Here is an 81,543-nt window from a genome sequence, read left to right on the forward strand (position 1 = left end):
GGAGCGCAGCCTGGAGTTCCCGTTCACCCTCGACATGCGCCGCGCCGGGCGCTGAGATCGGGCAGCGTTCGTGGAGGCGGACCAGCCGGCGCCGCAGGCAAGGCATCATTGGGGCATGCAACCGCAGCAGCCCAGCCTCCTGCCCGATGACGCCGTCGTCGACCCTGTGGCGTTGGCGCTGGCGGCCGCCGTGCGCGGGCGTGAGGGCCATTTCAGCGAGCTGCTGGGCCGGCTGGGAGAGGCTGGCGCGCCGCTTGCCGGCATGGCGCCGCTGTGGCGTGATTTCTTCACCGCCATCGGCGCCGAGGGCTGGGCCGACCTGCCGGCCCGCCAGGCGCGCATCCAGCGCCGCGTGCTGGAGGATGGCGCCACCTACAACGTCTATGCCGACGGCGGCCAGAGCCAGCGTGCCTGGCCGCTGGAGTCGCTGCCCACGCTGATCGGTCCCGACGACTGGGCGCAGATCGAGCGCGGCGTGGCCCAGCGCGCGCGCCTGCTCGATGCCGTGCTGCGCGACGCCTACGGCGAGCGCCGCCTGCTGGAGGAGGGCCTGCTGCCGGCTTCGCTGGTGCTGGGCCACCCGCAGTACCTGCGGCCGATGCATGGTTGCCGCCCGGCCGGCGATGTCTTCCTGCACGTGGCGGCCTTCGACCTGGTGCGCGGCCCCGAGGGCCGCTGGTGGGTGGCCGCGCAGCGCACCCAGGCGCCGTCGGGCCTGGGCTACCTGCTGGAGAACCGCCTGATCGTGGCGCAGCAGTTCCCCATCGCCTTCCGCGAGTTGCGCGTGCAGCGGCTGGCCTCCAGCTTCCTGGGCATGCTGCAGGGCCTGATGCGGCTGTCGCCGGCTGGCGAGCGCTCGCGCGTGGTGCTGCTCACCCCCGGCCCGGCCAACGAAACCTATTTCGAGCAGGTCTTCCTGGCCCGCTACCTGGGCATCGCACTGGTCGAAGGCGCCGACCTGACGGTGCGCGCCAACCGCGTCTACCTGAAGACCCTGCACGGTCTGGAGCGGGTGCACGTGGTGCTGCGCCGGGTGGATGACGAGTACCTCGACCCGCTGGAGCTGCGCCCTGACTCCGCGCTGGGCGTGGCCGGCCTGTTGCAGGCGCTGCGGGCCGGCGAGGTGGTCGTGGCCAACGCGCCCGGCGCCGGCTGGCTGGAAAGCCCGGGCCTGGCGGCCTTCTGGCCGGCGGTGGCCGAGCGCCTGCTGGGCGAGCCGCTGGCCCTGCCCGCGGTGACCACCTGGTGGTGTGGCGAAGAAGCCGTGTGGCAGGACCACCGCGCACGTCTGGGCGACTTCATCGCCGTGCCCACCTTTGCCCCCGGCCCAGGGCGGCCGGGCCTGGTGCCGCAGCGGGTGGCGGCGCTGGATGCCCGGGCGCGTGCCGCGCTGCTGCAGCGCATTGACGACGACCCTGCTGCCTGCACACTGCAGGCGCCGATGCGCGGCGCCGAGACCCCGGTCTGGCGCGAGGGCCGCCTGCTGGCGCGCAGCGCGGTGCTGCGCGTGTTCGCCGTGGCCGATGGCCGCGGCGGCTGGCGCGTGGTCCCGGGCGGCATGGCCCGCGTGGCGGCCGAGGGCGATGGCGGCGCCAACCCCTGGCTGTCGATGCAGCATGGCCACAGCAGCGCCGACACCTGGGTGCAGACCGGGGGCGAGGTCGACCCGACCAGCCTGCTGCCGCGCCCCTTGAGCGCCGCCGACCTGGCCAGCTGGCACCGCAGCGTCACCAGCCGCTCCGCCGAAAACCTGTTCTGGCTGGGCCGCTACAGCGAGCGCGCCGAGAACTGCGTGCGCCTGGCCCGCCTGACGCTGGAGGCGCTGACCGGCTCGCTGATCACCGGCGCCTCGGCCGAGGTGCTGGGCGTGCTCGACACCCTGGCCCGCCACCACGGGCTGGTGGGCACCGGCGTGCCCACGCCGCAGCAGTCGGTGCGGGTGTTCGAGCGGGCGCTGGTGCATGCGCTGGGCGACGCCCAGGGCGCCACCAGCGTGGCCTACAACCTGCAGGCCCTGATGCGCTGCGCCCAGGCCCTGCGCGAACGCCTGTCGCCCGAGCACTGGAAGTTGATCCGCGAGGTCGGCGAGCACTTCGACCAGCACCTGCGTGCTGCGCTGGACACCGCCGCCGCCGAGCCACTGGCCGACGTGATGGGCGTGCTGGCACGCGCCGCCACCCATCTGGCCGCGATCACCGGCGCCCAGACCGACCGCATGACCCGCGACGATGGCTGGCGCCTGCTCAGCGTGGGCCGGCAGATCGAACGCCTGGACTTCCATGCCCATGCGCTGGCGCTGGGCATCGAGCGTGGCCTGCACCGCCGTGACGAGGGCTTCGCGCTGCTGCTGGGTCTGTTCGATTCCACCATCACCTACCGCGCCCAGTTCCAGGCGCGGCGCGAGTTGCCGCCGCTGCTGCACCTGCTGGTGCACGACACCGACAACCCGCGTGCCCTGGCCTGGGTGGCGCGCACCATGCGCGACCGCTTCATCAAGTTGTCGCGCCACGATGCCGCCTGGGCGCAGGAGGTGGCCGCGACGCTGCCGCGGCCCGAGGACTGGCCCCTTGAGCTGATCAGCACCCCGGATGACGCCGGCGGCCATGCGCCGCTGATCACGCTGCTCGCGCAGTGCGGGCAGCAGGTCAGGGGGCTGTCGGATGCGCTGGGCCAGCGCCTGTTCTCGCATGTCGGTCCGGCAGACCGCATGGTCTGGCAGTGAAGGGCGGACGATGACCGGGGCATTGCGCTGGCTCAGCATCTGCCACGACACCCATTACGACTACGAGCTGCCGGTGGAGCTGGCCCATCACGTGGCCTGTCTGGTGCCGCGCAGCAGCGAGACCCAGCTGGTGCGCGCCTGGGACCTGAGCATCGACCCCACGCCCGACGAATGGCTGGCGCTGGCTGGTCCGGCCGGCCAGGCGCTGCCGCCCAGCCAGGTCAGCTTGGACCCCTGGGGCAATGGCCGCATCACCTTCAGCCACTCGCGGGTGCACGACAAACTGCGGGTGCGCAGCCGCTTCGAGGCCGGCCTCAGCGCGCCGCCCGCCATCGACCCGGACAGCAGCCCCGCCTGGGAATCGGTCGCCGAATCATTGCGCTACCACGCCGGCACCACCCACCGCGAGGCGGTGGAGTTCACGCTGGGCACCGAACTCGCCCCGCGCGACCCGCAGCTGGCCGCCTACGCGCGCCTGAGTTTCACGCCGGGCCGCCCGATGGCCGCCGCCGCCTTGGACCTGATGGCGCGGGTGCACGACGACTTCGCCTACGGGCACGGCGCCACCGATGCCGGCACCACGGCGGTGGCAGCGCTGGCGCTGCGCCGGGGCGTCTGCCAGGACTTCGCCCATGTGATGATCGGTGCCTGCCGCTCGCTGGGCTTGGCGGCGCGCTATGTCAGCGGCTACCTGCTGACCCAGCCGCCGCCGGGTCAGCCGCGCCTGGTGGGCGCCGACGCCTCGCACGCCTGGGCAGCCCTGTGGTGCCCCGAGCAGGGCTGGCTGGCGCTGGACCCCACCAACCGGGTGCCGGCCGGGCTGGACCACGTCACACTGGCCTGGGGCCGCGACTACGCCGACGTGGCGCCGCTGCGCGGCGTGATCCGCGGCGGCGGGCGGGTGCAGCCGCGGGTGGCGGTGACGGTGCAGCCGCTGGACGAACCCGCCGCGGGGGCATGAAAAAGGCGCCCGGTGGGGGCGCCGCTGCGGGGTCGCTGACGCGGGTCACATGCCCGCGTTGCAGTTCGACTGACGCGGGTCACATGCCCGCGTAATTCGGACCGCCACCACCTTCCGGGGTCACCCAGGTGATGTTCTGCGTCGGGTCCTTGATGTCGCAGGTCTTGCAGTGCACGCAGTTCTGCGCGTTGATCACCAGCTGATCGGCGCCGTCCTTGTTCACGAACTCGTAGACGCCGGCCGGGCAGTAGCGGCCCTCGGGGCCGGCGTACTTCGTCAGGTTCACCGCCACCGGCACCGCGGCATCGGTCAGGCGCAGGTGGGCCGGCTGGTTCTCCTCGTGGTTGGTGTTGCTGATGAACACCGAGGACAGGCGGTCAAAGGTCAGCTGGCCATCGGGCTTGGGGTAGTCGATCTTCTGACACTGGTCCGCCGGCTTCAGGCAGACATGGTCGGGCGTGTCGTTGTGCAGCGTCCAGGGCGGCACCGGCATGCCCAGCTTGGGCATCAGCCACTGCTCGATGCCCGTCATCAGCTTGCCCACCGTCTGGCCCTTCTTGAACCAGAGCTTGAAGTTCTTGGTGCGCTGCAGTTCCTCGTGCAGCCAGCTGGCCTCGAAGGCGGCGCTGAAGGCGCTGAGTTCATCCAGGCTGCGGCCGGCCTGCAGGGCCTCGAACAGCGCCTCGGCGCAGAGCATGCCGCTCTTGATCGCCGCGTGGCTGCCCTTGATGCGTGCGGCGTTCATCGTGCCGGCATCGCAGCCCACCAGCGCACCACCCGGGAAGACCAGCTTGGGCAGGGCCTGCGGCGTGCCGTTGTTGATCGCCCGCGCACCGTAGCCGATGCGCTTGCCGCCTTCGATGTGGGCGCGGATGGCCGGGTGGGTCTTCCAGCGCTGCATCTCCTCGAAGGGGCTCATCCAGGGATTGGCGTAGTTCAGGCCGATGACATAGCCCAGCGTGACCTTGTTGCCCTCCAGGTGGTAGAGGAAGCCGCCACCGAAGGTGTCGTCGGTGATCGGCCAGCCCGCGGTGTGCACCACCTTGCCGGGCTGGGCCTTGTCGGCCGGGACCTCCCAGAGTTCCTTGATGCCGATCGCAAAGGTCTGCGGATCTTTGCCCTCGGTCAGCCTGAAGCGCTGCAGCAGCTGCTTGCCCAGGTGGCCGCGGGCCCCCTCGGCGAAGATGGTGTACTTGCCCAGCAGCTCCATGCCGAGCTGGAAGTTGTCGGTGGGCTCGCCGTCCTTGCCCAGGCCGACGTTGCCGGTGGCCACGCCCTTGACGCGGCCCTGCTCGTCGCAGACCAGCTCGGCCGCGGTGAAGCCGGGGAAGATCTCGACACCCAGCGCCTCGGCCTGCTCGCCCAGCCACTTGGTGACCGCGCCCAGGCTGATCACGTAGTTGCCGTGGTTGTGGAAGCAATCGGGCACCAGCCAGTCGGGCGTGCGGGTGGCGCCGTCGGCCGACAGGAACAGGATGTCGTCGCTGGTGACCGGCTGGTTCAGCGGCGCGCCGCGGTCCTTCCAGTCGGGAAACAGCTCGGTGATCGCCCGCGGGTCCATCACCGCGCCCGACAGGGTGTGGGCACCGGGCTCCGAGCCCTTTTCCAGCACCACCACGCTGATCTCGGCGCCTTTTTCAGCGGCCAGCTGCTTCAGGCGGATCGCGGTGGACAGGCCGGCCGGGCCGCCGCCGACGATCACCACGTCGTAGTCCATCGAGTCACGGGGGCCGAACTGGGCGAGGAGTTCTTCGGAAGTCATGGTGTTCCTGGAGAGGTCGTGCAGGGGCCGCCCTGGCGGGCGCTGGGCGTGATTCTATCGGCTGCTGGCCAAAAAAAGCACGATCGTTCGAATTTCGTCGGAGATAAGCGCCACACCAGGGCTGCAGTTCGTTGCGACGGTGGAACGATGGCGAACTAACATCGCCGCGAGGTGCGGATTCGCCGCGCGTCAAGGAGTGGCCATGCTGGGCATGGTGTTCACCGAATTCATCGAGATGGTCGAGGCCCGCTTCTCCCCGGAAGTGGCCGATGCGGTGCTGGCCGACGCCGGCCTGGCGCATGGCGGTGCCTACACGGCCGTGGGCTACTACCCGGCCGAGGAACTGCAGGCCATGGTCCTGGGCCTGGCCCGGCGCAGCGGGCATTCGGCGGACGAACTGGTGCGCAGCTTCGGCAGCCACCTGGCGCAGCGCTTCAGCCAGGCGCACGGCCACTATTTCGCGGCCCACCGCCATCCTTTCGATCTGATCGCGGCGATCGACGGCCACATCCACGTCGAGGTGCGCAAGCTGTACCCGCAGGCCCAGCTGCCTCACTTTGACGTGCTGGAGCGCTCATCCACGCAGATGCGCATGCGCTACCGCTCGGAGCGGCGCCTGCAGATGCTGGCCCTGGGCCTGATCGAGGGCGTGATGGCGCACTACGGTTGCCGCGGTCGCGTGAGCATGGCCGCGCTGGACGACGGCGCCGAGTTCCTGCTGGAGGACCTGACATGAGCGCGGCCGCTCCACGCGCACCCGGGGCTGCACGATGAGCGATCAGGTCCCGCCCACCGAACCGATGCCGCTGCCGCTGTCCGACGAGGCGGTGGTGCTGTCGCGGCGTCTGGAGCGCGAGCGTCTGGCCCGCAAGTCGGCCGAGGCGCTGCTGATGAACAAGAGCCGCGAGCTCTTCGACGCGCTGCAGCAGGCCCGCGAGTCCGAGCACCGCCTGCAGATGGCGCTGTGGGCCAGCGGCGAAGGCATCTGGGAATGGTCGGCCCAGGCCGAGCGCTTCGAGGTGCATGGCCTGTTCATCGATGGCGTCGAGGTGGCCTGGCCCGACGTGGGCGGCCGCGCCTTCATTGATCTGGTCCACCCGGACGACCGCGACTCGATGACCCTGGCCTGGCGCCTGCACCTGGCCGGTGCCCGCGAGGACGTGGACATGGCCTACCGCATCCAGCTCGCCCCGGGCGAGCGCTGGGTGCGCGTGCGTGGTCGGGCCTTGGAGCGCGACGACCTGGGCCGCCCGGTGCGGGTGGCCGGCACCATCAAGGACATCACCGCCCAGCGCGAATCGGAGCAGTCGCTGCACCTGCTGGCCACCGCCTTTGCCAGCACCCACGACGCGCTGCTGGTGGTGGACGACGAGGGCCGCGTGGTCGAGGCCAACAAGGCCTTCAGCCAGTTGTCGGGCTACACGCCCTGGCAGGTGCGGGGCGAACTGCTGTCGCGCTTCATCGGCCTGCCCGACACCTCGTCCGAGGGCAGCGGCTGGCGCGGCGAGGCGCGCCTGCGCGCCCAGCCGGGCGAGGTGCCGGTGGCGGCCACGGTCACCTTCGTGGCCGGGCATGCGGGGCAGAGCGCCTGCCGCATCGTCTCGATGCACGACATCAGCGAGCGCCTGAAGGCCGAGACCCTGCTCGCCCGCCAGGCGCTTCAGGACAGCCTGACCGAGCTGCCCAATCGCGCGGCCATCCAGAAGCACCTGGAGGAGCGGCTGCACCAGAGCAGCGGCGACTCCTTCGGTCTGCTGTTCATGGACCTGGACGGCTTCAAGTCGATCAACGACAGTTTCGGCCATGGCGCCGGCGACATGGTGCTGCAGGAAGTGGCCCGGCGCCTGACGCGTGCACTGCCCGAGGCCTTCATCGGCCGTTGGGGCGGCGACGAGTTCGTGCTGGTGCTGGCGCCTGGCAGCGGCGACTTCGAGGTGCGCCAGAGCGCCCAGGTGCTGCTGGCCACGATGGCCTCGCCCTTCGGCGTGGGCTATGCGCAGGACATGATGATGAGCCCCAGCATCGGCGCGGTGCTGCATCCCCATGACGGCATCGACGCCCAGACCCTGCTGCGCAAGGCCGATGCCGCGATGTACACCGCCAAGGAGCAGGGCAAGAACTGCCTGCGCATGTACGAGCCGCAGATCGAGGAAGGCGCGATGCGCCGGGTGCGCCTGCAAAGCCTGCTGCGCATCGACGCCGAGCGCAGCGGTTTCAGCTTCGTCGTGCAACCCAAGGTCGACGCCCAGCGTCAGCCGCAGGGGGCCGAGCTGCTGGTGCGCTGGAGCACGCGCGACTTCGGCGTGGTGTCGCCCGCCGAGTTCATCCCGATGGCCGAGCAGACCGGCGCCATCGAACTGCTGGGCCGCCAGGCCCTGCATTCGGCGGCCCGCCTGGCGGCCGAGCTGGGCCGGCGCGGCCGGGCGATGCCGGTGGCGGTGAACCTGTCGCCGAAGCAGCTGCTGAATCCGTCCTTCGAGCGCATCGCCTTGCACGCCTGCCAGCGCCACGGCGTGCTGCCGTCGGCGCTGGAGCTGGAGCTGACCGAATCGGCGCTGACCGAGTCGGCCGTCTATCCGCTGCTGGGCCGGCTGCGCCGCCACGGCTTCAGCCTGGCGCTGGACGACTTCGGCACCGGCTATTCGTCGCTGTCGCACCTGCTGAAGCTGCCGTTCCAGAAGGTCAAGATCGACCGCGCCTTCGTGGCCGAAGCGCTGAACAACAACAAGGCGCTGGTGGTGATCCGCGGCACGCTGGACATCTGCCGTGGCCTGGGTCTGCGCACCGTGGCCGAAGGCGTCGAGACCGACGAGCAGTTCGAACTGCTGCGCTCGCTGGGCGTGGACGAATTCCAGGGCTACCTGTTTGACCGCCCGATGCCGCAGGACGATTGGCTGGCCCAGCTGTTCACATGCTAGGCTGTCGCTTGGTCATGTGAAAGGACGGCGGCACGGCTGCCGTGAAGAACAATGAGCTACCAGATCGACCTCTCGGGCCGTGTGGCCCTGGTGACCGGCGCCTCCAGCGGGCTGGGCGCGCAGTTCGCGCGCACCCTGGCCAAGGCCGGCGCCGCCGTGGTGCTGGCCGGGCGCCGCACCGAACGCCTGAAGACGCTGCGCGCCGAGATCGAAGGATCGGGCGGCGACGCCCACGTGGTGGAGCTCGACGTCACCGACGTCGACAGCATCAAGTCGGCCGTGGCCCACGCCGAGACCGAGACCGGCACGCTCGACATCCTGATCAACAACTCGGGCGTCAGCACCACCCAGAAGCTGCTGGATGTCACGCCGGACGACTACGACTTCGTCATGGACACCAACACCCGCGGCGCCTTCTTCGTCGCGCAGGAGGTGGGCCGGCGCATGATTGCCCGCTCGCGTGGCGCGGCGCCGGGCACCTTCACCGGCGGGCGCATCGTCAACATCGCCTCGATGGCCGGCCTGCGCGTGCTGAGCCAGATCGGGGTCTACGCGATGAGCAAGGCGGCCGTGGTGCACATGACCCGCGCGATGGCGCTGGAGTGGGGCCGCTTTGGCGTCAACGTCAATGCCATCTGCCCGGGCTACATCGACACCGAGATCAACCACCACCACTGGCAGACCGAAGCCGGCCAGAAGCTGGTGCAGATGCTGCCGCGCAAGCGTGTGGGCCAGCCGCAGGATCTGGACACCGCCCTCTTGATGCTGTGTGCCAACGAGAGCCATTTCATCAACGGCGCGGTGATCCAGGCCGACGACGGCTTCGGCATCTGACGTGCTGCGCCCGCTGACGAAGCTCGAGCTGCGCGTGCTCGGGGTGCTGGTCGAGAAGCAGCGCACGGTGCCCGATACCTACCCGTTGTCGCTGAACGCGCTGGCGGCCGGCTGCAGCCAGAAGACGGCCCGCCACCCGGTGATGGACGTCACCGAGGCCCAGGTGCTGGAGGCGGTGGATGACCTGAAGCCGCTGAACCTGGTGATCGAGGTCAGCGGCGCGCGCGTTGCCCGCTACGAGCACAACCTGGCCCGCGTCTATGGCGTGCCCAGCCAGTCGGCCGCGCTGCTGGCCACGCTGATGCTGCGCGGTCCGCAGACCGCGGCCGAGCTGCGTCAGAACGCCGAGCGTCTGCACCGCTTCGCCGACACCGGCTCGGTCGAGGCCTTCCTGGACGAGTTGGCCGCGATGGACCCGCCGCGGGTGCGTCGCCTGGAGCGCTCACCCGGTGCGCGCGAAGCGCGATGGGCCCATCTGCTGGGCGACGAGCCCCTGCCGGAAGCCGCCGGTGCCCCCGCCAGCCTGCCGCCCGATGACGTCCCCGGGCTGCACGCCGAGGTGGCACGGCTGTCGGACGAGGTGCGCGCCCTGCGCGAGGAACTGGCCGAGATCAAGCGCCAGCTGGGCCTGACACCCTGACGGAGACCGCATGCGTTTCACGCTGCCCGAGCACAAGACCCTCAGCCACGAAATGGTCATTCCCATCCGCTGGGGTGACATGGACATGATGGGCCACGTCAACAACACGGTCTACTTCCGCTACATGGAGATCGTGCGTATCGAGTGGCTCAGCGCCATCGGCGGCCAGCCCAACCCGGCCGGCCAGGGCCCGGTCATCGTCAACGCGTTCTGCAACTTCATCCGCCAGCTCGAGTACCCGGGTGATGTGCTCGCCCGCCACTACGTGGCCAACCCGGGCCGCAGCAGCTTCGACACCTTCATCACGCTGGAGCGCACCGACCAGCCCGGCGTGATCTACGCCGAGGGCGGAGCCACCACCGTCTGGATGGACTTTCCCAGCGGCAAGTCCACGCCCATGCCCGACTGGCTCAGAGCGAAGATCGGCTGACTACCCTGACCGGCCGTTGGGTCGACTGCGGCGGTGTGGCGCGGCGGGCGAGGGGGAATTCGCTTGTCCTCATGTCCCCCGGCCTGCGGCCTCCTCCTTGACTTCGGCCAAGCGAACTCCCCCTCACCCGCTACCGACGTTCCCGCACTGCTCGCGCGAGCAGTCCCGAAACGGTGCCAAGCGAGGTGGGGGAAAGGGGTCGAACGAAGTCAAGGAGGAGGCCGAAGGCCGGGGGACATGAGAGAGACCCCTTTCCCCCACCTCGCCTCAACCACCTCCGCGGGCAATGACTGCCTACGGCAGTGAGCGGTCGCCCGATTGAGGCCCTGTTTGTCCCCCCCGTGACAGGCTTTAGTGGTAGTCCCTGAAGCTCAATCGCCGGAGCATCCGCTACCGTTCGCGTCGATCGCCCCTTGTGATCACCACCGAACCATTGGAGACCCGGATGAAGTTCACTCGCAAGCTCTTTGGCATCTCAGTCGGCGCCGCCATCGCCCTGTCGAGCACGGTGGCGTTCGCGCAGAAGGGCGAGACCGTCAAGATCGCCTGGATCGACCCGCTGTCGGGCCTGATGGCGCCGGTGGGCCAGAACCAGGTCAAGACCTTCCAGTTCCTGGCCGAGCACTTCAACAAGAGCAATCCGGCCGGCGTGAAGTTCGAGATCATCACGATCGACAACAAGCTCAGCCCCGCCGAGAGCCTGAACGCGCTGAAGTCGGCCATCGACCAGGGCGTGCGCTACATCACCCAGGGCAACGGCTCCAGCGTCGCGCTGGCGCTGGTGGATGCGGTCAACAAGCACAACGAGCGCAACCCCGGCAAGGAGGTGATCTACCTCAACCACGCCGCGGTTGATCCGGACCTGACCAACAGCAAGTGCAGCTACTGGCACTTCCGCTTTGATGCGGACACCTCGATGAAGATGGAAGCGCTGACCACCTTCATCAAGGACCAGCCCGACACCAAGAAGATCTACCTGCTGAACCAGAACTACTCGCACGGCCAGCAGGTCAGCAAGTACGCCAAGGAAATGATGGCGCGCAAGCGCCCGGACATCCAGTTTGTCGGCGACGACCTGCATCCTCTGGCCCAGGTCAAGGATTTCGCGCCCTATGTGGCCAAGATCAAGGCCTCGGGTGCCGACAGCGTGATCACCGGCAACTGGGGCTCCGACCTGACCCTGCTGGTCAAGGCCGCCAACGACGCCGGCCTGAACATCAAGTTCTACACCTACTACGCCTCGGTCAGCGGCGCGCCCACCGCGATCGGCGCCGCCGGTGCCGGCCGGGTGTACATGGTCGCCTACGGCCATTCGAACATGGCCGACCCGATCGGCAAGCTGGGTGATGCCTTCAAGGCCAAGTTCAACGAAGACCTCTACACCCAGGCGGTCTACAACGAACTGCTGATGCTGTCGTCGGCCATGGCCAAGGCCAAGTCCACCGACCCGGTCAAGGTGGCTGCGGCCATGGAAGGCATCGGCATCAAGGGCTTCAACGGTGACGTCGAGATGCGCAAGACCGACCACCAGCTGCAGCAGCCGCTGTACATCTCGGTCTGGCAGAAGACCGACGCCAAGAACAAGTACAGCGTCGAGAACACCGGCTTCACCTTCGCGCCCGTCAAGGCCTACGATTCCTACGTGTCGAGCACGCCCACCTCGTGCCAGATGAAGCGCCCCTGAGGTGCTGATCGTCCACCGCCGTCCCTGGCGGTGACCTGCCTGCACAGGCCCGGGGGAGTCGCCTCCGCCCGGGCCTCGTCGTTTCGTGACGCGCCACCGTGGACCAGATCCTGATCAACCTGCTCAACGGCGTCAGCTCCGGGCTGCTGCTGTTCATGCTGAGCTCGGGCCTGACGCTGATCTTCAGCATGATGGGCGTGCTGAATTTCGCCCATGCCAGCTTCTACATGGTGGGTGCCTACGCGGCCTACACGCTGACACCGCTGATCGGCTTCACGGCGTCGCTGATCGTCTCGCCCTTGCTGGTGGGCGGCCTGGGGGCGCTGTTCGAGCGTACCGCCTTGCGCCGGGTGCACAAGTTCGGCCACGTGCCCGAGCTGCTGATCACCTTTGGCCTGAGCTATGTGGTGGGCGAGGTGGTGGCGCTGATCTGGGGCCGCTCGCCGCTGACCTTTGACCCGCCCACCTGGCTGCAGGGGCCGGCCTTCACCATCGTGCAGTCGGCGCAGTCGGGCCTGTCGCTGGCCCTGGGCGCGGCGCCGGCCGAGGTTTGCAACGCAGTGGGTGCGGCCTGTTCGCGTTTTCCGCTGACGCGGGCCTTCATGGCGGTGGTGGCACTGGGCATGCTGGTGTCGCTGTGGCTGCTGCTGACCCGCACCCGCATCGGCCTGGTGATCCAGGCGGCGCTGACCCATCCGGAGATGGTCGAGGCGCTGGGCCACAACGTGCCCCGCGTCTTCATGCTGGTGTTCGGCAGCGGCTGCGCGCTGGCCGGGCTGGCCGGCGTGATCGGCGGTGTCACCTTCGTCACCGAACCCAACATGGCCAACATCGGCCCGATCATCTTTGCCGTCATCGTGATCGGCGGCATGGGTTCACTCAGTGGCGCATTCGTCGGCTCGCTGGTGGTGGGCCTGCTGCAAACGCTGCCGCTGACCGTGGACGCCAATGGCGTGGACATGTTCCGCCTGATCGGCGTGAGCATTGCCCCGGACAGCCCCGCCATGGCGCTGCTGCGCATCAAGCTGTCCGAAACGGCGCAGATCCTCCCGTACCTGGCGCTGGTGCTGATCCTGATCCTGCGGCCCAAGGGCCTGCTCGGTACGCGGGAAGGTTGAGAGCCTGTGAAGACATGAATCACGCCCGCGTGGGGCCCCAGAAAGGCCCCAATCTAGACGTGAAGCCGACGCGGGGTTGGGCCCCGCCGAGGCTTCACAACGACGAGTGGGGCCTTTCTGGGGCCCCACCCGAAGGGCCGGGGTGTCCCGAGGCCGTGGCGGGTGTTGCGCCGCTGGCCCGGGCAGCAAGCCCGGGCTGCACGACGCGCCTACGCCACGGCCTCGGGACACCCCGGCGCGGGCGCGATTCATGTCTTCACAGGCTCTGAGCCATGCATCACACCCGCGAATCCCGCCCCAACTTCCACTTCAAGCCCTGGAACGTCGGGCGCATCCTGATCTGGGGCCTGTATGCGCTGGCGCTGGCCGTGGCCCCGCTGTGGTGGACCAGCAGCTTCGGGCAGACGATGCTCAGCCAGATCGGCATCGGCATCATCGTCTGCCTGGCCTACAACGTGCTGCTGGGCCAGGGCGGCATGCTCAGTTTCGGCCACGCCGTCTACAGCGGTCTGGGCGCCTACCTGGCAATCCACACCCTGAACAAGGTGGGCGCCGGCACGCTGGGCCTGCCGGTCAGCCTGGTACCGCTGGTGGGAGGCCTGGGCGGCCTGTTCTTCGCTGCGGTGCTGGGCTGGGTGACCACCAAGAAGTCGGGCACCACCTTCGCGATGATCACGCTGGGCGTGAGCGAACTGGTGTGGTCGATGTCGCTGATGATCCCCGAGTTCTTCGGCGGTGAGGGCGGCGTCTCGGGTAACCGGGTGGTCGGCGAGAAGGTGCTGGGCATCAGCTTCGGACCGCAGATCCAGGTCTACTACCTGATCGCGGTCTACTGCTTCATCAGCACGGCGGCGCTGTTCGCGCTGACGCGCACGCCGCTGGGCCGGATGCTCAATGCGGTGCGCGACAACCCCGAGCGGGTCGAGTTCATCGGCTACTCGACCCAGCGTGTGCGCTACCTGGCCTTCATGATCTCGGGCTTCTTCGCGGGCATCTCGGGCGGCCTGGCGGCGATCAACTTCGAGATCGTCACCGCCGAGGTGGTGGGCGCGGCCCGCTCCGGGGCCTACCTGCTGTTCGTCTTCCTGGGCGGCGCGACCTTCTTCTTCGGCCCCATCCTGGGCGCGGTGCTGATGGTCGTGGCCCTGGCGCTGCTGTCCGAGATCACCAAGGCCTGGCTGCTCTACCTGGGCCTGGTCTTCGTGCTGATGGTGATGTATGCGCCCGGCGGCTTCGCCAGCCTGATCATGATGAACCTGCGCGTGGCCGCCTTTGGCAAGCTGCGCCAGCTGTGGACCGCCTACCTGGCACTGGGCGGTGCCGGCGCGGCGGTGCTGCTGGGCGTGGCGGCGATGATCGAGATGATCTACCACCTGCAGCTCAATGCGGCGCTGGGGCCGAAGCTGCCCTTCATGGGCGCGATGATCGACGCCAGCGGCACCGATGCCTGGGCTGGCGCCGTCTTCGTCACGCTCACCGGCGTGGGCTTGTTCGAACTGGCGCGGCGCCACTTCGCCCATGAATGGGGCGAGGTGCAGGAAGACATCGAGAAAGAGATCAAGCGGAGGGAGACGCTGTGAACGCGCCCACCCAGAGCCCATCCTCGGCCCCCTACGCGCTGGAGTTGCTGGACGCTTACAAGCGCTTCGGCAAGACCGAGATCATCCGCGGCGCCACGCTGCAGGTGAAGCCCGGTGAGCGCGTGGCCATCATCGGCCCCAATGGCGCGGGCAAGTCCACGCTGTTCAACCTGATCTCGGGCCGCTTCGGCCTGTCCAGCGGCGAGATCCGCCTGCATGGTCAGCGCATCGACGGCCTGGCGCCCTACGAAATCAACCGCCGCGGTCTGTCGCGCAGCTTCCAGGTCAGCAACCTGTTCACGCGCCTGAGCGTGTTCGAGAACCTGCGCTGCGCCGTGCTGTGGTCGATGAAGCAGCGCTACAGCTTCTGGCGTTTCCTGGCCGACCTGCACGAGGTCAATGACCGCGCCGAGGAAGTGCTGGAGATGATCAAGCTCGACAGGCGGCGCGACCAGCTGGCGATGAACCTGACCTATGCCGAGCAGCGCGCGCTGGAGATCGGCATCACCATCGCCGGCGGCTCCAGCGTGATCCTGCTGGACGAACCCACCGCCGGCATGAGCAAGAGCGAGACCAAGCGCTTCATCCAGCTGATCCGCGAGGTCACCGAGGGCAAGACCCTGCTGACCGTGGAGCACGACATGGGCGTGGTCTTCGGCCTGGCGGATCGCATCGCGGTGGTGGTCTACGGCGAGGTGATCGCCTTCGACACCCCCGAAGCGGTGCGCGCCAACGCCAAGGTGCAGGAAGCCTACCTGGGCAGCGTGCTGGCCGAGACGCAGGCGGCAGGAGCGTGACGATGAGCAGCGAACTGCTGAAGCTGGACAACGTTCACGCCTACTACGGCAAGAGCCATGTGCTGCATGGTGTGTCGATGGCGGTGGGCGAGGGCGAGATCGTCAGCCTGCTGGGCCGCAACGGATCCGGCCGTTCCACCACCGTCAAGGCCATCATGGGCCTGGTCGATGCGACCGGCGGCATCGCCTGGCGTGGCGAGCAGATCACGGGCCGCAAGGCCTTCGAGATCGCCCACCGCGGCATTGGCTACGTGCCCGAGAACCGCGACATCTTCCCCAAGCTGACCGTGCACCAGAACCTGCTGCTCGGTGAAAAGTCGGGCCGCAAGAGCACGCGCTGGCAGATCGACGACATGTACGGCCTGTTCCCGCGCCTGAAGGAGCGCCAGCACACCGAGGCCGGCGTGCTCTCGGGCGGCGAGCAGCAGATGCTGACCCTGTGCCGCACCCTGATGGGCGACCCCGACCTGATCATGATCGACGAGCCCACCGAGGGGCTGGCGCCGAAGATCGTCGAGCTGGTGGCCGAGTACCTGCGGGAATTGAAGCGCCGCGGCATCAGCGTGCTGCTGGTGGAGCAGAAGCTGACGATTGCGCTGGAGGTGTCCGAGCGCTGCCTGGTGATGGGCCACGGCCGCATCGTCTTCGAGGGCACGCCGGCCGGGCTGAAGGCCGACAGCTATGTGCGCAAGGAGTGGCTGGAGGTGTGAGTGGCGGGAGCCTCGCGCAGGCTCCCCGCCGACGAGTCAATGCACCGGTGCCAGTTCGACCTGAATGCTGGTGCTGGTCACCGTCCAGCGCAGCGCGCGCATCGGGCCGCCATCAACCAGGTTGCCGTAGCCGACGATCATGCCGGTGTCATTGATGCCGGTGGCCACACTGTGCGTGCCCCCAGGGTAGTGGCCCAGCGTGATGGCAGCGCCACCGCGCCACAGCACGGCGATCGAGTGCACGCCCACACCGGGCGATGGGCCGAAGCCGACCATGTCGCCCAGGTTGTTGATGCCCAGCACCTCGTGGCCATAGGCACGCTTGCCGCCATCGCGGCCGGGCAGGTAGCGCATCGTGCCCTTCTTCCAGACCACCGGGATGCGGCCCGGGGCCAGACCGGCGATCAGACCTTTGTCGTTGACATGCGTGGCATTGCCCAGGCCCAGATCGGTGAACAGGCCACCCTTCCAGGAAAAGGCCCGGAAGGCCGATCCGACCAGGGCGGTGCCCACCACCAGGCCCTTGTTGCTGATGCCGTGGGCTTCGTGGAAGGCCAGGTAGCCCGGGTCCGGCGACCCCATCTCGCCCAGCTGGGTGACGCTGCCATCGGGGTTCCAGCGCACGGCGCGCTGGGCGAAGCTGTCGGTGACCGAGGAGCCCACTGCTTGCCCAGCGTCGTTGATGGCGAACGCCCGAGCCAGGCCGTAACTGCCAAGCGACGGCAGGTACTGTGCGCTGCCATCGGCAGCCCATTTCACCGCCGCCCAGTGGTCCCGCGTGGCCTGGTGCGATCCCACCGCCACGCCGCTGCGGTTGATCGCTGCCGGCATCGCCAGGAAGCCGCTGCAGCAATCGGGCAGGGCGCTGATGCTGCCGCTGGGCGACCACACGGCGTTGATGGTCTGGAAGTCACCGTCGCGCATGGCGATGCCGATGGCTTGCCCGGACTGGCTCAAGGCCAAGGCCGATGAGGAGCCGCCGGCATAGAGTCCGCCCAGGTCCTGCACAGAGGTGGCCGCCTGTCCGGCCGCGGGCCACGTCAGGGCTGCCGTCAGTGCACCCACCAACAGCCAGTGGGTGGGGTTCATGGCCTGGCGAAGGCCTGGGGAGGTGGTGGCACGCATCGGTCATCCCTTCATGAAATGGTCGTTTTGCACATGATGTAGGCATACCCCGCCCTGCGCAAGCCGCAGCCGTGTGACCGGATGTGTCGCCGCCCTTGTGTGTCGATGCACATCAGGGTTAATGAGGAGGCCGCCTGTCGCTGGCGTGACGCTGGTGCCGATGGCTTGTCCATAGAATCGAACGATCGTTCTATTTGCGTCTTTCCCTTTCCAAGGACACGCCGACATGACTGCACGCTACGAGACCCGAGGCCCGGTGGCCGTGATCACGCTGGACAACCCGCCGGTCAACGGCCTGGGCTACGCCACCCGCGTGGGCGTGGCGCAAGGCCTGGAGCAGGCCGATGCCGACCCGGCGATCAAGGCGGTGGTGATCACCGGCGCCGGCAAGGCCTTCTCCGGCGGTGCCGACATCAAGGAATTCGGCTCGCCCAAGGCCACCGCCGCGCCCAACCTGCTTGACCTGATCCGCGCCTGCGAGCTGTGCAGCAAGCCGGTGGTGGCTGCGGTGCACACGGTGGCCATGGGCGGTGGCCTGGAGCTGGCACTGGGCTGCCACTACCGGGTGACGGCGCCGGGGGCCAACATCGCGCTGCCCGAGGTGAAGATCGGCCTGATCCCGGGCGCCGGCGGCACCCAGCGCCTGCCGCGCGTGCTGGGCGTGGAAACCGCGCTGAACATCATCGTCTCGGGCGACCCGGTCAAGAGCGAGCTGCTGGCCAGCCTGCCGGGCCAGAAGCTGTTCGACAAGGTCATCGAGGGCGACCTGCTGGACGGCGCGATCGCCTTCGCGTTGGAGAAGGCCGATGTGCGGCCGCTGCCGCTGGTGCGCGACCTGAAGGTTCGCCACGAGAACCCGGACGGTTATTTCCAGTTCGCCCGCAACATGGTCAAGGGCATGGCGAAGAACTTCCCGGCGCCGGCCAAGTGCGTGGACGCGGTGCAGGCCTCGATCAGCAAGAAGTTCGACGAGGGCATGGTGTTCGAGCGCGAGATCTTCACCGCGCTGATGTTCACGCCCGAGTGCAAGGCGCTGCGCCACGCCTTCTTCGCCGAGCGCGCCGCCAGCAAGATCCCCGACGTGCCCGAGGACACCCCGGTGCGCGCCATCAACAAGGTCGCGGTGATCGGCGCCGGCACGATGGGCGGCGGCATCAGCATGAACTTCCTGAACGCCGGCATCCCGGTGGTCATCCTGGAGATGAAACAGGACGCGCTGGACCGCGGCATCGCCACCATCCGCAAGAACTACGAGGCCCAGGTCAAGAAGGGCAAGCTCAAGGCCGACAAGTACGAGCAGCGCATGGCGCTGCTGAGCACCACGCTGAGCTACGCCGACATCGGCGATGCCGACCTGGTGATCGAGGCCGTGTTCGAGGACCTGGACGTCAAGAAGGCGGTCTTCGAGCAGCTGGATGCGGTGATGAAGCCGGGCGCCATCCTGGCCTCCAACACCTCCACGCTGGACCTCAACAAGATCGCCGCCTTCACGAAGCGTCCGCAGGACGTGGTGGGTATGCATTTCTTCAGCCCCGCCAACGTGATGAAGCTGCTGGAGGTGGTGCGCGGCGCCGCCACCGCCAAGGACGTGCTGGCCACGGTGATGCAACTGGGCAAGAAGATCCGCAAGACCTGCGTGGTCTCGGGCGTGTGCGATGGCTTCATCGGCAACCGCATGATCGAGCAGTACAGCCGCCAGGCCGGCTTCCTGCTGGAAGAGGGCTGCACGCCGCAGCAGGTGGACAAGGCGGTCGAGAAGTTCGGCTTCGCGATGGGGCCGTTCCGCATGGGCGACCTGGCGGGCAATGACATCGGCTGGTACATCCGCAAGCGCCGCTACCTGGAGAAGCCGAATCTGCGCTACTCCAAGACCGCCGACCTGCTGTGCGAGCTGGGCCGCTACGGCCAGAAGACCGGCGCCGGCTGGTACGACTACGTGCCGGGCAAGCGCGACGCCATCCCCTCGGCCGTGGTGACCGAGATGATCGAGAAGCACCGGGCCGAGCTGGGCATCACGCCGCGCCAGATCAGCGACGAGGAAATCGTCCAGCGCCTGGTCTTCGCGCTGGTCAACGAAGCCGCCAAGCTGCTGGAGGAGGGCATCGCCAACCGCGCTTCCGACGTCGACATGGTCTACCTGACCGGCTATGGCTTCCCGCTGCACCGCGGCGGTCCGATGTGCTATGCCGACACGCTGGGCCTGTGGAACGTCGTGCAGGCGATGAAGCGCTTCGCCAAGAACCCCCACGACGACGCCGAGTTCTGGCAGCCCGCGCCGCTGCTGGCCCAGCTGGCCGCCGAAGGCAAGAGCTTCTCCTGATCCACGCCTCCAACGCATACCAGGACACACCATGACCCGAGCCGTCATCGTCTCCACCGCCCGCACGCCCCTGGCCAAGAGCTGGAAGGGCGCCTTCAACATGACCCACGGCGCCACGCTGGGGGGCTTCGCCGTCCAGGCCGCGGTCGAGCGCGCCGGCATCGACCCCGGCGCGATCGAGGATGTGCTGATGGGCTGCGCCAACCCCGAAGGGGCCACCGGCGCCAACATCGCCCGCCAGGTGGCGCTGCGCGCCGGCCTGCCGATCAGCGTCAGCGGCGTCACCGTCAACCGTTTCTGCTCCAGCGGCCTGCAGACCATCGCGATGGCTGCGCAGCGCATCATCGCCGGCGAGGGGGACGTCTATGTCGCCGGCGGCGTCGAGAGCATCTCCTGTGTCCAGCAGGAAATGAACACCCACATGCTGGCCGACAGTTGGCTCAAGGCGAACAAGCCCGAGATCTACTGGAACATGCTGCAGACCGCCGAGAACGTGGCCAAGCGCTACGGCATCGCCAAGGAGCGCATGGACGAGTACGGCGTGCGCAGCCAGACCCTGGCCTGCGCCGCCCAGGAGGCGGGCAAGTTCAACGACGAGATCGTCCCCTGCACCGTGACCGCTGGCGTGGCGGACAAGGTCATGGGCCTGCGCAGCCAGCAGGTCACGATCAGCGCCGATGAGGGCCTGCGCTCCGGCACCACGATCGAGGCGGTGCGGGGCATCCGCAGCGCGGTGCCCGGTGGCGTGGTCACGGCCGGCAACGCCAGCCAGTTCAGCGACGGCGGTGGCGCCTGCGTGGTGGTCAGCGAGACCTATGCCGAGCAGAAGGGCCTGAAGCCGCTGGGCCGCTTCCTGGGCTTCGCGGTGGCCGGCTGCGAGCCCGATGAAATGGGCATCGGCCCGGTCTTCGCGGTGCCCAAGGTGCTGAAGAAGCTGGGCCTGACGGTGGCCGACATCGACCTGTGGGAGCTCAACGAGGCCTTCGCCGTGCAGGTGCTGTACTGCGCCGACACGCTGGGCATTCCGATGGACCGTCTGAACGTCAACGGCGGTGCGATCGCCGTGGGCCACCCTTATGGCGTGTCCGGCCAGCGCCTGACCGGCCATGCGCTGATCGAGGGCAAGCGCCGCGGCGCCAAGCGCGTGTGCGTGACGATGTGCATCGGCGGCGGCATGGGCGCGGCCGGCATTTTCGAAGTCCTCTGATGACACAGTCCACCGTCAGCCCCGAGGTCTTCCTGCAGATGGGCCGGGAGATTCTGGCCCAGCAGCCCTTCAGCGGCCTGCTGGGGGCGGAGCTGACGGCCTTGTCGCCGGGTCAGGTGGAGCTGCAATTGCCGCTGCGCGACGAGCTCAAGCAGCAGCACGGCTTCGCCCATGGCGGCGTGGTCAGCTACCTGGCCGACAACGCGCTGACCTACGCCGGCGGCACCGCCATGCAGGTGCCGGTGGTGACCTCGGAGTTCAAGATCAACTACGTGCGCCCGGCGCTGGGCCAGCGTCTGGTGGCCCGCGCCCGCGCCGAGGCCACCGGCAAGGCGCAGAGCGTGGCGCGCTGCGAGGTCTACGCGGTGGTCGATGGCGTCGAGAAGCTTTGTGCGCTGGCGCAGGGCACGATCGTCCGCCTGGGTGAAGGCGGCTGAGCATGGACCTCGACACGCTGCGCCGCTTCTTCCAGCTGTCGCCCTTCATGCGCGACCTGGGGGCGGAGCCCACGGCCGTGTCGCCGGGCCGGGTGACCGCGGTGCTGCCCATGCAGGACCGCTTCCGCCAGCACAGTGGCCACGCCCACGCGGGCGTGCAGACCACGCTGGCCGATCACGCGATGGGCTCGGCCGCGCAGACCCTGGTGGCCGAGGGCCACTGGGTGCTCACCGCCGACCTGAAGGTGAGCCTGCTGCGTCCGGCCGATGGCCAGCGCCTGGTCTGCGAGGCCTGGGTGGTCAAGCCCGGCCGCACGCTGAGCTTCACCGAGGCCGAGGTCTGGGCCGAGCGCGAGGGCGACCGCACGCTGGTGCTGAAGGCCTCGGCGACGATGGCCGTGGTGCCGCTCGATCGGCGCTGAACAGGCCCTACGCAACCAAGGAGGGCGCATGCGTCCGATCGTCGATTTCCTGCTGCACGACTGGCTGAACGTGGACACGCTGGCCCAGCGTGAGCGCTTCGCCGACCACAGCCGCGAGACCTTTGCCCAGGTGCTGGACACCTGCGAGCGCATCGCGCGCGAGAAGTACGCGCCCTTCAACCGCCTGGTCGACACCCAGGAGCCCGCCTTCGACGGCGAGAAGGTTCACCTGCCGCAGGCCACCCACGACGCCTGGGCGGCCTACGCTGGCAGCGGCATGCTGGCCGCGGCGCAGGACTACGAGATCGGCGGCATGCAGCTGCCCTATGCGGTGGAGGCGGCGGCCAACGCCTTCTTCGCCAAGGCCTCGGCCAGCATCGGCGCGGGCATGCTGACCAGCGGCAATGCCAACCTGCTGATGGCCCATGGCACGGCGCTGCAGCAGCAGGTCTTCGCCCACAACGAGTTCAGTGGCCGCTGGGCCGGCACGATGTGCCTGTCCGAGCCGCAGGCGGGCTCCAGCCTGTCGGACATCGCCACCCGCGCCGAGCCGGATGGCGCCGATTTCCAGGACGACCCGCTGGGCCCGCGCTACCGCCTGCGCGGCAACAAGATGTGGATCTCGGCCGGTGAGCACGAACTGACCGAGAACATCGTCCACCTGGTGCTGGCCAAGATCCCCGGGCCGGATGGCCAACTGGTGCCCGGCGTCAAGGGCATCTCGCTGTTCATCGTGCCCAAGAAGCTGGTGGACACCACGGGTCGGTTGACCGGCGAGCGCAATGACGTGGCCCTGGCCGGCCTGAACCACAAGTGCGGCTGGCGCGGCACCACCAACACGCTGCTGAACTTCGGCGAAGGCAAGTACCCGGTGCGCGGCGGAGCCGGCGCGATCGGCTACCGCGTGGGTGCGCCGGGCGAAGGCCTGCGCTGCATGTTCCACATGATGAACGAGGCGCGCATCGCGATCGGCCTGTCGGCGGCGATGCTGGGCATGGCCGGCTACGAGGCGGCGCTGGCCTATGCGCGCCAGCGGCCCCAGGGCCGGCCGGTGGGTGAGGGGGGCAAGGACGCGTCGAAGCCGCAGTCGCTGCTGATGGCGCACGCCGACATCAAGCGCATGCTGCTGGCCCAGAAGGCCTATGCCGAGGGGGCGCTGGCGCTGTGCCTGTACTGCGCCCGCCTGGTTGACGAGAAGCACACCGGCACGCCCGAGGCCAGCGCCGAGGCCGCGCTGCTGCTGGAGGTGCTCACCCCCATCGCCAAGAGCTGGCCCAGCGAGTGGTGCCTGGAGGGCAACTCGCTGGCGATCCAGGTGCATGGCGGCTACGGCTACACCCGCGACTTCCCGGTCGAGCAGTACTGGCGCGACCAGCGCCTGAACATGATCCACGAGGGAACGCATGGCATCCAGGCGCTGGACCTGCTGGGCCGCAAGGTGGTGATGCAGGGCGGTGCCGGGCTGAAGCTGCTGGCTGAGCGCATCAGCGACACGCTGGCCCGCGCCGGCCAGGACGAGCAGTTGGCCACCTACGTGCCCGCACTGGGCGGCGCGGTGCAGCGTCTGGGCGCCGCCACCAAGGCGGCCTGGTCCACCGGTGTGCCCGAGGAGGCGCTGGCCAATGCCACGCCCTACCTGCAGGCCTTCGGCCACGTGGTGCTGGCCTGGGTGTGGCTGGAGCTGGGCCTGGCGGCCCGCGCCGCCGCGCCGGCCAGCGACGCTGAGCGCGCGCGCAACGCCGGCCTCCTGTCGGCGCTGCGTTTCTTCCACGTTTACGAGCTGCCCAAGATCGACGCCTGGCTGGGCGTGGTCAGCAGCCGCGAGGCGGTCTGCCGCGAGATGCAGGACGCCTGGTTCTGACCCACCAAGGAGAGCGACCGATGAGCACCCCCGTGATGAAACTCTTCGACCTCAGCGGCCAGACCGCCGTGGTCACCGGCGGCTCGCGCGGCCTGGGCCTGCAGATTGCCGAGGCGCTGGGCGAGGCCGGCGCGAAGATCCTGCTGAGCTCGCGCAAGGCGGCTGACCTGGAGGAGGCCGCGGCCCACCTGCAGGCCAAGGGCATCGACGCCCGCTGGGTGGCCGCCAACGCCGCCCAGCCCGAGGACGGCCGACGCATCGTCGCCGAGGCGATGGAGCGCCTGGGCCGCATCGACATCCTGGTCAACAACGCCGGTGCCACCTGGGGCGCCCCGGCCGAGGAGCATCCGCTCGAGGCCTGGGACAAGGTGATGGACCTGAACATACGCAGCCTGTTCGTGATCAGCCAGGCGGCGGCGGTGGCCAGCATGATCCCGCGCCGCTCGGGCCGCATCATCAACGTGGCCTCGATCGCCGGCCTGGGCGGCAACCCCTCGGGCATGAAGACCATTGCCTACAACACCAGCAAGGGCGCGGCGGTCAACTTCACCCGCGCCCTGGCGGCGGAATGGGGGCGTCATGGCATCACCGTCAATGCGCTGGCGCCGGGCTTCTTCCCCAGCAAGATGACCAAAGGTCTGCTGGACACGCTGGGCGCCGACAAGATGGCCGCCCACGCGCCGCTGAACCGCCTGGGCGATGACGATGACCTCAAGGGCGCCACGCTGCTGTTCGCCAGCGCCGCCGGCAAGCACATCACCGGACAGATCCTGCCGGTCGATGGGGGCGTCAGCGCCCTCATCGGTGGCTGAGCTGGCCTTCGGCGATGATCCCTGGATGAGCCACCGCAAGCCCCCCATCCCGTTTCCCGTCCGCATTCCCTTCGTCGAGCAACTGGGGCTGGAACTGCACAGCTGCGCCGACGGTGCGGCCGAGTTGCGCGTCGACCTGGCCGAGTCGCACCTCAACTCCTGGGAAGTGGCGCACGGCGGCGTGCTGATGACCATGCTGGATGTGGTGATGGCCCACGCCGCCCGCAGCCATGACATGCTGGCCGGGCCCGGCGTGGCCACCATCGAGATGAAAACCAGCTTCTTGCGCCCCGGCGAGGGCGAGCTGCGGGCCCTGGGCACGCTGCTGCACCGCACCTCGACCATGGCCTTCTGCGAGGGCCGCGTGATCAACAGCGAAGGCCAGCTGTGCGCCCATGGCACGGCCACCTTCAAGTACCTGCGCGCGCTGCCCGCCAAGGGCCGCCACGTCAAACCCCTGCAGCGCGCCGATGGCGCTGCATCCTGAACGAAAGAGCACCCGATGAGCACCATCAACCGCCAGATCCACCTCGTCTCGCGTCCGCAAGGCGAGCCCAGCACCGCCAACTTCGCCCTGGTCGAGGCGCCCGTCGAGGCGCTGGCCGACGGCGAAGTGCTGGTGCGCATCCACTACCTGAGCCTGGACCCGTACATGCGCGGCCGCATGAACGAGAGCAAGAGCTACGCCCAGCCGCAGCCGCTCAACGAGGTGATGATCGGCGGCACCGTGGGCGAGGTGGTGGAGTCGCGCAACGAACACTTCAAGGTCGGCGACAAGGTCGTGGGCATGGGCGGCTGGCAGGAGTACCAGCGCGTCAACGCCAGCCAGCGCGGTGTGCTGCAGAAGGTGGACACCACCCACATCCCGCTGTCGGCCTACCTGGGCGCGGTGGGCATGCCGGGCGTCACCGCCTGGTACGGCCTGACCCAGATCATCGCCCCCAAGGCCGGCGAGACCGTGGTGGTCAGCGCGGCCAGCGGCGCGGTGGGCGGTGCGGTGGGCCAGCTGGCCAAGGCGCGCGGCTGCCGCGTGGTGGGCCTGGCCGGCGGCCCGGCCAAGTGCGAGGCGGTGGTGAACGAGCTGGGCTTCGATGCCTGCATCGACTACAAGGCCCATCCGGACCTGCGCTCGCTCAGCAAGGCGTTGAAGGACGCCTGCCCCGACGGCATCGACGGCTACTTCGAGAACGTCGGCGGCATGATCCTGGACGCGGTGATGCTGCGTGCCAACGCCTTCAGCCGCATCGCCTTCTGCGGCATGATCGCCGGCTACAACGGCGAGCCGATCCCGATGGCCAACCCGGCGCTGATCCTGGTCAACCGCATGAAGCTCGAAGGCTTCATCGTCAGCGAACACATGCAGCTGTGGCCCGAGGCGCTGAAGGAGCTGGGCACGATGGTGGCCACGGGCAAGTTCAAGTACCGCGAGACCGTGGCCCAGGGCCTGGAGAGCGCGCCCGAGGCCTTCCTGGGCCTGCTCAAGGGCAAGAACTTCGGCAAGCAGCTGGTCAAGCTCGTCTGATGGCTGAGCGGCCGCCCATCGCCTGGACGGCAGCGCGCTTCGAGGGCCTGTCGAGAGACGACCTGTACGACGCGCTGCAGCTGCGCGCCCGTGTGTTCATCCTGGAGCAGGGGCCCTACCTGGACCCGGATGGCCTGGACCGCCACAGCCTGCACCTGCTGGGCCGCCTGACGGCGCCCTGGGGTGCGCTGGCGGCGGGCGAGGCGGTGCTGTACCTGCGGGTGGTGGACCCGGGCCTGAAGTACCAGGAACCGTCGCTGGGCCGCGTCGTGGCCCATGCGGCGCTTCGCGGCACCGGTCTGGGCCGCGCGCTGGTGGCCGAGGGCCTGCGCCAGGCCGACCTGGCCTGGCCGGGTCAGGCCAACCGCATCAGCGCCCAGGCGCACCTGCAGCGCTTCTACGCCGAATTCGGCTACCAGGCCGTGGGCGAGCCCTACAGCGAAGACACCATTCCCCACATCCAGATGCTGCGGCCACCGCAGCGCTGAAGGAGTTCACGATGAAACGATTGGCAGGCCGCGCCGCGGTCATCACCGGCGCCGGTTCGGGCTTCGGCCTGGAACTCTCGCGGCTGCTGGCCGGGCAGGGCATGCACCTGGTGATGGCCGATGTGCAGGCGGCGGCGCTGGAAGCCGCCGCGCAGGAGATGCGCAGCCTGGGCGCCGAGGTGCTGGCCCAGGTGGTGGACGTCTCGAAGGCCGATCAGGTCGAGGCGCTGGGCGCGGCCACGCTGGCGCGCTTCGGGGCGCCGGGCGTGGTCTTCAACAACGCGGGCGTCGGCGCCGGTGGCCTGATCTGGGAGCACACGCTCAAGGACTGGGAATGGGTGGTGGGCGTCAATCTGATGGGCGTGGCCCACGGCGTGCGCGTCTTCACGCCGATGATGCTGGCCGCTGCGCAGGCGGATCCGACCTATGAAGGCCACATCGTCAACACCGCGTCGATGGCCGGTCTGCTGAACGCGCCCAACATGGGCGTCTACAACGTCACCAAGCACGCGGTGGTGTCGATGAGCGAAACGCTGTACCAGGACCTGCGCCTGGTGACCGACCAGATCAGCGCCAGCGTGCTGTGCCCGTACTTCGTGCCCACCGGCATCCACCAGAGCGAGCGCAACCGGCCGGCCGACATGGCCAATGCCGGGGCAGGGCCCACGCGCAGCCAACTGATCGGCGCGGCCATGGCCGAGAAGGCGGTGACCAGCGGCAAGGTCAGCGCGGCCCAGGTGGCGCAGTTCGTGGTGGACGCCATCCTGGCCGACCGCTTCTACATCTACAGCCACCCGCACGCCTTGGGTGGCGTGCAGGTGCGGTTGGAGGACATCATGCTGCAGCGCAACCCGACCGATCCGTTCAAGGAGCGGCCGGAGCTGGGCGAGCGGCTGCGCGCCCAGTTGCGTGGTTGAGCGCGCTTGATCAGCGCGCGGGCAGATCCGCCAGGCCGCTCAGCGCACTGCGGCCCAGCACCGTCTTCATCTTGACGGTGACGCTGCCGCCGGGCGGCACGGTGACCGGGGCCTGCGCCGCGATCGCCATGTCCATGCCGGTGTCGCTGATGCCGTCCTGGTCCGCGTCGTTGGGCACGGTGTTGTTCTCTTCCGGCGAAATGTCGGTGTAGTTGCTGCAGCACACCCGCACCGCCCGGCTCGTGGGGACATCGCCGCCGCTGAACTTGACGCCGATGTACTGCGTCAGGCTGGCCGGCGTGGGCGCCACATCCGACACGATGTAGTTGTAGCTGCCGCCCTGGGGCTGGTAGCCGAAGTCACCCAGAAAGGTGTTGGTCGGCAGGTCGTACATGTCGGAGTCGTTGTAGCGCAGCAGATTCAGCGTCACCGGTTCAGTGCCCGGGTTGCTGAGCTTGTACTGCTGGTCCAGCACATAGCCGCCGGCCAGCGCGGCAGGCAGCAGCTGCTGGACCAGCTTGACCTGCAGCGAACCCAGCGCGAAGCTGCTGACGGCCTTCTGGGTGCTCTTCTGCTTGACGTCGTTGGCCTCGATCTGGGTGCCGTCAATGAACAGCGCAGAGCGCCAGCTCAGGTCGGCCGTGAGGCCGTCCGCGTTCGTGTAGACCAGCGCGTCCTGGAACGCGCCGGCCCCGTCGACGGTCACGGTGGCCGTGCCCATCGACGAAGTGGCGGACAGGACCGCCGTCGGGCCGGTCGGGGCCTTCAGTCGCTCCTTGACCGGTGCGCCGGCAGCGAGCAGGGTGGTGGAGGTGCCGAGCAGGCTCAGGCACAGGGGCAGCAGGGCGGCGTGGTGACGCAGGGACATGGCTCTCTCCTTGGGTGTTTGGAAGAATGGGCCATGCGATGCTAGGAAGGTCTCGTCGTCCCTGCCTCCACCCAAGTGATGAGAACGGCGTGCCTCAGGCGTGCGCGCCGGCGGTCTGCGCCTTCTTCAGCGCGAAGCCCAGCAGCGTGCCCACCTGGCGCAGGTACTCCACGTGCGCCGGCGTCCACTCCAGGACATCGGTGGTGTTCTCGCAGCAGAACAGGCCCCAGGGCTGGCCCGAGATGTTGATGCCCACGTCCAGCAGCGAACGGATGCCCAGCGGGTCGAAGTAGATCTCGTTGAAGCAGGCCGTGACGGCATGGGCGCGCGCATCCGAGGCGACGATCAGGTTGTCGCTGCGCATCGCTTCGAAGTAGGGGCCGAAGTCGGCTTCGTGCAGCACCGTGCCGGCCGCCCACTGGCGGTCGGTGCGGTCATACAGGCGCACGCATTCGATGGCGTCGCGCAGCAGCGCGTCGGGGTAGATCCACAGGCTGGCGCGGGTGCAGCCCATCTCCTCGACCAGGGTCTGGGTCAGCTCGTCATAGAAGGCGTCACTGGTGGTCGAGCCATCCATCAGGCGCTTGGACAGGTTGAGGATGCGGGTCTTGTCGAACATCGGGCGGGGCTCCAGGGTGGCAAAGGCGCCGTCGGCAGGATGACGGCTCGCGGGGTATCGGCCGATCCGGGCCGCTCTTGAGCCCGGCGGCATCTGGCAAACTCCCGCGCTTTCCCGACTCTGTGATCCCGTTTTGGACAAGATCCTGCTGCAGATCGCGGCCGAGCTGAAGGTTCGGCCCGCCCAGGTCAACACCGCCGTCGAACTGCTCGACGGTGGCGCCACCGTCCCGTTCATCGCCCGCTACCGCAAGGAGGCCACCGACGGCCTCGATGACATCCAGCTGCGCGAGCTGGAGTCCCGTCTGGCCTACCTGCGCGAGCTGGAGGACCGCCGCGCCGCGGTGCTCAAGAGCATCGACGAGCAGGGCAAGCTGACGCCGGAGCTGCGCGCGGCGATCGAGGCGGCGCCCACCAAGCAGGAGCTGGAAGACCTGTACCTGCCCTACAAGCCCAAGCGGCGCACCAAGGGCATGATCGCCCGCGAGGCGGGCATCGAGCCGCTGGCCGATCGACTGTTCGCTGATCCGGCCCTGGACCCGCTGACCGAGGCGCAGGCCTTTGTCGCCGCGTATGACGGCGGCGCTGCCAAGCTGGCCGAGGCCGGCTTTGCGGACGCCTTCGCGGTGCTCGACGGCGTGCGCGACCTGCTCAGCGAGCGCTGGGCCGAGGACGCTGGTCTGGTGGGCACGCTGCGCGAATGGCTGTGGGCTGAGGGCCTGTTCCAGTCGAAGCTGGCGCCGGGCAAGGACGAGAACCACCCCGACCACAGCAAGTTCCGCGACTACTTCGACTACGACGAGCCGATCCGCACCGTGCCCAGCCACCGCGCGCTGGCGGTGTTCCGTGGCCGGGCGCTGGAGATCCTGGACGCCAAGCTGGTGCTGGACGAGGAGGTCGTGCCGGGCCAGCCCACGCTGGCCGAGGGCCGGATCGCCCACCACCTGGGCTGGCGCCATGGCAAGCGCCCGGGTGATGAGCTGATCCGCAAGACCATCGCCTGGACCTGGAAGGTCAAGCTGTCGATGAGCCTGGAGCGCGACCTGTTCGCCCGCCTGCGCGAAGCGGCCGAGGCCACCGCGATCAAGGTCTTTGCCGAGAACCTGCGCGACCTGCTGCTGGCCGCCCCCGCCGGCCAGCGCGTTGTGATGGGTCTGGACCCCGGCATCCGCACCGGCGTGAAGGTGGCGGTGGTCAGCGACACCGGCAAGGTGCTGGCCACCAGCACCGTCTATCCGCACGAGCCCAAGTGCGATTGGGAGGGCAGCCTGCACACGCTGGGCCGCCTGGTGGCGGCGCATGGCGTGAACCTGATCGCCATCGGCAACGGCACCGCCAGCCGCGAGACCGACAAGCTGGCGGCCGACCTGATCAAGCGCATCGCCAGCCTGGCCCCTGACGTGAAGCTGGAAAAGGTGGTGGTCAGCGAGGCCGGCGCGTCGGTCTACTCGGCGTCCGAGTTCGCCAGCAAGGAGCTGCCGGATCTGGATGTGAGCCTGCGCGGCGCGGTGTCGATCGCGCGCCGGCTGCAGGATCCGCTGGCCGAACTGGTGAAGATCGAGCCCAAGAGCATCGGGGTCGGCCAGTACCAGCACGATGTCAACCAGAGCGAGCTGGCCAGGACGCTGGACGCCGTGGTGGAAGACTGCGTGAACAAGGTGGGCGTGGACCTGAACACCGCCTCGGCCCCGCTGCTGGCGCAGGTCTCGGGCCTGTCGAACGCCGTGGCCGGCAGCATCGTGCGCTGGCGCGAGGCCAACGGCCGATTCGCCAATCGCCAGCAGCTGCTGCAGGTGGCCGGCCTGGGCGCCAAGACCTTCGAGCAGGCGGCGGGCTTTCTGCGCATCCGCGGGGGCGACAACCCGCTGGATCTGTCGGGCGTGCACCCCGAGACCTACCCGGTGGTCGAGAAGATCATTGCCGCCGCGGGCCGGCCGATCCAGGAGCTGATCGGCAACGCCGACGTGATCCGCAAGCTGCGCCCCGAGGCCTTCGCCGACGATCGTTTCGGTGCGATCACCGTGAAGGACATCCTGGCCGAGCTGGAAAAGCCCGGCCGCGACCCGCGCCCCGACTTCAAGGTGGCCCGCTTCAACGACGGCGTCGAGGACATCAAGGACCTGAAGGAGGGCATGGTGCTGGAAGGCACGGTGTCCAACGTCGCGCAGTTCGGCGCCTTTGTCGACCTGGGCGTGCACCAGGACGGCCTGGTGCATGTGAGCCAGCTGTCGAACAAGTTCGTGAATGACGCGCGCGAGGTGGTGAAGACCGGCGACATCGTCAAGGTGCGGGTGCTGGAGGTGGACCTGCCGCGCAAGCGCATCAGCCTGACGATGAAGCTGGACGCGGCGGCGGCGCCCAAGTCACGTGGCAGCGACAACAGCTTTCGGCCGGCCGCGCGCCAGGAGCGCCACGGCGGTGGCGGCGCCCGTCAGCCCGAGGCCCAGGGCGCGATGGCCGCGGCCTTCGCCAAGCTCAAGCGCTGACCCCGATGGCCGCTCCCGCGCTGCGCGTGCTGGCCGGCCCGACGGCGCGCCGTTGGCTGCAGGAGCGCGGCTGGCGGCCGCAGGATGTGCGCGTGGTGCCGGCCGCCGCGGGTGGTCCCAAGGGCCTGGTGCTGAACCCGCTGGACCGCTTCCTGTTCGGCCACTGGCTGGCGGGCGATGGTCCGACGATTCATCTGCTGGGCGCCTCGATCGGCGCCTGGCGCATGGCGGCCGCCTGCCGCGGCGATGCCGACGCGGCGCTGGCGCGTCTGGCCGACGCCTATGTGGCGCAGGACTACCCGCACGAGCCCGGCCGCCCGCCGAGCGCGGCCACGGTCAGCGCGGTCTTCAACGACACCCTGGTGCCGCAGGTGGCAGCGGTGTCGGACGAACTGCTGTCCCATCCACGGCGCAGGCTGCATGTCTTCACCAGCCGCGGCCGCCACCTGCTCGGCCGGGAAGGGCGGCTGCGCACCCCCCTGGGCTATGGGGCCGCCTTCTTCAGCAACCTGGCCAGCCGCCGGGCGCTGGGCGGCTGGCTCGAGCGCGTGGTCTTTTCCGACCCGCGTGATCCGCTGCCGCTGCCGCTGGACGACTTTCGCACGCGCCAGGTCGCGCTGACCGCGGGCAACCTGCAACCGGCGGTGCTGGCGAGCTGCTCGATCCCGTTCTGGCTGAAGGCGGTGCACGACATCCCCGGCGCGCCGCCGGGCGCCTACTGGGACGGCGGCATCACCGACTACCACCTGCACCTGCGCTACGACCAGCTGGCGCACGATGGCCTGGTGCTCTACCCCCATTTCCAGACCAGCGTGGTGCCGGGCTGGCTGGACAAGGGCCTGCGCGGGCGCCACCGCGCCACCCGCGCGCTCGACCGTGTGGTGCTGATGGTGCCCTCAGCCGAGTGGATCGCCGGCCTGCCCGGCGGCAAGCTGCCCGACCGGGACGATTTCCGGCGCTTCGGCGACGACCTGGCGGGCCGGATGCGCTGCTGGCGCACCGCCATTGACGCCAGCCGCCGTCTGGCCGACGAGTTCGCCGAGGCGGTGAACGGCGGCCGGCCGCTGGTGATCGAGCCGCTGGTCTGAACCACCGGTTACATCCTCGGCCAACCGGACCGGGGGCTGCGGCGTTGAGAGACCATGCGCGGCCCGTCGGCCGTGACCTTGCCTCATGCCATGAACACTCGTCTGCTCCGTCTGTCCACCGTCATCGTCTGCGCCGGCCTGCTGGCCGCCTGCGCCAACCCGCGCCAGGCGCCGGTCTACGAGGAAGGCGCCACCTGGTCGGGCCAGCGCGCCGGGCTGCAGTACGGCACCATCCGCAACATCGAGGATGTCTCGCCGCGCGAGAACACCAGCGGCGCCGGGGCGCTGATCGGCGGCGTGGTGGGCGCCGTGGTCGGCCGCCAGATCGGCTCCGGCAGCGGCCGCACCGCCGGCACCATCGTCGGTGCGGTGGGCGGCGCGGTGGCCGGCAACGAGATCGAGAAGCACAACACCCAGCCGGCCGGTCGCTACCGCGTGCAGGTCGCGATCGACGGTGGCCAGGTGCGCACCTTCAACCTGGCCCAGATCGGTGACCTGCGCACCGGCGACCGCGTGGTGGTCGACGGGCAGACCGTTCGCCGCTACTGAGCGCCCACCGGGCGGCTGGCCGGCGTGCAGCCCGCTGCGCGCCCGGTGCCGGATCGTCCGGATCGGGTCGGCGTTGCCTTCGCCGGGCGCCAGGGCGGCTACAATCGGGACATCCCCACCACAAGAGCAGAGAAAGGCGACACGGGTTATGACACCGCGAACTACGACCTTCGTCACTGAGGTTTAGTCGGCCGCGGCTGGAATACACACGACCCCACGTCACCCCTGTTCCTGAAGAAAGCGCGGCTGCAGCAGCTGCGCTTTTTTCATTTCCGAAGGAGATTGCCCGATGATCACGATCACGCTGCCCGATGGCTCCCAGCGCGAGTACCCGGCCCCCTTGACGGTGGCCGACGTGGCCGCCTCGATCGGCACCGGCCTGGCCAAGGCCGCGCTGGGCGGCAAGGTCGGCCGTGGCGAGGCCGCGCGGCTGGTGGACACCAGCTTCCTGCTCGATCAGGACAGTGCGCTGGCGATCATCACCGACAAGCAGCCCGAAGGCCTGGAGCTGATCCGCCACTCCACCGCCCACCTGCTGGCCTATGCGGTCAAGGAGCTGTTCCCCGAAGCCCAGGTGACCATCGGCCCGGTCATCGAGAACGGCTTCTACTACGACTTCTCCTACAAGCGCCCGTTCACGCCCGAGGACCTGGAAGCCATCGAGAAAAAGATGGCCGAGCTGGCGAAGAAGGACGAGCCGGTGGTGCGCCGCGTGCTGCCGCGCGACGAGGCGGTGGCGTACTTCAAGGGCCTGGGCGAGCACTACAAGGCCGAGATCATCGGCAGCATCCCGGCCGACCAGGATGTCTCGCTGTACCGCGAAGGCGCCTTCGAGGACCTGTGCCGCGGCCCGCACGTGCCCAGCACCGGCAAGCTCAAGCACTTCAAGCTGATGAAGGTGGCCGGTGCCTACTGGCGCGGCGACCACCGCAACGAGATGCTGCAACGCGTCTACGGTACCGCCTGGGCCACGAAGGAAGAGCTGCAGCAGTACCTGACCATGCTGGAGGAGGCCGAGAAGCGCGACCACCGTCGCCTGGGACGCGAGCTGGACCTGTTCCACATCGACGAGCACTCGCCCGGCACGGTCTTCTGGCACCCCAAGGGCTGGGCCGTGTGGCAGGAGGTGGAGCAGTACATGCGCCGCGTCTACCGCGACAACGGCTACCAGGAGGTCAAGGGTCCGCAACTGCTGGACCAGGGCCTGTGGGAGAAGACCGGCCACTGGCAGAAGTACCGCGAGAACATGTTCACGACGGAATCGGAGAAGCGCGACTACGCGCTCAAGCCGATGAACTGCCCCGGTCACATCCTGATCTTCAAGCAGGGGATCAAGAGCTACCGCGACCTGCCGCTGCGCTTTGGCGAGTTCGGCCAGTGCCACCGCAACGAGCCCACCGGTGGCCTGCACGGCATCATGCGGGTGCGCGGCTTCACGCAGGACGACGGCCACATCTTCTGCACCGAGGACATGATCCTGCCCGAGTGCCTGGCCTACACCACGTTGCTGCAGAAGGTCTACCAGGACTTCGGCTTCACCGAGATCCTCTACAAGGTCGCCACGCGGCCCGAGCAGCGCATCGGCAGCGACGAGGCCTGGGACAAGGCCGAGCATGCGCTGATGGAAAGCCTGCGCCAGAGCGGCGTGGACTTCGTCGTCTCGCCGGGCGATGGCGCCTTCTACGGCCCGAAGATCGAATACACGCTGAAGGACGCGCTGGGCCGTCAGTGGCAGTGCGGCACCATGCAGGTGGACTTCTTCATGGCCGAGCGCCTGGGCGCCGAGTACGTGGCCGAGGACGGCAGCCGCCGCCACCCGGTGATGCTGCACCGCGCCATCGTCGGCAGCCTGGAGCGTTTCATCGGCATCCTGATCGAACAGCACGCCGGCGCGCTGCCGCTGTGGCTCTCACCGACCCAGGTGGTGGTGGCCAATATCACCGACGCCCAGGCCGATGCCGTGCAGGAAGTGGTGAAAACGCTGCAAAAACAAGGAGTTAGGGCTCAGGCGGATTTGCGCAACGAGAAAATCACGTATAAAATCCGCGAGCATTCCATGCAGAAGGTCCCGTTCATCCTGGTCATTGGTGACAAGGAGAAGGCAAGCGGGGCCGTCGCGGTGCGCGCCCGGGGCAACCAGGATCTGGGGGTGATGCCGGTCAGCGACTTCCTTGCGAAGCTCGCGTCCGACATCGCAGCCAAGGTCTGAGGACGCCTCGGCTTTTTTGCGCTCCAGAGTTTTTGTGTCGGGCTCCGTTCTTGCCTCGGGGCCTGTTGCAGGGGTTTGAACCATCGCTACCTTTCTCGACCGCCGGATTCCCAATGTCGAGCGCAAGCACCGACTGAACCGCGAGATCACCGCTTCCACCGTGCGCCTGAACGGCCCCGAGAACGAGCCGCTGGGCATCGTCAGCATCCAGGAGGCGCTGCGCTTGTCGGCCGAACACGACGTGGATCTGGTCGAGATCGCGGCCCAGGCCGATCCGCCGGTCTGCCGGCTGATGGACTACGGCAAGTTCAAGTACCAGGAGCAGAAGCGCGCCGCTGAAGCCAAGTCCAAGCAGAAGGTCATCGAGGTCAAGGAAGTCAAGTTCCGGCCCGGCACCGACGAAGGCGACTACAACATCAAGATGCGCAACCTGCGCCGCTTCATCGCCGAGGACGGCGACAAGGGCAAGGTCACGCTGCGCTTCCGGGGCCGTGAGATCACCCACCAGGACATCGGCATGCGCTTGCTGGAGCGCATCCGCGATGAACTGGCGGATGTGGCGGTGGTCGAGCACATGCCCAAGCTCGAAGGCCGCCAGATGATCATGGTGCTGGCACCGAAGAAGAAGTCTTAACCGATTCGCGCCCCGGTCTGGTCACCGGGGCGATGAAGAAAAGCCGCTGCAGGCCATCAAGTGCACCACGCCCGTGGGGCCGCCCAGCAGAGGTCATTGATAAGGAGCATCACATGCCCAAGATGAAGACCAAGAGCAGCGCCAAGAAGCGCTTCCGCGTCCGCCCGGGTGGCACCGTCAAGCGCGGCCAAGCCTTCAAGCGTCACATCCTGACCAAGAAGACCACCAAGAACAAGCGTCACCTGCGTGGTGCAGCCAACGTGCATGAGACCAACATGGGTCACATGGCGCAGATGCTGCCGTTCGCCGGTCTGTAATCACCACCAAGAAGGAGTCAACACATGCCTCGCGTCAAACGTGGTGTTACCGCCCGCGCTCGTCACAAGAAGGTTCTGGCCCTGGCCAAGGGTTTCCGCGGCCGCCGCAAGAACGTCTTCCGCATCGCCAAGCAGGCGGTGATGAAGGCGGGCCAGTACGCCTACCGTGACCGCCGCACCAAGAAGCGCGTCTTCCGCCAGCTGTGGATTGCCCGTATCAACGCCGCCACGCGTGGTCTGGGCCTGACCTACAGCAAGTTCATCGCCGGCCTGAAGAAGGCCCAGATCGACCTGGACCGCAAGGTTCTGTCGGACATGGCGATCCACGATCCGGCCGCTTTTGCTGCCATCGTCGACAAGGTGAAGGCCCAGCTCGCTTGATCCTCTGGAGGCTGCCGCCGGTGCCACTGCGCCGGCAGCGCCCTCAGGACCTCGAAGGCCTCACCTGCCGGTGCGGCCTTTTTTCATTTTTTCCCTGCTTGCAATGAACGATCTCGAACAACTGGTGCAGGCCGCGCGCGACGACTTCGCCGCCGCCGTGACACCGGCCGAGCTGGAGAACGCCAAGGCCCGCTTCCTGGGCAAGGCCGGTCGCGTCACCGACCTGCTCAAGGGCATGGCCGCGCTCAGCCACGAGGAGAAGAAGACCCGTGGCGCCGAGATCAACCAGACCAAGCAGGCGATCGAGTCGCTGCTGACCGAGCGCCGCGCCGCGCTGGCCGACGCCGAGCTGCAGGCGCAGCTGCGCGCCGAGGCGCTGGACGTCACCCTGCCGGGACGCCAGCCGCGCGGTCTGGGTGGGCTGCACCCGGTCTCGCGCAGCATGGAGCGGGTCGAGGCCATCTTCGGCTCAATGGGCTTTGATGTGGCCGACGGCCCCGAGATCGAGGAAGACTGGTTCAACTTCACCGCCCTGAACACGCCGGCCGACCACCCGGCGCGGTCGATGCATGACACCTTCTACGTCGACACCGTGGCGCCGGATGGCTCGGGCCACCTGCTGCGCACCCACACCAGCCCGATGCAGGTGCGTTATGCGGTGCAGCACGTGAAGAAGCACGCCGCCGCGCTGGCCGCGGGCCGCGGCATGCCCGAGATCCGCGTCATCGCCCCCGGCCGCACCTACCGCGTCGACAGCGACGCCACCCACTCGCCCATGTTCCACCAGTGCGAAGGCCTGTGGATCGGCGAGAACGTGTCCTTCAAGGACCTGAAGGTGGTGTTCGCCGATTTCTTCCGCACCTTCTTCGAGACCGACGACCTGCAGATCCGTTTCCGGCCGTCGTTCTTCCCGTTCACCGAGCCCTCGGCCGAGGTGGACATCGCCTTCGCCTCCGGCCCGCTCAAGGGCCGCTGGCTGGAGGTGGCCGGCTCCGGCCAGGTGCACCCGAACGTGGTGCGCAACTTCGGCCTCGACCCCGAGCGCTACATCGGTTTCGCCTTCGGCATGGGCTTTGACCGCCTGACGATGCTGCGCTACGGCGTCAACGACCTGCGCCTGTTCTTCGACGGCGACCTGCGCTTCCTGGCGCAGTTCCAGTGATGCCGCGCCGCACCCGCCGTTCCAAGAACATCCATCGGATCTGACCCATGCAATTCCCCGAGTCCTGGTTGCGCGAGTTCTGCAACCCCGCCATCACCACCGCCGAGCTGGCTGACCTGCTGACCATGGCGGGTCTGGAGGTCGAAGAGATGCGCCCGGTGGCGCCGGCCTTCTCGAAGATCGTCGTGGCCGAGATCGTCGAGGCCGAGCAGCACCCCAACGCCGACCGCCTGCGGGTGTGCCGTGTCGATGCCGGCCCGCACAGCAAGGACGGCCCGCTGCAGATCGTCTGCGGCGCGCCCAACGCGCGCGCCGGCATCCGCGTGCCGCTGGCCCTGGTGGGCGCCGAGCTGCCGCCGGCGGAAGACGGCGGTGCGCCCTTCGCGATCAAGGTGGGCAAGCTGCGCGGCGTCGAGAGCTTCGGCATGCTGTGCTCGGCGCGCGAGCTCAAGCTCAGCGAAGACCACGGCGGCCTGCTGGAGCTGCCCGCCGACGCCCCGCTGGGCCAGGACATCCGCCAGTTCCTGAACCTCGACGACACGCTGTTCACCCTCAAGCTCACACCCAACCTGGCGCACTGCCTGAGCGTCTACGGCATCGCCCGCGAGGTGAGCGCGCTGACCGGCGCGCCGCTTGTCACGCCCGCCATCGCCCCGGTGGCGCCGGCGATCGACGCCACGCTGGCGGTGGAGGTGCAGGCCAGCGACCTGTGCGGGCGATTCAGCGGCCGCATCGTGCGTGGCGTCAACCCGAAGGCGGCCACGCCGGCCTGGATGGTCGAGCGGCTGGCACGCTGCGGCCAGCGCTCGGTCAGCCCCCTGGTGGACATCTCGAACTACGTGATGTTCGAGTACGGCCGCCCCTCGCACATCTTCGATCTGGACAAGATCCACGGCGGCCTGCAGGTGCGCTGGGCACGCGCGGGCGAATCGCTCAAGCTGCTCAACGGCAACACGGTCGAGCTGGACGGGCAGGTCGGCATCATTGCCGACGACCAGGCCGTGGAGTCGCTGGCCGGCATCATGGGTGGCGACGCCACCGCGGTGTCCGATGACACCGCCAACATCTACATCGAGGCCGCGTTCTGGTGGCCCGCTGCCGTGGCCGGCCGCTCGCGCCGCTACAACTTCGCCACCGACGCCGGACACCGCTTCGAGCGCGGCGTCGACCCGCAGGGCACGGTCGAGCACATCGAGCGCATCACCGCGCTGGTGCAGCAGATCTGCGGCGGTCAGGCCGGTCCGGTGACCGATGTGCAGCCGGCGATGCCGCAGCGCGCACCCGTGCGCCTGCGCGTGGCGCGCGCCGCCAAGGTGATCGGCATGCCGGTCACCCAGGCCCAGTGCGCCAGCGTGCTGCAGCGCCTGGGCCTGCCGTTCACCGAGGCCGATGGCGAGCTCACCGTGACGCCGCCCAGCTGGCGCTTCGACCTGACGATCGAGGAAGACCTGATCGAGGAGGTGGCGCGCGTGCTGGGCTACCAGCAACTGCCCGACACGCCGCCGCAGGCCCCGGTGACGGCCCGCGTGCGCGTCGAGGCCCGTCGCGGCGCCCACGCGGTGCGCCATGCGCTGGCGGCGCTCGATTACCAGGAGACGATCAATTTCAGCTTCGTCGAAGCGCGCTGGGAGCACGAGCTGGCCGGCAACCCCCACCCGATCCAGGTGCTCAACCCGATCGCCGCGCCGCTGGCCGTGATGCGCTCAAGCCTGCTGGGCAGCCTGGTGGGCGTGCTGAAGTACAACCTGGCACGCAAGGCGCCGCGCGTGCGGGTCTTCGAGCTGGGCCGGGTGTTCCGCCGTGACGCCTCGGTGGCCTCCACCGATACCAGCGTGGCAGGGGTGTCGCAGCCGATGCGCGTGGCGGGCCTGGCTTGGGGGCCGGCCGCCGCACTGCAATGGGGCCAAGCCGAGCGCAGCGTCGACTTCTTCGACCTCAAGGCCGACGTCGAGCGCCTGCTGGCGCCGCGCACCGCCGAGTTCGTGGCGGCTGAGCACCCGGCGATGCACCCGGGGCGTTGCGCCGCGGTGCAACTGGATGGGGTGACCATCGGCCACCTGGGCGAGTTGCATCCGAAATGGCGCCAGGCCTATGAGCTGCCGTCGGCACCGCTGATGTTCGAGCTGGACCTGGCGGCCGTACAGCAGCGGCCGGTGCCGCAGGCGCAGGCGGTGCCGCGCCAGCAGTCGGCGCTGCGCGATCTGGCGCTGGTGGTGTCCGACCAGGTGGCGCATGACGCGCTGGTCGCCACGCTGGCCGACGATCCGCTGGTGCGCCAGGTCACGCTGTTCGACATCTACCGGCCCAAGGTGCCCAGCGCCGACATCGCCGCCGGTGAGCGCAGCCTGGCCCTGCGGCTGGAGTTGCTGGACGACGAGGCCACGCTGACCGACGAGCGCATCGAGGCCGCGATGGCGGCCGCGGTGGCCCGCGCCCAGACGGCTTTTGGCGCCCGCCTGCGTGGCTGAGAACTTGCCAGACTTCGGTGCGAGACACACCATGAACACAGAACAGTCGATCGACGACACGCCCGCCGCCGGTGCCTCACCGCTGGTCATCCTGCCCAGCCTGGAGACGCCCACGCTGACCAAGGCCGAGCTCAGCGAACTGCTGTTCGAGCGCCTGGGCCTGAACAAGCGTGAGTCGAAGGACATGGTCGAGGCCTTCTTCGAGATCGTCAACGCCGCGCTGGTGTCGGGTGAGGATGTGAAGCTCTCGGGCTTCGGCAACTTCACGATCCGGCGCAAGGCGCCGCGGCCCGGCCGCAATCCCCGCACCGGCGAGGCCATCCCGATTGCTGCACGCAATGTGGTCACATTCCACGCCAGCCAGAAGTTGAAGGCGCTGGTCCAGGGCGACGTGTCCCCGGACGAAGACTTCGAGTAAAGTCTGAGGTCCTCTGGGCCAGGGCCTTGATTTGTCATGGAAGAGCGGGACCAACGCCTGCCGGATATTCCGGCGAAGCGCTACTTCACCATCGGTGAGGTCAGCGAGCTCTGTGGCGTCAAACCCTATGTGCTGCGCTACTGGGAGCAGGAGTTCACGCAGCTCAAGCCGGTCAAGCGGCGCGGCAACCGCCGCTACTACCAGCACCACGAGGTGCTGCTGATCCGCCGCATCCGCGACCTGCTGTACGACCAGGGCTTCACCATCAGTGGGGCCCGCAACCGGCTCAGCGACGCCGCCGCGATGGCCTCTGGCAGCGGTGCGGCCGAGCTGACCGCGCAGGAGCCCGAGGTGAGCGACGGCAGCGCTGGCGTCGAGGTCATCGAGCTGAGCCTGGATGATCTGCCGGTGCACCTGAGCACCCGCCATGTCCGCCAGGAGCTTCTGGCGATTCGCGATCTGCTCGATGTCTGAAAGTGCCTGATTTCAGGCTATACTGCGAGCTTCGTCGGGGTGTAGCGCAGCCTGGTAGCGCACTTGCATGGGGTGCAAGGGGTCGCGAGTTCGAATCCCGCCACCCCGACCATTGAAAACGGCAACGGCCCGGTACCGCAAGGTACCGGGCCTTTTGCTTTTCAAGGGTCCTTGCTGGGCCAGGCGATGGCCGGGCCCGTGCCACTGCGCGGCCCACAGGGCAGGGCGACGGTGCCGCGCTCAGGTGGCAGCGGGCGGCTCGGCGTCCTGGGCCAGCTGCAGCAGGCCCTCGGGCAGTTGCTTGGTGGGCTTCACGCCCAGCTCGCGCAGCATCTCGGCCTGGCGGATCACATTGCCGCGGCCGGCATGCAGCTTGGCCTGCGCGCCATCGAAGGCGTCGCGCGTCTGTTTCAGCCGCTCGCCCACCTTCTCCAGGTCGGCGACGAAGCCGCAGAGCTTGTCGTAGAGCTCGGCGCCGCGGCGGGCAATCTCCTGCGCATTGCGGTTCTGCGCTTCCTGGCGCCACAGGTGGGCCACGGTGCGCACGACGAACAGCAGCGTTGAGGGACTGACCAGCAACACATTGCGCTGCCAGGCGTCCATGAACAGCTCGCCGTCGCTGGTCACCGCCAGCATGAAGGCGGGCTCCACCGGCACGAAGGCGAGCACGAAGTCCAGCGACTGCAGGCCGTAGAGCTGCTGGTAGCCCTTTTCGGACAGGTCGCGGATGTGCTTGCGCACCGATTCGAGGTGCAGGCGCAGCGCGGCCGCGCGCGCATCGTCGTCGGCCGCATTGACGAAGCGCTCGTAGGCCAGCAGCGAGACCTTGGCGTCGACCACCAGGCTGCGCCCTTCGGGCAGCTCGATCACCACGTCGGGCTGGGCCCGGCTGCCGTCCTCGCGGGTCTGGCTGTCCTGCACCCGGTACTCGTGGCCCTTGCGCAGGCCGGAGGCCTCCAGCACGCGCTCGAGCACCAGCTCGCCCCAGTTGCCCTGGGTCTTGGCCTGGCCCTTGAGGGCCCGCGTCAGGTCCTTGGCGTCCTGGCTCAGAGCCTGGTTCAGGGCCGCCAGCTGGCGCACCTGCTCGGCCAGCGCGCTGCGGTCCTTGCCTTCCTGGACATAGACCTCCTCGACCTTGCCCTTGAACTCGCCCAGCTGCTGTCGCAGCGGGTCCAGCAGCTGCGACAGGCTGGCCTGGTTCTGTTCGGCAAAGCGGCGCGACTTGTCCTCGAGGATCTCGTTGGCCAGGGCCTTGAACTGAAGCGACAGCGCTTCGCGTGCATCCTGCAGTTCCTTCAGTCGCAGCTCGGCGTTGCGGCGCTCGCTGTCCAGACGCGCCCGGGTGTCGGCCAGTTCGGCCTGGGTGCTGGCCTGGGCCTCGCTCAGCGCGGTGATGCGGCTCTGGGTCTGGCCCAGTGCGGCCTGTGCCGTGGCCAGTTGCTCGCCCAGTGATTCGGCACGCTCCTGCCAGCGGGCAAGCTGGTTGCTGCCCTCATCGAGCTCCCGGCGCCAGGTCTCGGCCTGGGCGCGCAAGGCCTCATGCTGGCTGCGTTCCAGCGCCAGGGATTGGCCCAGCCCGGCCACACGCTCCTGCAGGGCGGCGCTGTCGGCGCGCGCGCGGGCGGTGGCCATCCACCACCCCAGCAGGGCACCAAGGAGCAAGGCTGCGAGGGCCAAGGCCAGCAGCAGGGGATCGAGGGACATCGGGTGGCGTGGTGGATCGGTTCGGCCACCGACTATAGCCAGCCCGGCGGGCGGCGCTCAGGGCGCCGGTTCAGCGGGTGGCGGACGCAGTTCGTCGACGCGGTAGCCCTCTTGCAGCAGCGCCTTGCGCAGCCAGTCGGGGTGGGCGCCCTGGCCGTCCCAGGTGTCGCCGCTCACGGGGTGGCGGTACTTGATGACTGCCGGCTGCGCAGGTGCCGGTGGCGCTGCGGGCAGCGCGGCCTCGTCGGCGAGGTCATCGGTGGTGATGCCCCAGTACTCCATCAGGGCCTCGATGCGGGCGATGACGGCGGCGCGTTCACGCCGGGACAGCGGGGCCGGCTCGGGAGGCGCGAAGAGCGCCTCGGCGGTGTCGGGCAGGCGGTCGGGGTCGGACATCGTGGAAAGGAACGGGGCCCGGCACCTGGCGGTGGCGGGCCCCGTGGGCCATCAGGCCTTCTTGTTCAGGAGCTCTTCGAGCTCCTTGCAGGACGGTGCACACACCGCCTGTGCCTTGCCCAGCAGCTTGCGGGTCTTCAGCTGCGCCCGGGGGCGATGCTTGCCGCACAGAAAACAGGACATCGTGGCGGCGCCGAAGGCGCCGGTCGCCGAGAACGGCGACCCAGCCACTTTGGAACGGTAACGCAGACCACCGGCATCGATGGCCGTCTTGGGATCGTCCTTGGCCAGAATGACCTCCTTGATTTCGAGTCTTCGACTACCAGCGCCGCGACGCACCCTCAGGATCCTGCGCGCACGCCAGTCAACTTCCCATTATCCCACGAAGAGGCTCGAAAGACCCGAGGGTCTCAGTCGCTGACGCTGGGGTTTGCCCGAGTTGGTGCCAGGGGCAGCCACAGCGTCACCGCGGTGCCGACGCCGGCCGTGCTCTCGACGCTGAGCCCGCCACCCTGCAGGGTCATGATCTCCTCGACGATGCTCATGCCCAGACCGGTGCCCGGCACATTGCCCGAGGCATCGGCGCGGTAGAAGCGCTCGGTCACGCGGGCCAGCTGTTCAGGCGTCATGCCGATGCCCTCGTCGCTGATGCGCAGCCCGACGGCGCCCGGCTTGTCCGGGGGCGGCTCAACCAGGGTCATCGTGACCTCGCCCTGGCTGGAGTACTTGTAGGCATTGCTGGTGACGTTGCCGATCGCCTGGCGCAGCTTGAGACGGTCGGCGCTGACCAGCGCGCTGCGCCTCTCGGGCAGCGCCAGGCGGATCGGCGCACGGCCTTCCGGGGCGATCCAGTCGCTGGCCACTTCCCGCGCCAGGGCCGCCAGGTCCAGCAGTTCGTAGCTGAAGTCCTTGCCTTGCCGCGCCTCGATGCGCGCCAGGTCCAGGAGCTCATTGAGGATGGCGATCATCAGCTGGGTCTGGCGCCGGACCGTCTCCAGCACGTCGCGTCGACGCTCGGGGCCCAGCTCGCGCATCAGCATCAGCTCGACGAAGCCGTGGATGCTGGTCATGGGTGTGCGCAGCTCGTGGGCGGCGGTGGACAGGAACTCGCTCTTCAGCCGATCCACCTCGGTCTGATGCGTGACATCGCGCACATGCAGCACCTGGCTGACGGCGCCGCCGCCGCCGGCATGCAGGCCCAGTTCCAGCGCACGCCGCTGGGGCCGCGCCAGCTCCAGCACCACGCGCACCGGGGCGCCATCGTCGCGGTTGTGGCGCAGCCGGGTGGCGTCTGGCGGGGGCGCATCGGCCGCGGCGTGGCGATGCAGCAGGGCGAACAGGCCCGTGTCATCCAGCCCCAGCAGCGTCGACTCCTGCAGGCCGGTCAGGGCCTGGAAGGCCGGGCTGACCAGGCTGATCCTGCCATCGCGGTCGAAGGACACGAAGCCGTCGGGGCTGAGGGTGAAGATGGCGTCGAGCTGGTCGCCGCGTGCCTGCAGCTGCGCCACCAGCGCAGCAATCAGGCGCGTGACCGCCTGCAGCGTGCCGTCGCTGCCGGTGGGGTCCAGATCGGGGCTGCGGTCGTGCAGCAGGCCCTCCAGCACGCCACGCAGCGACACCAGCGCCGCCTCGCGGCTGGCGACCTCGGCCCGCAGTTGCTGGTCCAGTGCGTGCTGTTCGCTGATGTCCCGGCAGGCCAGCACATAGCCCGCCACCTGCCCACCGGTGTCGCCGCCGTGGACCACAGTGAGGGTGGTGTCGAGCACACGCCGGTGATCGCCGTGCCCAAGTTGGCAGAGCCGGTGCTCCCAGGGGCGACTGTCCAGCGGGCCTGGAAAGATGTCGGGCAGCGCCAGATGGGCGGGCTCGCCCAGCAGCGTGCGGCCATCGGCGGCCAGCATGGCCTTGGCCGCCGGATTGGCCACGATGATGCGCCCGCCGCGGTCCAGGGTGAGCACGCCATCGCCGATCGCCCCCAGCGTCACCGCCGCCTGCTCACGTTGCGCCTGCAGGCTGGCAGCGGCCTGGTTGAGGACCTCGAAGGTCTGGCGAAACTCGATTGGCGCGTCGGCCGACAGCCCTGGTTGGCTGGCCGCCGTGCCGGCCTGGAGCTCGGCCTGCAGGTGGCGGATGCGGTCGAGGTTGCCCAGCCAGTTGGTCAGCGGCCAGCGGATCAGCAGCAGGCCGAAGACCAGGCCTGCCAGGGCCAGCCACAGCGCCATGCGGGTCTGCTGCCAGAGGCTGCCGGCGACACGGTCCGGCGCGATCTGCAGGCGCAGCACGCCGTAGTCGCGGCCACCCACCGAGATCGGCAGGTTGGAGTCGTAGAGCCGATCGGCAAACAAGCTGGCCAGCCACCGCGGTGGGTCCACGTCCAGCGGCGTGTCATAGCTGGCGCTGACCTGGGCGCCGCTGACGTCGATGAACTGGGCGGCGCCGATGTCCGAGTTGCGCAGCGAGCGCTCCAGCGTATGCTTGATCGTGTCGTAGTCGCCAATCACCGCGGCGTCGGCCACGGCTGGCGCGATGACGGTGGCCAGCGTGGCCACCTGGTCCTCGGTCCGCTCAAGCTGGGTGGTGAACTGGAAGCGGTAGAACAGCAGCAGTCCGCCGGCCACGAATCCCACCAGGGCCAGCGTGTACAGCCCGAAGACCCGGCCGACCAGTGACCGGGGAAGCAGCAGTCGCAGCAGCGCCACGGACGCTCAGTGCAGTGACGCGGGCGCCGTCTGGTAGAAACGGCGGTAGGGCGCGTACTCGCTGCCGTCGGAGGCCACGAAGTAGGCCTCGGCGGTCAGGCCCACCTGTTCCGAGGCCTTGAGCAGGAGGTCTCTGCCCACCGGATCCTTGTGCATGTTGATGAAGGCACTGGCCACGGCCTGGGCGTCGCGCTCGGGGACCTTGGATGACACCATCAGCGCCAGGTCATGCAGCGGCTCGGTGCCCCAGAGCACGCGGTACTTCTTGCCCTCACGGCGGGCATAGCCCTCGGCGAGTTGCGAGTTGACGCCGGCGGCAGCGGCCTTGCCGGAAAAGAGCTGCACCAGGGCGCCGTCGGTGTTGCCGCCGAAGACCACCTTGACGTCGATCTTCTTCGACAGCATGTGGGCGTACGGAAACTTGTAGGACACCGTGGCCTCCGGGCCGGGGAACACCACTTCCTTGCCCTGCAACTGCGCCAGGCTGGTGATCGGCGAGTCATCCGGCACGATCACCACGCCTTGCACCGGTGGCGTCTGCCGGCGACCGAAGACGCGCCAGCCGAGTTTCTCGCGTTCGGGACTGAACAGGTGGTTGGTGAAGACAAACTCGACCTCCTGCGCCAGCACATAGGCCGTGGTGTCGGCAGAGGTGCGGCCGATCTTCAGGTTCAGGCGCACACCGCTCTTCTCGCTGACGTACGAGATGATCGGGTTCCAGTACGAGGCGGTCAGGTTGATGCCGTACTGGTTGACCGGCGAGAACCGATAGCCCGGGCTGTCCGCCTGGGCGATGGCGCTGGCGCCAAGGCAGGTCACGAGTGCGGCGCGCAGCAGTCGAATCAGGGCTTTGGGCATGGCAGCGGCTGGAATGGACGTGGGAACCCCGCCCGGACGCGGGCAGGTCGACGCCACTGTATCGGCCGCAGGGGGCGCCACTTGAGAGGCGCCCCGGGAAGGGCCCTCAGTCCGCGGGCCGGATCGATCCGCTGCCACTGCTGGCGCGCTGCACCTGTGGGGGCCGACCCAGGTAGCGGATATCACCCGAACCCGCGACGCTGGCATCCAGGCGTTCGCTGGCGCGCACACTGGCGTCGCCGCTGCCAGCCACGCTGATCCGGACCTGTCGGCAGTCCAGATCGCCTGCCGAGATGTCGCCACTGCCGGCCACCGCCATGGCGGCCGTGGTGCATCGACCGCTGAGTCGCACATCGCCGGAGCCCGACAGCCGGACCTCCAGCGACTCCACCTGCAGCTCGCGGCCGTCCACATCGCCCGAGCCGGCCACGCGCACCGTCAGGGCCGGCAGCTTGAAGGACTGCAGAGCCAGGTTGCCGCTGCCCAGCAGCTCGACCATGTCGATCGCCGGCACCTGCACCCGCACCTGGGGCGTGCCCTGCATCCAGCCGATGCGCTCGGCGGGTCGCACGACCAGCGTATCCCCCTCCACCTGGGTCAGCACCTTGGCCAGGAGCTTGGCGTCGCCTCGCACCAGGGCCTGGACGGCCGTTCCGGGCGAGACCTGCACGTCGAAGGAGCCCTCCACCCGGATCCGGTGGAAGCTGCCCAGCGGACGCTGCTGTTCGGCAGTGTCGGCCTGGGCCAGCCCGCACAGGGCAAGGGCGGTGGCGGCGAGGGCAAGGCGGGTGGGCTTCATCGATGGCTCCTGGGGCAAGACGAGTGGTCTCAGCCTAGGGGGCCGCAGGCCGGGTGACCAGCCTCATGCGACGAAGTGCAGCCAGCGCCGATCGACCGTCAGCTGTCGACGTCGACCCAGCGCTGATCGACCAGGCGCTGGTGCGGGCGGAACTGCGCCTTGTAGGCCATCTTCGGGCTGTCGGTGATCCAGTAGCCCAGGTACAGGTAGGGCAGTTGCATCTGCCGGGCCTGCTCAATTTGCCACAGCACGCCATAGGTGCCGTAGCTGGCCCGCACGTCGGGGTCGTAGAAGGTGTAGACCGCGGACAGGCCGTCACTGAGGATGTCGACGATCGACACCATGCGCAGGACGCCCGGACCGCCGCCCTCCACCGGTTCGCGGAACTCCACCAGGCGCGAATTGACACGGCTTTGCAGGAGGAACTGCGTGTACTGGTCGACGCTGTCATGGTCCATGCCGCCACCGGCGTGGCGGCCCGCCTGGTAGCGCAGGTACAGCGCATAGTGCTCCTGGGCGAAGCCCAGACGCATCACCCGGGCGCGCAGGTGGCCGTGGCTCTTCCAGCAGCGGCGCTGGCTGCGGTTGGGGGCGAAGCGCTCGACCGGCAGCCGCATCGGCTCGCAGGCGCGACAGCCGTCGCACAGCGGCCGGTAGGTGAACAGGCCGCTGCGGCGGAATCCGCAGGCGACCAGCGCCGAATAGGTCTCGGCGTGGATCAGGTGGCCGGGGGTGGCCACCTGCGAGCGGGCCTGCCGGTGGGGCAGGTAGCTGCAGGGATACGGAGCGGTTGCGTAGAACTGCAACGACGCAAACGGGGCTTCCTTGGGGTGCGTCACATCGGCTCGGACAAGGGCAGCAGGTGGTTCCAGTGGCGCCGATCATAGGTCCAGGCGGGCGGCGCGGCATCGACCCGGTCGGCCAGCAGGGCTTCGAAGCGGCTGCGGCCGATCGGCCGCGCGCCCAGGCTGGCCAGGTGCGCGGTCTCCTGCTGGCAGTCGATCCAGTCGAGGCCGTGGCCGCGGCACCAGGCGACCAGCGCGCACAGCGCGAGTTTCGAGGCATCGGTGCGGTGCGCGAACATCGACTCGCCGAACACCATGCGGCCGACCAGGTTCAGGTACAGGCCGCCCACCAGCCGCCCGTCGACCCAGGTTTCGACGCTGTGCGTCACACCGGCGCGGTGCAGTTCGATGTAGGCCGCCACCATCGACGGCACGATCCAGGTGCCGCGCTGGCCATGCCGCGGCGTGGTGGCGCAGGCACTGATGACGGCGCGCACGTCGTGGTCGAAGCGGATCTCGCAGGCCGGATCGGCCAGGAAGCGCTGCAGGCTGCGGCGCAGCGAGCGCGACAGCTTGAACTCGGCCACCGGCAGCACCATGCGCGGGTCGGGCGACCACCACAACACCGGTTGGCCGGGGCCAAACCAGGGGAAGATGCCGCGCCGGTAGGCCTCGACCAGCCGGGGCACCGACAGGCTGCCGCCGGCCGCCAGCAGTCCGGGTGCGTCGGTGCGATCGTCCAGCGCCAGCGCGGTGGGCGGGAACGGGGTGTCGTCTTGGAGCCAGGGCAGGGCCATGGTGCGAGCATAGCCACAAGCAGCGCCGGGTCCATGAAAAAGGCCGCCCGAAGGCGGCCAGGGTGCACGGCTTGCGCCGGTTCAGTTGGAGGCGGCGCTGGCCACCACGGCCGGCGCCGGGGCCGCCGGCTCGGCCGTGGCCGGGGCGGTGACCGCCGGCGGCGAGGCGTGGGTGGCGGCCGCGCCGTGGCTGGCGGTACCCGCGCCAGGCAGCAGCGGCACGATCAGCAGCGCCACGATGTTGATGATCTTGATCAACGGGTTGACGGCCGGGCCGGCGGTGTCCTTGTAGGGGTCGCCCACGGTGTCACCGGTGACCGCCGCCTTGTGCGCTTCGGAGCCCTTCTTGTGGACGACACCGTTGCTGTCGGTGAAGCCTTCCTCGATCAGCTTCTTGGCGTTGTCCCAGGCGCCGCCGCCGGTGCACATGCTGATGCCGACGAACAGGCCGGTGACGATGGTGCCCATCAGCAGGCCGCCCAGTGCGGCCGGGCCCAGCAGCTTGCCGACGATGATCGGCACCACCACCGGCAGCAGCGACGGGACGATCATTTCCTTGATCGCCGCCGTGGTCAGCATGTCGACCGCGGCGCTGTAGTCGGGCTTCTTCTTGCCGGCCATGATCTCGCCGCCCTGGAACTGGCGGCGCACTTCCACCACCACCGAGCCGGCGGCGCGGCCGACGGCCTCCATCGCCATGGCGCCGAACAGGTAGGGGATCAGGCCGCCGATGAACAGGCCGACGATCACCATGTGGTTCGACAGGTCGAAGGTGACGTTCAGGCCATGCGCCTCCAGCGCGTGGGTGTAGTCGGCGAACAGCACCAGCGCGGCCAGACCGGCCGAGCCGATGGCGTAGCCCTTGGTCACCGCCTTGGTGGTGTTGCCCACCGCGTCCAGCGGGTCGGTCACATCACGCACGCTGTCGGGCAGTTCGGCCATCTCGGCGATGCCGCCACCGTTGTCGGTGATCGGGCCGTAGGCGTCCAGCGCGACGATGATGCCGGCCATGCTGAGCATGGCGGTGGCACCGACGGCAATGCCGTACAGGCCGGCCAGCGAGTGGGCGGCGATGATGGCCAGGCAGACCATGATCACCGGCCACGCGGTGGACTTCATGCTGACGCCCAGACCGGCGATCACGTTGGTGCCGTGGCCGGTGGTGGAGGCCTGCGCCACGTGCTGCACCGGTGCGTACTGGGTACCGGTGTAGTACTCGGTGATCCAGACCATGCCGGCGGTCAGCAGCAGGCCCACGGCACAGCTGCCGAAGAGTGCCATGGCCGACACCGTGCCGCCCGCGGCCAGCGCCAGACCGTTGGGGAACATCTGCGCCGTGACGAAGTAGAAAGCCACCAGCGAGATGACGCCCGCGATGATCAGGCCCTTGTACAGCGCCGGCATCACGTTCTTCATGCCGGGGCTGGCCTTGACGAAGCTGCAGCCGATGATCGAGGCGATGATCGACACGCCGCCCAGCATCAGCGGATAGACCGCCGCGGCCATGCTGGCCGAACTGGCCACCAGCAGGGCGCCCAGCGCCATCGTCGCGATCAGCGTGACGGCGTAGGTCTCGAACAGGTCAGCGGCCATGCCGGCGCAGTCGCCCACGTTGTCGCCCACGTTGTCGGCGATCACCGCGGGGTTGCGGGGGTCGTCTTCAGGGATGCCGGCTTCAACCTTGCCCACCAGGTCGGCGCCCACGTCGGCGCCCTTGGTGAAGATGCCGCCGCCCAGGCGGGCGAAGATGGAAATCAGGCTGGAGCCGAAGGCCAGACCCAGCAGCGGCTTCAACGTGGCCGAATCAGCCTGCGTGCCGCCACTGAGGTACCAGAAGAAGGCGCCCACGCCCAGCAGGCCCAGACCCACCACCAGCATGCCGGTGATGGCGCCGCCCTTGAAGGCCACGTCCAGCGCCGGGCCGATGCCCTTGGTGGCGGCCTGCGTGGTGCGCACGTTGGCGCGCACCGACACGTTCATGCCGATGAAGCCGCAGGCGCCCGAGAGCACCGCCCCCAGCACGAAGCCCACCGCGGTGGTGCTGCCCAGTTGCCAGAAGATCAGCACCGCCAGCACCACGCCGACGATGCTGATGGTCTTGTACTGGCGCGCCAGGTAGGCGGCGGCACCCTGCTGGATCGCCCCGGCGATCTCCTGCATGCGGGCGTTGCCCGCATCCTGGCTCAGGATCCAGCCTCGTTGAACGAAGCCATAGACGACGGCCAGCAGGCCGCACGCGAGCGCGACATAGAGCGCCACGGTGGTGGACATCAAATGTTCTCCTTCCTCTCACAGACCCATCGAATGATCTGATCCCGGCGGCTTGGGCGCACTCATCGCCTCTCCCCCGGGGTCGGCGCCGGCCATGCTAGTGGAGGAAGCCCAGGCTCAGCATGGTGTTTTCCTGCGGTGCGTCAAGGACAGTCGCATGTCAGGGCGCGGCAAGGGCGGCCCGTAGAATCCGGGTTTTCCCCTCCAATCGCACCGAGAGAACCACCATGAGCCTGCACAACGTGACGCCCGGGGACAAGGCGCCCGAAGAGTTCAACGTGATCATCGAGATCCCGATGAACGGCGACCCGATCAAGTACGAGGTCGACCATGAATCGGGCGCGCTGTTCGTCGACCGCTTCATGTCGACGGCCATGCACTACCCGACCAACTACGGCTACGTGCCCAACACCCTGGCCGCCGACGGCGACCCGGTCGATGTGCTGGTGATCACCCCCGTGCCGCTGATCCCCGGCGTGGTGGTGACCTGCCGCGCGATCGGCATGCTGAAGATGGACGACGAGGCTGGCGGCGACAACAAGCTGATCGCGGTGCCCATCCAGAAGATCCTGCCGCTGTACAGCGGCTGGAACAAGCCGGAGGACCTGAACCCGATGCGCCTGAAGAGCATCCAGCACTTCTTCGAGCACTACAAGGACCTGGAGCCCGGCAAGTGGGTCAAGGTGACCGGCTGGGAAGGCCCCGAGGCGGCGAAGAAGGAAATCGTCGACGGCATGGCCGCCTACGACGCCGAGAAGGCCAAGAAGGCCTGATCAGCCCCTTCAGCGCCCTTGAACGGGCGCGGCCTTGCTGAGCGCCCTCAGGCGGGCGCGGCCTTGAAGGGGCTGTGCTCGCCGAGTTCATCGAGGTAGGCCTCGATGCCCCGGCCCTCTCGGCCGAGGTGATCGGCAATCGCCTCGGCAAAGCCCGTGTGGGCGATCCAGTGCGCCGAGCCGGTGGGCTCGGGCAGCAGGCCGCGGGCCATCTTGTGCTCGCCCTGGGCACCCCCCTCGAAGCGCTGGAAGCCCTGGTCGATGCACCACTCGAGCGGCCGGTAGTAGCAGGCGTCGAAGTGCAGGCAGGGCACCTGGGCCAGCGCGCCCCAGTGCCGGCCCCAGGCGATGCCGCGGGCGCGGTCGATGGCCAGCAGCGAGGCCGCGATCCGCGCCTCCCCCTGCGTGGCCACCACCATCAGCCAGTGCGCCGGCAGCGTGCGACCCACGCGCTGGAAGAAGGCCTCGTCCAGATAGGGCGCATGGCCGTGCGCCAGGTAGGTGGCGGTGTAGCAGCGGTGGAAGAAGGCCCAGTCCTCATCGCGGATCGCCGGGCCCTCCAGCACCTGCAGCGCCACGCCGGCCTGTGCCACACGCCGCTGTTCCTGCTGGATCTTCTTGCGCTTGTCGCGCTTCAGGTCGGCCAGGTAGGCGGGCCAGTCGGGCCAGCCCTCGCCGGGGCGGTTCTGCCAGTGGAACTGCACACCGTGGCGCGGCAGCCAGCGCGCGGCACCCGCGGCGGTCTGGTCCACCGCATCACCAAACAGCAGGTGCACGCCGGAGGCGTCTTCCTGCCGCGCCAGGGCCTGCAGCGCGGCCAGCAGCGCCTGTCGGGCGGCGCCGTCCTCGGCCAGCAGCCGGCTGCCGCGCACCGGCGTGAACGGCACCGCCACCACCAGCTTGGGGTAGTAGGGCAGGGCGTGGCGCTGATAGGCCTGGGCCCAGGCCCAGTCGAACACGTACTCGCCCCAGGAATGCGCCTTCAGCCAGGCCGGCGCCGCCGCCACCAGCCGCCCCTGACGGCGCAGCAGCACGAAGCGCGGTGCCCAGCCGGTGGCCGCGGCGGCACAGCCTCCGGCATGCAGCGCCAGCAGGAACTCATGGCGCATGAAGGGGGTGGGCTCGCTCTGCGCGGCCAGCAGCGTGTTCCAGGCATCGGCCGCAATGGCAGCAGGGTCGGCGCAGACCTCGATGGAATAATCGGCGCTGTCCACGTCATCCTTGTCCATGAGCACCTCCCAGGCCCCTGTCAGCGTTGCGCTGGCCCAGATCAATGCCACGGTCGGCGACCTGGCCGGCAACGCCCGCCTGCTGGCCGAAGCGGCCCGCAGCGCGCATGCCGCTGGGGCCCGGCTGGTGCTGGCGCCCGAACTGAGCCTGACCGGCTACCCGCCTGAGGACCTGCTGCTGCGCCCCGCCTTCATGGCCGCCTGCGAGCGCACGCTGCAGGCGCTGGCGATGGAGTTGTCCGATTGCGAGGGCCTTCATCTGGTGGTGGGTCATCCGAGTTCGTGGACCGAGGCCCATGGGCCCGCATCGCGCTCGTTCTCGCTGCCCCGGCGGTTCAATTCAGCCTCGGTCCTGGCCGGCGGCCAGGTGCTGGCGACCTACCACAAGCGCGAGTTGCCCAACTACCAGGTGTTTGACGAGCGACGCTACTTTGCCACCGGTCGAGAGGCCGGGCAGGGCGCGGTGGTGTTCGAGGTGCAGGGCCTGCGCTTTGGCCTGCTGATCTGCGAGGACGCCTGGTTCGATGAGCCGGCTGCCCTGGCGCGCGAGGCCGGCGCCCAGGTCCTGTGCGTGCTCAATGCCTCGCCCTTCCATGTCGAGAAGCACGACGAGCGCGAGGCCCGCATGGCCGAGCGCGCCCGCCAGGTGGGTCTGCCGCTGCTGTACGCCCATCTGGTGGGCGGCCAGGATGAGGTGGTCTTTGACGGCGCTTCCTTCGCGGTGGACGCCACCGGGGTGGTGCGCGCCCGCGCGCCGTCCTTCGAGCCGGCGGTGTGGCCGCTGCAGGTGAGCGCCGACGGCCAGGTCAGGGGTGCGCTCGCCCCCATCCCGGGGCCCGAGGAGCAGGTCTGGCGCGCGCTCGTCGTGGGCGTGCGCGACTACCTGGGCAAGAACGGCTTTCCCGGGGCGATCATCGGCCTGTCGGGCGGGGTGGATTCGGCCCTGGTGCTGGCGGTGGCGGTGGATGCGCTGGGGGCTGAGCGGGTGCGGGCGGTGATGATGCCCTCGCCCTACACCGCCGACATCTCCTGGATCGATGCGCGTGACATGGCCGAGCGCCTGGGCGTGCGCTACGACGAGATCGGCATCACGCCGATGTTCGACGCCTTCAAGGCCTCGCTGGCTGGCCAGTTCGCCGGCCTGCCAGAGGACACCACCGAGGAGAACATCCAGGCGCGCATCCGCGGCACGCTGCTGATGGCCTTGTCCAACAAGACCGGTGCCATCGTGCTGACCACTGGCAACAAGAGCGAGATGGCCACTGGCTACTGCACGCTCTACGGCGACATGGCCGGCGGCTTCGCGGTGATCAAGGACGTTGCCAAGACCCTGGTCTACCGCCTGTGCGAATGGAAGAATCAGCAGCCGACGCACCGCGCCGACGGCAGCATCGGCCCGGTGATCCCCGAGCGCATCATCACCCGGGCGCCCTCGGCGGAACTGCGTCCCGACCAGACCGACCAGGACAGCCTGCCGCCCTACGAGGTGCTGGACGCCATCCTGGCGCGCTACATGGAGGACGACGAGCCGATCGAGGCGATCATTGCCGCAGGCTTCAATGCGGCCGACGTGGACAAGGTCACCCGGCTCATCAAGATCAACGAGTACAAGCGCCGTCAGGCGCCGATCGGCATCCGCATCACCCACCGCGCCTTCGGACGCGATTGGCGCTACCCGATCACCTCGAAGTTCCGTGCTTAAATCGCACCTGAGAACCCCCTTTGCCCGGAGTGCCCCATGAAGCAGATCACCGCCATCATCAAACCGTTCAAGCTCGAGGAAGTGCGTGAAGGGCTGGCCGAGGTGGGCGTGTCCGGTCTGACCGTCACCGAAGTCAAGGGCTTCGGCCGCCAGAAGGGCCATACCGAGCTCTACCGGGGCGCCGAGTACGTGGTCGACTTCCTGCCCAAGGTGAAGATCGAGGTGGTGGTCAAGGACGCCGATGTCGAGCGCTCGATCGAGGCCATCGTCAAGGCCGCCAAGACCGGCAAGATCGGCGACGGCAAGATCTTCGTCACGCCGGTGGAGCAGGTGGTGCGCATCCGCACCGGCGAAACCGACGAATCGGCGGTCTGAAGCCGGCCGCGGGTCAGGCGCCGCGGTAGTCGGCGGCCTGGCGCCGCGGTGACGCCGCCAGGCTGTCCAGCAGCCTGGCCGGCGTGCTGTCCAGGGCCAGCATGGCCATCTGGCTGTCGTCCATGAAACCCGCCGCGACGCTGCTGCGCAGGAAGCCCACCATCGGGGCCCAGAAGCCCTGCACCTCGAGCAGGCCCAGCGGCTTGTCGTGGTAGCCCAAGTGGCGCCAGCTCCACATCTCGAACAGCTCTTCAAACGTGCCGATGCCGCCGGGCAGGGCTACGAAGGCGTCGGCCTCTTCGGCCATGCGCATCTTGCGCTGGTGCATGTTCTGCACCACCACCAGTTCGGTCAGTCCGTGGTGCCCCACCTCGCGCTGCAGCAGGCGCTCGGGGATGACGCCCAGCACGGTGCCACCGGCGGCCAGCGTGGCGTCGGCCACCTCGCCCATCAGGCCGACATTGCCGCCGCCGTAGACCAGGCGCCAGCCGCGCTCGCCGATCGCCTGGCCCATCGCCCGGGCGGCCGTGGTGTATTCCGGCCGGACGCCGTGGCGCGAACCGCAATAGACGCAGACGCTGAACGGCCGCACGCCGCTCATGCCCACCTCTGCCACAGCGCGGCCGCCCAGATGCCGGCCGTCAGCAGCAGCGCCAGCATCACCGCGGCGCTGCCGAAGTCCTTGGCGCGGCCCGACAGTTCATGGTGCTCGAAGCCGATGCGGTCGATCGCCGCCTCGACGGCCGAGTTCAGCAACTCGACCACCATCACCAGCACCACCGAGCCGGCCAGCAGCGCCACCTCGACCCAGCTGCGGCCGACGTAGAAGGCCAGGGGCAGCAACACCACGGCCAGCCAGGTCTCCTGGCGGAAGGCGCTTTCGCCCTGGTAGGCCTGGCGCAGGCCAGCGGCCGAGTAGCCGGCAGCGTGCAGGATGCGGTCGAGGCCGGTGCGGCCCTTGTGCGGATTGCTCATCAGGCCCGGGATTGTGCCAGCGGGATCAGGTGCGGGCGGGGGGCGCCGGGCGCCAGTCGATCAGCCGGGTGCCACAGAGCACGTCGTGCCAGTACTGGCGCTCCGGGTGCAGGCGCGTCAGGCCCGCGTAGACCAGCGCCCACAGGGCCATCCAGCCGAAGATGGTGCCCGAGTCGGCCCAGTGCAGCGCCGCCGCCGAGGCCAGGGCCGGCAGGAACCAGACGTAGCTGGCCAGGTAGCGGGCCACTGCGCGACCCTGGCCCACCGGCTGGCCGTGGACGTCGACCAGGCGGATGTGCCAGGCGCGCATGGCCACCGTCTGGCCGCTGCGCGACCAGAACCAGCCGAAATAGATGCCCAGCACCAGGAACAGGAAGGCCTGCAGGGCCTCGCGGCCGCGCAGTGCATGGGTCTGGTGCGTCAGGGCGGAGAACAGGTAGCCCGCAATCATCACCACGCCGAACAGCAGCACGCCTTCGTAGACGAGGCAGGCAAGACGGCGTCGCAGCGACGGAGCCCGCTGCGTGGGCGAGGTATTCAGACTCACGGGGCAGACGCCGGGGCTTGTTCAGCGGGGGGCGGCGGGGTGGCGTCAGCCAGCTTGGGGGCCTTGGGGGCCGCTGGCGGCTTGGGCGGCAGCGGCTTGGGCAGCAGCGTGGTGCGGTCGACCATCTGCGGATTGACCTCGATCTTGGGCCGCGGCGCACTGGCCGCCGGCTTGACCGGTGGTGCCTGCGTGATCAGGCGCGTGGTCGCCCCCGGGCCGGCCTGCACCAGCGAGGGGCCGACCGCCCGCGGCGCCGGCGCCGGCGTTGGCGTGACGCTGTTGGCCTTGGCCGCCAGCGCGTCCACTGGCGCGCGCCGCAGCTGGCCCGCGGCGGTGGTTTGCGGTGCCGAGGCCGGCGCGGCCTGGCGCTGTGCCAGCGCCTGCTTGCGCTCGGGCGGCAGGGCCTGATAGGCCTCCCATTGGGCCTGGCGGTCCGGCGCCGGAATGGTCCGGGCCTGCTGGAAATTGATGCGCGCCTGGCCGCGCTGGGACGGCGTCATCCGGGCCCATTCGCTCATGCGCTGCTGCATGCGCTGCTGCTGGTCGGCGGACATCGACGGGTAGCGGGTGGCCAGTTCCAGCCATTTCTGACGCTGGGTGGCGTCCAGGCTGTTCCAGTCGCTCTTCAGCGGGGCCAGCACCTTTTGCTGGGACGCCTGCAGCGAGGCCCAGTCAGGGCTGGGCGAGAGCACCTGGGCCTGGGCCACCGGGGCCCCGACCAGGATGATGGCCAGCAGCAGGGGGCTCAGCCAGGCGACGGGAGTCAGCGAGCGGCTCCGGGGCATGTCACTCCTGGGGCGCACGCAGGAACTCGGCGAAGCCCGGGTCCGAATAGGCCTCGGGCGGCAGGTCGTCGGTCAGCAGCGCGGCGTCGACGTCGGCGGCGGCGCCGATCTGCACGCCGTCCTGCCAGGCATCGATGGCCACCAGGGCGCCCAGCAGCATCAGCAGCGGCAGCACCGACGCGATCCGCCCCCACCAGTCCGCCGGGTGACGACCCAGCATGGCTGCACCGGAGGCCGACAGGCCCACCACAGGCGCGGCAGCAGCGGTCACGGGCGCCGTGGCCAAGCGGCTGGCGCGGGCCCGCGCGAGCGCCTGCTCGCGCGAGATGCGCAGGCGTTCGGAAATGTCGTGGTCGGCACTGCTGCGCGTCTCGTTGAGCAGCGAAGCGATGCGCAGGCCGAACCGTGCCTCCAGGGCGGCCGAGGTCGGGTCTGCCGTCGTGCGGTCGATGAAGGTGGTCATGGTGCGATTCCCTTGGCTCTGAGCGATTTGGCCAACGCATGAACGGCTCGAGAGCAGTGCGTCTTGACACTGCCCTCCGAGCAGCCCATCACGGCAGCCGTCTCGGATACATCCAGTTCCTCCCAGTAACGTAGCAGAAAGGCTTCTCGTTGACGCGCCGGGAGTTGCTGCACTTCGCCATCAATGATATGCAAGATCTGTTCCCGTCCGAAGGTGTCGGCGGCGCTCTCGGCGCCCAGGGCGCCGTCCAGGCTTTCCAGGGCCTCCAGCAGATCGAAGTCCTCGTCCTCGGCATTGCCCTGGAACTCGGACATGTTCTGCATCACCGAGCGGCGCACCTTTTGCCGCCGGAACCAGTCCATCGTGGCGTTGGACAGGATGCGCTGGAACAGCATCGGGAATTCGGCCGGCGGTCGGTCGGCGTACTTCTCGGCCAGTCGGAACATCGCGTCCTGCACGATGTCGAGCGCGGCTTCCTCATCGCGCACCGTGAACAGGGTGCGCTTGAAGGCCCGCTTCTCGGTGCTCTTGAGGAAATCGGACAGTTCTTTGTCGGTGGCCAAGTGCCGGCGGGCACGCGTGGTGCCAATGCTGCGTTGTTACCGCATTATGCAATGTCCCCGCGTGTCTGGCCCGAGGGCCGCAAGCAATGCGATAATGCCGGGTTCGCGCATAGCGAAGAGATCTCCAGGGCGCCCCGACAGCGGGTGCCGCTCCCTTGTTGATCGCGCAGGTTCCAAGTCCGCCTCATGAGGGCGCGAGGAGGGGCACCGAAGGTTTTTCGTCAGAGAAATTCACAGAGGTTCGAAAATGAACATGTCTGCCGCGGAAGTCAAACGCGCCCCGATGGCGCAACCGCAAACCACTCCCCCCGCCACTCCTGCCGCCGAGCCCAACGGCTCGGAGATCCTCGTGCGCTGCCTGCAGGCCGAGGGTGTCAAGTACATCTGGGGCTACCCCGGTGGCTCGGTGCTCTACATCTACGACGCGCTGTACGGCCAGGACTCGATCCAGCACGTGCTGGTGCGCCATGAACAGGCCGCCGTGCACGCGGCCGACGGCTACGCCCGCGCCACCGGCGACGTCGGCGTGGCCCTGGTCACCTCGGGCCCGGGGGTCACGAATGCCGTCACCGGCATCGCCACCGCCTACATGGACTCGATCCCGATGGTCATCATCACGGGCCAGGTCCCCACGGCGGCGATCGGCCTGGATGCCTTCCAGGAATGCGACACCGTGGGCATCACCCGCCCGGTGGTCAAGCACAACTTCCTGGTCAAGGACGTGCGCGACCTGGCGGTGACCATCAAGAAGGCCTTCCACATCGCCCGCACCGGTCGCCCCGGCCCGGTGGTGATCGACATCCCCAAGGATGTGTCGCTGAAGACCGCGCCCTTCCACTACCCGGAGACGATCGAGATGCGGTCGTACAACCCGGTGAAGAAGGGCCACGGCGGCCAGATCCGCAAGGCGGTGCAGCTGCTGCTGCAGGCCAAGCGCCCCTACATCTACACCGGTGGCGGTGTGGTGCTGGGCAATGCCGCGCCCGAGCTGCGCGAGCTGTGCGACCTGCTGGGCTTCCCGGTCACCAACACGCTGATGGGCCTGGGGGCCACCGCGGCCTCCGACCCGAAGTTCCTGGGCATGCTGGGCATGCACGGCACCTACGAGGCCAACATGACCATGCAGCACTGCGATGTGCTGCTGGCCGTCGGTGCGCGCTTCGACGACCGCGTGATCGGCAACCCCAAGCACTTCTCGCAGGTCGAGCGCAAGATCATCCACGTCGACATCGACCCCTCGTCGATCTCCAAGCGCGTGAAGGTCGACATTCCCATCGTCGGCGACGTCAAGGATGTGCTGCAGGAGCTGATCGCCCAGGTGCGTGAAGCGCAGGCGCGGCCCGACAAGGCGGTGATCTCGGCCTGGTGGGGCCAGATCAACGAGTGGCGCAAGCGCGAGTGCCTGAAGTACAAGCCCGGCACCGACGTCATCAAGCCCCAGCACGTGGTGCAGACCCTGGCCGAGCTCACCCGCGGCCAGGACTGCTACATCACCTCCGACGTTGGCCAGCACCAGATGTGGGCCGCGCAGTTCTACGGTTTCGAGGAGCCGCGCCGCTGGATCAACTCCGGCGGCCTGGGCACGATGGGCGTGGGCCTGCCCTATGCGATGGGCATCAAGCTGGCCAAGCCGGATTCGGACGTCTTCTGCATCACCGGCGAAGGCTCGATCCAAATGTGCATCCAGGAGCTGTCCACCTGCCAGCAGTACAAGACGCCGGTCAAGGTGATCTCGCTGAACAACCGCTACCTGGGCATGGTGCGGCAGTGGCAGGAGCTGATCTACGACAAGCGCTACGCCCACAGCTACATGGACGCGCTGCCCGATTTCGTCAAGCTGGCCGAGGCCTATGGCCATGTCGGCATCAAGATCGAGAAGCCCTCCGAGGTCGAGCCCGCGCTCAAGGAGATGATCCGCCTGAAGGACCGCACCGTCTTCCTGGATGTGCGCACCGATCCCACCGAGAACGTCTGGCCGATGGTGCAGGCCGGCGCCGGCATCACCGAGATGCTGCTGGGGTCCGAGGACCTGTGATCGCCTGAGGCCAGCCGGCCGCGGCGGGTGACCGCCCGCTGCGGCGCTGCTGGCCGATGCGATCCGGCGACCGGACCGACCATGACACCGTAACGATCGACAGGCGTGGCCAAGGGCCGGCGGTTACCGCCGACGGTCTGAAGAGCGCGCCAGGAGTTGAAACCATGAAACACATCATCGCCGTGCTGCTCGAGAACGAGCCCGGCGCCCTCTCGCGCGTGGTGGCCCTGTTCTCCGCCCGCGGCTACAACATCGAGAGCCTGACCGTGGCGCCCACCGAGGACGCTTCGCTCTCGCGCATGACCATCGTCACCACCGGCTCGGACGAGGTGATCGAGCAGATCACCAAGCACCTCAACCGTCTGGTTGACGTGGTCAAGGTGGTCGACCTCACCGAGGGCCAGTACACCGAGCGCGAGCTCATGCTGATCAAGGTCCGCGCGGTGGGCAAGGAACGCGAGGAGATGAAGCGCATGGCCGACATCTTCCGTGGCCGCATCATCGACGTGACCGAGAAGAGCTACACGATCGAGCTCACCGGCGACGCGGGCAAGCTCGATGCCTTCATCGAGGCCATCGACCGCACCGCCATTCTTGAAACCGTGCGCACCGGCTCCAGCGGGATCGGTCGCGGCGAGCGCATCCTGCGCGTGTAGTGTCCACCCCCGCGGCGCGGGGCCACGCGGTGGCCCGTGCGCCGGCCCCCCGAGGGGGCGGGAATCTGTCTTGGGGCGGCCCGGCGACAGATTCCCCAACAGCCCCCCGCCCCGAACATCTGAAACTTCCCGGAGAAAGCACCATGAAGGTCTACTACGACAAGGACACCGACATCTCCCTGATCAAGGGCAAGAACGTCACCATCATCGGCTACGGCTCGCAAGGTCATGCCCACGCCCAGAACCTGAACGAGTCGGGCGTCAAGGTCACGGTTGGCCTGCGCAAGGGCGGTGCGTCCTGGGCCAAGGCCGAAGGCGCCGGCCTGAAGGTCGCCGAGATCGCCGACGCCGTGAAGACCGCCGACGTGGTCATGATCCTGCTGCCCGACGAGCAGATCGCCGATGTCTACCGCAAGGACGTCGAGCCGAACATCAAGGCCGGCGCCTCGCTGGTCTTCGCCCACGGCTTCAATGTGCACTACGGCCAGGTCCAGCCGCGCGCCGACCTGGACGTGTGGATGGTCGCCCCCAAGGCCCCGGGCCACACCGTGCGCAACACCTACCGCCAGGGTGGCGGCGTGCCGCACCTGATCGCCGTCTACCAGGACACCACCGGCAAGGCGCGTGACCTGGCGCTGAGCTACGCCGCGGCCAACGGCGGCGGCAAGGCCGGCATCATCGAGACCAGCTTCCGCGAGGAGACCGAAACCGACCTGTTCGGCGAGCAGGCCGTGCTGTGCGGCGGTACCGTCGAGCTGATCAAGGCCGGTTTCGAGACGCTGGTGGAAGCCGGCTATGCGCCTGAGATGGCCTACTTCGAGTGCCTGCACGAGCTCAAGCTGATCGTCGACCTGATCTACGAAGGCGGCATCGGCAACATGAACTACTCGATCTCGAACAACGCCGAGTACGGCGAGTACGTGACCGGCCCGCGCGTGGTGACCGAAGACACCAAGAACGCGATGCGCCAGTGCCTGAAGGACATCCAGACCGGCGAATACGCCAAGTCCTTCATCCTGGAGAACAAGGCTGGCGCGCCGACGCTGATCTCGCGCCGCCGCCTGACCGAGGAGCACCAGATCGAGGTCGTCGGCGCCAAGCTGCGCGACATGATGCCCTGGATCAAGGCCAACAAGCTCGTGGACAAGAGCCGGAACTGATGCCTGCTGCGGCGTCCGCGCCGCAAGCACTTTCCCCGACAAGGCCGCCCCGTGGGCGGCCTTGTGCTTGAGGCCCTGAGTTATCCTCACGACCATGACTGAACCCGTGAACGACGACCTCGACGACGAGCCCGCGGAGCCCGTGCGCCCGCGCCGCCGGGGCATCTACATACTGCCAAACCTGTTCACGCTGGGTGCGCTGTTCGGCGGCTTCTACGCCATCGTGATGGCGATGAACGGCCGCTTCGAGAATGCCTGCATCGGCATCTTCTGCGCCGCCGTGCTCGACAGCCTGGACGGCCGCGTCGCGCGCATGACCAACACCCAGAGTGCCTTCGGCGAGCAGATGGACAGCCTGTCGGACATGGTCAGCTTCGGCGCCGCGCCGGCGCTGATCGTCTACGAGTGGGCGCTCAAGGGCCTGGGCAAGGCCGGCTGGATCGCCGCCTTCGTCTATTGCGCCTGCGCGGCGCTGCGCCTGGCGCGCTTCAACACCAACATCGGCGTGGTCGACAAGCGCTACTTCCAGGGCCTGCCCAGCCCGGCGGCGGCGGCCATCGTGATCGGCTTCATCTGGGTGCTGGACGACGCCGGCTACAAGGGCGTGTCGGTGCTGCCGGTGCTGCCCTGGGTGGCCTTCTCGGTGGCGCTGTACGCGGGCCTGACGATGGTCACCAACGTGCCGTTCTACAGCTTCAAGGATGTGAGCTTCAAGCGCAGCGTGCCCTTCATCGTGATCGTCGCGATCGCGCTGGGCATCGCGGTGATCAACATCCACCCGCCTGCGGTGTTGTTCGGCCTGTTCTGCGTCTACGGCCTGTCGGGCTACGTGATCTACGCGATGCGCAAGGCCAAGGGCAAGCCCGTCAGCGTGATCGCCACCTCCACCGACGAGCCCGACGAGCGCGGCTTGCACTGAGCCCGCGCCTGCGTGCTATATTCCGGCCCATGTCTTCGATCGCCACCTCCTCGCTGCTGCTAGCGCTGCTAGGCACCCGCCGGGCGCGCTGATCGAATTCGTCCGTACCTCACCCGTACCTCCTCCCCGATCAACGGCCCGCCATGCGCACGCAGCGGGCCGTTTTTCTTTGTCCAACGTTTCCCCACCGCAACCGAAGAGCCTCCCATGTCCGACAAGCTGATCATCTTCGACACCACCTTGCGTGACGGCGAGCAATCGCCCGGCGCCTCGATGACCAAGGACGAGAAGCTGCGCATCGCGCGGCAGCTCGAGCGGCTGCGCGTCGATGTGATCGAAGCCGGCTTCGCCGCCTCGTCCAACGGCGACTTCGACGCTGTCAAGACGATCGCCGACCACATCAAGGACTCCACCGTCTGCTCGCTGTCGCGTGCCAACGACCGCGACATCAGCCGCGCCGCCGAGGCGCTGGCCGGCGCCAACCGGGGCCGCATCCACACCTTCATCGCCACCAGCCCGCTGCACATGGAGAAGAAGCTGCGGATGACGCCCGAGCAGGTGTTCGAGCAGGCCAGGCAGGCGGTGCGCTTCGCGCGCAACCTGTGCGGTGACATCGAGTTCAGCGCCGAGGACGGCTACCGCTCCGACATGGACTTCCTGGCGCGCGTGGTCGAGGCCGTGATCGCCGAAGGTGCCACCACGATCAACATCCCCGACACCGTGGGCTACGCCATTCCCGAGCTCTACGGCCAGTTCATCCGCACGCTGCGCGAGAAGGTGCCCAACTCCGACAAGGCGATCTGGTCGGTGCACTGCCACAACGACCTGGGCATGGCGGTGGCCAACTCGCTGGCCGGCGTGAAGATCGGTGGCGCGCGCCAGGTGGAGTGCACGATCAACGGCCTGGGCGAACGTGCGGGCAACTGCTCGCTGGAAGAGGTGGTGATGGCGGTGCGCACGCGCCGCGACCACTTCGGCCTGGAGGTGGGCATCGACACCAGCCAGATCGTGCCGGCCAGCCGCATGGTCAGCCAGACCACCGGCTTCGTGGTGCAGCCCAACAAGGCGGTGGTGGGCGCCAATGCCTTCGCGCATGCCAGCGGCATCCACCAGGACGGCGTGCTCAAGGCGCGCGACACCTACGAGATCATGCGCGCCGAGGACGTGGGCTGGTCGGCCAACAAGATCGTGCTGGGCAAGCTCTCGGGCCGCAACGCCTTCAAGCAGCGCCTGCAGGAACTGGGCATCGAGATGGAGTCCGAGGCCGAGATCAACGCTGCGTTCGCCCGCTTCAAGGACCTGGCCGACCGCAAGAGCGAGATCTTCGACGAGGACATCATCGCCCTGGTGGGTGACGAGAGCGTGACCTCGGAGCAGGAGCACTACCGCCTGGTGGCGCTGAGCCAGCGCTCGGAGACCGGTGAGCGGCCGCACGCCAAGGTCAGCTTCTTCGTCGGCGCCAAGGAGGTGACCAGCGAGGCCGACGGCAACGGCCCGGTCGACGCCAGCCTGAAGGCGATCGAAGCCCATGTGCAAAGTGGCGCCGAGATGCTGCTCTATTCGGTCAATGCGATCACCTCGGGCAGCACAGAATCGCAGGGCGAGGTGACGTTCCGGCTGCAGCATGGGGGCCGGGTGGTCAACGGCGTCGGTTCGGATCCGGACATCGTGGTGGCGTCTGCCAAGGCCTATCTGGCCGCCCTGAACAAGCTGCAGGGCAACGTGGAGCGCACCTCGGCCCAGTGGTGAACCGGCGGCGGCGCCCCAAGGCGCCGGCCGCTACTTTAGGAAAGACACGCAAGTTTTTGATCTTGCGTGTCTTTTTGGTTTCCAATAGACTCTGTTCTCGCAGGCCCCGATCTCCAGCCCCGACACCGGTTGCGATACATGTTGAATTCGAAGTTGCGCGTGTTTTCTCTCGCCTGGCTGGCCGCGCTGGCCCTGGCGGTGTCAGGGGTGTCAGCGTCCGCCGCGGTTCGCAAACCGGCAGCGGCGCCCGCCAAGGTCAGCAAGACGGCCAAGCCGGTGCGGGCCGCTGCGGCGCCTGCCACGGCCACGCGCGCCAAGGCCCGTCCGGTCGCGGCGCGCCGCCCGGTGGCGGTTCGCGCCGAGGTGCCGGCCAAGCCGTCCTTCGGCCAGCTCTACGGCCTGCATGAATCCGACGATCCGCTGGACCTGCGCTCCAGCGTGGCCTTCGTGATGGACCAGGACACCAACGAGGTACTGCTCAGCAAGAACCCCGACGCGGTCCTGCCAATCGCCTCGATCACCAAGCTGATGACCGCGATGGTCGTCACCGAGGCCCGGCTGTCGATGGACGAGACGCTGACCATCTCGGACGACGACGTCGACACCGAGAAGGGCACCCGCTCCCGGCTGGTGGTAGGCACACAGCTCACCCGTGGCGAGATGCTGCACCTGGCGCTGATGTCCTCCGAGAACCGCGCGGCCCATGCGCTGGGCCGCAGCTACCCCGGCGGCCTGCAGGCCTTCGTTGCGGCGATGAACGCCAAGGCCCGTGCGCTGGGCATGCATGACACCCGCTACGTCGAGCCCACCGGCCTGTCCAGCTCCAACCAGTCCAGCGCGCGCGATCTGGCCACGCTGGTCAAGGCGGCCTACCAGGTGTCGCTGATCCGCGAGTTGTCCACCTCGCCGGAGTACCAGGTGTCGCTGGGCCGCCGCCAGCTGCAGTTCCACACCACCAATCGCCTGGTCAAGAGCCCCGAGTGGGACATCGGGCTGCAGAAGACCGGCTACATCAGCGAGGCCGGCCAGTGCCTGGTCATGCAGGCCCGTCTGGCGGGCCGCAAGCTGATCATGGTGCTGCTGGATTCCGCCGGCAAGTACTCGCGCATCGGCGACGCCGAGCGCATCCGCCGCTGGCTGACCGGCGCGCCCGACCAGGTGTCGGCGCATCCGGTGGCCGCTGGTCGCAGCGCCGGCTGAGCGCACCCAGGCCGCTGACCGGCTCGTTCCGCTCGTTCCTGCAGAGGCTGTTGCAAGCCCTGTCAGGCGCGCCAGGCCGCGACGCGGCGCTCAGATCGCCACACGCGCCTGCGAGGTCCTGTCCAGGCGGCTTCTGCGCAGCCCCGCCTCAGGGCGAGGGCGTCGGGCCCCGGAAACCCAGCGAGGCCGAGATCTGCGCCGCGGTCGCCTTGACCCGATCGACCCAGGCTTCCTCGATCCGGTCGGCAGGCGAGGAGATCGACAGTCCGGCCACCAGCTTGCCCTGGTCGTCGAAGATGCCGGCGGCCATGCAGCGCACGCCCAGTTCCAGCTCCTCGTCATCGCGCGCCAGCGTCTCGCGACGCACCCGGACCAGCTCGCGCTCCAGCGAGGGCAGGTCGGTCAGGCTGTTGCGGGTGTGGCCGGCCAGGCCGGTGCGGGTGGCGTAGGCGCGCACCCGTTGCGGATCGTCCCAGGCCAGGAAGAGCTTGCCCACCGAGGTCAGGTGCAGCGGCGCCCGGCCGCCGACCGCGCGCACCACCTGCATGCCTGAGCGTTCGCTGTAGGTGCGCTCGATGTAGACAATCTCGTCGCCCTGGCGCACCGACAGGTTCACCGGCTGGTGCGTCAGCTTGTGCAACTCGCGCATCGGCCCCAGTGCGGCGTCGCGCACGTCCAAGCGCGCCTTGACCAGGTTGCCCAGTTCCAGCAGCCGCATGCCCAGCCGGTAGCTGCCGGCCTCGGGGCGGTCGACGAATCGACCCACGGCCAGGTCGTTCAGGATGCGGTGGGCGGTCGACGGGTGCAGGCCGGTGCGCTCGCTGAGTTCCTTCAGGGGCACCGGGTCCTGGTGGGCGGCCAGTTCGTCGAGCAGCGAGAACGCGCGGGCCAGCACCTGGATGCTGGGGGACTGGTTGTCTTTGCGGGTCATGGTGCGGCGATCACGGGGTTGACCCTATTTTGCATGGCGAAACGCCGATTTCGTCAAGTGGATGGAGATTTCATGCCCAGCACCTGGCCCGCGCCGGATGCCGCCACGGCCAGCGCCACCTGCCGGCCAGTGCGCACCGCGCCCTCCAGCGTGGCGGGGTAAGGGCCCTCGACATAGTCGCCCGCCGCCCACAGGCTCGGCGCGACCCGGGCCGCGGGGCGCGCCAGGCCCGGTGTGCAGGCGAAGGTGGCGCGCTTCTCGATGCGCACGCTGCGCAGGCGGGCGTCCGGGCCGAAGCAGCGCTGCCAATGGGCCAGCAGCGCCTGGCCTGCGGCGGCGGCACCCTGGGCCGCCAGGTCGGCCGCACCGCTGGCCACCAGCGTGAAGCAACCGGGCGGGCCTCCCAGCGCCGAGAGGTCGAACGCAAACTGCGCCGGCCCGTCACTCAGGCGCAGCATCGGCGCCGTCCAGCGGGCGGGTGGGGCGTCGATCCAGGCGGTGGCGATCGGCTGGTAGCGGATCGCCAGGGCCTGGCGGCTCCAGTGCGGCGCCAGGGGGTGCACCAGCCGCGCTGCCTCGGTGGCGCTGCAGGCCAGCACGACCTGGTCCACCGGCGGCAGATCGTCGACTTGCCAGCCTGCGCCCGGCGCGGGGCGCAGTTGCCGCACCGGACGGCGAGGATGCCAGGCCACGCCGCGCTGCATCAGCCAGGCCAGTGCTGGCCGGGGGAACAGCGCGTCCAGTGGCGCGCGCGGCAGCAGCAGGTCGGCGCTGCCCGGACCGCCGAACAAGGCGTCGCGCAGCACCGTGAGCATCACCTGGGCGCTGGCCTGCGGCGCTGGCGTGTTCAGCGCGGCCACGCACAGCGGCTCCAGCAGGGCCTGGTAGACCGATGGCGGGCAGCCCTGGGCAAATTCCTGCACGCTCTGGTCCGGTTCGCAGCGAAAGCCGCCCAGGCGCCAGCCCAGCGCCAGCCGCAGCAGCGCCAGGCGGTCCGGCCAGGGGCAGTCCTGCCAGCGCAGCACGCCCAGGGCGAAGGCCACCGTCGCCGGACCCCCGCCCAGCGCCAGACCGCGGCCCTGGGGGTCGCGCAGCGAGAGCCGGGTGCGCAGCAGCACCGCGTCGGGATCGACCCCCACCCGGCGCATCATCGCCAGGGTGTCGCGGTAGGCGCCGATCAGGATGTGCTGGCCGTTGTCCTGCTGGGGCAGCGTGGTGGACGGCGTCGAGCGGGCCCGTCCACCGGGTTGGGCGGCCATGTCGATCAGCGTGACGGCGTGACCGGCGTCGACCAGTTCGACCGCCGCGGCCAGCCCGGCCCAGCCGGCGCCGACCACGGCCACGCGCTGCGGTGCCGTGGTCAGCGGCCCTGCCATTGGGTGCGTGCGGCGATCCACAGCTTGCGCAGCGGCGTCAGCGAGATGCGCTGGTGCAGCACCTGGAAGCCGCCACGCTCGACCTCGTCGAGCAGGGCGCGGTAGATGTTGGCCATCATCAGGCCGGGGCGCTGTGCGGCGCGGTCCGCCTCCGGCAACAGCGCCAGGGCCTCGGCGTACAGGCTGCGAGCGCGCTCGGCCTGGAAGCGCATCAGCGCCTGGAAGCGCTCGCTGTAGCCCCAGGGCGACTGGCGCATCAGCAGCTCATGCGCCTTGACGTCAAAGCGCTGCAGTTCGTCAATCGGCAGGTAGATGCGGCCGCGGCGCGCATCGTCGCCGACATCGCGGATGATGTTGGTCAGCTGCATCGCCAGGCCCAGGCGGTGGGCGTACGGCGTGGTCTGCGGGTCGGTCTGGCCGAAGATCGACGCCGCCACCTCGCCCACCACGCCGGCCACCAGGTGGCAGTACTGGGCCAGGTTGGCGAAGTCCAGGAAACGGTTCTGATCCAGGTCGGTCTGGCAGCCGTGGATCACTGCCTGGAGATGCTCGGCACGGATGCCGTAGGTGGGCGCCAGCGGCATCAGTGCCTGCATCACCGGGTGGCTGGGCTGGCCGGCGTAGGCGCGGGCCACTTCCTGGCGCCACCAGGCCAGCTTGGTGGCCGCGACGCTGGGCTCGACCATGTCGTCCACCACATCATCCACCTCGCGGCAGAAAGCGTAGAAGGCGGTGATGGCGGCGCGGCGCTCGGGTGGCAGGAACAGGAAGGCGTAGTAGAAGGACGAGCCGCTGGAGGCGGCCTTGTCCTGGACGTATTGCTGAGGCGTCATGTCGAGCTCCGGCGCATGCGCAGAGCGGCCCAGCCGATGGCCAGCCAGTCGGCGCCCCGCAGCTGGGGCCGGGTCTGGAACGAGTGCGGGTTCATGCGGCGGATTGTCGCCAGAACGCGCAGGCCGCCTTGGACCACCGCGCGCAGCTCCCAGCCCATCCGGCCCGGCAGCTGGTGCACCAGCGGCGCGCCCTGGCGCATCAGGCCCTCGGTCCAGTCGAGCAGATCGGCGAGCAGCGCGGCTTCGGCCCGGCCTGGCACCTGGCCCGCCAGCAGCGCGGCGCGGTCCACGCCATGGCGGGCGCAATCCTCGGCGGTCAGGTAGCAGCGGCCGCGGGGGTGATCGACGCTGAAGTCCTGCCAGAAGTTGATCAGCTGCAGTGCGGTGCAAATGGCGTCCGAGCGCCGCAGCGCCAGCGGGTCGTGCAGGCCGTAAAGGTGCAGCAGCAGGCGGCCGATCGGGTTGGCCGAGCGGCGGCAGTAGTCCAGCAGCTGGGCGCGGCTGTCATACAGCGGGTTGCCGCAGTCCTGGCGGAAGGCATCGAGCAGGTCTTCAAGAAGCGGCTGGGGCAGGGCGTGTCGCTGCTGTTCGCGCACCAGGGTGGCCAGCATGGCGGACCAGCGGGGGTCGGCCGGTTCGCCGCGCAGGCTGGCGTGCCAGCTCGCGCGCAGCTGCTGCAGCAGTGCACGGCGCTGTTCCGGGCTGGCGCTGCCTTCGTCGGCCAGGTCGTCGGCGGTGCGCGCGAAGTGGTAGATCGCGGTGATCGGCGGGCGCAGCGCGGGCGGGCACAACCAGGAGGCGACGGGGAAGTTTTCGTAGTGATCGACGCTCACCCCGCGATTGTCGGTGCACAGATCGCCCGTCTGGCGGTTGACGCCGATCAGTGCTCTTCGTATATTACTGACCAGTCAGTCATTAATCGAGATCCATCGATGGCCGCCATCCCCGTCCGCACCGTGCTCCTCGCCCTTGTGGCCGCCACCATGCTCACCGCCTGCCAGCCCAAGGCCCCGGCGCCCGAGCCGGAACGCGCGGTGCGCCTGTTCCGGGTGGGCGAGTCGGGCACACCGCCCGGGCAAGTGTTCGCCGCCGAGATCCGCGCGCGCACCGAGACCGTGTTGTCCTTCCGCGTGCCCGGCCGCCTGGACAGCCGGCTGGTGGACAACGGCCAGGCCGTGAAGGCAGGCCAGGTGCTGGCTCGGCTGGACCCGGCCGACCTGCAACTGGCCCAGCAGGCGGCAGACGCCGGCGTGCTGGCCGCCAGGACCAACCTGGACCAGCTGGAGGCCGACCTGCAGCGCTACCGCGACCTGCGCGCCCAAGGCTTCGTCGGCCCAGCCGAGCTGGACCGGCGCGAAGCCGCCGCCAAGGCTGCCCGTGCCCAGTGGGAGCAGGCCCGTGCCTCGGCCCAGGCCCAGGGCCGCCAGACCGGCTACACCACGCTGGTGGCCCCGGCTGCCGGCGTGATCACCGGCGTGCTGGCCGAGCCGGGCCAGGTGCTGGCCGCGGGCACGCCGCTGCTGCGCCTGACCCAGGATGGGCCGCGCGATGTGGTGTTCAGCGTGCCGGAGGGCCGCATCGAGGCCCTGCGCGCCCTGCGCGGCCGCCCCGACGCGCTGCTGATGCAGCTGTGGGGCCGGACGGAAGAGATCCCGGTCACCCTGCGTGAGGTGGCGGCGGCCGCCGACCCGGTGACCCGCACCTTCCAGGTCAAGGCCGATCTGGGCCGCGCCAACGTGCCGCTGGGCCAGACCGCCCAGGTGCGGCTGGTCAGCGCCGGCACGACCCGCGGCTGGCGGCTGCCCTTGGGTGCCGTTTTCGCCCATGAGGCGGGCAGCGCCGTCTGGATCTTCGATCGCACCGCCTCGGTGATCCGGCTGCGCCCGGTGGAACTGGCCGGTGCCGACGGCAACTGGGCCCTGGTGGTGGGCGGCCTGAAGGAAGGCGAAGAGGTGGTCAGCGCCGGTACCCACCTGCTGGCGGCCGGCCAGAAGGTCAAGCCCTGGCTGCCGCCGGGCACCTCGGCTGCCGCTTCGGGGAGCCGCTGATGAGTGCCGGACAGGGCGGAGCCGGCGGCGGCTTCAACATCTCGCGCTGGGCGCTGGAACATGCGCCGCTGACCCGCTACCTGATGGTGGTGCTGATGCTGCTGGGCGTGGCCGCCTACCTGCAGCTGGGCCAGGACGAGGACCCCCCCTTCACCTTCCGGGCGATGGTGGTGCAGGCCTACTGGCCGGGCGCCAGCGCCCAGCAGGTGGCCGAGCAAGTGACCGACAAGATCGAGCGCACGCTGCAGGAGGTGCCGCACAGCGACATCATCCGCAGCTTCACCAAACCCGGCGAGTCGCTGACCATCCTGCAATTGAAGGACTCGTCGCCGGCGGCGGATGTGTCCGACACCTGGTACCAGGTGCGCAAGAAGATCGGCGACATGCGCGGCACGCTGCCGCAGGGCGTGGTCGGCCCCTTCTTCAATGACGAGTTCGGCGACGTCTACGGCTCGATCTACGCCCTGGCCGGCGATGGCTTCACACCGGAAGAGCTGCGCCAGTTCGCCGAGCGCGTGCGGGGCGAGCTGCTGCGCGTGCGCGACGTGGCCAAGGTCGAGCTGTTCGGCGTGCAGGCCGAAAAGCTGTTCATCGAGCTCTCGCACAAGCGGGTGGCGACCCTGGGCCTGGACATGAACCAGGTGCTGGCCCAGCTGTCGGCGCAGAACGCGGTGGAGAGCTCGGGCGTGCTCAATGCGGGCACCGAGAACCTGCAGGTCCGCGTGGCCGGCCAGCTGCGCACGGTCGATGACCTGCGGGCGCTGCCGATCCGCGGCGTCAACCCGACCACCGGCCAGGCCAGTTCGCTGCGCCTGGGCGACATCGCCGAGATCCGCCGCGGCTATGCCGATCCGCCGAGTGTGATGGTGCGCCACCAGGGCCGCCAGGTGGTGGCGCTGGGCGTGGCCATGGCCAAGGGCGGCGACATCATCGCCATGGGCAAGGCGCTGCGCGCCAAGGTCGAGGCCATCCAGGCCGAGCTGCCGGTGGGCGTGGAGCTGTCGCAGGTGCAGGACCAGCCCAAGGCGGTGAGCCAGTCGGTGGGTGAATTCATCCGCGTGCTGGTGGAGGCGGTGGTGGTGGTGCTGGCGGTCAGCTTCATCAGCCTGGGTCTGCACTTCAAGCCGCTGCGCATCGACATCTGGCCCGGTCTGGTGGTGGCGATCACCATCCCGCTGGTGCTGGCGATCACCTTCGTGACGATGTTCTACTGGGGCGTCGGGCTGCACAAGATCTCGCTGGGCTCGCTGATCATCGCGCTGGGCCTGCTGGTCGACGACGCGATCATCGCGGTCGAGATGATGGTGCGCAAGCTGGAAGAAGGCTACGACCGGATGCGTGCCGCGACCTATGCCTACGAGGCCACGTCGATGCCCATGCTCACCGGCACGCTGATCACCGCTGCCGGCTTCCTGCCGATCGGCATGGCCAAGTCCACGGTGGGCGAGTACACCTTCGCGATCTTCGCCGTCACCTCGGCCGCGCTGCTGATCTCGTGGGTGGTGTCGGTGTACTTCGTGCCCTACCTGGGCGCCTGGCTGCTGAAGACCCGCCAGGGCCACGAGGGTGAGGTCCATGAGTTGTTCGACACGCCGTTCTACCAGCGCTTTCGCACGCTGGTGACCTGGTGCGTGGAGCACCGCTGGAAGACCATCGCCATCACCCTGGCGATCTTCGCGTTGGGCCTGGTCGGCATGGGCCGGGTGCAGCAGCAGTTCTTCCCCGATTCCAGCCGGCCCGAGATCCTGGTCGACCTGTGGCTGCCCGAGGGCTCGACGATCCAGCAGAGCGAGCTGCTGGCGCACCGCTTCGAGCAGCGCATGGCCAAGGAGGCGGGCGTGGCCACGGTCACGGCCTGGGTGGGCAGCGGCGTGCCGCGCTTCTACCTGCCGCTGGACCAGGTGTTCCCGCAGGCCAACGTGAGCCAGTTCATCGTCCTGCCCAAGGACCTGACGGCGCGCGAGGAGCTGCGCCTGCGCCTGCCGCAATTGCTGGCCAGCGAATTCCCCGAGGCCCGCGGCCGCGTCAAGCTGCTGCCCAACGGCCCGCCGGTGCCGTACCCGGTGCAGTTCCGCGTGGTGGGCCCCGACATGTCGTCGGTGCGCCAGTGGGGCACCGAGGCGCGCGCCGTGCTGCAGTCTCATCCCAGCATGCGGGGTGTCAACGACAACTGGAACGAACCCGTCAAGGCGCTGCGCCTGGAAGTGGACCAGGACAAGGCGCGTGCCCTAGGTGTCAGCAGCCAGTCGATCGCCCAGGCGGCGCGCGTGCTGCTGTCGGGCAGCACGGTCGGCCAGTTCCGCGAAGGCGACCGGCTGATCGACATCGTGCTGCGCCAGCCGGCTGACGAGCGCGACACCATCACCGCGCTGGGCAACGCCTACGTGCCCACGTCCAGCGGCCGCTCGGTGCCGCTGAACCAGGTGGCCACCGCGCGATTCGGCTGGGAGCCCGGCGTGCTGTGGCGCGAGGGCCGGCTCTACGCGGTGACGGTGCAGGGCGACGTGGTCGAGGGCGTGCAGGGCGCGACCGTCACCAACGAGGTCTGGCCGAAGATGCAGGCGCTGGCGCAGCGCATGCCGCCGGGCATGCACATCGAGGTGGCCGGTGCGGTGGCCGAGAGCCAGAAGGGCCAGGGCTCGATCGCCGCCGGCGTGCCGGTGATGGGCTTCATCATGCTGACCCTGCTGATGCTGCAGCTGCAGAGCTTCGGCCGCGCGATGCTGGTGGTGCTGACCGCGCCGCTGGGCATTGCCGGCGTGGCGGGCGCGCTGCTGCTGCTGAACCGGCCCTTCGGCTTCGTCGCCTTGCTGGGCTTCATCGCCTTGCTGGGCATGATCATGCGCAACTCGGTGATCCTGATCGATCAGATCGAACAGGACCGCCGCGCCGGGGTGGCGGCGGCCAAGGCCATCGTCGAGTCGGCGGTGCGCCGCTTCCGGCCGATCGTGCTGACCGCGGCGGCGGCGATGCTGGCGATGATCCCGCTCTCGCGCAGCCTTTTCTGGGGGCCGATGGCGGTGGCCATCATGGGTGGATTGCTGGTGGCCACGGTGCTGACGCTGCTGGCGCTGCCGGCCATGTATGCGGCCTGGTTCCGCATTGAGAGGCCGTCGGCGCCGGAAACGCCCGCGGGACGATAGAATCCACGGTTTACCGGTTCGCAGGGGCCGGGACGACCAGGGCAGGGTGCCCCGGGTCGTCCAGGCCCCGCACTGCCGTACAAGGAGCGCCCGTGGGATGGCCTGACCGCCAGCCGACGGGCTCGTGATCGGATCCGCGCGGGTGGCGAAATTGGTAGACGCACCAGGTTTAGGTCCTGACGCCTTCACGGGCGTGCCGGTTCGAGTCCGGCTCCGCGCACCATCGGAACCGATCACGTTCAGAGACACCCCAACACCAGAGTTTGTCCATGGCCGTCACTGTTGAAACCCTCGAGAAGCTGGAGCGTCGCATCACGCTGAACCTGTCGGCCACCGACATCAATGCGGAGGTCGAGGCCCGTCTGAAGAAGCTGTCGCGCACCGTCAAGGCCGATGGCTTCCGCCCCGGCAAGGTGCCGATGTCGGTCGTGGCCCAGCGCTACGGCTACTCGGTCCAGTACGAGGTGATGAACGACAAGCTCGGCGAGGCCTTCGCCCAGGCCGCCGGCGAGGCGCAGCTGCGCGTGGCCGGCGTGCCCAGCATCAGCCAGAAGGACGGCGCCGCCGAAGGCACGATGGCGTTCGACGCCACCTTCGAGGTCTACCCCGAGGTCAAGCTCGGTGACCTGGCCACCGCCGAGGTCGAGCGCGTCAACGCCGAGGTCGACGAGGCCGCTGTCGATCGCACGATCGAGATCCTGCGCAAGCAGCGCCGCAGCTTTGCCCAGCGCCCGGCCGCCGAAGGCGCCCAGGCTGGCGACCGCGTGACCATCGACTTCGAAGGCAAGATCGACGGCGAGCCCTTCGCCGGCGGCAAGGCCGAGGCCTTCCAGTTCCTGGTTGGCGAAGGCCAGATGCTCGAGCAGTTCGACGCCGCGGTGCGCGGCATGAAAGTGGGCGAGAGCAAGACCTTCCCGCTGCAGTTCCCGGCCGACTACCACGGCCAGGATGTGGCCGGCAAGGAAGCCGACTTCCTGGTCACGATGAAGAAGATCGAGGCCCAGCACCTGCCCGAGGTGACGCCTGAGTTCGCCAAATCGCTGGGCATCGCCGAGGGCACGGTCGAGGCGCTGCGCGCCGATGTGCGCAAGAACCTCGAGCGCGAGGTCAAGTTCCGCGTGCTGGCCCGCAACAAGGCCGCCGCGATGGACGCGCTGGTCAAGGTGGCCGAGCTGGACCTGCCCAAGGCCCTGGTCGACAACGAGCTGGAGCGCCTGGCCGAAGGCGCCCGCGCCGACCTGAAGGCGCGCGGCGTCAAGGACGCTGACAAGGCCCCGATCCCCAAGGAAATCTTCCAGCCGCAGGCCGAGCGCCGCGTGCGCCTGGGCCTGGTGGTGGCCGAACTGGTCAAGACCCACAACCTGCAGGCCAAGCCCGAGCAGCTCCAGGCCCACATCGAGGAGATGGCACAGAGCTACGAGAAGCCGGCCGAGGTGATCCGCTGGTACCTGTCCGACCGCGAGCGCATGGCCGAGGTCGAGGCCGTGGTGATCGAGAACAACGTCACCGCCTTCGTGCTGGCCCAGGCCAAGGTCACCGACAAGCAGCTGCCCTTCGAGGAGCTGATGTCGGCCTCCTGATGCCGCCCCAGCGCGCACCTGCCTGCGCGCGCACCAAATCAGCCCGGCCACCATGCCGGGCTTTTTTCTGGATCAGGGGCATCGCGCAGCGCCGCATAATGGGCACATCCTTCGCAACGTTCTCTTCTCAAGGACATCCATGAGTGCACTGGACACCCAAGCCCTGGGCATGGTCCCGATGGTCATCGAGCAGTCGGGCCGCGGCGAGCGCGCCTACGACATCTACTCGCGTCTGCTGCGCGAGCGCATCGTCTTCCTGGTCGGCCCGGTGAATGACCAGAGCGCCAACCTGGTGGTGGCCCAGCTGCTGTTCCTGGAGAGCGAGAACCCCGACAAGGACATCTCGTTCTACATCAACTCGCCGGGCGGCAGCGTCAGCGCCGGCATGTCGATCTTCGACACCATGCAGTTCATCAAGCCCGACGTCTCCACGATGTGCATGGGCATGGCGGCCAGCATGGGCGCCTTCCTGCTGGCGGCCGGCGCCAAGGGCAAGCGTTTCTCGCTGCCCAACAGCAAGATCATGATCCACCAGCCGCTGGGCGGCGCCCAGGGCCAGGCCACCGACATCGAGATCCACGCCCGCGAGATCCTCAAGACCCGCGAGCAGCTCAACCGCATCCTGGCCGAGCGCAGCGGCCAGCCGCTGGAGAAGATCCAGGCCGACACCGAGCGCGACTACTACATGAGTGCGGCCGAAGCCCAGGCCTATGGCCTGATCGACCAGGTCCTCGACAAGCGCGGCTGAGCCGGGCCGCGGGCGGATTTCCCCCTCTTTTCGCACCCGGAGGGGGATCCGTACTTGCACTATCATTGACCGACCACTTCCCCAGCCAGCCGAGCCCATGCCCGAGAAGAAAGGCACTTCTGCCGAAAAGGTCCTCCACTGCTCTTTCTGCGGGAAGAATCAGCACGAGGTCAAGAAGCTCATCGCCGGGCCGTCGGTCTTCATCTGCGACGAGTGCATCGAGCTGTGCAACGACATCATCCGTGACGAGGTGCCGGCGGACAGCCCGACCGCCAAGGCGGCCAAGTCCGACCTGCCCACGCCCACCGAGATCAAGTCCAGCCTGGACCAGTACGTGATCGGCCAGGAGGCCGCCAAGCGCACGCTGGCGGTGGCGGTCTACAACCACTACAAGCGCCTGAAGCACCTGGGTGGTTCGAAGGACGAGGTGGAGCTGGCCAAGAGCAACATCCTGCTGATCGGCCCCACCGGCTCGGGCAAGACGCTGCTGGCGCAGACGCTGGCCCGCCTGCTGAACGTGCCCTTCGTGATCGCCGACGCCACCACGCTGACCGAAGCCGGCTACGTGGGCGAGGATGTCGAGAACATCATCCAGAAGCTGCTGCAGAACTGCAACTACGATGTGGAACGGGCGCAGCGCGGCATCGTCTACATCGACGAGATCGACAAGATCACCCGCAAGTCCGACAACCCCAGCATCACCCGCGATGTCTCGGGTGAAGGCGTGCAGCAGGCGCTGCTGAAGCTGGTCGAGGGCACGATGGCCAGCGTGCCGCCGCAGGGCGGGCGCAAGCACCCGAACCAGGACTTCCTGCAGATCGACACCACCAACATCCTGTTCATCTGCGGCGGCGCTTTTGATGGCCTGGAGAAGGTGATCCAGAACCGCACCGAGAAGTCGGGCATCGGTTTCGGCGCCACGGTGCACAGCAAGTCGGAGAAGCGCGCCTCCGAGCTGTTCCGCAACGTCGAGCCCGAAGACCTGGTGCGCTTCGGCCTGATCCCCGAACTGGTCGGCCGCCTGCCAGTGGTCGCCACGCTGGGCGAACTGACCGAGGACGCGCTGGTGCAAATCCTGGTCGAGCCCAAGAACGCGCTGGTCAAGCAGTACCAGAAACTCTTCTCGATGGACGGTGTGGAGCTGGAGATCCGGCCGTCCGCGCTGGCCGCGATCGCCCGCCGTGCGCTCAGGCGCAAGACCGGCGCCCGGGGCCTGCGGTCCATCATGGAGCAGGCGCTGATCGACACCATGTTCGACCTGCCCACGCTGGACGGCGTGGCCAAGGTGGTGGTCGACGAGCACATCATCGACGAAGGTGGCAAGCCTTTGCTGGTGTACCGCGAGCAGGCCAAGGCCAGCGCCTGACCCTCGCCACCGCCTCACCCCCCAGATCGACCAGCCCCCGATGACGCTGGTCACTTGCAATCATCCGCTCGGCCCCCAGATGGGTTCGAGAAAGTGAGGCCCTTGATGTCCGGACACCCGATTCTTCCCCCGGAACCCATCACGCTGCCGCTGCTGCCGCTGCGCGACGTGGTCGTGTTCCCGCACATGGTCATCCCGCTGTTCGTGGGGCGGCCCAAGTCCATCAAGGCCCTGGAAGCCGCCATGGAAGGCGGCCGGCAGATCATGCTGGTGGCCCAGAAGGCCGCCGGCAAGGACGAGCCCAAGGCCGATGATCTCTTCGAGATCGGCTGCATCTCCAGCATCCTGCAGATGCTCAAGCTGCCCGACGGCACCGTGAAGGTGCTGGTCGAGGGCGTGCAGCGCGCCGTGGCGCGCCAGGTCACCGACCAGGGCGAGCAGTTCGTGGCCGAGGTGGTGCCGGTGGCGCCGGCCGGCGAGGCCAGCCCCGAGGTCGAAGCCCTGCGCCGCGCCGTGACGCAGCAGTTCGACCAGTTCGTCAAGCTCAACAAGAAAATCCCGCCGGAGATCCTCACCTCGATCGCCGGCATCGATGAGCCCGGTCGCCTGGCCGACACGATTGCCGCGCACCTGCCGCTCAAGCTCGAATCCAAGCAGAGTGTGCTGGACCTGTTCGAGGTGGCCGAACGCCTGGAGAAGCTGCTGGAGCTGCTCGAGCACGAGGTCGACATCCTGCAGGTGGAAAAGCGCATCCGCGGCCGCGTCAAGCGGCAGATGGAGAAGAGCCAGCGCGAGTACTACCTGAACGAGCAGGTCAAGGCCATCCAGAAGGAACTCGGCGACGGCGAGGAAGGTGCCGACATCGAGGAGCTCGAGAAGAAGATCAAGGCCGCGCGCATGCCCAAGGAAGCGCGCAAGAAGGCCGAGGCCGAACTCAAGAAGCTCAAGCTGATGTCGCCGATGTCGGCGGAGGCCACGGTGGTGCGCAACTACCTGGACACGCTGATCGGTCTGCCCTGGGCCCGCAAGTCCAAGGTCAAGCACGACCTGGGCAACGCCGAGGAGGTCCTCAACGAGGACCACTACGGCCTGGAGAAGGTCAAGGACCGCATCCTGGAATACCTCGCGGTGCAGCAGCGCGTCGACAAGGTCAAGGCGCCGATCCTGTGCCTGGTGGGCCCCCCGGGCGTGGGCAAGACCTCGCTGGGCCAGAGTGTGGCGCGCGCCACCGGACGCAAGTTCGTGCGCATGGCCCTGGGCGGCGTGCGTGACGAGGCCGAGATCCGCGGCCACCGCCGCACCTACATCGGCTCGATGCCGGGCAAGGTGCTGCAGAGCCTGTCCAAGGTGGGCGTGCGCAACCCGCTGTTCCTGCTCGATGAGATCGACAAGCTGGGCATGGACTTCCGCGGTGATCCGTCGTCGGCGCTGCTGGAGGTGCTCGACCCCGAGCAGAACCACACCTTCAGCGACCACTACATCGAGGTCGACTTCGACCTGTCGGATGTGATGTTCGTGGCCACCTCCAACTCGATGAACATGCCGCCGGCCCTGCTGGACCGCATGGAAGTGATCCGCTTGTCGGGCTACACCGAGGACGAGAAGCTCAACATCGCCCAGCGCTACCTGCTGCCCAAGCAGGCCAAGAACAACGGCGTCAAGGCCGAGGAGATGGACGTCACCGAGGCGGCCATCCGCGGCATCATCCGCTACTACACGCGGGAAGCCGGCGTGCGCTCGCTGGAGCGCGAGATCTCCAAGATCTGCCGCAAGGTCGTCAAGGGCCACCAGCTCAAGACCTACAGCGGCCAGGTGGTGGTGACCGACGAGAACCTGCACGACTTCCTGGGTGTGCGCAAGTTCGACTTCGGCCGCGCCGAGAAGACCAACCAGGTCGGCCAGGTGGTCGGTCTGGCCTGGACCGAGGTGGGCGGCGACCTGCTGACCATCGAGGCCACGGCCATGTCGGGCAAGGGCAACATCATCCGCACCGGTTCGCTGGGCGACGTGATGAAGGAATCGGTGGAGGCCGCACGCACCGTGGTGCGCAGCCGCGCGCGCCGCCTGGGCATCAAGGACGAACTGTTCGAGAAGCGCGACGTGCACATCCACGTGCCCGATGGCGCCACGCCCAAGGACGGCCCCAGCGCCGGCATCGCGATGACCACCGCCTTCGTCTCGGCGCTGACCGGCATCCCGGTCAAGGCGCATGTGGCGATGACCGGCGAGATCACGCTGCGCGGCGAGGTCACGGCGATCGGCGGCTTGAAGGAGAAGCTGCTGGCGGCGGCCCGCGGCGGCATCAAACTGGTGATGATCCCGGAGGAAAACGTCAAGGACCTGCAGGACATCCCGGACAACGTCAAGAGCCAGCTCGAGATCGTGCCGGTGCGCTGGATCGACAAGGTGCTGGACGTGGCGCTGGAATCGGCGCCGACACCGCTGCCCGACGAGGAGGCGCCGGCCGCCGCCGCGCCGGCTGCGGAGAGCGGCGCCGTGGGCACCGGGCCCGACCTGACCCACTGATCCACTCGCCGAAAAAAAGTCATGGCCGCTTCATAGCGGCCATGTTTTTGCCTATAATGCGAGCTTCGCTGCTGCGGCAGGCGGCTCTTGCAAAAGAGCGGCAGGCCGAGCGACACCAAGCGCGTCAGCGGCGAGTGTGTTCCGAGAGGAACCCCAAGCGGGAATAGCTCAGTTGGTAGAGCGCAACCTTGCCAAGGTTGAGGTCGCGAGTTCGAGCCTCGTTTCCCGCTCCAGATGCCCAAGAGGGAAGCCCCGGCTTCCCTTTTTCATCGGGGGAGCCTGGCGGCGCACGCCTCCTTCGGGAATCCGAAGGCGCGATAGCAAAGCGGTTATGCAACGGATTGCAAATCCGTCTAGTCCAGTTCGACTCTGGATCGCGCCTCCAGTCTCCTGAAGCCATGCGGGAATAGCTCAGTTGGTAGAGCGCAACCTTGCCAAGGTTGAGGTCGCGAGTTCGAGCCTCGTTTCCCGCTCCAGATCACCAACCGGTGGGCCCTCGGGCGCACCGGCGGGGCCCACCGGCCTACGCATCCCAAGCGGGAATAGCTCAGTTGGTAGAGCGCAACCTTGCCAAGGTTGAGGTCGCGAGTTCGAGCCTCGTTTCCCGCTCCAG

73 protein-coding genes and 6 tRNA genes (1 of these 79 running past the window's edge) are annotated in these 81,543 nt (G+C 68.7%); 55 read left to right on the forward strand and 24 right to left on the reverse strand.

Features of this window, described 5'->3' with window-relative positions:
• The 3 genes in view from KAK03_RS15680 to KAK03_RS15690 are tightly spaced (at most 60 nt apart) and all read left to right on the forward strand, a layout consistent with a single transcriptional unit that may run on beyond the window.
• Positions 1–55, forward strand: partial view of a transglutaminase family protein gene (locus KAK03_RS15680; protein ID WP_210855052.1) — the final stretch only. Its footprint begins 3,503 nt before the window's first position; 55 of the gene's 3,558 nt are visible here — the last part of the coding sequence; its start codon lies beyond the left edge, outside the window; its stop codon occupies positions 53–55.
• A gap of 60 nt (positions 56–115) precedes the next feature.
• Positions 116–2,722 (forward strand): circularly permuted type 2 ATP-grasp protein, encoded by a 2,607-nt coding sequence (locus KAK03_RS15685; RefSeq protein ID WP_210855054.1) that lies wholly within the window; start codon positions 116–118, stop codon positions 2,720–2,722.
• Between the two features lie 10 nt (positions 2,723–2,732).
• Positions 2,733–3,683: a transglutaminase family protein gene (locus tag KAK03_RS15690; RefSeq protein ID WP_247661198.1), complete on the forward strand. Its 951-nt coding sequence runs from the start codon at positions 2,733–2,735 to the stop codon at positions 3,681–3,683.
• Between the two features lie 79 nt (positions 3,684–3,762).
• Here KAK03_RS15690 and KAK03_RS15695 read toward each other — a convergent pair whose 3' ends face one another.
• Complete coding sequence (locus KAK03_RS15695; RefSeq protein WP_210855058.1) at positions 3,763–5,445, reverse strand: electron transfer flavoprotein-ubiquinone oxidoreductase; 1,683 nt, start codon at positions 5,443–5,445, stop codon at positions 3,763–3,765.
• Positions 5,446–5,647: 202 nt separating this feature from the next.
• Between KAK03_RS15695 and KAK03_RS15700 the strand changes: the two genes are divergently transcribed.
• The 10 genes from KAK03_RS15700 to KAK03_RS15745 all read left to right on the forward strand — a co-directional run bounded on the left by KAK03_RS15700 (position 5,648) and on the right by KAK03_RS15745 (position 16,156).
• The gene (locus KAK03_RS15700) at positions 5,648–6,181 is read left to right on the forward strand and encodes a heme NO-binding domain-containing protein (protein ID WP_210855060.1); all 534 of its coding nucleotides are present in this window, start codon (positions 5,648–5,650) and stop codon (positions 6,179–6,181) included.
• A 34-nt stretch (positions 6,182–6,215) separates the two neighbouring features.
• Entirely contained in the window at positions 6,216–8,363 is a 2,148-nt protein-coding gene (locus tag KAK03_RS15705) for a putative bifunctional diguanylate cyclase/phosphodiesterase (RefSeq protein WP_210855062.1), read from the forward strand.
• A 51-nt stretch (positions 8,364–8,414) separates the two neighbouring features.
• On the forward strand, positions 8,415–9,197 hold the full coding sequence (locus KAK03_RS15710; RefSeq protein ID WP_210855064.1) for an SDR family oxidoreductase: 783 nt from the start codon (positions 8,415–8,417) through the stop codon (positions 9,195–9,197).
• A gap of 1 nt (position 9,198) precedes the next feature.
• On the forward strand, positions 9,199–9,837 hold the full coding sequence (locus KAK03_RS15715) for a YceH family protein (RefSeq protein WP_210855066.1): 639 nt from the start codon (positions 9,199–9,201) through the stop codon (positions 9,835–9,837).
• Positions 9,838–9,847: 10 nt separating this feature from the next.
• Positions 9,848–10,267, forward strand: a complete 420-nt coding sequence (locus tag KAK03_RS15720; RefSeq protein WP_210855068.1) for an acyl-CoA thioesterase — start codon at positions 9,848–9,850, stop codon at positions 10,265–10,267.
• A gap of 445 nt (positions 10,268–10,712) precedes the next feature.
• Positions 10,713–11,951: a branched-chain amino acid ABC transporter substrate-binding protein gene (locus KAK03_RS15725; protein WP_210855070.1), complete on the forward strand. Its 1,239-nt coding sequence runs from the start codon at positions 10,713–10,715 to the stop codon at positions 11,949–11,951.
• Between the two features lie 98 nt (positions 11,952–12,049).
• Positions 12,050–13,069 (forward strand): branched-chain amino acid ABC transporter permease, encoded by a 1,020-nt coding sequence (locus KAK03_RS15730; RefSeq protein WP_210855072.1) that lies wholly within the window; start codon positions 12,050–12,052, stop codon positions 13,067–13,069.
• A gap of 272 nt (positions 13,070–13,341) precedes the next feature.
• Positions 13,342–14,649 (forward strand): branched-chain amino acid ABC transporter permease, encoded by a 1,308-nt coding sequence (locus KAK03_RS15735; RefSeq protein WP_210855074.1) that lies wholly within the window; start codon positions 13,342–13,344, stop codon positions 14,647–14,649.
• On the forward strand, positions 14,646–15,446 hold the full coding sequence (locus KAK03_RS15740; RefSeq protein ID WP_310738628.1) for an ABC transporter ATP-binding protein: 801 nt from the start codon (positions 14,646–14,648) through the stop codon (positions 15,444–15,446). Before KAK03_RS15735 ends, KAK03_RS15740 begins: the two co-directional genes overlap by 4 nt.
• A 14-nt stretch (positions 15,447–15,460) precedes the next feature.
• Positions 15,461–16,156, forward strand: coding sequence for an ABC transporter ATP-binding protein (locus KAK03_RS15745; RefSeq protein ID WP_210855184.1), 696 nt, complete (start codon positions 15,461–15,463; stop codon positions 16,154–16,156).
• Positions 16,157–16,192: 36 nt separating this feature from the next.
• On the opposite strand, the gene KAK03_RS15750 is transcribed toward KAK03_RS15745, so the two are convergent.
• Positions 16,193–17,245, reverse strand: coding sequence for a hypothetical protein (locus KAK03_RS15750; protein ID WP_210855078.1), 1,053 nt, complete (start codon positions 17,243–17,245; stop codon positions 16,193–16,195).
• 262 nt (positions 17,246–17,507) lie between these two features.
• Here KAK03_RS15750 and KAK03_RS15755 point away from each other — a divergent pair, with 262 nt between their 5' ends.
• From KAK03_RS15755 to KAK03_RS15800, 10 genes are read left to right on the forward strand one after another with little or no spacing between them, the layout of a single operon-like run.
• Positions 17,508–19,601 (forward strand): 3-hydroxyacyl-CoA dehydrogenase NAD-binding domain-containing protein, encoded by a 2,094-nt coding sequence (locus KAK03_RS15755; protein ID WP_210855080.1) that lies wholly within the window; start codon positions 17,508–17,510, stop codon positions 19,599–19,601.
• Between the two features lie 31 nt (positions 19,602–19,632).
• Positions 19,633–20,808: an acetyl-CoA C-acyltransferase gene (locus tag KAK03_RS15760; RefSeq protein WP_210855082.1), complete on the forward strand. Its 1,176-nt coding sequence runs from the start codon at positions 19,633–19,635 to the stop codon at positions 20,806–20,808.
• Positions 20,808–21,245 carry a PaaI family thioesterase gene (locus KAK03_RS15765; RefSeq protein ID WP_210855083.1) on the forward strand — a complete coding sequence of 146 codons (438 nt, stop codon included), beginning with the start codon at positions 20,808–20,810 and terminating at the stop codon, positions 21,243–21,245. Before KAK03_RS15760 ends, KAK03_RS15765 begins: the two co-directional genes overlap by 1 nt.
• A gap of 2 nt (positions 21,246–21,247) precedes the next feature.
• Complete coding sequence (locus KAK03_RS15770; RefSeq protein WP_210855085.1) at positions 21,248–21,667, forward strand: PaaI family thioesterase; 420 nt, start codon at positions 21,248–21,250, stop codon at positions 21,665–21,667.
• 28 nt (positions 21,668–21,695) lie between these two features.
• Positions 21,696–23,528: an acyl-CoA dehydrogenase gene (locus tag KAK03_RS15775; protein ID WP_210855087.1), complete on the forward strand. Its 1,833-nt coding sequence runs from the start codon at positions 21,696–21,698 to the stop codon at positions 23,526–23,528.
• A 20-nt stretch (positions 23,529–23,548) separates the two neighbouring features.
• Positions 23,549–24,340: an SDR family oxidoreductase gene (locus tag KAK03_RS15780; protein ID WP_210855089.1), complete on the forward strand. Its 792-nt coding sequence runs from the start codon at positions 23,549–23,551 to the stop codon at positions 24,338–24,340.
• 25 nt (positions 24,341–24,365) lie between these two features.
• On the forward strand, positions 24,366–24,827 hold the full coding sequence (locus tag KAK03_RS15785; RefSeq protein ID WP_210855092.1) for a PaaI family thioesterase: 462 nt from the start codon (positions 24,366–24,368) through the stop codon (positions 24,825–24,827).
• Positions 24,828–24,842: 15 nt separating this feature from the next.
• Positions 24,843–25,862 carry an NADP-dependent oxidoreductase gene (locus KAK03_RS15790; protein ID WP_210855093.1) on the forward strand — a complete coding sequence of 340 codons (1,020 nt, stop codon included), beginning with the start codon at positions 24,843–24,845 and terminating at the stop codon, positions 25,860–25,862.
• Positions 25,862–26,350 (forward strand): GNAT family N-acetyltransferase, encoded by a 489-nt coding sequence (locus KAK03_RS15795; RefSeq protein ID WP_210855095.1) that lies wholly within the window; start codon positions 25,862–25,864, stop codon positions 26,348–26,350. The genes KAK03_RS15790 and KAK03_RS15795 overlap by 1 nt, the downstream gene beginning before the upstream one ends.
• A gap of 11 nt (positions 26,351–26,361) precedes the next feature.
• The gene (locus KAK03_RS15800) at positions 26,362–27,267 is read left to right on the forward strand and encodes an SDR family oxidoreductase (protein WP_210855096.1); all 906 of its coding nucleotides are present in this window, start codon (positions 26,362–26,364) and stop codon (positions 27,265–27,267) included.
• A gap of 10 nt (positions 27,268–27,277) precedes the next feature.
• Here KAK03_RS15800 and KAK03_RS15805 read toward each other — a convergent pair whose 3' ends face one another.
• Complete coding sequence (locus KAK03_RS15805; protein ID WP_210855098.1) at positions 27,278–28,135, reverse strand: hypothetical protein; 858 nt, start codon at positions 28,133–28,135, stop codon at positions 27,278–27,280.
• 94 nt (positions 28,136–28,229) lie between these two features.
• Positions 28,230–28,754: a GAF domain-containing protein gene (locus KAK03_RS15810; RefSeq protein ID WP_210855100.1), complete on the reverse strand. Its 525-nt coding sequence runs from the start codon at positions 28,752–28,754 to the stop codon at positions 28,230–28,232.
• A gap of 133 nt (positions 28,755–28,887) precedes the next feature.
• On the opposite strand from KAK03_RS15810, the gene KAK03_RS15815 reads away from it, so the two are divergent.
• The 12 genes from KAK03_RS15815 (at position 28,888) to KAK03_RS15870 (ending at position 41,051) form a co-directional block, all read left to right on the forward strand.
• Positions 28,888–31,239, forward strand: a complete 2,352-nt coding sequence (locus KAK03_RS15815; protein ID WP_210855101.1) for a Tex family protein — start codon at positions 28,888–28,890, stop codon at positions 31,237–31,239.
• 5 nt (positions 31,240–31,244) lie between these two features.
• Positions 31,245–32,327, forward strand: a complete 1,083-nt coding sequence (locus KAK03_RS15820; RefSeq protein ID WP_210855104.1) for a patatin-like phospholipase family protein — start codon at positions 31,245–31,247, stop codon at positions 32,325–32,327.
• Positions 32,328–32,417: 90 nt separating this feature from the next.
• Positions 32,418–32,876, forward strand: a complete 459-nt coding sequence (locus KAK03_RS15825; protein WP_210855105.1) for a glycine zipper 2TM domain-containing protein — start codon at positions 32,418–32,420, stop codon at positions 32,874–32,876.
• 289 nt (positions 32,877–33,165) lie between these two features.
• A complete protein-coding gene (gene thrS / locus KAK03_RS15830; protein WP_210855107.1) occupies positions 33,166–35,085 on the forward strand; it encodes a threonine--tRNA ligase in 1,920 nt (639 codons plus the stop codon).
• 82 nt (positions 35,086–35,167) lie between these two features.
• Positions 35,168–35,719: a translation initiation factor IF-3 gene (infC, locus tag KAK03_RS15835; RefSeq protein WP_210855186.1), complete on the forward strand. Its 552-nt coding sequence runs from the start codon at positions 35,168–35,170 to the stop codon at positions 35,717–35,719.
• A 113-nt stretch (positions 35,720–35,832) separates the two neighbouring features.
• Positions 35,833–36,036, forward strand: coding sequence for a 50S ribosomal protein L35 (gene rpmI, locus KAK03_RS15840; protein WP_210802363.1), 204 nt, complete (start codon positions 35,833–35,835; stop codon positions 36,034–36,036).
• A 24-nt stretch (positions 36,037–36,060) separates the two neighbouring features.
• Complete coding sequence (rplT, locus tag KAK03_RS15845; RefSeq protein ID WP_210802364.1) at positions 36,061–36,417, forward strand: 50S ribosomal protein L20; 357 nt, start codon at positions 36,061–36,063, stop codon at positions 36,415–36,417.
• A gap of 103 nt (positions 36,418–36,520) precedes the next feature.
• Positions 36,521–37,579, forward strand: coding sequence for a phenylalanine--tRNA ligase subunit alpha (gene pheS / locus KAK03_RS15850; protein WP_210855108.1), 1,059 nt, complete (start codon positions 36,521–36,523; stop codon positions 37,577–37,579).
• 47 nt (positions 37,580–37,626) lie between these two features.
• On the forward strand, positions 37,627–40,047 hold the full coding sequence (gene pheT, locus KAK03_RS15855) for a phenylalanine--tRNA ligase subunit beta (RefSeq protein ID WP_210855110.1): 2,421 nt from the start codon (positions 37,627–37,629) through the stop codon (positions 40,045–40,047).
• A 31-nt stretch (positions 40,048–40,078) separates the two neighbouring features.
• The gene (locus KAK03_RS15860) at positions 40,079–40,465 is read left to right on the forward strand and encodes an integration host factor subunit alpha (protein WP_210855111.1); all 387 of its coding nucleotides are present in this window, start codon (positions 40,079–40,081) and stop codon (positions 40,463–40,465) included.
• A gap of 36 nt (positions 40,466–40,501) precedes the next feature.
• The gene (locus tag KAK03_RS15865) at positions 40,502–40,939 is read left to right on the forward strand and encodes a MerR family transcriptional regulator (protein ID WP_210855113.1); all 438 of its coding nucleotides are present in this window, start codon (positions 40,502–40,504) and stop codon (positions 40,937–40,939) included.
• A gap of 35 nt (positions 40,940–40,974) precedes the next feature.
• Positions 40,975–41,051: transfer RNA gene (locus KAK03_RS15870), tRNA-Pro, on the forward strand.
• 128 nt (positions 41,052–41,179) lie between these two features.
• Here KAK03_RS15870 and KAK03_RS15875 read toward each other — a convergent pair.
• The 9 genes from KAK03_RS15875 to KAK03_RS15915 form a co-directional block, all read right to left on the reverse strand.
• The gene (locus KAK03_RS15875) at positions 41,180–42,643 is read right to left on the reverse strand and encodes a DNA recombination protein RmuC (RefSeq protein ID WP_210855115.1); all 1,464 of its coding nucleotides are present in this window, start codon (positions 42,641–42,643) and stop codon (positions 41,180–41,182) included.
• 57 nt (positions 42,644–42,700) lie between these two features.
• On the reverse strand, positions 42,701–43,039 hold the full coding sequence (locus tag KAK03_RS15880) for an H-NS histone family protein (protein ID WP_210855117.1): 339 nt from the start codon (positions 43,037–43,039) through the stop codon (positions 42,701–42,703).
• Between the two features lie 51 nt (positions 43,040–43,090).
• Positions 43,091–43,330, reverse strand: coding sequence for a hypothetical protein (locus KAK03_RS15885; protein ID WP_210855188.1), 240 nt, complete (start codon positions 43,328–43,330; stop codon positions 43,091–43,093).
• Between the two features lie 119 nt (positions 43,331–43,449).
• Complete coding sequence (locus KAK03_RS15890; protein ID WP_210855119.1) at positions 43,450–45,738, reverse strand: PAS domain-containing sensor histidine kinase; 2,289 nt, start codon at positions 45,736–45,738, stop codon at positions 43,450–43,452.
• Between the two features lie 6 nt (positions 45,739–45,744).
• A complete protein-coding gene (locus KAK03_RS15895; RefSeq protein ID WP_210855120.1) occupies positions 45,745–46,596 on the reverse strand; it encodes a phosphate/phosphite/phosphonate ABC transporter substrate-binding protein in 852 nt (283 codons plus the stop codon).
• A 106-nt stretch (positions 46,597–46,702) separates the two neighbouring features.
• Entirely contained in the window at positions 46,703–47,395 is a 693-nt protein-coding gene (locus KAK03_RS15900) for a head GIN domain-containing protein (protein ID WP_210855122.1), read from the reverse strand.
• A 98-nt stretch (positions 47,396–47,493) separates the two neighbouring features.
• Positions 47,494–48,234 (reverse strand): arginyltransferase, encoded by a 741-nt coding sequence (locus KAK03_RS15905; RefSeq protein ID WP_210855124.1) that lies wholly within the window; start codon positions 48,232–48,234, stop codon positions 47,494–47,496.
• On the reverse strand, positions 48,231–48,977 hold the full coding sequence (aat, locus tag KAK03_RS15910; RefSeq protein WP_210855125.1) for a leucyl/phenylalanyl-tRNA--protein transferase: 747 nt from the start codon (positions 48,975–48,977) through the stop codon (positions 48,231–48,233). Before aat ends, KAK03_RS15905 begins: the two co-directional genes overlap by 4 nt.
• Positions 48,978–49,058: 81 nt before the next feature.
• Positions 49,059–51,248: a sodium-translocating pyrophosphatase gene (locus tag KAK03_RS15915; RefSeq protein WP_210855127.1), complete on the reverse strand. Its 2,190-nt coding sequence runs from the start codon at positions 51,246–51,248 to the stop codon at positions 49,059–49,061.
• A gap of 227 nt (positions 51,249–51,475) precedes the next feature.
• On the opposite strand from KAK03_RS15915, the gene ppa reads away from it, so the two are divergent.
• Positions 51,476–52,021, forward strand: coding sequence for an inorganic diphosphatase (gene ppa / locus KAK03_RS15920; RefSeq protein ID WP_210802375.1), 546 nt, complete (start codon positions 51,476–51,478; stop codon positions 52,019–52,021).
• Positions 52,022–52,068: 47 nt separating this feature from the next.
• Here the strand turns inward: ppa and KAK03_RS15925 are convergent, their stop codons facing one another.
• Entirely contained in the window at positions 52,069–53,250 is a 1,182-nt protein-coding gene (locus tag KAK03_RS15925) for a GNAT family N-acetyltransferase (protein WP_210855128.1), read from the reverse strand.
• Here KAK03_RS15925 and KAK03_RS15930 point away from each other — a divergent pair.
• The gene (locus tag KAK03_RS15930; protein WP_210855130.1) at positions 53,249–54,952 is read left to right on the forward strand and encodes an NAD+ synthase; all 1,704 of its coding nucleotides are present in this window, start codon (positions 53,249–53,251) and stop codon (positions 54,950–54,952) included. The two genes, KAK03_RS15925 and KAK03_RS15930, sit on opposite strands and share 2 nt — an antisense overlap.
• 36 nt (positions 54,953–54,988) lie before the next feature.
• Complete coding sequence (locus tag KAK03_RS15935; RefSeq protein WP_210855132.1) at positions 54,989–55,327, forward strand: P-II family nitrogen regulator; 339 nt, start codon at positions 54,989–54,991, stop codon at positions 55,325–55,327.
• 13 nt (positions 55,328–55,340) lie between these two features.
• Here KAK03_RS15935 and KAK03_RS15940 read toward each other — a convergent pair whose 3' ends face one another.
• From KAK03_RS15940 to KAK03_RS15965, 6 genes are read right to left on the reverse strand one after another with little or no spacing between them, the layout of a single operon-like run.
• On the reverse strand, positions 55,341–55,928 hold the full coding sequence (locus tag KAK03_RS15940; RefSeq protein ID WP_210855133.1) for an LOG family protein: 588 nt from the start codon (positions 55,926–55,928) through the stop codon (positions 55,341–55,343).
• Positions 55,925–56,302 (reverse strand): diacylglycerol kinase, encoded by a 378-nt coding sequence (locus KAK03_RS15945; protein ID WP_210855135.1) that lies wholly within the window; start codon positions 56,300–56,302, stop codon positions 55,925–55,927. The genes KAK03_RS15940 and KAK03_RS15945 overlap by 4 nt, the downstream gene beginning before the upstream one ends.
• Positions 56,303–56,327: 25 nt before the next feature.
• Positions 56,328–56,849 (reverse strand): RDD family protein, encoded by a 522-nt coding sequence (locus KAK03_RS15950; protein ID WP_210855137.1) that lies wholly within the window; start codon positions 56,847–56,849, stop codon positions 56,328–56,330.
• Entirely contained in the window at positions 56,846–57,634 is a 789-nt protein-coding gene (locus tag KAK03_RS15955; protein ID WP_210855139.1) for a DUF3106 domain-containing protein, read from the reverse strand. The genes KAK03_RS15950 and KAK03_RS15955 overlap by 4 nt, the downstream gene beginning before the upstream one ends.
• 1 nt (position 57,635) lies before the next feature.
• Positions 57,636–58,097 carry a DUF3619 family protein gene (locus KAK03_RS15960; RefSeq protein ID WP_210855141.1) on the reverse strand — a complete coding sequence of 154 codons (462 nt, stop codon included), beginning with the start codon at positions 58,095–58,097 and terminating at the stop codon, positions 57,636–57,638.
• Positions 58,094–58,660 carry an RNA polymerase sigma factor gene (locus KAK03_RS15965; RefSeq protein WP_210855143.1) on the reverse strand — a complete coding sequence of 189 codons (567 nt, stop codon included), beginning with the start codon at positions 58,658–58,660 and terminating at the stop codon, positions 58,094–58,096. The genes KAK03_RS15960 and KAK03_RS15965 overlap by 4 nt, the downstream gene beginning before the upstream one ends.
• Before the next feature lie 247 nt (positions 58,661–58,907).
• Between KAK03_RS15965 and KAK03_RS15970 the strand changes: the two genes are divergently transcribed.
• From KAK03_RS15970 to pbpG, 6 genes are all read left to right on the forward strand, one after another.
• Positions 58,908–60,695 (forward strand): acetolactate synthase 3 catalytic subunit, encoded by a 1,788-nt coding sequence (locus tag KAK03_RS15970; protein WP_210855145.1) that lies wholly within the window; start codon positions 58,908–58,910, stop codon positions 60,693–60,695.
• 164 nt (positions 60,696–60,859) lie between these two features.
• Positions 60,860–61,351 (forward strand): acetolactate synthase small subunit, encoded by a 492-nt coding sequence (ilvN, locus tag KAK03_RS15975; RefSeq protein WP_210802386.1) that lies wholly within the window; start codon positions 60,860–60,862, stop codon positions 61,349–61,351.
• 143 nt (positions 61,352–61,494) lie between these two features.
• Positions 61,495–62,511 (forward strand): ketol-acid reductoisomerase, encoded by a 1,017-nt coding sequence (gene ilvC, locus KAK03_RS15980; protein ID WP_210855147.1) that lies wholly within the window; start codon positions 61,495–61,497, stop codon positions 62,509–62,511.
• A 94-nt stretch (positions 62,512–62,605) separates the two neighbouring features.
• Positions 62,606–63,430 carry a CDP-diacylglycerol--serine O-phosphatidyltransferase gene (gene pssA / locus KAK03_RS15985; RefSeq protein ID WP_210855149.1) on the forward strand — a complete coding sequence of 275 codons (825 nt, stop codon included), beginning with the start codon at positions 62,606–62,608 and terminating at the stop codon, positions 63,428–63,430.
• A 207-nt stretch (positions 63,431–63,637) separates the two neighbouring features.
• Positions 63,638–65,179, forward strand: coding sequence for a 2-isopropylmalate synthase (locus KAK03_RS15990; RefSeq protein WP_210855151.1), 1,542 nt, complete (start codon positions 63,638–63,640; stop codon positions 65,177–65,179).
• 138 nt (positions 65,180–65,317) lie between these two features.
• Entirely contained in the window at positions 65,318–66,379 is a 1,062-nt protein-coding gene (gene pbpG / locus KAK03_RS15995) for a D-alanyl-D-alanine endopeptidase (RefSeq protein WP_210855153.1), read from the forward strand.
• A gap of 148 nt (positions 66,380–66,527) precedes the next feature.
• Here pbpG and KAK03_RS16000 read toward each other — a convergent pair whose 3' ends face one another.
• Genes KAK03_RS16000 through hpnC form a run of 4 tightly spaced genes read right to left on the reverse strand, consistent with a single transcriptional unit; the run spans position 66,528 to position 70,352 of the window.
• On the reverse strand, positions 66,528–67,310 hold the full coding sequence (locus tag KAK03_RS16000) for an IclR family transcriptional regulator (RefSeq protein WP_210802391.1): 783 nt from the start codon (positions 67,308–67,310) through the stop codon (positions 66,528–66,530).
• Between the two features lie 53 nt (positions 67,311–67,363).
• Positions 67,364–68,686: a hydroxysqualene dehydroxylase HpnE gene (gene hpnE, locus KAK03_RS16005; RefSeq protein WP_210855156.1), complete on the reverse strand. Its 1,323-nt coding sequence runs from the start codon at positions 68,684–68,686 to the stop codon at positions 67,364–67,366.
• Complete coding sequence (hpnD, locus tag KAK03_RS16010) at positions 68,671–69,519, reverse strand: presqualene diphosphate synthase HpnD (protein ID WP_210855158.1); 849 nt, start codon at positions 69,517–69,519, stop codon at positions 68,671–68,673. The genes hpnE and hpnD overlap by 16 nt, the downstream gene beginning before the upstream one ends.
• On the reverse strand, positions 69,516–70,352 hold the full coding sequence (hpnC, locus tag KAK03_RS16015; RefSeq protein WP_210855160.1) for a squalene synthase HpnC: 837 nt from the start codon (positions 70,350–70,352) through the stop codon (positions 69,516–69,518). The genes hpnD and hpnC overlap by 4 nt, the downstream gene beginning before the upstream one ends.
• Positions 70,353–70,451: 99 nt before the next feature.
• On the opposite strand from hpnC, the gene KAK03_RS16020 reads away from it, so the two are divergent.
• From KAK03_RS16020 to KAK03_RS16070, 11 genes are all read left to right on the forward strand, one after another.
• A complete protein-coding gene (locus tag KAK03_RS16020) occupies positions 70,452–71,567 on the forward strand; it encodes an efflux RND transporter periplasmic adaptor subunit (RefSeq protein WP_210855163.1) in 1,116 nt (371 codons plus the stop codon).
• Complete coding sequence (locus KAK03_RS16025) at positions 71,567–74,710, forward strand: efflux RND transporter permease subunit (protein WP_210855165.1); 3,144 nt, start codon at positions 71,567–71,569, stop codon at positions 74,708–74,710. The genes KAK03_RS16020 and KAK03_RS16025 overlap by 1 nt, the downstream gene beginning before the upstream one ends.
• A 136-nt stretch (positions 74,711–74,846) precedes the next feature.
• A tRNA-Leu gene (locus tag KAK03_RS16030) sits at positions 74,847–74,933 on the forward strand.
• Between the two features lie 46 nt (positions 74,934–74,979).
• Positions 74,980–76,290, forward strand: coding sequence for a trigger factor (tig, locus tag KAK03_RS16035; protein ID WP_210855167.1), 1,311 nt, complete (start codon positions 74,980–74,982; stop codon positions 76,288–76,290).
• A 139-nt stretch (positions 76,291–76,429) separates the two neighbouring features.
• Positions 76,430–77,038, forward strand: coding sequence for an ATP-dependent Clp endopeptidase proteolytic subunit ClpP (gene clpP, locus KAK03_RS16040; protein ID WP_210855168.1), 609 nt, complete (start codon positions 76,430–76,432; stop codon positions 77,036–77,038).
• A 97-nt stretch (positions 77,039–77,135) separates the two neighbouring features.
• Positions 77,136–78,404 (forward strand): ATP-dependent Clp protease ATP-binding subunit ClpX, encoded by a 1,269-nt coding sequence (clpX, locus tag KAK03_RS16045; protein WP_210855170.1) that lies wholly within the window; start codon positions 77,136–77,138, stop codon positions 78,402–78,404.
• A gap of 105 nt (positions 78,405–78,509) precedes the next feature.
• Complete coding sequence (gene lon, locus KAK03_RS16050; protein ID WP_210855172.1) at positions 78,510–80,930, forward strand: endopeptidase La; 2,421 nt, start codon at positions 78,510–78,512, stop codon at positions 80,928–80,930.
• 157 nt (positions 80,931–81,087) lie between these two features.
• Positions 81,088–81,163, forward strand: a tRNA-Gly gene (locus KAK03_RS16055).
• 78 nt (positions 81,164–81,241) lie between these two features.
• A tRNA-Cys gene (locus KAK03_RS16060) sits at positions 81,242–81,315 on the forward strand.
• Between the two features lie 15 nt (positions 81,316–81,330).
• A tRNA-Gly gene (locus KAK03_RS16065) sits at positions 81,331–81,406 on the forward strand.
• A 60-nt stretch (positions 81,407–81,466) separates the two neighbouring features.
• A tRNA-Gly gene (locus KAK03_RS16070) sits at positions 81,467–81,542 on the forward strand.
• Position 81,543 lies beyond the last annotated feature (1 nt).

The sequence above is a fragment of the Ideonella alba genome (assembly GCF_018069845.1).
Taxonomy (GTDB): domain Bacteria; phylum Pseudomonadota; class Gammaproteobacteria; order Burkholderiales; family Burkholderiaceae_C; genus Ideonella; species Ideonella alba.

Bases quoted from the DNA above. Each gene is read 5' to 3' on its own strand.
- tig (WP_210855167.1), top strand. From the start codon at position 74,980: ATGGCCGTCACTGTTGAAACCCTCGAGAAGCTGGAGCGTCGCATCACG.
- KAK03_RS15725 (WP_210855070.1), top strand. From the start codon at position 10,713: ATGAAGTTCACTCGCAAGCTCTTTGGCATCTCAGTCGGCGCCGCCATC.
- KAK03_RS15735 (WP_210855074.1), top strand. From the start codon at position 13,342: ATGCATCACACCCGCGAATCCCGCCCCAACTTCCACTTCAAGCCCTGG.
- KAK03_RS15915 (WP_210855127.1), bottom strand. From the start codon at position 51,248: ATGTCCACCACCGTGGCGCTCTATGTCGCGCTCGCGTGCGGCCTGCTG.
- KAK03_RS15860 (WP_210855111.1), top strand. From the start codon at position 40,079: ATGAACACAGAACAGTCGATCGACGACACGCCCGCCGCCGGTGCCTCA.
- KAK03_RS15775 (WP_210855087.1), top strand. From the start codon at position 21,696: ATGCGTCCGATCGTCGATTTCCTGCTGCACGACTGGCTGAACGTGGAC.
- rplT (WP_210802364.1), top strand. From the start codon at position 36,061: ATGCCTCGCGTCAAACGTGGTGTTACCGCCCGCGCTCGTCACAAGAAG.
- KAK03_RS15970 (WP_210855145.1), top strand. From the start codon at position 58,908: ATGAACATGTCTGCCGCGGAAGTCAAACGCGCCCCGATGGCGCAACCG.
- KAK03_RS15685 (WP_210855054.1), top strand. From the start codon at position 116: ATGCAACCGCAGCAGCCCAGCCTCCTGCCCGATGACGCCGTCGTCGAC.
- hpnE (WP_210855156.1), bottom strand. From the start codon at position 68,686: ATGGCAGGGCCGCTGACCACGGCACCGCAGCGCGTGGCCGTGGTCGGC.
- KAK03_RS15940 (WP_210855133.1), bottom strand. From the start codon at position 55,928: ATGAGCGGCGTGCGGCCGTTCAGCGTCTGCGTCTATTGCGGTTCGCGC.
- KAK03_RS15790 (WP_210855093.1), top strand. From the start codon at position 24,843: ATGAGCACCATCAACCGCCAGATCCACCTCGTCTCGCGTCCGCAAGGC.
- KAK03_RS15865 (WP_210855113.1), top strand. From the start codon at position 40,502: ATGGAAGAGCGGGACCAACGCCTGCCGGATATTCCGGCGAAGCGCTAC.
- KAK03_RS15875 (WP_210855115.1), bottom strand. From the start codon at position 42,643: ATGTCCCTCGATCCCCTGCTGCTGGCCTTGGCCCTCGCAGCCTTGCTC.
- pheT (WP_210855110.1), top strand. From the start codon at position 37,627: ATGCAATTCCCCGAGTCCTGGTTGCGCGAGTTCTGCAACCCCGCCATC.
- KAK03_RS15945 (WP_210855135.1), bottom strand. From the start codon at position 56,302: ATGAGCAATCCGCACAAGGGCCGCACCGGCCTCGACCGCATCCTGCAC.
- KAK03_RS15820 (WP_210855104.1), top strand. From the start codon at position 31,245: ATGGCCGCTCCCGCGCTGCGCGTGCTGGCCGGCCCGACGGCGCGCCGT.
- KAK03_RS15695 (WP_210855058.1), bottom strand. From the start codon at position 5,445: ATGACTTCCGAAGAACTCCTCGCCCAGTTCGGCCCCCGTGACTCGATG.
- KAK03_RS15690 (WP_247661198.1), top strand. From the start codon at position 2,733: ATGACCGGGGCATTGCGCTGGCTCAGCATCTGCCACGACACCCATTAC.
- ilvC (WP_210855147.1), top strand. From the start codon at position 61,495: ATGAAGGTCTACTACGACAAGGACACCGACATCTCCCTGATCAAGGGC.
- KAK03_RS15900 (WP_210855122.1), bottom strand. From the start codon at position 47,395: ATGAAGCCCACCCGCCTTGCCCTCGCCGCCACCGCCCTTGCCCTGTGC.
- KAK03_RS15930 (WP_210855130.1), top strand. From the start codon at position 53,249: ATGAGCACCTCCCAGGCCCCTGTCAGCGTTGCGCTGGCCCAGATCAAT.
- clpX (WP_210855170.1), top strand. From the start codon at position 77,136: ATGCCCGAGAAGAAAGGCACTTCTGCCGAAAAGGTCCTCCACTGCTCT.
- KAK03_RS15880 (WP_210855117.1), bottom strand. From the start codon at position 43,039: ATGTCCGACCCCGACCGCCTGCCCGACACCGCCGAGGCGCTCTTCGCG.
- KAK03_RS15770 (WP_210855085.1), top strand. From the start codon at position 21,248: ATGGACCTCGACACGCTGCGCCGCTTCTTCCAGCTGTCGCCCTTCATG.
- KAK03_RS15955 (WP_210855139.1), bottom strand. From the start codon at position 57,634: ATGCCCCGGAGCCGCTCGCTGACTCCCGTCGCCTGGCTGAGCCCCCTG.
- KAK03_RS15700 (WP_210855060.1), top strand. From the start codon at position 5,648: ATGCTGGGCATGGTGTTCACCGAATTCATCGAGATGGTCGAGGCCCGC.
- pbpG (WP_210855153.1), top strand. From the start codon at position 65,318: ATGTTGAATTCGAAGTTGCGCGTGTTTTCTCTCGCCTGGCTGGCCGCG.
- KAK03_RS15805 (WP_210855098.1), bottom strand. From the start codon at position 28,135: ATGTCCCTGCGTCACCACGCCGCCCTGCTGCCCCTGTGCCTGAGCCTG.
- KAK03_RS15825 (WP_210855105.1), top strand. From the start codon at position 32,418: ATGAACACTCGTCTGCTCCGTCTGTCCACCGTCATCGTCTGCGCCGGC.
- KAK03_RS15720 (WP_210855068.1), top strand. From the start codon at position 9,848: ATGCGTTTCACGCTGCCCGAGCACAAGACCCTCAGCCACGAAATGGTC.
- ppa (WP_210802375.1), top strand. From the start codon at position 51,476: ATGAGCCTGCACAACGTGACGCCCGGGGACAAGGCGCCCGAAGAGTTC.
- KAK03_RS15935 (WP_210855132.1), top strand. From the start codon at position 54,989: ATGAAGCAGATCACCGCCATCATCAAACCGTTCAAGCTCGAGGAAGTG.
- pssA (WP_210855149.1), top strand. From the start codon at position 62,606: ATGACTGAACCCGTGAACGACGACCTCGACGACGAGCCCGCGGAGCCC.
- KAK03_RS15795 (WP_210855095.1), top strand. From the start codon at position 25,862: ATGGCTGAGCGGCCGCCCATCGCCTGGACGGCAGCGCGCTTCGAGGGC.
- KAK03_RS16020 (WP_210855163.1), top strand. From the start codon at position 70,452: ATGGCCGCCATCCCCGTCCGCACCGTGCTCCTCGCCCTTGTGGCCGCC.
- KAK03_RS15765 (WP_210855083.1), top strand. From the start codon at position 20,808: ATGACACAGTCCACCGTCAGCCCCGAGGTCTTCCTGCAGATGGGCCGG.
- KAK03_RS15800 (WP_210855096.1), top strand. From the start codon at position 26,362: ATGAAACGATTGGCAGGCCGCGCCGCGGTCATCACCGGCGCCGGTTCG.
- KAK03_RS15710 (WP_210855064.1), top strand. From the start codon at position 8,415: ATGAGCTACCAGATCGACCTCTCGGGCCGTGTGGCCCTGGTGACCGGC.
- rpmI (WP_210802363.1), top strand. From the start codon at position 35,833: ATGCCCAAGATGAAGACCAAGAGCAGCGCCAAGAAGCGCTTCCGCGTC.
- ilvN (WP_210802386.1), top strand. From the start codon at position 60,860: ATGAAACACATCATCGCCGTGCTGCTCGAGAACGAGCCCGGCGCCCTC.
- KAK03_RS15895 (WP_210855120.1), bottom strand. From the start codon at position 46,596: ATGCCCAAAGCCCTGATTCGACTGCTGCGCGCCGCACTCGTGACCTGC.
- KAK03_RS16025 (WP_210855165.1), top strand. From the start codon at position 71,567: ATGAGTGCCGGACAGGGCGGAGCCGGCGGCGGCTTCAACATCTCGCGC.
- KAK03_RS16000 (WP_210802391.1), bottom strand. From the start codon at position 67,310: ATGACCCGCAAAGACAACCAGTCCCCCAGCATCCAGGTGCTGGCCCGC.
- KAK03_RS15705 (WP_210855062.1), top strand. From the start codon at position 6,216: ATGAGCGATCAGGTCCCGCCCACCGAACCGATGCCGCTGCCGCTGTCC.
- KAK03_RS15750 (WP_210855078.1), bottom strand. From the start codon at position 17,245: ATGAACCCCACCCACTGGCTGTTGGTGGGTGCACTGACGGCAGCCCTG.
- KAK03_RS15990 (WP_210855151.1), top strand. From the start codon at position 63,638: ATGTCCGACAAGCTGATCATCTTCGACACCACCTTGCGTGACGGCGAG.
- KAK03_RS15780 (WP_210855089.1), top strand. From the start codon at position 23,549: ATGAGCACCCCCGTGATGAAACTCTTCGACCTCAGCGGCCAGACCGCC.
- thrS (WP_210855107.1), top strand. From the start codon at position 33,166: ATGATCACGATCACGCTGCCCGATGGCTCCCAGCGCGAGTACCCGGCC.
- KAK03_RS15755 (WP_210855080.1), top strand. From the start codon at position 17,508: ATGACTGCACGCTACGAGACCCGAGGCCCGGTGGCCGTGATCACGCTG.
- KAK03_RS15810 (WP_210855100.1), bottom strand. From the start codon at position 28,754: ATGTTCGACAAGACCCGCATCCTCAACCTGTCCAAGCGCCTGATGGAT.
- KAK03_RS15925 (WP_210855128.1), bottom strand. From the start codon at position 53,250: ATGGACAAGGATGACGTGGACAGCGCCGATTATTCCATCGAGGTCTGC.
- lon (WP_210855172.1), top strand. From the start codon at position 78,510: ATGTCCGGACACCCGATTCTTCCCCCGGAACCCATCACGCTGCCGCTG.
- KAK03_RS15785 (WP_210855092.1), top strand. From the start codon at position 24,366: ATGAGCCACCGCAAGCCCCCCATCCCGTTTCCCGTCCGCATTCCCTTC.
- hpnD (WP_210855158.1), bottom strand. From the start codon at position 69,519: ATGACGCCTCAGCAATACGTCCAGGACAAGGCCGCCTCCAGCGGCTCG.
- KAK03_RS15960 (WP_210855141.1), bottom strand. From the start codon at position 58,097: ATGACCACCTTCATCGACCGCACGACGGCAGACCCGACCTCGGCCGCC.
- aat (WP_210855125.1), bottom strand. From the start codon at position 48,977: ATGGCCCTGCCCTGGCTCCAAGACGACACCCCGTTCCCGCCCACCGCG.
- pheS (WP_210855108.1), top strand. From the start codon at position 36,521: ATGAACGATCTCGAACAACTGGTGCAGGCCGCGCGCGACGACTTCGCC.
- KAK03_RS15760 (WP_210855082.1), top strand. From the start codon at position 19,633: ATGACCCGAGCCGTCATCGTCTCCACCGCCCGCACGCCCCTGGCCAAG.
- clpP (WP_210855168.1), top strand. From the start codon at position 76,430: ATGAGTGCACTGGACACCCAAGCCCTGGGCATGGTCCCGATGGTCATC.